A 92,831-nucleotide genomic window follows, 5' to 3' on the forward strand; every position below is an offset into this window, starting at 1 on the left:
GGTAAAACGTGCTTTTTTCATAGAGATCTCCTCAGTTCAGATTACGAGAAAATTCTACTTTCTACTTATTAATACACCGATTTTTCGGGGGATTACCAAACCGCTGTTGACGGTGAAGGTTTTTATACTACCTAGTTTAGAATGAGGTTATCTCAGCGACATTTAGCAGCGATGAAATCAAAGGGGCCTAGGCCCCTTGGGCTTACATTGACTTATCTGTTGAAATCGCTGAGAAAGTAGCAAAAGATCCAATTATAAATAAGTTGTCAAATAGAGGATTTCTGGCGTTTATAGTAACTCTCTACATTATCCTTTCTAAAACTTACCATAATACTTCAGTTGACATTAATCATTATCATTTTTAGAGTAATTTGTTTTCTATTTTATTTTTAAAGTTTATTATCAATTATAATCAATCTTTTTTTGATTAATATTGGTTTTTTATTTTTATTGCGGAAGAGGGAGAAGGTGAATTAATACGAGTAAATTCTATTATAATGTGTAAATAATACTGAGTTTTCAACCATTCATTTGTATTTCTTATGTGTTTGATTGTTTTTTGTGCTTTGAGATTGAGTTTGAAATTACAGGAGTAAATAATCACTATTCTGTTGGGTAAATAATTTTTGGCTAATTATCTTAACGGTGGGTGTTTAACTATTTTTATTTTCAATAACGTGAAAAAAGTTATTAGATTTATAGAATTTCTGTATTGGTTAGTATTTTAAATTTTCTTAGTGGATAATGTTTTGGTCACGTTTTTTGATATTCTTATTGAAATAAAATTCTTGTTTTCTTTATTTTGTTTGTTGATCGTGTTTTTTAGTTTTACTTCAGCAATTTTTTTGTTTTTTTAATATATGCCTACTTTAGCTATTTATTGTAAGTTATTGTTTCTAAATTACATGTATTACATGTAATTTATTTATCGCATTATTCACCTAAATATTTCTTTTTATTTTAAATTAAAATCTAACTTTATTTATATTGTTAATTAATAAGGGGTTTTTCTTTTGATCCCCTCTTATTTTAATCGAAAAAACCGATCGAAAACAAAAATACAATAGATTTCGACTATCAAAATTAGACAATTCGATCGAAAAAAACAATTTTTAACTCGAAAAATGATTCTATATCCTAATATGAGTTGACGAATGTTTCTCTTATAAACAATACATAGAATAAATCCGCTAATAATAGTTAGAGAGGTTTAGAATGCGAGAGCAAAAATATGATTTGTTATCTAATAATATTGGCAGAATGCTGAAGTCTTATCGTAGAAGAACCGGATTAACAGGCAGCGAATTAGCCAAAAAAATTAATGTAAGTCAGCAACAAATATCCCGTTATGAAAATGGGGTTAATAATATAACATTCGACAAATTAATTATACTTTTTAATGCGCTTGAAATGGATGGGGCAGATGTTGAAATGTTTTTCGAAAAAATAAAGCGTTTTTTTGATTCTGATAAATACAAAAACACACGCAGAGAGTAATAAGGCATAACAGATATTTAAATTTAATTGAATTACAGTTTTGTAATTTAATTAAATTCGAACATTTTAACTGTGTCTTTATTTAAATGGTATTAACCCTCCTCTATTGTCAAAGTTTTTGCAATAAATAAACATAAGGAAATTTTATGAAAGTTAAATCACTAGCACTTGTTATTGTTTCGGCTCTATCTTTAAGTTCAGTTGCTGCTGTTGCAGAAACGACAACAGTTAATGGCGGTACTGTGCACTTTAAAGGTGAGTTGGTGAACGCAGCATGTGCTGTTGATGCTAACTCTGTAGAACAAACTGTACGTCTTGGCCAATTCCGTACTGCTAAGTTAGCACAAGCAGGTGACACCAGCTCTCCAGTTGGTTTCAACATTCAATTGAATGATTGTGATACCACTGTTGCAACGTCTGCAAAAGTCGCGTTTAGAGGCGTAGCCGCAAATGCCGCTAACCCAACGGTTCTAGCTGTTGCGGGTTCAGCAGCAGGTTCTGCGACTAACGTTGGCATTCAAATTTTAGACTCCAAAAGCGTACCTCTAGATCTTGATGGTGCAACATTTAGTAGTGCTATCACTTTGAATGATGGTAATAACGTTCTGCCATTCCAAGCACGTTACTATGCACTTGGTGCAACAACAGCAGGTATTGCGAATGCTGACGCAACATTTGCGGTTCAGTACGAGTAATTATTGCGCAATGGATGAAGGGTGAAAAACCCAATAGGCCATGGACGGCTTTTTATAAACAAAACTAAAAAGGTGAAAGCTCATGAGAGGGCTGATACTTGTTCTACTACTTTTGGTTTCTCCGCTTATGGAAGCTGGAAATAAGTGGCAAGTCCAACTTCCAGGCGGAGGAATGCGCTTTCAAGGGGAACTGATTGCTGAAGCTTGTAGTGTTGAAACTTCAGATAGAAGTTTGATCGTGAATATGGGGCAGTTGCGCACCAATATGCTCAATGCATCAGGCCAAGATACAGACCCCGTGATCTTTGATATTCATCTCCGAGAATGTAGTGCTGTTGCTAGTGAATACGTCTCAATCACTTTTGCGGGTATTGCTAACGATAAAAACCCAGCGATCTTTGCTATTGATAATGGACCTAATACGGCAACAGGTGTGGGACTGGCTATTTTTGACTCAAAAGATACGTTGATCCCAATAAATAGTTCACCACGAAAAATAGAGCGAGTCAGTAACGGTGATATGACTTTACATTTTGTCGCGAAGTATCGTGCGACTAGCGACCAAATTACAGGCGGAAAAGCGGATGCTCAAGCACTGTTTTCGCTCACATATGAATGAATAAAAAGATCAAAAAAATGTCTGCGCGTATTTTTAATGTTTTTAGTAAAAGAAGGACAGATGTAACCATGAGAACAGGAACAACTCGTAAACTAATTACTGCGTTATTTATATTACTCTGCTCAAGTATATCAACTCAGGTATACGCAGGAGTTGCTTTGGGCGCTACGCGGGTTATTTACCCTGCAGGGCAAAAACAGGTTCAACTTGCTGTCACCAATAATGATGAAAAGGGCGTTTTTCTTATCCAATCATGGGTAGAAAATGCTAACGGTCAAAAAGATAACCAATTTGCTATCACACCTCCGCTGTTTTCTATGCAAGGTAAAAAAGAAAATACCTTACGAATTATTGATGCAACCAATAATCAATTGCCTAATGATAGAGAAAGCTTGTTTTGGTTAAATGTCAAAGCGATACCTGCTATGGATAAGTCAAAGCAAAATGAAAATACCCTGCAATTAGCGATTATCAGCCGTATCAAACTTTATTATCGTCCTACTGATTTGGCGATTGCGCCAGATAAAGTGGCTGAAGAATTACGTTTTAAGCGGCAAGCCGGAACACTGTTTGTCACTAATCCAACACCATATTTTGCCACGGTAGCTGAACTAAAAATCGGCTCGGTGAAGCTAGATAATGTGCTAGTACCGCCTTTCGGTGACGCGTCAGTAGCCGTACCGGCTAATGCAAATGGTGAGATTTCCTTCCAAACCATCAATGATTACGGCGCATTAACCCCCAAAATGACGGGGCGTACTCTGTAAAAGCGGGTTTCTTACTTATAAAAAATAGCTAACTATCACTTTGAATTAAATAACTTACTGAGCGATTTAGCAGATCGGGTCGGAGGGAACATGTCATATCTGGCATCTGGAAAAGAGCCATTAATTTTGGAGAAGAAAACGTTTTTTGGCAATCTACCCGAGCGCCATTTTCCCTTAATTCCATTGGCACTCTTTATTGGTGTCTGCCTATACCCTACTTGGGCTGAGGCAGAATTATACTTTAACCCACGCTTTTTGTCTGATGATCCTTCTGCTGTTGCTGACCTGTCTGCTTTTGAACAAGGTCAAGAAGTACCTGAAGGCACTTATCGTGTTGATGTGTATCTCAATGATGGATATTTATCGATTCGAGATGTTCATTTTACTATCGATAAGAGTAGCAAAGAATTGTCGCCATGTTTAACGCTTGGTGAGTTAGCTAAAATGGGTGTGAAGACATTGGCCATTCCAAATGTCGAGACAATCTCTAAGGACACTTGTCAGCCTTTAAATACATTGATTGCTGATTCAACATCAAAATTTGATGTTGGCTTACAACGTTTATATATCACTGTGCCTCAAGTGTATATGAGGGATAGAGCGCGAGACTTTATTCCTACTGAGTATTGGGACTCTGGTATTACTGCAGGTCTTTTAAATTATAGCCTCACGGGAAGTCGCGCACGTAACCAAAATGGTACTCATAGCAGCTATACCTACCTGAATTTACAGAGTGGATTAAACCTTGGGCCATGGCGCTTGCGCGATAACTCCACATGGAGTCACAGTAGCGGTAAGACTAACAGTGAAACGCGTTGGGAGCATATCAATACTTATTTAGAGCGCGGTATCAATGAATTCCGCTCACGCTTAACGGTAGGTGATAGTTACACACTTGGTGATATTTTCGACAGTTTTAACTTCCGTGGTATTCAATTAGCTTCCGACGATAATATGCTACCGGAAAGCGAAAAGGGTTTTGCGCCTGTGATCCGTGGTATTGCACGAGGCACTGCTGACGTTTCAATTAAACAAAATGGCTATGAAATTTACCGGAATACTTTTCCGCCAGGGCCTTTTGTTATTAATGATTTATATGCGGCAGGGAACAGTGGTGATCTCCAAGTTACCATTACAGAGGCGGATGGTTCAATACAAAGCTTCACGGTGCCTTATTCTTCGGTGCCTTTGCTACAGCGTGAAGGGCATACTAAATATGCGGTTACAGTAGGTGACTACCGTTCAGGAAATGGGCAACAAGAAAAGCCGACCTTTGTACAAGGTACCATAATGCGTGGTTTGTCATATGGTTGGACGCTATATGGTGGAACGCAACTTGCAAATCGCTACCAATCTTTCAACGCTGGTATTGGTAAAAATATTGGTGTGTTTGGGGCATTATCCGTCGATATTACACAAGCTAATGCCAAGCTACCTGATGATAGTAATCATCAAGGACAATCTATTCGCTTCTTATATAACAAGTCACTGAATGAAACGGGAACAATTATTCAGTTAGCTGGTTATCGTTATTCAACTAAGGGTTATTACTCATTCGCGGATACCACCTATAAACGAATGGATGGCTATAACCTTGCAACACAAGATGGTGTTATACAGGTTACGCCGAAATTCACCGACTACTACAACTTAGCCTATAACAAACGCGAAAAAATCCAATTAAGTTTGACTCAACAATTGGGTGAACAATCGACGTTATATGTGACGGGTAGTCACGAAACATATTGGAATACTAATAAATCAGATAAGCAATTACAGGTTGGTATCAATACGTTAATCGAAGGGATCAATTGGGGCTTAAGTTACAGCCTATCGAAAAACTCGTGGCAGGATGCCAACGACCAAATGTTGGCCTTGAATGTAAATATTCCATTCAGTCATTGGCTGCGTTCGGATAGCCAATCTATCTGGCGTAATGCAAGTGCCAGCTATAACGCTTCACATGATCTGAAAGGCCGAGTCACCAATACGGCTGGTATCTATGGAACATTATTGGATGACAATAATTTAAGTTATAGCGTGCAAACAGGTTATGCCGGCGGTGGGGAAGAAAACTCTTCTGCAACAGGCTATACCTCACTCAACTATCGCGGTACTTATGGTAATGCCAACGTGGGCTATAGCTATACCAATGACTTAAGCCAGATGTATTACGGTTTAAGTGGAGGGATTTTAGCGCATGCTAATGGGGTCACGTTAAGCCAACCAATGAATGATACGGTGGTTTTAATTAAAGCGCCGGGTGCTGGGAATGTCAAAGTTGAAAACCAAACCGGTGTTACAACGGATTGGCGTGGTTATGCCGTTTTGCCCTATGCCTCTGATTACCGTGAAAACCGAGTCGCTCTTAATACCAATACATTAGCTAATAATGTTGATCTTGAAGATCCCGTCGTGAGTGTTGTACCGACTCGAGGTGCAGTAGTGCGTGCGGATTTCCATCCTAAAGTAGGTGTGAAAGTACTAATGACACTCATGAGACAGGGCAAACCTGTGCCATTTGGTGCAGTGGTAACCTCAAAAGGCAGTAATGGTGGCAGTATTGTTGCCGATGATGGGCTGGTTTATCTAACAGGGTTGCCACTGGCAGGGCAATTGGTTGCTCGCTGGGGAGATAGCCCAGATGCACAATGCCAAGTCAACTACACACTGCCTGAGCAAAGCCGGCAGGAAATACTCAGTAAGCATCGTGTAGAGTGCCTCTAAGGAGCAAAAAGTGTTTGATAAATTGAAGATTTTTTCTGCAACCTTGCTGTCGTCGATCATGTTTTCTGCAAGTGCTTATGCAGCGGATAGCACGATCACTATTAAAGGCAATGTCAAAGACAACACTTGTGCAGTCGCACCGGGTTCTCAGAATCAAGTCGTTGATCTGCTAAATAATGCCGTTAGACAACTATATGCCATCGGTGAAGTGACACCACTTGTGCCATTCCAAATTGAGCTTACCCCTTGTGGGGCGTCAGTATTAGCCGTCAAGGTAGGATTTGTGGGCATCGCAGATGCAAACAATACGTCGTTATTGGCGTTAGAACCAGGAACTTCTAATGCTTCAGGAGCAGGGATACAAATTTTAGATGGCAGTAGAACGCCATTGGTACTCAATGCCAATAGTAATCAAATTGCATGGACACCATTGGTTGCTGGGCGAAGTAATACCTTGCAATTTTATGCGCGATTGATGGCTTCTAATTTACCTATTGTTGCAGGTCATGTACGAGCGACAGCAACTTTCACGCTTGAATTTCAGTAAACAGGGGATGCCATGATTGATAATTATTGGAAGAGGATCACTGCACTACTATTGGGGGTGTTATCAAGCCAGATAACCTCAAGCTATGCGGCGGATGCCACAGTCACCGTGAATGGTAGTGTGGTGGCAAAGCCTTGTACTGTAGCAACCACTACCGCCAATGTTGAATTGGGTGATCTATATACCCTCAATTTAATTTCTGCTGGCTCAGCCTCTGAATGGCATTCAATTTCATTGAATTTAGAGAATTGCCCGGTTGGTACATCAGCAGTGACGGCAACCTTTCAAGGGATCGCCGATACCACCGGCTATTATAAAAACCAAGGTACGGCAGGCAACATTCAGTTGCAATTGCAAAATAGTGCAGGAACAAATTTGAATAACGGTGCGCAGCAAAAATTACAGGTCAATGATTCTACCATGTCGACGAGTTTTCCATTAAGAGTCAGAGCATTAACAGTCAAAGGTGGTGCGACACAGGGAACTATTCAGGCAGTGATTGATGTCACTTACACTTATCAGTGAGTTAAACCATGAATGTAAAAAAAATGATTAAATTACTTTTCGCTAATCTGATTATTTATTTAGCCAGTATCTCTTCTGTGTATGCATTTACTTGTTATGACTCAACGGGGAATGTATTGGATAGTCTTTCGGGGACAGCGACTGCGAACGTTTATGTTAACCTTCAACCGAGTGTGCAAGCAGGACAAAACTTAGTGGTGGATTTGTCACGATCTATTTTTTGTCGCAACGATAGTCCTTTAACTCGTAGGGACTTGGTGAGTATGAGACGAGGCTCCGCCTATGGTGGGGTATTGTCGAACTTTAATGGTTCATTACGCTATTATACGTCAAGCTATCCGTTTCCGTTGGTGTCACCGACTCATCAACAGAATTTCCCTTCAGGGAATTATACACCTTGGAACACTCAGCTATATTTGACCCCTATTTCAGCGGCGGGGGGAGTGGTTATCAATAAAGGCACTCGTTTTGCGACATTGGTGATGTACCAAGTTGGCTCTGCTCTTGTTGGTGGCGGTAATGTGGAGACGGCGACCTTTACGTGGAATTTATATGCCAACAATAATGTAGTAGTACCTATTGGTGGTTGTGATGTTTCTTCGCGTAATGTGATCGTTAATCTGCCTGAATATCCTGCAACTGCACCAGTACCACTTTCTATTTATTGTGCACGAAATCAAAATATTTCTTATTACCTGACAGGTTCAACGGATACCAGCTCTTCCATATTTGCGAACACTTTTTCGGGAACTAATGCGGCAAAAGGCGTCGGGATCCAATTAGTGCGTAATGGAAACGCCATCCCAACTAACCAAAACGTGCAGTTGGGGGCTGTGGGAACATCTGCGGTGAGTTTAGGTTTGAGTGCACGATATGCACGTACTACAGGGCAGGTGACGGCAGGGAAAGTACAATCAGTGATTGGTGTTACTTTTATCTATGATTAAAGAGAGAGTCAAATGTTGCTAAATTCAATCGCTGCATTTGACGAATTCAGCCTGTTATGTGATTTATGTGAGACAACGCGTACAGGCTGCAACGTATCTTTTAATAAGCTTCCGTCCACTCCCTCTTAATTGAGACACACCAAATTAGAGTGTTCTAACTGTTTACGATAGGCCTTCGGTGGGAGGTGATTTAAATTTTCATGTCTGCGGTTCAAATTGTAATCTTGTTGCCAAAACCACACCATTTCTCGTACTTGGTTTAATGACTCAAATAAATCGGCATTTAAAAACTCATGGGGGGAAGGAGCCATTAAATTGTTCGATAAAACCGTTTTGTTGCGGTTTTTCAAGTTGAATATGACACAATGAGATTGGGTTATATTCACAATAGCTTAATAAATTAACTAAAATTAGCTCAGACTCATTATCTGCATCTGCGCGAATTTGTTTTGGTAATCCCTTTTTGGTTTTTAAGCGCCTTAGTACGTTGATAACTCGTTATGCGGGTAATAAAGTATCCACCTCAACTGCCAAGCATTCGCAGGTTTTTTCATCAATAATGTTGAGTGTTCTGAATTACTTACCATAATATAGATTGCCATGTATAAAATACAATGCCCATTGAATGTTTGCTGTTTTTTCAACCTATAACGGTCTTTTTTCACGCGTTGGAAACTCTTTTTAACTCGATGTTTTAGGTTTAATTCTAAGCGACAATAAACGCGATAAACTCGTTTATGATGAAAGAGGTAACCTTGAGATTGCAGTCGAAAATAGCATTTCCAGAAGCCAGATTAAGGCGTTTTGGTTAGCCAGTTTGTATAGCATCAATCACGATTTTATCCTTCTTATTCTTACGCCAATTTTGTGTCTTCCGATAAAAAGTGGCTCAAGATAACGAGATTAATTTGCACGCTTTTATGAACGATAAATCCGTTTGAATAAGCGATTGTGTGCATGATTTCTTTTCGGTCACTATTAACTTTTTTTGCGAAACGCACCTTCATAGCATGGTTTTCAAAATTGGTTTCTGCAAACATTTTTTGAGTGTTGTATTTTCTTATTTGAATTCTTTTAATTTTTTAATACTAATGTATTACGAGATTAAGCACTTTGATTTCCAATTGTAGTAGGTGGCGTTGCTGATCTCATTTTAACGACAAATGTCTTCCACTTTCATCCCAAATTGGTGAGCTTTAAGATATTCACGATTTGAGTTTTAGTAAAATGGACTTTTTTATCATGACCTCTGCAAATTTAGAGCAGAAAATCTAAGTATCGCCATCTTATTTTAAGGGGAGTGGACTGGGCGAACAGCTAATTATTTATAATACTTGATAAGTAATTCTAACTTTTTTGTGATCAAAAACTGATAAATGATGCAAATTCACTCATTATATATTTAAATAACATAAATATAGGTAGAGGTAATGAGCATTGCTATATAAAATCGTTAGTATTTTTCATCAGAGACTATGAAGTTATGAGTACAATCACATTACGTAAAGCGCTGAGGGTTCTTGCAAAATCATCTTCACTTTCTGTAACAACAGAGATTGATCGAGAAAAGGATGTTTTTGATGAGTTAAAAAAACAGCTCTTTGTTGAACAAGAAATAGAAAGAGATTTGCAAAAGTACTTAGATGTGGTGAAGCCAGGAGAAATTATTTTTTTGTGTGGTAGTAGTGGTGATGGGAAATCTGAAATTCTAACCCGTTGTAAGTCAGATCTACGTTATCAGAATAAATTCAATTTTCATCTTGATGCTACGCATAGTTTTGGTCCTCGACAGTCAGCTATCGATGCACTAAATGATTTATTTGATAACCATAATCAACAGTCACGGCCACTCCTTATAGGCATTAATACTGGTATGTTAGCTAATTTTGCTAGGGAAGGCAGTGAATGTCATAAAGAGCTAAGGTCGATAATTGATAAATTTTTATCCGTAAAGCAGGAAGGTAATCGTCCTTATCAGGTGAATAATTACTCTTTTTTTGACTTCGAGGATTACCCTAAATTCCTATTTAATGAAAATAAGCAGTACTCACCATTTATTAAATCACTATTAAAAAATTTAACTCAAAATGAAGATGATAATTTATTCCAAGTGATTTTCAGGAAAGAGGAGCAAATAAATCCACACCTGACAGAAGTCGCAAACTTTAAATTACTTTGTATGCCAGGTGTACAAGATGTGTTAATCACACAACTTTTTAAAGCACGATTAATAAAAGACCAGTTTGTGACAACCAGAACATTGCTGGATTTTTTGCATTATCTACTCATGGGGCCTGGCTATTTATTTGATAATCTTTTTACTGTTGCAGAAAATGAGCTAATTAAAAAAATTTCTGATTTTGATCCTGCTAGATTACACACATATGAGCTTGACCAATTTGTTTTGCGTTATGAGCTTGGGTTGATTGACCCTGAGTTGGATGAGTTTTTAACTGCACTTGAGTCGTTACACATTAAATTTGATCGTCAGTGTATTAAGTCTGGCGATGCATCCTCATTAATTCGGCTTTTTTGGTTACTACAATATGAGTCATTGGGAAATGATTACCACCAAAAATTTTCATCTTTCTTTAATGAAACATTATTTGAGCGTTACTCAGAAATTTGGCATTTGCATAAAAATTATACTGCAAATGCAGAACAGAAAAAATTATTAAATCGCTTCTATATTTTTGAACTTATTGCAGGCATACAGCGCTATGCTAACCGCAAAGCACCAGAATTAAGTATGCAAAAAGAAGAGTTTTTTTTAGGTGAATTCGGTGGCGTTAAAATAACGGCCCCAGTAGAGATTAAACCTAATTGGGAAGCTATCTGTAATAAACATACTGCTCATCCAACTGGCTTTGATGTCCATTTAAAAGTGGGACAAAATTCACTACCTCCTGTTCATATTGGGCTTAATCTATTTGAACTATTGTACAAGTTAAACAATGGTTATCGCCCGAATAAGTATGATAAAAATTCCATCGTATTGCTGGATGAACTTGTTGAGTTAATTACAGGGCAAGCTAAATCCAGTCGTGAAATTAATTTTTATGATGGTGGGCTACGGGTTTATCGAGCCAAGGCAGATGACGATATGATCGCTATTAGCGGTATGGAGGGTTAACAGAATGTATCCTATCGCAACAACACTAAAAGTAGGGAATAATCAATTAGATAGTTATTTACCAATACGTAATAAAAATAATGATATTAATTGGCAAATAGTCACTGGTCTGGTTCTTAGTTATGCCTTGAAACGTAAAATCGAAGCTTACGCCCCAGAACAATTTCGTGATGATTGTAAAACACATTTGCAGGGGCTACTTGACGAACCTAACTTTTGGTCGGTGCTCGAGAGAATGTACTTTTCTAGCAAGGGTATCTTTCGTGTTTCTCCTCTTTTTTTACTATTTCACGCCCAGTTTATAGGGGAAAAGATAAGTACATGTTCAAAGACGGATCAGCGTCTTGGAACTCTGTTTGCTAATCTGATGGGCGACTTTAGTCTTAGTTATCCAATACAGGACAAACTTAACTTCATTGAACAACAAATATTGAATAAACTCGATGAAAAAGTAGAGCCACTAGAAAAAAGTCCATTTGCTGAAGAGCAGCCTTATCTACCTTACATGGTAATGTGTTTTCAGGATGATCTAGCGTTTTTGGCAGAGCATCCTCAGTATCTTTTGCAGGAGTTAACCAATACCTTACGTTTGTATGCATTTAGTTGGTGTGCTCAGTTAGCGCTAAATCTGGATAATTGGCAAAATGGAGAACCGAAAAGTAAGTCATTGTTTTTCATTCTTGATAGCGAAAAAGCTAGCTCTGAACGAGAAAAAGTGAAGCGGTATGGATATAAATTGTTTGCTAGTCAAAGCGAAAAACTTTTCCCTATACTTTCTGCTCTAGAGGTTTTGCAATGGGAAAAGGGAAAGAAAAAACGTCCTCTATGGCAGATTTATCAGGAATCCTTGAATTATTCAGAGTCATCTTCTCAGGTTTTAAATAATCTTAACGTCTATCTACAAGAATTTATTAAAGAACGAGGTCTTGAGCCCCGTGAACAAGCGACAAATTTGGAATGTGCTTTCAAACAGTTACTTTCTGTTGCTCTTGAACAATTTCAAGGTAAGAAATCTGATCGAGCAACGGTGAATCGTAAATATGTTAACGAATTGGAAAACCAAATTTGTGCTGATTTTATTCAGGTGCGTGGCCGGGCAGGGAAAGTATTGGTGCTCAATCAGGACCGCTTACTGTTACTGACCAACCTTACTATCGGTAAAAATGACAAACTTCGGTTACATGAATTGTTGCGTGGTTTTGAACAGCGGGGATTCTATTTGGATAACCAGTCAGAGCAGGCTTTGGTGGCTTTTTATGAACGAATGGGAAATGTGGAACGAATGAGTGATAGTGGAGACGCCGTGTATGTCCGTAAAACAGTATGAAACCTATTTGGCGGAAACCTTTATTGAGTGGGTTAGTGATATTATTCAGGCTGGAGAACGTTATCAGTTTAAGTCTCCTGATCCTGATAATGCTATAAAACTCTGGCAAGCTTTCATTGATCTTGCGGGTGAAAATCAATTGGAAATTGGACCAGGACAATACCTGCCCTATCTCTCGTGCAATAATGTTCAGCTTATTCCTGTTTTACATGGTTCTGCAGCACCAGCATTTACTGAAAATTATATTTCTCATTTGCGCGATAAGGTGGCAGGGCGTAGCGGAGTTTTTACTAAAACAGCTCTACTGATTATTCATAACAGTATGCTCGATACCTTGATTAATAGTACGAAAGATGTCGCTGCTCCTGATTCGATTTGGTATCCGAAAACCTTTAGCCATCAGTTAGAAAAGCTCATTCGTAGCGATAGTAAGAATTCGGAACTATCCAAGTGTTTGTTGGATGATCAACTAGCAATAGTGCTGGATGAAGGCGCAACTGTATTTGGTTTTGCTTCATTGTACCGTTTATTAGATGATGGCAATTTGGATTTTTCCGAACTTCATCTATTTAAAGACGATGAGCTATTAAACTATAGCCATAAACAGTTACGTACAAGGTTGAATGAAAATAGAAAATTATATCGTCAGATAGAAGACTGTGTTGAACGTTACAGTGGACAACTAGAAAATGTACTTACTGAATTTAGTTCAAAATTCATTCAAGAACACTTCGTTGATAAAGAAGACTGGCGTGAACTCGATTTTTCTGATTATAGAAAAGAGAAAGAACAGAACAGTGAACAGAAACTTGTGCTGGATAACATCATCGTCGAAAATGGGGTAGTTTGGCAACGAGCTAAAAGTAACAGTCAGGCTGGTAAACGGGATATCAGTGTATTAATTCAGGTACAGCCAAGAGCTACAGAGGTTAAGCTGGAACTCATCTTTCAAGGTAACGACCTTCAGGATAATCAGATAAAGATTGCTCACCATCGCCAGCTGAAAAAAGAACAATTTTGGCGTACTAGCCGAGCCGGAGGTAAGAGTTCCCGTGTTACTGCATCCGTTCCTTTTGATGGGCATCCCTGTTTTTTTAGCCTTGAGTTGACCAATCGAAATAACCCAGCCGAAGAGTATAAGTTCCGCTTATTGTTGGTTGAACAGGGGCAATTCTGGCTTAATGATATTCAACACATCTACCGTATTGAACCCGGCAAAGGACAAATAACGCTACAACTAGAAGATAATGAACTGCGTATTGCTGAGTCGGGAAATTTGGCTTACATACTGGATGATGACAGTGAAGATATTGACAGTCGTCAATATTCTTTAGTGAATTTTGAGACATTGGCGAATCAAAGTGATTTAGTTCAGTTTACTCTCATTTCTGGTAATTCTCGTTTATTGTTTAACATAGAGGGCCCCGGTGCTGAAGAAGGTTTAACGCTACCACTACTTTTTGATCAAAGCCGTTTTAATAAATTATTCAAAGAAGAAGGAAATGCTATATATAACCGATTGAAGGGGCGCATTATTCTTGAAAATACTGAGCATAAAGTCGTCGGTGTACGCCAACAATTGTTGATGTTGGAAGCTGTATTAATTGATCAACATCTTCTTGGTATGGGAAGTAATGATAGTGTATTTGAGTTGGATGAGCTTCTTATTAGTTACCCTGAACTCCATAGAGCTTACAGTCAATTATTCGATTATTATCAGCACCATGGCACTTTACCGAGTCTAGTATCCTGGTCAGGTGAATATCGTACGTTGGTAGACCAAGTTGTTACTATGTTTGAGCATGCTCTGCAAAAAATTAGTATGAGCAGAGCGCTTACAGCACAGGAAAAGCGCCTTTTGTATCTGGGAATTTGTCAGGTTGATACCCATGAACGCCTTTCGCCACTACATCCTTTAGTATTAGCTTATCATTTACAGTTGGCAGAAACTATTGTTGCAGAATTGGAACAGCACGGCTCGAATTCATTTGCTGCACTACCACCGATTACTCTTGATCGTTTAACGGTTTCTGGCTTAATGCCATTTGTTTATCACAGCGAACATGAATATGCACAATTACAGGCAGTGGAAGAAAATCGTTTCTGGATTGATGTTGTTCCTCAGCGTCAGGTAAGTCATGAATATGTGAAACGTTTGGTGAAAGATAAGCTCAATGAGTTTACAGACGCCTATTCGCGACTTTTCCAGAGTACGGAACACAATTCGTTAATTATCAATGCTATTAATCAGAAAAATGCTAAAGAGCTATTTTTGGGAGTAGTAGAATATTTTAAGCAGGAAAAAGAAAATGCTATTTCGGTGCATGTAAATTGCTATGATGAACGTCTTCTACCTAACATGTTTGATCGTTTTGCCGAGAGTGGTAGTTATGAAGAACTTAAAAACGATTTAGGTTTAAACAGTGGATCATGGCGAGCCGAAGCTGATATGTTGATTGATTTGTTACGTAGTCGTCTAACATTCAGTAAATTTGTTCTTCCCTCTGAAAGCGATAAATTAGCTTATGCACATCTGGCTTTTTTCACTAATACTGCACCAGTAGATTGTCGTCAAATTAATATTAAAAATGCATCTAGTGGGGTTTTATGTCATGGCTTGATAGCTGGTGAGGGGGCTGAAATTCAGGGAGATGCATACTTCACAGCCTTTGGCTTGCGTGGTGTTGATATTGAATCTTATTGTGCTTTACGCCTAGCCCATTTAATTGGTTGCCTATGGCAACCTGCCCGTCAGAGTAATAGCCAATATCATGGGTATGGTATCGGATTAGCTGTAAGCGCCAGTTTCAAAAAATTACTCAATTACTCCTATAACAGCGCCCTTTGGACAACTATTATCGACCCTAAAGTCACACTTGATTTTTTTACTAGTCAGAAAGATGTGGTACTCATTCACTATTCTGATCAGTATACCAGTTGTGCGGGTTATGATGCTGTAACGGTCACGAAACAAGTAGATCTATTTTTGCGCCTACTTAAAACAGGAAACCAGCCAGAGCAATGCGCGGTAGATAGCCAACATCTTCTTGCGGAGTTTAATGCCTTTAATGGGGAATGGCTGCTGAAAATGTTACGCTCCAGCGAAAAGGAACGTAAGGAGAAACATGGTATTATTGGCGCATATAAGTTTGTGCAATCTATGTTGAATGAATCTGATATTTGCTGGATTCCGCTATCAGTAGCTGAAATGATTCGCGTTTCGGGTAACGTTGGACTGAAAATGAAGGAGAGTGATTTATCCCGAAATCTGCAAGGTTATCGCAAAGGAGCTATTTCAGATGATGTTCTTTTTGTTGGTTTTAAAGAAAATCGTCTCTATTTATTGCCGCTGGAGGTTAAAACTGGCACAAGGCCTGATTACAGCTATGCAGGCCAGCAAGCTCGTGAACTGAAACGCTATTTGCAACAGGATATTCTAGAACCACAAACGTTAGCCTCTCAATTATACCGAGCACTTTTTATTCGTCAGGTTTTGATGCAAGTTGAAAAATTGCGTTTGTATGAAGTATTGGATAACGACAAACTCTCACCTTTACTTGAACGACGCGAATGGTGGTTAACAGGTGATTATCAGTTGGGAGAGTTGAACAACTATGTAGATGGTTTTGTTGTTGCGCACGTTGACAGTGGGACTTGTTTTGATCTTTCTTATAAAGAAACAGATGATAATATCTTACAAATTGAAATTCCTTATTCATTGTTGCCATCACTAATCTCATCGCAGGGGGATGAACTACCACTAGCTGAACGGTATCGAGTGCCAGAAAAATATTTGCTTAAACCGATGTGTGATACAACATTACACAATTTGAGTTCGATAAGCGCCGATAAAGCACCAATCGCTGCTTTATCGACGTTAAATTCGGAGTTGCTACAGCCTGTAGAGCCACTAGTAACCTCTGATGCTAGTGTTAACGATAATACTCCATTACAGGTTTTGTTTGGTCATGATGTTATTCTGCAGAATCCTTTGTATTGGGAACCTACGAATACTGCGAAGTTTATGAATACCAATACTGGCATTATTGGCACAATGGGTACAGGAAAAACCCAGTTTACTAAGTCATTAGTCACACAGTTGATACACAATCAATCCTGCAATGTTGATAGTAAACCGATCGGTTTGCTGATTTTTGATTATAAATCTGACTATGTGGATGATGCGTTTCAGAAAGCGACCAATGCTAAAAAATACAAACTGTTTAATCTTCCTTATAATCCATTATCTTTGTTTGGTGATATACCAATGTTACCAATTCATACTGCAGGTGGGTTATCAGAAACAATGGCGAAGGCCTATGGCTTGGGCCATAAGCAACAGCTTAAATTAGAAAATTTGATTCTGGAATGCTATAAAGATGCGGGTATTTTGCCAGAAGACCCTTCTACATGGTCAAAAACAGCCCCAACAATTGAAGACGTGTGGAAAAGATTCTGCGGCCAAAAAAAAGTTGAAGAAGATTCTCTTTACGCGGCACTTTCTAAGCTGGCGCGTTACAAGATATTTGAAACTGTTCCTGAAAAAATGACAAGTTTATACGAATTGATTGATGGTGTTACGGTTATTGAATTGGCAGGGTACCCACCAGAAATTCAAAACTTGGTTGTTGCGTTGACGCTAGATTTGTTTTACGCCCAGATGCAAAAAAGAGGAAAACCAACGGTACGGGGTGATTATCGACAATTAACAAAAATGATTTTGGTGGATGAGGCTGATAATTTCATGCGCCAAGATTTTGATAGTTTACGTAAAATCCTTAAAGAAGGTAGAGAATACGGTGTTGGAGCAATCCTTTCGACACAAGAGATCACGCATTTTAAGACAGGGGAAAATAACTACGCTTCTTACATTTTGACTTGGGTTGTCCATCGTGTTTCGGAGATTAAAAATGCGGATATCAAGGCTGTGTTTAATGTCGATGATAGAGGAGAGCAGGAGTCATTGATGGGGCAGATTCGGCAGCTTGATAAACACGTTAGCCTGTATGTAAATGGGGATAAACAGGCCATGAAAATGCGCGATAAGGCATTTTGGGAATTGAAAAATACATCTTTAAATAGGAATTAAAATGGCTACAGTCAATGATTTTACTATTTTAAATAAAAAATTAGAAAAATCCTTTAAATTGCTTTGTGATATTATTGGTTATAACCAGTCAGATTCATTATCAGATGTATGTAAAAAAAGATTTGGTTTCTATTTTTATATACTAGAGAATATGTGTGATGTTGATGGTAATAATGATGAAATAATTGATTCTATTATTGACACTGAATTCAATAAACGTCTTCTTGATGAAGATATTAATGATTATGGTATGGATGCTGTTTTTATTGATGAAGAAAAAAAGTGTGTTAAATTATTTAATTTTAAGTATAGAGAGAGCTTTAATAGAGATAAAACGCAGTCTTTAAATGACAATTTTATCTCTACAAAATTCTTGAACTTATGTCTGTCTATAAACGATACAGAGTTATTAAGTTATCCTGATAAGCTTAGAGGTAAATTAAATAAATTAAATAATGTTTTTTTAAGACCTAAAGACGTATGGGATGTAACATTATACCAAGTAAGTAATGAAGCCCAAGAAGTTCGTGAAATTAATTCTGAGTTAGAGAATTTATCCTCTCTATATGAAATAAAAATAGAGTCGATAGCACTACCAAAAATATCACAATTTATGTCTATACGCCCTAAAGACATTAATGCTAGTATGATTGTAAATAAAGATGCATTAATGTGTTATAGCGAAGATAGTAAGGCAACAGCTAAATCTTACATTGTACGAGCTAGATGCGATGAGATTATACGTATAACTTCTAATGATGAAGAATTAAGACTAGAAAAAAATATAGAAGATATTTCTATTTTATCTAATGCGAATATTGAATATGGTGTATTATTTGATAATGTTAGAGGATTTGTTAAAAACTCTAAATATAATCCGAATATTAGTATAACTATAAAGAATAATCCAACTAAATTTTTTATGTATAATAATGGTATAACTATTGTTGCTAATTCGATTGTTGCAAAGAATTTAGCTGGTAATCATTCAATGAGATTAGATATAAATGGTTTACAAGTTGTTAATGGAGGACAAACTTTAAGGGCCATTCATCAATTCAACAAAGCTAATAAAGATAATATTGATAACTATTTATGTCATGCTGAGGTACTCCTAAGGATATTTATGCCCGATAGCGAATCAAATGATATACATAAAATTGCTGAATATACGAATAGCCAAAATTCAATAAAATCATCTGATCTTAAATCACTATCTACGGAACAAATAGATATAGAGAGATTTCTCGATGAGCATGATATAGAATATATAAGAAAATCTGGTGATACGGGGTCTGATGATAGCAAACAATACAAATATATCATCAAAATGGAAACTTTTGGACAAATATTAAAAGCTATTAGTGGTTATCCTGATAAATCAACTAACAGTATGAAGGATATTTTTGAGAAAGATTATGACACACTTTTCATTAATAACTTTAAAATTGAAAGATCACCAGAGATTATCTCTAATTATTATGAGGTAATTAAATCTTATAGAGAATCCTCTTATAGAGGAAATCAAATAAAATATTTCTATGTTCTTTATCTTAAAGAACGTGGAATTACTTTAGATAATACATTTATAATAGATAAATTAGAGAAATGTATTAGCGAGTATAAAGTTGATGATATGTCAGTAGTAAGAAAAATGGGGCTTTCGGGATTTAAGGAGTATGTAAATAAACAGTTTGGTATTTAAGATTTGATAATTAAATTTCACCAGTTATAAAGATACGTAGTTGCTCTATTTTTATATCAGATGAATATCAAATAATTTTAAATTAGTAGTGAAAGCCGTCATATTTCAGGCGGCTTAAACTATAATTTTATTATATATGGGATATTATAGGGATAGTACAAAATCCTTTAAGTTTCGATGATTTCTAATCGAAGCAATCCCATCTTCAACATGAGCAGCCCATGCTTTAACTAGTATTTTTTGATCCATTTGAGGATAAAGCATTTGCAATACCAGTTCAGTAACTTGTAATGTTTCTCCTAGCCATGTAATTTTATCCAACACTAAAGAGCCATCTAATTTCTTGCTGTCCCGTTCAGGTATATAACGAAATTCGCTCTCAATTGAACGGAAAAATGCCAGTCGAGCTGCAACATTCGGAGTGACTCCGGTATATCCCTTTAACTTTTTAAGTTGCTCTTCAGTTTGACGAGTAAGTTGCATTCTATTTGGAAGCATTAGATTACCTCTTTGGTTAGTTCCCAGAAATAACCAGGTTTTAGAGTCGATGACTTAGTATGCGGATTAAAAACGATTTCGTACGCATGGGAAATATCATCCCTGAGCTGATCTACAAAGTAATGCTCATCCACTTCTGTATCCGTAGATAAAATAACTACTTGATGACTTGCGTATGGGAAATAATAGTTAATTAACTTATCCCTATGTTGTGAATCTAAGCGGCCTAATGGTGTATCAATAATTACTGGCAAGTCACGACCTGAGGTTTTTGCTAATGCTTCGAGGATAGCAATTGCATAAATTTGTTTTTCACCAGCAGATAGTAATTTACGGTTAATTATTGAGTTATTTTCATCAATTAATTCAACATCAAATGTTTCAGGATTAATATGCGCGCTAAGCTGTAAGTCCTCCTTACGAGCTAATTTACGGTAGGATTGCTCAAAATTTGTCGATAGTGTTTTTACTCTTGCTTGTGTGAGAACATCGCTGTAACGATCGAGTAAGTTTATTGTTTCCTGAGCATTCTTAAGAGCACTACTAAAATTATGTTGATAGCGGGCGGTATCATGTATTTTTTGCACTCGACGAACACAATCTAGCTGTTGTTGTTTTGTCTGTTTGGCCTGCTCTAGCAGTGTGCGATAATTTTGCCGTTGAGCTTCGCGTTGACGATCTAGGTCTCGCAGTTTTTCAAAGAGAGCTATTAGCTGGTCATCTTCTGGTGCTCGAGCTATATTAGCGGCGGCTTGTTCAAGCTGTTCTTCGACATTAGCTAATTGGCTACGATAAAGATCAAATCGTTGCCATGCCCTTTTGCTTTCTTGTTCTATAGATTGTTGAAGCATACCGGCTTCACGCTCAGATATATCAAAAAGCAAATCACCTTTAGGTTTCGCTGCCATATATTCTTTAAGATTATCAGTAATAGCTTCAGTTGCGATTTTACTAGTGGTACTAGAGCGTAATGCAATATCGTTTCCAAGCCGAGTTAAAAATTGACTCAGCTCTTGCTCAAAAATTTTCGCCTGCTTTATCTGAGTTTCATCAGCAATCTGTTGTAGCAAACGAGATAAGGTACTAGGAGCTAAGGCATAAGGTAGTGCCCCATCGCATTCTTGACGTAACGCTTTTTCCAGACGTTCTTTATCTTTCAGTAAAGTTTCAACTTTCTGTTCTTCTTTTACTTTTGTTTGGGCAAATGCACCGCCTTGCGCATTCAATAGACCTTCATAGTGGATGATGTCTTTAGATAAGAGTTCAATACGTATTTTAGTAAAATCAGCTTTTTCTAGTAGCTCTTCTGTCTGGCCTGCTAGCTTCTTACTCTGTGCCTCAAGCTCAATAAGTTGTTGTTGTTGAGAACCAATTAATTGTCTGGATTGCTGACGTTTAACAAAAATCATTAAGTCATTACGTAGTTTAGATATCAAATCTAAGCCTAATAGGCGACGTACAGCAGTACGCAGAATATTGCCAGATTCATCTTCTGCTAGTTCCGCGATTTTTTCGCCATCAAAAAAGAAAAGGTCAGCGATACCGTGTGGAATTAATTCATTAAGGAACCCCTGGCACTGGTCATAATCTAGCTCATTAAGTAGCTGTCCATCTTGCTGTAGAGAAAGGCGGTCTTTTTTACCTTTCTTCCAAGTCCTCGTGACAGTAAATTCGGCTTCACAGCCATTTTTATTGTAGGTAAAAGTCAGTTCTATCGAGGCCTCTTCTGGCTGTTCAGTATTGCGTTCACCATTGTGAATCAGTGTGCTGAGTTGTTCGATATATTCCTGTTGTTGGATAGCAAGGCCAAATGCCATACGACCGTATAGTGCCAATCTGATTGCTGATAAAATTGAAGTTTTTCCTGCACCATTTAAACCACCAAATAATACGATAGGCCGTGGATTAGTATCATACTGGCGTTTTCTAGGTGCCAGGTCTATAACATGTGTACCGCTGAAGACCCGAAAATTATGTAACACTAGTTTTTTAATTAACATGTTCTCTTTCCTGACTGGTGTGCTGTAATGTTTCACCGGCATCGATAATTCTACGCTGTAAAACCTGAAGTTCAGCTTCCAGTTTGGCGACTTCTTCCTGGTGAAGATCTCGTTCGTTACGTTTCTGTAGCATTATTTGTTGTTCTTTTATTTCTTCAAGGCTTCCCCAGTCTTGCTTAAGGATTGTTCCAAGCTTATCAAAAATACCTTGACGGCGGCTGAGTCCTTCCATTGAAACTTCAAGTTCAATTAATTTCATAACCATTTCAGGTACTACATCAAATCCTTGTGCTATTTGAGCGAGTAAATCAGCATCACTGGCATCAAAGCGGGATTGATCGTCGATTACCCAATCTAAATCTTTTTGGTATACCTCTCGGTAAATACCAGGTAGGGTATCATACCAATCTGGTTCGTTAGGGTCTTTCAGCCACTCTTGACGGATAGCATGTAATTCTGGCTCGGTGATTAAAGTAATATTATGTCCTTGAGCGTTTAGATCTCGCTCAATAATTAACAGATCCTTTAACCATTGTTGTCGATATTTTAGCCAATAAGGGCCAGGGACATGTTTTCGTTCTGCAGTGATCTCTTCACCATCTTTAGCGTATTGGTAACTAACCTTGCCTGTTCGACGTTTGTAATTACGAAAAGTATCTTTATTTGCTGGATCAGTTGTAAATGCCAATAGATCTCGGTATTTCAGTAATGGTGACATCCAATCTTCACCATTTTGTATCAGGCTTTCCATTGCTTTGTCTTTGGTTACTACGGTGCAGGTCCAGCATCCAAAGCGTGAATTACCACATGACGGGGTACTATCATCAATTACTAGTGGGCATTCTCCTTGGGCGGAAGAATCCATATATAAAGTCCAAAGAGGCCGATTATTCCCTCCCCATGGTGATTCCCATTCTTCTATGTCTTCTGCTGTATAACGAAATGCACCTCTTAGAAGCTTCCATACATCTTCAACATCCCAAGTATCTATTGGAGTATAAATAAATGCATTAGATAAAGTTGTATGTCTTGCAAGCCTAGAACCATCGATTTTATGTTTGGCAATTACTTGAGCTCGAGATGCGCTTTCACTGCTACGCGAGCCTAAAACCACAATTACCTCTTCAAATTGTGATACTTTATCTTTAATAAATTCACTAACTGGATTAATTTTCATGCGTTCAGTACACCAGCGAAAACTTCTAGTAGGGGCTGGATACCCTTTACCTAAAAGGTTTACCCAAAATGTTTCTTGGGTTTTAGGTGTAACCGCATGCTGAGTAATTGGCAATCCGTCACGTTTTGCCCCAGATTCGATTTGTAGCATTGTTTTTTTTATCAAATCTACTACAACAGGGGTCTCTACTAATGTATCTGAGGAGACTACGAATACATCTTTAGTCCTCATTTCAGGAGGAAGCCCTAATAGGGCTAAGTATACAAGTGTGATAACAGCGGAAGAGTCTTTTCCTCCACTATAACCAATTACCCATGGGCGATTATCTGAGCAATATATACGTTGTACTTCTGATACGTAAAGTGATAAAGGTTGCCCTGCAAAATTTTCTTGATTAATAAAATCTTCATAGTCGGCTAAATCATAAGCCTGTATTAATTTACTCATTAGGCTACCATCTGTATTTCTAATTTTTCCTCTTCTTCTGTGAGAGGAATTGACAGTGCTATTTTTATAGCATTACAAGTTAGTTGTATTGCTGTGTTTGATTTACTTAATTTTCCATGAGACATTGCTCGTTTAATCATCTCAGGGTTACTTTTACGCCAATCAAAGCCTTTCAGACCAGATAATTTTTGCTCCCATTGGTCTGGGTAGTCGAACAAAATTGAATGCCCTAATAACCCTAAAGCTTGTAGGCCAATACCATGTGCATGCACATATTCTTGGCGTAATTGTGATGGAGATACTTCTTTTTTAGCTGCTAGTTGCCAGTCTGGCATTACATGAAATATTGCGGTCCAAAAAGAAGTTGCAATGTTCAAGTATTCTTCAAAATTTTCTTTTTTAGGTTGTTTTCCAAATAAAGCACGATTGGCTTGCTTAATGCTACTTAAGGTAAATAATTTATTTGAAAGAAGACTAATATTTGATTTTTCTAGTTCTGTTAATCCCAAAAATGGCTCTATCGACATCGCTAAATCACGAGCTAAATTAGAACTTATATCTCTGTGATCATATAAGGTAGAAAGTGATGGGCTAGGCCTAATAGCATACTTATTTAAATCAGCAAACATTTGTTGACTACGAACTAAGCCTTCATCGACAAAAAATAGCACAGGAATGTTATCTTGACCTAATTCAGGGCGTGCTTCTAATGCATCTTCAATAGCTTTTCGACGATGTTGCCCATCGTTTATGAGGATTTGAGCTTCCATTGGTACTTTAAGAATTCCTAAGTTATTTGAGCTAGGATATTCTTCAAACTGTACATTAGTAGCTATAGATGCCGTGAGCGCTGAAAAAACATAATCTTTTGGGTTTTCAAGTAGATACTGAACCATTTCTGGAATTCTAGCTTTATTTAATGTACGCTGAGCCCTTAACTCAGGTGGAACTTCACTTTCATCGAAGCTAAATATTTTGGGAATTATACGCATAGGGCACATAGCTATGTAAAAAGCTCTTCCTGCTTGAATTCCTCGTGCAGCTGGGAAGGAATAGCAATAGTCTGAATCTTGATAATGCATTATCTATTTCCTATGAAGAACACTATGACTTACGTCAATTATAACGTAATTTTTTTGTTTTTTTAAGGGTTTTTTACGTAACTAATTTGATGAATCTATAAATATTAGCTTTTATAATATATAAACTTACTAAAGTTTTATGTAATATAATTAATGATGTAATAGCTCATACTATACTGGTGTAGGTAATTTGGGCATTGAGTAGAATCGATATTATACACCTAATCATTAATAGGTGACATTGAGGCATATAAAACTCAATGAAATTTCAGTGGTGAATTTAAATTTGAAGTTGCTTCACTGCTCCTCTACCAAAATTACACGGTTAAGGACGTTGACAACACTATAGGTGAAGAAAAATTACTCATAAATCAACATTATTTTTTCAATCTATTAACTTAATTTTTTCCGCTTTAATTTTATCCTGAATTCGATTAATAACCTCCTTTCTATATTTTTGATGTCCCTTCATTGCTCTTGGGTGGGCGATACGAAAACAGGGTGTATTGTTAGCAACAAATTCCCATAATTTCCCTGAAATAACAGGTATTATGGTTTGATAACCATCAAAGTGTTCATTAAATAAGCTTTTTATTACACTATCGATACGCCATACACCTGTTGCAAATATAATATAGTCAGGTTTTATATGATTAATTTGTGCAGCTAATAGCTTGTTTGATATGTCTTTTATTTCTTGGAGTTCAAGAGTAGGTCTATTCAGAGGTGTTTTCTTATTGTAATCCCAAGCAAAGAGGTTTGTGTAAAATATCGCCTTAGGGTGGATGTTCAGTTCCTTAGATAACTGAAAATAATATTGCTTAAAACGACTTTTTGATTTAGTAATGACATTCTGCCTTTGATCTAATTGTAAATGATTTTTATATCGATTGGTCGCCTCTTTAATAATTGTATGAATGTCATTGCTTGCAACAAACTGAGAGATTCGATTGATTGTATTTTTGTTATTATCAGTATTCCAACCTGAAGTTTCACGTCCGATAAGCATAACCTTTATCTCGGACTGCCAATATTCATCAAAAGGAATCGGTAGAAAAACCCCTGAATATTTATCCTCAATTGTTTCAAATTTCGTAAAATCTATTTTCTGAAGTATTTCAGCATAATTAGCAATTAAACTGTCCAATTATTTTCACCTAAATTTATTGTTAAATATATTTTAATAATTTTAAACTATCTTATGTTGAATTTTTAATTATCTTTTACATTATAAACTATTTCTAATGAAATTAATTTAAAAATCATTTGTTTATCTATAATTGAACACATAATCTTCGTTTTTTAGAAACCTTCGGTGATATCCACTTTAAATCCCCCTATACCACGATAAGAATCCCCTTATTTAATTTAACTTTAGGTCATGCCTATAATGAGAAATTCTTTGGTGGTAGTTCTGATATATGAGGCAATAGATGGAACGCAAAGGACTGTTTTTATCTTGTATTATCAGCGGGGTACTATTGCTATCTGGCTGTCACAGCTTACTCAATAACTACTATGCTGATACCCTCCCTAAAACAGAAGGACAAGTGGTTCTTGCAGGGTTAAAAGCCCCCACTACTGTACGTTATAACCAAATGGGCGTTCCTTTAATCAAAGGGCAAAACCTTGAAGACGTTTATTTAACATGGGGTTATATTCATGCATCAGAACGCATTAGCCATATGGAGCTGATGCGCCTCACGGCAGAAGGTCGTTTAGCAGAATACCTCGGCGAACCGGCCATTGGCATTGATAGTTTTATGCGCAAAATGGGTTTTCGTGAAGCGACGACTATTTTATATCGAAATGTCAGTCCACAAAATCGTCGTTATCTTGAAGCTTATGCCAATGGTGTCAATCTTTGGTTAGATAATCATCAAGATAAACTACCTATGGATTTATCAGCGGCAGATTATGTTGTTCCGAAATGGCGCCCCGATGATGCAATTTTAATTCTATCTCTCGCTCTCGCTAATTTCGGCTTGGCGGGAAACCTGCATGAAGAGATTGATAGCTTAATCGTTGCTCAGCAGTTGGGGGCGGATATGCTACCTTGGCTATTTCCAACTTATCCTGATGAGCCTCTTCCTCACCAAGAAGCAAAGAAATTGCAAGGGCTAAATTTAGAACCGTTTAAACAAGACATCGATCAGTTAACACTTGCTAGCCAATCTCTAAAAAATATTCATTTACATGATGTTATGGCATCCAATAACTGGGCTGTAACCGCAGATCTCACACAACACAATGGTACATTACTGGCTAATGATACCCACCTTCCAATCGGCTTACCTTCTTTATGGAGTTTTATTCAGATTGAAACTCCTGAGCTATCTATGGCTGGTGCGGCGATCTCAGGGATCCCCGCGATTGTATTAGGTGCAACCCCTGATCTGGCGTGGGGATATACCATGGTGATGGCGGATAATCAGGATCTATTTTTGGAGCAGATCAGAGAAACGGACAATGGATTTGAATATCTCTATCAACAGCAATGGTATCCGGTAAAGCAAACTCAAACCGTGTTTCATGTAAAAGGTCGCCCCGATAGAGTCGAAAATGTCTATCATACGCAACATGGTGTGTTGCTAAATGAGTCGCTGAAAGAGCGCAGTTATTTGCTGCAACCCCTTGAGGTCAGAACGCAATACGGGATCGCCTTTAGTAGCCTGCTGCCCGCTACCGATGATATTAGTATCGATGCGTTAATGGATCTACCTAAACAAAAGAGTGTTTCCCAAGCCATTAAATTAGCAAAAGAAATTAGCGTGATCTCCGTTAATATGCTGTTCGCCGATAAGCAACAAATTGGCTGGCAATTAACGGGAAGTTATCCATTGCGCAAAAAAGGGCTTGGGTTATTTCCCTCTCCGGCATGGGAAGGGGAATATGATTGGAGCGGCAGGGTGTCTAATCAGCATTATCCAACCTCAATTAAAACTCGAAAAGGTTGGTTGGCGACTGCAAATCAGCGAGTTGTAGAGAAGGGCTATCCTGTTAATTTTTCTCAAACATGGGCGCACCCAGAACGTTTTGAACGAATTTCAGCGCTATTGAATGCAACGGATCGACATAATTTAGATAGCATGCAGCAGATGCAGTATGATCAATTCGACCCTATGGTGACGAAGTTACAGGTTTATCTCAGAGACCCTGCATTACAAAACGCGATCGCTCAACTCCCACAATCAGAACAACAACAAGCGAGGCTAGCTCAACAACGCTTGTTGGCATTTGATGGTTACCTGCATGCCGATAGTGCCGGTGCGGCGCTGTATAACTTATTTTTAGCTCAGTTCAGCCAGCAATTATTTGCAGATCGCTTCGTCGATTCACCGCAGGCGTGGAAGGCGTTTGTTGAAAGCTCCAAATCTTATTCAGCGCAAGCTGAGCATCTGCTTTGGCAAGATGACAAAAGTGCCAATGCGAGTCCTTTTTGGCAAAAATCGGACCCGGCTCGTAGCGGTAAAGCGAAAATCATTGCCTATTCATTAGCACTGGCTAACCAACAAGGTGAAAAGCAATTTGGCAAAAATTATTCACGTTGGCAGTGGGGAAAATTACACCGCTATCAATGGAATAGCTTGTCATCACAAATGGCGGAATATCTTCCAAAAGAACAACGTAGGACGATTGAACGACTCGATAGCTATTTGAATCGAGGCCCTTATCCAGCGGGTGGAAATCTCAATACGGTCAATATTTCCAGCTATAGTATGGGCGATAATTTTGATACTTTGTTGATCCCTGCAATGCGCTTAATTGTTGATTTCAGCCAACAAGATCCAGTATGGGTAATGAATAATGCGGGGCAGTCTGCCAATCCTGCAAGTCGTCATTATGCCGATAATATTGAGGATTGGTTGAAAGGAAAATATCAAAACCTTCCTTTTAGTCCGGAAGGGCAATCCCAGTGGTACAGCGATAACGTGTTGCAGTTTGTGCCTCGCTCACTTTCAACACAGGCGCATTAATACCGATGATCTCTAATAAATTATTCCAACGTTTTGCACCGATTGACCCAAATGTTTCTGAACAATTGGATATGTTAAGGGGATTTTGTACCGCGACAGTATTATTTGGGCATGCATATTTAGTCTTTTTATATCCAGTATGGCCTATCGTGATGCTGCCGCTATATTTATTTGGTCATAGCTGTGTCATGGCTTTTTTTGCGTTAAGTGGTTTTTTGATTTGTAAGTCGGTTAGCTACAATATTCAACGAAATACTTACTTTAAAGTAAGGCGCTATGCAACTTCACGGTTAAATCGTATTTTGCCGCCTTTTTATTTAGGCTGTTTTGTCTTACTACTTTTATATTTTATCTCTCCCTATTTTTTTGCTAGTGGTAGCCGTGACATTAATATTATTAGCGATACGATGACTCAGGCGAGAATGGCGCTGGATGTTAAGAGCTTTGTGGGAGTATTGTTGTTTATCAACGGCTTTATTACAGATACTCCACCAAGTAACTTTGCATTTTGGTCATTACCATTTGAGGTTTGGTTCTATACACTGTTTGCCTTATTTATGATGCCTAATCAGCGTTGGTGTACGATTATCGGTATTCTATTATTACTCACTCTTAGTGTATTGAATTATACTTTTTTCTTGTATGCTTTAATTTGGTGTTGTGGTGTGATTGCTGCGCTGCTTCATAATCACCAGTATCAATTAAAACGGAAAACGCTCATTACCAGTTTTAGCTTGATTGCTTTAACACTATTGGCATTAGCTGTGGTTGGCGTTTTTTATTTTCCATTCAGTTTCGACAAGCAAAAATATTTGTTGGCGTTGTATGGCACTTTGTGTGGCATTAGTTTCTGCTATTTATTTTATTTGATGAGTTTTCACCGCGTTCGGTTTTATTTACCTGGTAAACAATTAACGCCGAGCTCTTATACGATCTATATTCTGCATTTCCCTTTGCTAATCTTTGCTTATGGGATTGTGCAACCTTATGTGTATCAGAATTTGTGGGTATTATTTATCACTACGTTTTTGATCGCTTTGGGGATCATGTTTATTGGGTTGTTCGTTGGACGATATGTGGAAAAATTGAAGGTGCTACATTAAGTTGTGGCTTTGTTATCGCGTAAAAATATCCACTCTCCCTAAAATGAGTCAGTGATAATGAAGTCAGTCATGGTATTTCAATTAAGCAAGGAGGCTTTTCGCTCATCTCCGATAAGTCGGTTAACACGATATGATTTTTGACTCTGATACTGGAGGAGTTTTCCCTTTTAGTATATGTTTACTGACTAAAATGACACGATTACTTAAAGGTTGATTTAAACCATGATCCGAGTGTTAACAGCGAAAAACTACCAAAAAATGCCATGGAAAAATGGGCAAGGTTTTACTTTAGAAATTGCGCGTAGTCACGGTGTAGGATTAACCGATTTTGATTGGCGAGTTTCTATTGCTGATGTGAAAGCGGCTGGAGCCTTTTCTTATTTTCCGAGTAGGAAACGGATTATTGGCGTATTAGATGGCGGAGAAGGGCTAACCTTGCAGGTGGATAAAAATTCTCCTGTAACACTCCGTCAAAAACAATTTTTTGCATTTCATGGTGAAAGTGATGTGTATGCTGAGCTATTAGGTGAGGCTATTCGCGATTTCAATCTTATCTATAACCCTGATAAGTACATCGCTCGTCTGCAATGGTTCAATACACACAATGTGACGCAGTGGATAAGTGATGCTGACAGGGTATTAATATTTAATGCTAGTGGCGAGCTTGGCGTTACTATTGGTTTGAACTCGCATACTTTAAAAGAATTTGAAACATTATTGGTGGAAAATGATGGAAATTCTTTGCAATATAACCTTGTCACTCAACCAAAGAGTGACTTTTGCCTGATTGAATTATTTGCTAAGTAAAGTTACTGCCAACAATAAAATCGCTGTTATTTGTCGTTTACTAATAACAGCGGTAAATTAATACTATTTTTCATCCTCATCTTATAGCGTAATCTACTTTATTTTTATAAAAAACACTCTGTAAATTTTTAATCAAGGATAAACTAATCAAATTAGTTCATTATCAGAATATGACGAGTGAATATTTTTGATTGAGTATGATAATAAAAATATCAAAATAGATTAAAAAGGTCATAAAACGTAGGGTTAAGCTATATATAGTTGTGGTAGGATCAAGGTTTATCCATAATTGAGCTGTGTTGTATTTATAGAATATTAATTAATTGAATATATTATGTTTTTTATTTGTAACTCATAAGATAGGGATATTGTCATTATTGGATGAGTTTAACCGTTTTGTCATTAAATTGACACGCTACTGCCATTGTTCTAGCTTAGGTTTGCAATAGCTAAACTAGGAGACAATTAAGATGTTTAGTTTGGATGCTTTGCTACAAGATGTATTCCCAGACCGAGCGCCTCCCGCTTGGAAACGGAATTTACTAAAGTTCCTGCTATTTGAAAAAGAATTTAAACAATTTTCTGAAAATTATCCTCACCTAAAAGGTTTAGATCTGGTTGAGCAAATCGTCGAGTACTTTAATATTCGTTGTGAGTTAGTTGATGGCGATTTAGAAAATATTCCCTCTCAAGGCCCTCTTGTATTAGTTGCTAATCACCCGATAGGCTCTTTGGATGGTTTAGCAATATTACGTACGGTCGCGACAATTCGCCCAGATGTTAAAATCGTAGCAAATCAGTTTTTGAATTATATTGAGCCACTGAGTAGCTTATTTGTTCCTGTTGATAATATGGGGAATCGCACTAGCCGCAAACAAATTGAGGCAATGCAAGAGCATTTAAATAAGCAAGGGGCTTTGATTTTATTTCCTGCTGGTGAAGTTTCCCGATTAAGTGCGAAAGGGATCCGGGATGGTCATTGGCATACTGGTTTTTTACGTTTAGCGGCCAAAGCTCGTGCGCCAATTGTACCTATTCACGTTACTGGTCGTAATAGCCCTCTATTTTATTTAACCTCATTAATATACCGTCCATTATCGACATTATTGCTCGTACGAGAAATGTTTAAGCAGCGTGATGGCAGAATAAAAATTCGAATTGGTGGCCGTATCCCATTTACTCATTGGCATGATGGGCATACTCGATCGCATGATCTCGCAGAACGTTTTCGCCGCCATGTTTATCTTCTTGGGCAAGGAAAAAAAGGGCTTTTTACCAGTGAATCTGCCATTGCATTACCGGAAGATCGCTTAGAATTGAAAAAAGCATTGATGGCGTGTGAGCGGTTAGGTACAGCCCCAGATGGTAAGGCGATTTTTCTGTATCGTAGAAAAGATGAGGATAGAACGCCTATCTTACGTGAATTAGGTCGATTACGTGAAATTGCTTTTCGTGCTGTCGGTGAGGGTTCAGGAAGGCGGCGCGACTTAGATAGCTATGATGATGACTATTATCATCTCGTTTTATGGGATGAAGATGCATTAGAAATTGTTGGCGCTTATCGATTTATTCCTACTGCCGAGCAGTTGAAGAAAAAGGGCATCGAAAGTATCTACAGTTATACGTTATTTCATTACGATAAAGAGATGCTACCGATACTTGAGCAAGGGATTGAATTAGGCCGTAGTTTTATTCAACCTACTTATTGGGGTAAGCGTGGTCTTGACTATCTTTGGTTAGGTATTGGCGCTTATCTTGCAAAATACCCGCAATATCGTTACTTATTTGGGCCTGTTTCGATATCGGGTACGATGCCAATTGCCGCTCGTGATCTATTAATTACGTTTTATCGCCTCTATTTCTCAGCGGATCATTCGTTGGCACAGTCTCGCCAGCCGTATCCTGCCTCATTACCACAGGTATTAGCACAGTTTTCAGGGAATAATTATCACGAAGATTTAGTTAAGCTAAAAAGTCTGTTGAATAATATTGGCTGTTCGATTCCAACCTTATATAAGCAATACACCGAGCTATGTGAGCCGGGTGGCGTACAGTTTATTGATTTTGGAACCGACCCTGCTTTCAACAATTGTATTGATGGCTTGGTATTGGTGGATTTGACGAAGTTGAAACCTTCTCGTTATCAGCGGTATGTAGCGGTTCACCAAGATAACCAAACGTAATCTAAGTTATTATGCAAAGAAAAAACGCCGTATGGCATACGGCGTTTGTATCGATTATCTAAAGCAGATCTCAGCCCAACGGGTGAGGCCAGCGGTGACTGAGCCAAAATCATTGCCTCGGACAATAGGAATATTGGGTAATTCTTGTTTTATGGCCTGACATAGGACGGGGGATTGGGCAGAGCCTCCTGTCATAAATATCGCGTTTGGTTGCACACCACCTTGTGTCACTGCTTCTTTAACCAGCTCTATCATTTTACTTTTTGGTGATTCGATAGCCTCTACCATCTGGTCACGGTGAATATTAATTTCGAGAGTCTCATTCATTAATTCAATATGAGCCAAGTAATTTTCACTGTCTGATAAAGCAATTTTCGCTTCTTCAGCGCGGCGCACTAAGCGATAGCCAAGGGTTTCATTATAAACCTCAATAAGACGCAGCAATTTTTCAGGCTCTTGTGCCTCTTGGCGTAATCGATTGAGCGCTGTTAAATTCTGTTTTGCATAAAATTCTTTTTGTGCTTCCACATTATTAATCGCGATAGGATTCCAAAACTGGCTTATCGGCATTTTAATTCCAGATACTGTTTGGCTGCTCATACCAAATGAGTCCATTAATTGTTTTAAAGCCAAATAAATATCAAGGTCGTTACCTCCAATACGTTGACCGGTGTGAGCTAATAGACTTGCTGTTCGGTCGGTTTTACCTTGATAACTTGGCCCCATATTGATCAGTGAACAGTCGGTTGTGCCCCCACCGATATCGACAACTAATATAGTTTGGTCTTGCGTTAAAGCCGCTTCATATTCAAGCCCAGCGGCAACTGGCTCAAATTGAAAGGCAATATTTTTAAACCCAGCGCGTTTTGCGGCTTTAATAAGAATAGCTTCAGCTTGCTGATTAGCTAATTCACCACCACGGCCATGAAAGTTAATTGGGCGGCCAATGACAGTATCAGTAACTGTGTGTTGTAAATGCAGTTCGGCTTTTTGTTTAATATTCGCCATCATGGCGCACACTAAATCTTCAAAGAAACTGAGTTGCACTTCGTGAAGGCCTGAAGCACCAAGAAAGGATTTTGGTGACTTGACATAATAGACATCGCGAGGATCTTTTAAGTATAGCTCTAATGCTGCTTGGCCAAAAACAATATCCTCAGGAAGTAGTTCAATCCCTTCTTCACGGTTATATGCGATGGAACGCCTCAGTATTTGTTCGCCCACTTCATCTGACGGTAATATATTAAGATGACGGAATAAATGTTCAGAAACAGATTCTCGAGTTGGCGCGCAAAGGGTTGACGGAATATAAGCACTATCACCTTCTAATGGTAACAGTGTAGGCTTTCCCTTATCCATAATTGCGACCGCGCAGTTTGATGTTCCGTAGTCAAAACCAATAAACATTTTGCCCCCAATGCGTTAATTACTCGCCGAAAAGGCGGCAAACTTTACCGGAAGCGCTGGCGAATTACCACTACTAAAATGACATTGCAAATATGAATATAGTCGCAATCGTGTTATTTAAAGCGTGGAGTAATATTGGTGCAATTAATGAGCGAGTGCTGATCCTTACATGGCATAAAATAGCGCCCATTATAAAGATAGTAATAAGGGTATTTACAGATTGATACTGTGAGTGTATTGAAGCAAATAAAAATGAAGAAGCGATAATGGCTATCCATTTTCCAGCCGTGCCATACCACATGCCCGCATTAAGTAAAAAGCCTCTAAATATAATTTCTTCGCTAATCGGGGCTGCGATAATAATCGTTATTACATAGAGAAAAAAGGCAAAGCCAGTCATGTGACTGATACTTTCAAGCCACTCTTCTTGTGCTCCCAATAGCATATTGAGAAATATTAAGCCAAATATAGCCAAGATGGGGAGTTTTAATTCATTTAAATTGGTTTTACCGATAGGCATAAGTTTGAAGCTATTTTGGTAAAAAAACCAACAAACTAAGGCGCAAGGCAACAGTAATAGCAATGATATAGCGGGGATAGCATATTGGGATTGCAGTAACAAAAGTGCATTAGGCATCAACAGTATAATGAATGAAGAAAAAAACCAAGCGACAAATGCTCCGATGCAAATGAGTAAATGAGTGAGGCGGCTTTTAGGTGGATTCATATAAGTATATCCTTTTTTAATAACAACGTTAAATTCCTTAATTTCACTTAGTTAATATACAAAAATTTTAGATAAATTCATCTATTAAATGCATTGTATAGCAGTTAGTTAGCGCCTCCATGAGTGAGTAATAAAAAGTCATACCAAAGAAAAATAGAGGAATGAGTAAATTTAACGAAGTTATCTCAAATATTTATTTTAGCGAATGCCAATATAGGGTAGCTTAATGGAAAATCATTAAACATTCGCAAACTGGAGCTTATGGATGCTAATTGTAGAGATGTTAAGTACCGGAGATGAGGTACTGCATGGGCAAATTATTGATACTAACGCAGCTTGGTTATCTGATTGCTTTTTTCAAGAAGGCTTCCCACTGAGTGGGCGAACGACAGTTGGTGATAATCTGAATGACCTAGTACACACTTTACAAGCGCGAAGTCAACATGCAGATATTCTGATCGTTAATGGTGGACTAGGACCAACTCGTGATGATTTAAGTACTTTGGCGGCAGCAACGGCTGCTGGGGTGCCCTTAGTTGAGCATGCTGAATGGATTACGGTTATGGAACGCTATTTTGCTTCCAGAGAATGGGTAATGCCAGAAACGAATCGTAAGCAAGCGCTGTTACCGGAAGGTGCCGAATTGGTGGATAACCCGATTGGTACGGCATGTGGTTTTGCCATGGAGCTCAATGGTTGTTGGTTATTTTTTACGCCTGGCGTACCTTCAGAGTTTAAAGTGATGGTACATGATCAAATTTTGCCAAGATTACGCCAACGATATCCATTGAACGAACCCCCGTTATGCCTACGTTTAGCCAGTTTTGGACGAAGTGAGAGTAGTTTAGCTAAGCAATTTGATTCACTCGCTCTTCCGGAAGGTTGTGTACTTGGATACCGCTCCTCTATGCCTATTATTGAATTGAAACTCACAGGGCCTGCAACATTGAAAGAGGAAATGTTAGCGCAATGGCAAGTGATCAAAGAAGGTGTTGGTGAAAATGTAGTTTTTGAGGGTATTGAAGGCTTACCTAGCGTGATATGCCGTGAGTTAAATGAAAAACAGCTTAGGGTTGCTATTTGTGAAGAGTTTAGCGCAGGTTTACTCAATTGGACTTTAAATGCAGTATCGGCTCCACTCAATGGCTGTAAAGTGATAAACCAACAAGAAGACCAGAGTTTATTAGCACTGATAGGCCATGCTAGTGAGGTCGCTAAACAAGAAAAAGCACATATTGGTTTAGCGGTTGGAGGCGCTAACGATGGCTGTCTATCATTAGCATTATATACATCCGAAAAAAGCTATGCCCAGCGTGTACGTTATATGCCAAGTAATCACAGTACTAAGGTCAAACAAGATGTCAGTGTGATGTTAATGTTGGATATGTTGCAACGTTGGCTCAAGGGGCGCGACGTTTTTGGCCAATATGAGTGGTTAGCGCAATCAGAGACATTAGTTCGTTAATATTACAATCTTCGCTGTGTTTGATATGTCAAAACACAGCGTTTTTTAATCACACATAATCATCATCGATTAGTGGGGTTACCTAGGGGTTTTTATATTATATTTCAAATATTGGTATTTTTACTTAATAAACCTAAGGGTATTCATCTTATTTAAGTTTCGGGGGCGAGAAATAAGAATTTTTAAGATGAATTTAAATGGTTAGAAAAATCGATTTTGCTAAATAAACGCATAATTATTAAATTGGAGTGACTGTTTTAATGCTGACAAATTATTTTATGTTATAGGGTTATGATATGAGAAATATACACATCTTCCTTCCATTTTAAATGAGGCGTATTACGCATAAGGCATTATGAATATTTTAAAATAGCGGGTAATTAAGTAGGAAATAAACAAGGGTTACGATAATAGATATTATTTGGTATTTCCTTAGATAGTAGACTAGGATATGAAAGTATCGAGTGGGATGGACTAGAGAAAGTGGTAACTAGCTCGGTGTTTATTAAATACTGCTCCAGTATGGGTTGAAGGTTATTAGTAAGGATATAATCGAAGTGGATACTCCCATGATGGTAAAATGCTTATTTATGCGGGCTAGGAACGAGTTCAGTCTCCCCGCTGTAACGGATTAAAAAGGAATAATGAATTAGAACATGATATCTGCCAGTGTTTACCAAAATTGAGCGATCTGATCATTATTAATTTAACACTGACTCAAGCTTAGACAGTGATTTTTAACCATGGGTGACTTAAAAAATTTAAATTAACGAGGAATAATCCATTGAGTCTACTCACTGCGATTAACTGGCATTATTTTTGGTGTATTAACAATGAAACGTACAAATGGTGTTTGGTATAAATTGGTTTTAAATTCCCCTTATTTACCAGACCGGCCTTAGATTTGAAAGATAGTTCTTAATTTTATTATCAAAGTGCATTCCATTTATTTTTATATTACCTATTTGGAATTATTTCATGTTTATATCACAGCATCATTGTAGTATCGCTAAATTCGCTATTCTATCTACTGTTTTTGCAGGAGCAGTAGTGTGTCAGTCTGTTGCACAAGCACAGCGTACACCCGTTGAAATTATTCATGATATGGGCGTGCAATTAATTAACGGTGATGGCGTTCCGGTCGATTTAATTAAAGGCCGTTATTATATCCATCAATCAGCTATACGAGGATATCCCCTCGGGCAGCTTCATCTAGGGATTTTATTTTATTTTGGTGATGGTGGCGTACAAAATACCGCTTGCGCGCAATGGTGGTTAGAAAAAGCATTACAGGCGGAAGGGGAAGTGCATGACATTGCAAAGGATTTTCTTTCTGACATTCAAAAAGAAACTGCAATGTTATCGTCATCGTCTCGTGTGCTCATGACAGTGCCAGATCAAAAGCTGTGTCAGCAGTTACCTAAAATAGCAAATGACCATATTGGAGTGCATCCCTTTAAGTTAGAGCCAAAGCCAGAATCGAAAATTGATCTTGTATTACTGCAAAAGGCTATCATTTCAGTGCCCATATTTGACCCTACTATCCAATCGTTAAAAAGGAACCAATTTCAGACAAAAATTGCAGCTATTCCTAGCTTAAGCCATGTTATTCGTAGCAGTATTGAAATCTATGATGACGCACTAAATGGCTTATCAAAGAAATGGATATTACTTTCACGCCATATTTTAAATAATCAGGTGTCAGTAGAACAAATAAACCCGGTTGGTATTGTTTATCACTCCCCTGAAAAAACAGAACAAGTTACATCGGCTATCCCGTTATCACCTGAGCAACAAGGTGAGCTTGCCAAACATGCAACTGTACCAATGGCTCCATCAATAGAAGGTTCAGCAAACGTTAAAGAGAAAGTTGCTGATTCATTGAATTCTGAAGTTTCTGAAAAAAGGGTTGATACAAAGCTAACTCAGTTGGCGTCTACGCTATCTAATTTGCCTAAGGATGGAATATTCCATTTTAGAATTGAACTGAAGGAAACCGTGGTTAAAGAGGAGGCGGCATCTGGAATGGAGAAAACGGTTGAAGTAGCCAAGAAGCCTTCGTCAGACATGAAACCTATGTATAATTTAGGGGGCGATCCTCGCACTGCATCCCCTCGGCATTACACATTGCAGATTGGTAGTGCCAGTTCACCAGCTGGTCTCTATGAACATGCGCGCCGCCATAAATTGTCAAATTATTTAGTGTATGAAACCGTTCGTCATGGTCGCCAATGGTATGTATTGGTTTATGGTGAATTCTCTAATATAGCTTCTGCAAAACGAGCATTGAAAAATTTACCCTCGGCAATTCAACGTGATAAGCCGTGGGTACGTAGTTTACGGCATGTTCAATCAGAACTTCATTAATGTATCGTGGGGCCTTAGGGGAGGTAATTAATCAATGGGGAGAGCAGACCGTATCTTTGTTATGGCATGCTGTAGTGAGACTTCCCCAGCCACGATAGCAACCAAACGTGAGTCGTTAAATAATGCGATTGAAGGCACCGATTTAATACCATACATCGGTGCTAGAGTAGGTGATTGAGCGATGTCAACGATGCCAAAATTAATGGCTGAGCTATCCAAATATAGAGGGAGTTGCTCAAAGATCGGTTGCATATTTTTACAAGGCTGGCACCAAGAGGCAGAAAAATAAATAATAGCTATCTGCCCTTGTTGTTCTGGATTAAAAAGCGCTTCTGTAAAACTTTGTTGATCGAGGTGTTTTATTATTGGCATAGTGTGAGCCATTATTTAATCATCACTTGGCAAATCGAAAATATGTTCATGAAGGTTATCAACAATGGTATTTGGCAAACAAGAGATAGAAGTAAGTAATTTATCTTTTTGATATACATCCACATGAGCGATATGCTTTGAGTCTAAATAGGAAGAGGAAACGGTATAGGTATAGTCGCCATTTCGAAAATCAACCTCATAGATTTTTCCATTGAATCTATCTCCCTTAGGGGTGAGATAACGTGCAGCTAATTGTTCAGGCTTTCTTACCATAGTGATATCAGGTTTTTGATTAAGTTTGCCGAATTGATAAATGTACTGACCATTTGCTAGGCTGATATTAACCTTTTTTTGGTTTTTATTCACACACTGGAATACTGTGACTGTGTGGGTATTGGCAAGGCCGATTGGGGAAAATAGGCTAGCCGATAGGATACAAAGCAGTATATGACGATAATTGGTTATAGTGATTTCCTAATGCACTTGTTATTTAACACCATATCTTAATGGCTATTTATGAAAGAATGAACCGAATATAGTGGTTATTTGCGATATATCACATAAGAGAATCAATCAAAGGATACAGCACCTTTGGATTACACCATCGATAGAAATTCAAGCTTAGTAAAATTAACAACCTAAGAAGTGATAGCTTAATAACCGCTCATGGAGAAAAGAAAAAGGATGATGCTATCACTTTGATGAAGTATTATGTTTTTTGAGCTTTTTTCCTTTTTACAATTTGATTACGTCTTTTCCATTTACGCATCTCTGTTTCGGAGTTGAATTTTTTGTATTTTCATACGCCATTATCTTATAAAGCATTGAGTGTTTTTAAGACGTAACCATATTTTGGGATTTAAAAAAGAAATGTTAAAAACAAACCCAAAGGAATAGGAATTTTCAGGGTGACTGGGTGATTGTGCCTGAGCATGGCTCTGATGAGCTTAGGTTGGGAGCGGCGGGCTGTTTTAGTCAATTAACTCATTTTTTAATATAATGGGCATGGCGAGGGTAAACAGGCAGTACCCATATCGTATATACAATGTTTAACGGTACCTAAAATGGCATGCAGAGATTAAATCTCAGGAAAAAGGACCAATAGATATAAAAGCCAGCAATCAAAATACATAAATAGCGTATTTTCTTATTTCTAATTATAAATAATGGCACTAGCAACGGTAAAATAACCAACATTGGCTCTAGTGTATATCTTCCTCCCATGGGTAACTGACATAAGTTTGTTATTTCACTCTCCCCAATCATCCATTCATAATCGGATATAGAAAAAACCGTTATCATCATGCATAAGAAAAACATATAAATGATAATTATTGTATTATATATGTATTTCATATAAATCAGATTCCTATAATCCCTTTTATGTAAAACACTACAAGTCTCTCATGTGGCGTTTTATCGCTTCTTCACTTTCATTTAGCCATTTTTACTTGGCGAGAGCCAAGAAAAGTCTCTGGAGCAGGGCGGCTGCTCTATGAACAGCCTAATGCGGTGACCAATATTAGTTGGCCACGGTATGATTGTTATTTAATTACCACTCCCGTGTTGCAATCAGCTCCTCCGGATCTGCATCTAAAAAGCCGTATGCCCGAGCAATCAGGTAAAATGATTCGCCGATAGCATCACGGGCAACCGTTTCAATCTCACTGCCCGCCTCTTCAAAGGCATCTTGCAAATCGTTAAATTCTTCCGTTGACTGCTGTGTCAGCACATACAACTCCGCCAGTCCGTTCGGTGGATTGTTTTCCAGTGCCTCACACAATCGCAGAAGAATAGCCTCACCCTGCTTCACCAGATGATCAGGAAAATAGCTGTCATCATACATTTCACCTAATAAACGGAGCTTCAAAACGTCTGGGTTGGTTACGGGCATTTTTATTCCTTTTGAAAGCGTTATCCTAAAAACAAATTAATGCGGAGATATATTGTAGTGGCACACTGAATGAGAAGCGAGTTGACCAATTGAATAACGTGAGGGCGGTAGGCTTTTGCACGGTCTAATAATAGCGCGGTACCTATTTCCGTGTTTTGGGTTTGAAAAAATCAGCAATAGGCACTGTCAATAACACATTTTACAATGTTTGAATGTTTATTTGCGATTATTGCTATTTGGCGTTTGTTTCTGCTAGGGAAAATGCACTTTTAAACGAATGAGTAACATAATTTTTATCTTTTCTAGCTAACGACTTTGCTGGGTGCTATTTCTGTGGTGTCTGTGGTGGCATCAGTGCACTACCCAATATGCCTGTTTCTCTTAGGTTCCTCTCTTCTTTCGTATCTTATGATGGTAAAACCAAACACAATAGCATGAAAGCCTTTGCGTGCTAGGGGGCAAGATCTATTTTAGGAATTTGTGCGTTTGCTACCATTTCTTTTGAATGCAAATGTAAACTAATATCATTTGTACTAAGTACAAGGTAAGATAGCGCTATTATTTGTGCTATGGGTGGAGTCGGTGGCAGCGCTATGGGTTGTTTTTATGAAGCTGCTAGCCGCGCTGAGCATTGATGCGTTTACCAAATCGGGTAGATTTATCGGGCTTAAAGCGACAACTCACATTATTTAGAGATAGATGGAGGAAATTGGATGTTTGTAAAATCACTAACTTCAGGGCTCGTCTTAGTGTCAGCCTTAGTATTGGCTGGTTGTGATCAATCTAAAGAAAAGGCAGAAACTTCTGCACCGGCAGAGAAACAAACGATCACTATCGAGCACGCTCAAGGTAAAACAGAAGTTCCTCGCCATCCTGAAAAAGTGTTTGTTATGAGTATGGAAACACTGGATATTATGGATGCCTTAGGCGCCCCAGTCGCTGGCCTACCAAAAACAAACGTTCAATTACCTGAATTTTTATCTAAGTATAACTCTCCGGATTACATCAACGCAGGCACACTATTTGAACCTGCTTATGAAGTGCTGAGCAATGCACAACCTGACTTAATTTTAGCTGGTAGCCGCGCTCGCGACGCATACGACAAACTCAGTGCTGTTGCGCCAACTATCTCAATGGATATTGATAATAAACGCTTTATTGATAGCTTAACTGAACGCACAACTGAATTAGGTATGCTATTCGGTAAGGAAGAACAAGCTAAAAAGCTGGTTTCTGATTTCAAAGAAAAAATTGCTCAAATCAAACAAAAAACACCAACCGCAGGTAAAGCGATGGTGATCTTAGTGAGTGGCGGTAAGATCTCTGCTTATGGTCCAGGCTCACGTTTTGGCTTCATCTTTGATGAACTGGGCTTTGAGCCTGCTTATGTCTTCACTGAAGATACTGGCAGACATGGCAACATTGTTAACGCAGAATTGCTAGTCAAACTGAATCCAGATTGGTTGTTTGTCATTGACCGTGATAGCGCAATTGGCCGTACAGATGCTCAGCCAGCAGCCCAAGTTTTAGACAATGCGTTAGTAAGAAAAACATCGGCATGGAATAAACAACAAGTGACTTATCTTGATCCGTCTGCCGTTTACATCGCTGGTGGCATTCAAACTTATTCTCAGTTAATGGATGATGTTAATAACGCATTAGAAAAAAACCAAACAAACTAATCAATGAAAACGCTTTATCTTTTTTTTGGAATTATCGCCTTATTGGTATTAGCGGTGATGAGTTTGTTTATTGGAGCGGGTGACGTGTCACCCGTTTCACTTTTCACCGATCCAGAGATGCAAGACATCTTTTTTATCAGTCGTATTCCTCGAACTATTTCCTTGATCCTAGCAGGCAGCGCTATGAGTGTTGCTGGGCTTATCATGCAGCTCCTAACCCAAAACCGTTTTGTTGAGCCCTCGTTGGCGGGAACAACACAGTCAGCGAGTTTGGGCTTATTATTTGTGATGATACTGTTCCCTACCGCCGATATTATGACCAAAATGGTAGTGGCAAGCGGGTTTGCATTGCTGGGTACAATGCTGTTTATGATGCTGTTGCGCAGGGTTATCTTAAAATCAGCGCTGATTGTGCCGCTGGTTGGCATAATGTTAGGAGCCGTTATCAGCGCACTGACAATCTTTACCGCGTATTCATTTGACCTGCTACAGTCATTAAGTGCTTGGATGAGCGGAGATTTTTCTAGCATCATTCAGGGTCGTTATGAGCTTTTATGGCTAGTCGGTTTACTCACATTACTTGCTTGTTGGATTGCGGATAGTTTCACGGTTGCGGGTATGGGTCGTGAGTTTGCCATCAACGTGGGGCTAAATTACCGTAAGGTAATGACAATTGGTTTATCGATTATTGCACTGATAAGCGGGGTTGTTGTTGTCGTTGTCGGGGCATTGCCATTCTTAGGACTGATTATCCCGAATCTCATTAGTTTAATTATGGGAGACAATATTCGTAAAACGCTGCCATGGATCTGTATTGCTGGCGGAGGGTTAGTTTTACTCTGTGATATTGTCGGTCGCTTAGTCCGTTATCCATTCGAAATACCTGCAAGTGTGATTTTAGGTGTTATTGGCGCCATTATTTTCCTTTTTTTACTGTTGAAGCAGCAGCGTTATGCAAAAAGTTAATGCATCAGTGGTGTTACCCAAAAAAGGGATGACACCATTACAAAGAATATGGCTATTACTGGGGCTGTCGGTTATAGCTATTACACTTTTTATGACTATCAATCTTGGCAATAACCTTGCTTATATTTTGCCACACCGAGGTTATATGGTGCTGACGATGATTCTGGTCGCTTTTGCTTCTGGAGTCTCGACCGTTCTTTTTCAGACCATAGCCAATAATAAGATATTGACGCCCTCTATTATGGGTTTAGAGGCGTTATTTATTTTATTACAGTCAATCTTTGTGTTTTATACCGATAGCTTCCCTGCGTCTTGGTTGCTCAATATTGGGAAGTTTTTGCTAGAGTCATCGCTACTCGTTCTATTCTCCGTATTACTTTATCGCTGGTTATTTGTTTCAGCTAAGTTGAATATCAACCTCGTTTTGATGGTTGGTATTATTCTTGGTACGTTATTTAAAAGTACGGCGACGTTACTACAGCGGTTGATGGATCCGAATGAATTCTCAATTCTACAAAGTCGTATGTTTGCGACTTTTACACGAGCGACCCCTGAGCTGATCTTCTTTACTTTAGCAATTACGCTAGTCGTTGGTATTTTGCTGTGGCGTATGCGCTATTGTTTCGATGTTTTAGCTCTCGGTCAGGCAAATGCGATCAATTTAGGAATTAACTATCGCCATAAAGTGACGGTGATTTTATTACTGATATCGATATTAGTGGCGGTATCGACAGCATTAGTAGGGCCATTAACTTTCTTAGGGTTAATGGTGGCGAACCTTGCTTATTTTATTAGTGGTAGTAGTCAGCACCGTTATCTGTTGCCCGTCTCTTTCTTATTAGGAGTGATTGCGCTTATTGGAGGGCAATTGATCCTTGATTACGGCTTGAACATGGCGGGTACGCTATCTGTTGTGATTGAGTTTATCGGCGGCATATTCTTTATTTATATGGTGTTAAGAAGGTTTTAGTATGATTGAAATTAATCAGATATCGAAAAGTTATCAGGATACTAAGGTCTTAGATAACATCACAACAACGATTAAAAATAGTGGTATTACATCGATTATTGGGCCTAATGGAGCAGGTAAGTCGACGCTTTTATCAATCATTGGGCGCTTATTAATGGCCGATTCTGGGCATGTGAAGGTTAATGAGCTAGATGTTGTAAAAACGCCAAGTGATAAGCTAGCGACTTATTTGTCAGTGTTGCGACAAGAAAACCAGTTCGCAAGTCGATTAACCGTTGAAGAGTTAGTTGGTTTTGGTCGCTATCCTTATACAAAAGGGCGTTTAACCCTTGATGACAAAAAGAAAATCGATGAGTCACTCGAATTCTTAAATTTATCTAACTTGCGTCATCGTTATTTGGATGAGCTATCAGGTGGTCAACGGCAAAGAGCCTATGTGGCGATGGTTTTATGTCAAGACACTGAATATGTGCTGTTAGATGAACCACTCAACAACCTTGATATGAAGCACGCGGTCATTATGATGAAATTGCTGCGTCGCGCGGCAGACGAGTTAGGCAAAACGATTATTTTGGTGATCCACGATATCAATTTTGCCTCTGTCTACTCCGACCATATTATCGCTATGCGAGCAGGGAAGTTAGTTTATCATGGGGCGCCTAATGACATTATGAAGGTCGATATCATCGAAGATATCTTTGATACTCCTATTGAGATTAAATCTGTCGATAATAAATTGATAGCGATGTATTACTAAACGAAGTCATTTTATTTTTATAAAAAAATAGCCTCTATTGCTTGTTAGCATAGAGGCTATTTTATTGAGCTATATATCAAACGCAGTAGCAAAGCTACAAACCATTCACGCGCCATTCCAATCACTCTTCACCTAATTAGCATAAGTGAAGAGTGCATCCAAATCCCGCGTAAAAAGCGTTTTATATTACTCGCTAAAACGAGAAAGTCTGTATGGACGTGGATCGATGATAGGCTTAGTATCCATCAATAGATCAGCAGTCAACTGTCCAGATGCAGGACTTTCTGTCATACCCCAACCTGTTGCGGTGTTGATAACAAGGCCAGGGTATTGTTCGATTTTCGAAATGATTGGGATCTCATCGTCAGTTGGGCTAACAGTGCCGCCCCAACGCTCAACCACTTTAGAGTCTTTAAACACAGGGAATTCATTTCTAAGTCTTTCTAGAACGCCATCCAAGTGCTCATTGTTTGGTGTGTTAGTTGCGGTACGGAACTCTTCAAATGGCGTTTTCTCATCCAGCTTCCATGAGGTTGCCATGGTGAAGGAGTTAAAGAGATCTTTACCGATTGAGAATTCTAATGGCAGCTCTCCGCCTCCGAGTAGGTGTAAAAAGCGAGGGCCTAGCAGGAAGCTATCTTTAACGATAGAACTGGTAAAGATACGTGGTGCTACCGCATAAGTACCATCAGCTTGTTCACGGAAGTGAATACCGTTTGGTAGATGCACGTTTCCTCTCGGTGCACCAGGCACGCCAGTAATACGCTGTTGAGATAGGTAAACGTTCAGTGTAGGAACATCAACGCCTAGGTTACCCATAAATAGGCGAGACCAGATACCACCAGTCAGCACTACGTTAGAAGTTTTGATGGAACCTTTTTCGGTCACAACGTCGGAAATCTTACCGCCAGCGGTTTCTATGCCCCTTACTGCACAGTTGGTATAGATGCGGATCCCGATTGATTTGGCGTAGTTAGCCATGGTTGGTGTAACCACTTCTGGGTCGAGACTACCTGCGTCTTCTTCAAATCCACCGATTTTCCATGGAGTTTGTGCATTAGGTAAGCGTTTTGCCAGCTCTTCACCTTCGATCATGCGAGTTCTTAAAGGTGTATCAAAACCTGGGTTTTCTGCTGTCTTTTTGATCCACTCTCTGGTGAGTTCTAGATCTTTTTCGCTAGAAGGAACTTCAACACGGCCTTGAATGCGGTAACTTGTATCAGCACCGATTTTTTCATTCATGCCAGTCCATAAAATTTTTCCATAGTGGTGTAATGGAAAAATTTCTGGGGAAGTTTTGTAGCTAATAATTTGGCTATAAGCACGGCCTGATTGTTCGCCGCCTACAACGCCTTTTTCACAAATAACAACGTTCATCCCCCTTTCGGTGAGATTAATTGCAGTCATAATACCTTGAAGGCCTGCACCGATAATAACGGCATCAGCGGATTTTGGTAATGCACCTTCTGTGCCTGCTACAGCAGGAACACGAGATTTGGTGGATTCAAACCGACCTTCTCTGCGGATCATTGGAACAACCGCAGCACCACCTGCGAGAACACCCGCAGCACCGACCCCTAAAAGTAGTTTTCTTCTCGAGATTTTCATCTATAACCTCAATAATAACCTTAGTTTTTATATAGTAAATAATTACAATTTAAGATAATCATATTATCATATTTCATGATGTTGTTAACTATGGTTAATATTTGTTAACAAAAGTAAGAGAAATGTGAATATTCATAATCAGAAATAATCAAGCCTGTAAGGGGTTTGCGAGCTATTTTAATAAAATTCAATCTTTTTAAGAGGGCAGAAAATAAAGTGAAATGTCAGATAATGTGTACAGTGATTTTTTAATCAACTTAGATGCGGTGGATATTTGTTTCGTAGAGTGAGTAATTAGCAAAAATACTAGAATGAGCCAAGTGTTAAACAATGCTATATTGTGTGGTTAATAAGGGTAGGGGAATGAAATATCCGATTTTATGAGGGTTGGTGGTTATCCTTCTTTTTACTCTTGAAAGGTTAAATAGATAAAATACGTATTAGTTTAAAAACATTTAATTAAATATCTAAATGTTTGTGTTTTTTATATTGTCGTTTTTTTGAACTAAATTCTCAATTTTTTCAGTAACAGGAAAATTCGTGGCGTCTTTTTAGGTTTACACTATTTTAAAATAAAGTTGAAAAAATATATTTTGTTATTGAAACGCCTATTGGGAATATATTTTACCTCTGATTTATCATTAAAAAACATGAAGATATGTTTATCTCTTTGTCTGTTGATAAAATAGTCAAAGACGAATTCTTATCCAGTTTAACCCTTTCAATAACGACTGTTACTAATAATAATCCTAAATTTGTTTATTTTTTTAGTCACACATAGTGGTAAAAGTAAAATATACGACTAAGCTGGTTAAAGTGTTATCTAAATAAGTAATCCTTACAATAAATCAGGTTTTTTATTTAGGCAACAGTTTGAGTTATCTATTTTTTAACCAATTGGCATACATAGTTTGTGCTTATTATCATCATGCCAGAAAAATCATGGATTAAAAGTTTGGCGAACCCAGTGGGAAATGACAATTAATTCATTTAGGTAGAAGTGCTTATTTAGTATAAACCTCTATTATTGGAGTGTAATTTATTATAGGGCGATTTATTCCTTTTTAGAATTAACTCTCTTTATTTTGGCGCCATTGAGTGGCTTGAGCTGGACGGAATAGGTCTCTAAATTTTTTCTATTGTGATTGGAATAACGTATTTCATCGAGTGTTGCGCTATTTTTATCTTTAATAAAGTGTCTGATATATTGGCTGAGTGATGGTGGTGTGACGGGAGCAGGCTCTTTATTATTGCTACCGTTCGCGTATTCGTGGAAAATTTTTTGTATAAAACTTGCGCCATCAATCTCCAAGATCAATAGAAATTTATACAGTAAATCAATTGTGAGTGGCGTTATCCCGTTTTCATAGCGAGAAATTTGTTGCTGGCTGATCCCCATTAATTTGGCTAATTCTTTGCCCGTGATTTTCTTCTCCTTTCTTGCCTTGCGTAAAAAGTAACCCGATAGTGTACTGAGTTTGTTTTCTTCCATTATTTAGTTTTCTACTCATCGCCTCTATTTGGGCGCTACTATAACGAGTCTGCTGTAGGTGTAAAAATGTTTATACCTAATAAACAGTGATTTTTAATAGTTTATAACTATTGTTATATTTATTTTTATTGAAAATGCTGATTTACACTATTGGTATTCACGTAAATTTTTGGAAAATTGAGAGCTTAAACCTATGAAAATATCGTCATTTTAAGAAGGTTATTTTATTTATATTTCGAATTATGACGTAAAAAGAGTAAATGTGTTTACTAATTTGTTCTATTTGAAATAGTTAATTGTCACCTAAAATGTTTCATTTTGTTACATTCTGTCAAAGGTTTGACGGCTATTTTAGAGATAATTTCATATTATGAGTATTAATTTCCTAAGTTGAATTACGTGATTGCTGTTAAGTGAAGCTGATTATTCATTTCCAGTGGGAATTTGTGCGAAGAAATCGGCGTAGTCGCTTGAGCATATTTGATGCAGAATAACGTTTAAGTCAGATAAAGGTTGTTGTGACCAATCAGCGCGAATATCAATATCTGCATATTGGCGACGGTGCCATATTTTGAGTGCCGCTGAACGAATTCCTCGATAATCACCTCCCGCTTTTTCACCCGCTTTCATTGCCATTAATAGCCTATTTGCTAGCGCTAACTCTGAGTATTTATGGTAGGTATCGTATAGCGCGTGTAAAACATGCTCTCCTGCGAGCATATTACCTGCAATCGCTAAATTGGTTTCAGATAAGCCACCACACCAAGGTAAACATGCCTGTCCTGTCCAATGCGCACTGGTGCCTTGTTTATCAATAATGATCAATTGCCTTAATGTGGGGGCGGCATCTTTTTTAAGCAAAACATCTAAACAGGTTTTAGCTGGCATAGCCTCTCGAAGGAATTCAACTCCGGTTATACCTGCCATGGGGTTGGTCATGGCTTGTGTGGCAATCGCACCATGATAACTTGCCCCATGGAGAACTAATGCCCCTACTGCGGGACCACCTGTTGCGGTTATTGCTCCAATTTCCCCCGTTTTTGCACAACGAGCGACGATAGAAAAAGTCATTTTACACCTCATAAATTAGACACCGATCAAATTTATCATTATAAATTATTGCGAGAAAGTTAATTTATCATCATAAATAAAGAAAAAGAGAATAATTTTAACAAAATTGACACATATCACAGCATCGTCACCACACCAGGGAGAACAAATATGGGCATGTGTTTACGCAGATGGGTAGCCACAGTTTCACTTCTCTTCGCTTTTTCATTTCCGCTATGGGGCGATGAAAACAGCCATGTATTGTTATTAGGGCAAGTGGCTGAACCGCAATCATTAGATCCTCAGGTGGCGACAGCTGCCAATGATTCACGGATCTTGGTGAATATTTATGAGGGGTTGGTGCGCAATTCTGATGGTTCATTAAAGCTTGAGCCTGCACTGGCCGAATCATGGAATGTGAGTGAGGATGGACTGACTTACACATTTCATTTACGCAAAGGGGTTCGCTTTCATGATGGATCACCATTAGATGCAAAAGCGGTTAAGTTTACGTTCGAACGTATGCTTAATCGTGAGCATCCTTACTATCATACAGGGCCTTTTCCTTTATCATTTTTCTTTTCTGTTATCGACAACATTGAAACGCCCGATAACGCCACGGTGATCTTCCGGTTAAAAGAGCCGTTTGCCCCTTTTTTATCCAATCTTGCAACCCCCGCAGGTTTGATTGTCTCGCCAACCGCCGTTAAACAATACGATAAAAATTTTGGTCGCCATCCAAGTGGGACTGGGCCTTTTAAATTTACCGAGTGGACGGCGAATCAGCGTGTTGTTGTGGAAGCCAATGATCAGTACTGGGGAGGGCGACCGTCACTGCAATATGTGGTTTTTCGCCCAATAACTGACGCTAATACTCGCGTGGCTGAAATGCTGTCGGGAGGGATTGATGCGATGGTTGAAGTGCCCGCGGATAATGTACCACTGTTTGCCTCTGATAAACGTTTTCACTTGTATCAAGCAACAGGCCCGCATGTTTGGTATGGCATGTTGAATGCATCACGTCCACCATTTGACGATGTGCGTGTCAGGCAAGCCGTGAATTACGCAGTCAACAAACAGAATATCGTTAAATATATCCTTCAAGGCTCCGCAGATGTTGCACAGGGGCCAATCCCTTCAGCTTTCGATTGGGCGTTTGATCCTGAAACGGAGGCTTACCCTTACGATCCTCAAAAAGCGCGTGAATTGATTAAAGCGGCGGGAGCAGAAGGGCAAAAAATTATTTTTTATGTCACAGAGGGAGGATCTGGCATGTTGGATCCGATCCCGATGGCGACAGCGATTCAGGCCGACCTAAAGGCCGTTGGGCTGTCAGTTGAAATACAGACTTTTGAGTGGAATACCTATTTATCAAAGGTGAATTCAGGGCTTAAACAAGCACATATGGCGGAAATGGCATGGATGACGAACGATCCTGACACCTTACCCTTTTTGACGCTGCACTCTGGATCATGGCCAGAGAAAGGGGGATTTAATTCTGGCTATTACGCGAATAAACAACTCGATAGCTTATTAGATAAGGCAAGAGTAACAAACGATATGGCTGAGAGGGCACGGCTTTATCGGCAGGTACAAAAGAGAGTTCACCAAGATGCGCCATGGCTGTTTGTGGCAAATTGGAAGCAAAATGCGGTCGCCAGTGCGCGGATCAGTAATTTTAAATTACAGCCAAATTTTAATTTATTGCTTAAAGACGTTCATAAAGATTAACGGATCAATTGGCTTAATTTCACGGCATAACAAAGTAGCGAGCCTTTACTCGGCATTAAAACGGTTACGACGGGAAGATTTACTGGGGAAGAACCTATGTGGCTATATTGTGTTAAACGAATTTTAGCGACGATACCCATTTTAATTGGGCTCACGCTTATCGTATTTTTCATCATGGCGTTGATCCCTGGTGACCCCGCTCAAGCACTGCTCGGGCCATGGGCAACACCAGAGAATGTGGCGCGGGTAAAACAGGAACTTGGTTTAGATAAGCCGCTATATCAACAATACTTTATTTGGATAAGTAATTTATTGCAGGGGGATTTTGGGCGCTCATTCGTACTCAATCGTCCTGTCACTGACGAGGTATTAGAACGTTTTTCAGCCACCTTAATTCTTGGGGGCAGTGCGCTGTTGCTCAGCTCTGTTTTAGGGTTGTTGGCAGGCATTATTTCGGCGATCCGCCAGTTTAGCTGGAGTGACAAAATGATCACGCTAGCCGTGTTACTGGGCATTTCGATGCCATCGTTTTGGATCGGCCTATTGATGATCATGCTGTTTGCGGTACAACTGCAATGGTTTCCTGCGTCAGGGATGTATTCGATTTGGCAAGGCGGTGGGTTCGGTGACCTATTGCACCATCTTGTTCTGCCAGCAGTGACGCTCTCTTTAGTCGCGACAGGGGTCATTGCTCGATTAACTCGTACTGCGATGTTAGAGGTCTTGCGCTTAGATTTTATTCGTACTGCTCGAGCAAAAGGACTTAGCGAACGCAAAGTTATTTTTCGTCATGCTTTTCGTATGGCGCTCGTGTCAGTGATCCCCGTTATTGGGATTCAGGCTGGTTTTGTTCTAGGCGGTGCTGTCTATATCGAAACCGTATTCCAGTGGCCGGGGCTAGGTGCCATGTTGGTTAAAGCGGTTACGACACGTGATCTCTTTTTAGTGCAGGGCGGTGTTTTAATTGCAGCAGCAGCCTATGTATTTATTAATTTGTTTGCTGATTTGATGCAGGCACTTTTGGATCCGAGGTTAAAATCATGAGCCAAATTACTACACCGGTTATCCAGCCACGTTATCGCCAATCGGCTTGGTCTTTGTTAATGACCAATCGTTTAGCTGCATTAGGGCTAGCGATCTTATTGGTCATCATGTTGTCAGCATTACTAGCACCTTGGCTGCCACTGCCTGATCCCGATAAAACGGATCTCATTAATCGATTATTACCTGTTTTTTCTTCGGGTCATGTGTTGGGAACCGACCATCTTGGGCGTGATATTTTATCACGGTTATTATGGGGAACACGGGTATCACTGCTTGTGGGGATCTCTGCGACGTTAATTGCAGCCGTATTAGGTACGCTAATTGGCTTAATTGCCGGCTATGTTGGGCAGCGAACTGATACCCTATTGATGCGTTGCATCGATATGTTAATGGCTTTTCCTTATATTTTACTGGCATTGGCGATTGTCGCTGTACTTGGGCCGGGCTTACTTAATGCGTTATACGCGATAGCTTTGGTTAATATTCCCTTCTTTGCACGTAATATTCGAGGGCTAACAGTAGGCTTGCGCGATCGTGATTTTATTCAGGCGGCAAGGTTATCAGGTAAAAACCATATTCAAGTTCTATTAACGGAAGTTTTACCGAATGTATTGCCTATTATTGTCGTGACTATGTCAACCACGATAGGGTGGATGATTTTGGAAACGGCGGGGTTGTCGTTTTTAGGGTTAGGAACACAGCCGCCGAATGCCGACTTAGGATCAATGCTAGGGCAAGGTAGAGCACAGATGTTCGTGGCGCCCCATGTTGCATTAGTGCCCGGCATTATGATTTTTCTTATCGTCATTAGCTTTAATTTATTAGGTGATGGCATTCGCGATTTACTTGATCCAAGACTCAAATCAGGGGCTTTGCATCGCTCGCAACCAGTGACAGAAACCGCACGTATTGATATTCCAGCACGTACGGAAGGCAGCAAGGCGGTGTTAGAAGTGAAGTCACTGTGTGTTGGTTTTCGTCAAGGGCCTCTATTGCGCCCAACGGTTAAAAATATCAGTTTTTCAGTGGCGCGTGGTGAGTGTTTAGGGCTGATAGGGGAAAGTGGCTCTGGTAAAAGTGTTACAGCACTGTCCATTATGGGGCTATTAGCTTCCCCGCCAGCGGTGATCACCGGTGGTGGGATCTATGTTAATGAAGAAGAGATGTTGTCATTATCTCTATCGGCGCTACAGCAACGCCGTGGCGCTAGAGTCTCTTATATTTTTCAAGATCCGTTGACGACACTGCATCCACAGTTTTCGATAGGTGCACAATTACAAGAGGCGATCACCGCTCACCAATCCCTTTCCGATCAACAAGCGAAGAATAAGGCGATTGAGTTACTTGAGAGTGTTGGTATTCCATCAGCAAAAGAGAGTTATCACGCTTATCCCCATCAACTTTCTGGAGGGCAACGCCAACGTGTTGGGATTGCCATGGCTCTTGCGAATGATCCGGTGTTAATTATTGCCGATGAGCCGACAACGGCACTGGATGTCACTGTACAGGCACGCATTTTAGAATTACTCAATAAGTTACGTCGTGAAAGAGGGGTTGCACTACTTTTTATTACCCATGACTTTGCGGTGATTAACCAAATTTGTGATCGCGTGGCGGTGATGCAGCAAGGCCAAATTGTAGAAACGGGCGCAACACAAACGGTACTTCATCAGCCACAGCACCCTTATACGCGTCGCTTGATTGCCAGTGTGCCAAAACTGGGGGAAGGAAAAGCATTTCTTACCCATGTTGCAGATATTTATAGCGCTAAACCAGACGCGGTGCAGGAGGTGTCATGAATAAGGTCATTGAAGTCAATCAATTGGTAAAAACGTTTGGTCGCCCACCTAACCTTTTTCATCCAACAAGTAGAGAAGTTAAAGCCCTAAAAAACATTTCAATAGATCTTTATGAAGGTGAAACATTGGCGATCGTTGGGGAAAGCGGTTCGGGGAAAAGTACTCTTGCCCGTATTTTAGTTGGATTGGAGCAGGAAACATCAGGGGAGATCCGCATATTGGGAAAAAATCGTTCTCAGTGGCAAAAACAAGGAGCACGAGCCTTCGGTCAAGCTATCCAATATGTTTTCCAAGATCCTGTTGCATCATTGAACCCACGTAAAACGATCGGAGAAACCTTATCCGTACCTTTAAAGTACCTTAAGCAGATGAATAAATCTGAACAAACCCATAGATTACATGAGTTACTCGAGGCCGTAAGTATGCCATTGGATGCGCTGGCATGCTATCCACATGAGTTTTCGGGTGGGCAAGCTCAGCGTTTAGCGATTGCACGAGCATTGGCAGCCGATGCACAGATCCTCGTTCTCGATGAGCCTGTTAGCGCATTGGACGTTTCGGTACAGGCGCAAGTGTTGTTGTTGCTACAAGAGCTAAAAACACAATTTTCGTTATCTTACTTATTTATAAGTCATGATTTAGCCGTCGTTGAATCAATTGCTGACAGAGTGGCCGTGCTCTATTTAGGTGATTTGCTAGAATGTCAGGAAACTCATCGTTTATTTGCTGCCCCTGAACAGAGTTATACCCAGAATTTATTGACCAGCGCGCCAAGGCTCTCTTTTGAGTAAAAGGCGAGTGTGGAGATGAAAAATAGAACAACAGACGACGGCCGGAAGAAAAATATGAACACAGAGAAACAGCCGATGACAGAAACAGGACGAATTAAACGCACGGATGAAATTGTGAATGCGATTAAAGAATCGATCATGGCGGATAATTTAATGCCAGGTGATCGACTGCCACAAGAGAAAGATCTGATAGAGCGTTATAGCGCCAGTAAAAGCACCGTTCGAGAAGCTTTAAAATCGCTAGAAGTCCAAGGGTTGATAAAAACGAAAACGGGGCCTGGTGGCGGTGCATTTATTGATTCTATGACAGAAGCGCGAGCGATGAGTTTACTGTCTAATTATTTGTTTACACGGGATATTTCGATAAAAGATATTTATACCTTACGTAAATTATTAGAGCCTGTGGTGGCAGTTAGCGCTATCGACAATATGGATAATGAAGGTTTTCAAAAACTGTATGACACGATAGCGATTTATGATCATGAGCCAGTTGATGAAGCCGAACGTTGGCAGCAGCGGATGGCCGAATTGGATTTTCACGCTGTTGTTGCGAGCTACTCTGATAACGTACTTTTAGTGTTTATCTGTCATTTTCTTCAACGGTTGCTTAAGGATTTGGCGATTTGCAAAGACATCTACTTAAAGCCTGAACCTGTCGATCGTCGACAAGGGATTGACTATCAATATCAACTTATTGACGCCATGCGCCGTAAAGATGCTCCTAGAGTGAAAGCGATTATGGAAGCGCATATGGCGTATGCGGAACAAGCCATGCTGGCCTTGCAAGCAACCTTACAAGAACGATTTTTAAGTGAAGACAGGTAATGACATGATTGATCAAGATTATCTTAAATCTGTATTAAAGACGCTATTACAAACGCCTAGCCCTGTAGGTATGACAGAGAATGCCGTAGCGCAGACTCATCAATGGCTCGCAGAATTAGGTTTTCAACCGCAATACACCCGCCGAGGTGTGCTACATATTACGTTAGGCAATGGTGAGCCCAAAAGGGCACTAGCGGCACACTTAGATACTCTCGGTGCAATGGTGACACAATTAAAGCCGAATGGGCGATTGGCACTACGTAACACGGGAACATGGGCCGCACGTTTCGCTGAAGGAGCGAGAGTCACAGTATTTTGTGACAACAACCAATATCGGGGAACTATTCTGCCGTTAAAAGCATCGGGGCACCGTTTTAATACTGAAGTGGATACCCAGATTGCCGATTGGGATAACCTTGAAATCCGCCTTGATGCACCTTGTTATAACCATGCTGATCTATTAGCACATGGCTTTAATGTAGGGGATATGGTTGCAGTCGATGCACAGCCTGAGTTTATTGATAATGGTTTTATCGTCTCTCGCCATCTTGATGATAAAGCGGGCTGTGCAGTGTTATTAGCTGCATTGAAATCGCTGGTGGATGATAAAGTACTGCCTGAAGTGGCTTGCCAAATCATGTTTACCATTTCAGAGGAAGTCGGTATTGGGGGAACGCATGGCTTTGGTGCTGAAGTACAAGAACTGTTAGCCATTGATAACTCGGTGTCGGCTCCCGATCAAACAACGCGGGATGATGCGTTAACATTGGCATTTCGTGATAGAACAGGTCCATTTGATTTAGCTATCACACGCCACCTACTTAAGCTGTGCCAACAGTATGATATTCCTCATGTGAGAGATACCTTTAAACACTACCGCTCAGACAGTGCCGCTGCCGTCGATGCAGGGTGGGATATCCGCGTGGCATTGGCTTGTTTTGCACTGGATAGCTCACATGGTTGGGAAAGAACGCACGTTGATTCACTGGTTGCATTAGCCACCTTGGTCAGACGTTATATTGAAAGTGATTTAGTGCCATTACCAGGGCAGTAATGGATTTAGGTAAAAAACGTCAAGGATTTGAAGCGACCCCCAATGATTGGGGGTCTTTTGATTGTATAAGTTAATTAATGGCGGTCATTTAAATACTCAGGCTCTTTAGGCAGCTGGAAGCAGCAAAATAAGCAGATACACAATACAACCATGACATAGATAAAAAAGGCGTTTTCTGCGCCGCTGGCTTTAAATTGTAGTGCAACAGAGGGAGCCGAGCCGCCAAAAATAGCATTCCCTATCGCATATGAGACCCCAACACCTAACGCTCGTAAATGAGGTGGGAACATTTCAGCTTTTACTAGCCCACTAATAGAAGTGTAAAAACTTAACAGCATCATTAAGAAAATCAGTAATAAGGCGATAATGATAGGAGACTGAGCAAAATAACGCATGCCAATCACCATCACTGGGTAGATAAATAGCAGCATGGATAGCGTGAAGGTAATCATTGCTGCTCGGCGGCCAATTTTATCAGAAATAATGCCGAACACAGGTTGAGACAGCATGAACACAAAGAGTGATACGGTCATAATGTAACCAACCACTTTGCTATCAATACCGATGTTTGTGAGATAGGTCTTTGAGTAAACGGTTATAATATAAAAGCAGAGAGAGCCTGCGGCAGTATAACCAACGACTAAAAAGAAAGATTTCCAATGCTGTTTTAGAAGAGCGATTAAAGAACCTGACTCTTTTGCTTCTGATGCTTCATTACTTAAGGTTTCATCAAGGCGTTTTCGAGCAATTAATGAGACTATCGCTGCAATCCCCCCAATGACAAAAGGAATACGCCAAGCACCATCCTGTAGCTGTTGTTCAGTGAGAAACGCTAATAAAATAACACTGAGCAAGCTTGCTAATAACTGCCCTCCGGATAATGTGACATATTGGAATGAAGCAAAAAAGCCCCGTTGTCCTTTAAGGCCGAGTTCACTCATATAGGTTGCGACGGCACCATATTCGCCACCGACAGATAAGCCTTGCAACAAGCGCACGAGTAGCAATAACAATGGTGCAAACATCCCGACTTGCTCATAAGTTGGCAAGGCGGCAAACAAGAAAGAACTAAACCCCATCAAATAAATGGATGCGACCATCGAACGCTTTCTACCATGGCGATCAGCAATCCGACCAAATAGCCAACTACCAATTGGACGCATAAAGAAACTTGCAGCAAACACCCCCCAGACATAGATAGATTGCGTCAGTGGATCCATATTTTGCGGAGTAAGCGCTTTAGTAAAATAGGCAGCAAAAACAGCGTAGATATAGAAATCAAACCATTCCACTAGGTTACCAGAAGCTGCTCCAACAATTCCTCGAATGCATTTTGATCTTGCATTGGCATCTAGCGTTGCATCCGTTCTTTTTACATTATCTTGAGATATTTCCAATTTATCACCACCGCAATATTAGTTAACAATAATTCAACAAATAGCGGTATTTACTTAGTGAGTCAATATTTGACGGTAATGTAAATTAAATATTGAGATCAACATCCTGTTTTTCATGTCATTTTTAGATAACTAACAACACTAAATGTTTTAACTAACTGAGTGTTTTATATGATTTTTTTTACTTTTTAGCTTATTTGTTACATGCGCTTTATCTTTATTCGGAATACTCGTAAATAAAAATAATTTCATGCTAAGAATATGCGTAAAAATATCATATTAGACGTCATTTTAAATATAAAAAGTAACGTATTTAGATTAAAAAAATAAATGTATTATCGATGATAGGAGAGGAGTTATTGAATATTCACTGTTCTGTTTCGATATTGCCATTTAATTTTTTATTTTATTGAAACAGCTAATCTGCATACGAAAAATATCATAATATATTGAAATAAATGATTTTTTAGAATTTTGCATTCAATGTACCATCAGCCAAATAGAGTTGGTTTATCGAAAACTCAAATAAATACTAATAATTATCATTTTAGTTTATTGTTTATTGATAAAGTTTATATTATGTATTTTATCATGATAAATATGAATAATCGGCATTTTTATTAACATTATTAGTTTAATTTTTTTTGTTAATTATTCTTTAACTTAATATAGAGGTTTTGTTTTTAGGTATAATTCACTAAAAATATTATTTGGTAAATAAAGCTATCGATATTTAATTCTGATTTCATCTATCAATTTATCATAAAAATTCATCAGTATATACTGATGTACATATCGGTAATGTTATAAATTATTTATATTTTCAATAGGTTAGTTTGGTTAATAACGTGAGTTATTAGTCTGTTTATTGATGTAAAACAATCTCTTAATTTGATGGGTTGTTATCATTAAATTATCAAAATCTTATTTTTCACCCATGTGATTAATCGTGTCTATTACTGGCAGTACACACCTTAAATATATTTTATTCCGTTTTGTTGGAAGTTTACTTTTTAACATTTAATGCAAATTAATTGAGTGAGTTATGTATGGCAAATATAAAAGAGAAAGCATCCGTTTTTGCTCCTCTTACCCGTCGTGGCTTTGTTAAGGCCGGAACTATCACGGGTTTGGCAGCAGCGGCTGGAGGGTTCTCTCTGCCTTTCAGCGCCTCCGCTGCCGCAGAGCAAAAAACAGCGACGCCCACCGGAGAAGAGAAAGTAGTTTGGAGTGCATGTACTGTAAACTGTGGAAGCCGTTGCCCATTACGTATGCACGTCGTTGATGGTGAAATTAAATACGTCGAAACCGATAACACGGGTAATGATGTATATGAAGAACTGCATCAAGTACGTGCTTGCTTACGTGGACGCTCAATGCGACGTCGCGTGTATAACCCAGACCGCCTACGCTACCCCATGATGCGTGTTGGTAAACGTGGTGAAGGAAAATTCAAACGTATTAGTTGGGATGAGGCTTTTGATGTTATCGCTAACAACATGAAGCGCTTAATCAGTGACTACGGTAACGAATCTATTTACCTAAACTACGGTACAGGTACGTTAGGCGGCACGATGACAAAATCATGGCCACCGGGTGCAACATTAATTGCTCGTTTGATGAATTGCTGTGGCGGTTATTTAAATCACTATGGTGACTATAGTACCGCGCAAATTGCCGCAGGGCTGAACTATACCTATGGCGGCTGGGCTGATGGTAATAGTCCTTCTGATATTGAAAATTCCAAATTGGTCGTGATGTTTGGCAACAACCCGAGTGAGACGCGTATGAGCGGCGGCGGGGTAACCTATTATGTTGAACAAGCTCGCGAAAAATCGAATGCAAAAATGATCATTATCGATCCCCGCTATACCGATACAGGCGCTGGACGTGAGGATGAATGGATCCCGATTCGACCGGGAACAGACGCGGCGTTAGTGAGTGCGCTTGCCTATGTGATGATCAAAGAAAACTTAGTCGATCAGCCATTTCTTGATAAGTACTGTGTGGGCTACGACGAAACGACAATGCCAGCTGGGGCCCCGAAAAATGCACATTATAAAGCCTATATTTTAGGTGACGGCCCCGATGGACAAGCAAAAACGCCTGAATGGGCAGCTCCTATTACAGGTATCCCTGCTGCACGTATCGTGAAACTCGCCCGCGAGATCGGCATGGCGAAGCCTGCTTATATCGTTCAAGGTTGGGGGCCTCAACGTCGCTCTAACGGCGAATTAGCCTCTCGCGCGATCGCCATGCTCGCTATTTTAACCGGTAATATCGGGATTAATGGTGGCAATACTGGTGCTCGGGAAGGGTCGTACAGCATTCCCTTTGTTCGTATGCCGACCTTAACCAATCCAGTCAAAACCAGCATCTCAATGTTTATGTGGACCGATGCCATATTACGTGGCACTGAGATGACAGCGACCCGCGATGGCGTCCGTGGTAAAGATAAGCTTGATGTGCCGATTAAGATGGTGTGGAACTACGCAGGAAACTGCTTAGTGAATCAGCATTCAGAGATTAACCGCACTCATGAAATTTTACAGGATGAATCTAAATGCGAAATGATTGTGGTGATTGATAACCACATGACAGCCTCAGCAAAATATGCGGATATCTTGCTGCCTGATTGTACCGCATCGGAGCAGATGGATTTCTGTATGGATGCCTCGGCGGGCAACATGTCTTACGTTATTTTTGCTGATCAGGCGATTAAACCTCGTTTTGAAAGCCGCAATATCTATGAAATGACGAGCGAAATTGCTAAGCGTATGGGCGTTGGTGAGCAGTTCACCGAGAATCGAACCCAAGAGGAGTGGTTACGTCATTTATACGAACAATCTCGCGAAGCATTGCCTGAATTACCAACATTTGAAGAGTTCCGCGCACAAGGTATTTTCAAAAAACGAGATCCGAAAGGCCATCATGTTGCCTATCGTAACTTCCGTGAAGACCCCGTTGCGAACCCACTGACGACACCGTCAGGTAAAATTGAGATCTACTCTTCCCAATTAGCTGAATTGCAAAAAACGTGGGAGCTAGACGAGGGAGATGTGATCCACCCATTACCTGTTTATTCACCGGGTTTTGAGCAATATGGCGACCCACTTATGGATAAGTACCCATTACAGTTAACAGGTTTCCACTATAAATCACGTACTCACTCTACTTATGGCAACGTGGATGTTCTGAAAGCCGCCTGCCCACAAGAGTTGTGGATCAACCCACAAGATGCCGCAAAACGGGATCTTAAGCATGGTGATTTAGTCCGCGTTTTTAATGACCGAGGCGAGGTACGTGTGAAAGTGAAAGTCACACCACGTATTGTTCCGGGTGTCGTTGGTTTGGGTGAGGGGGCTTGGTATGACCCAGATGGTAACCGTGTGGATCACGCTGGAAGTATTAACGTGTTAACCACCCAACGCCCATCGCCTTTGGCGAAAGGGAACCCATCACATTCTAATCTTGTTGAAGTTGTTAAAGCTTAAGGATGTCAGTTATGTCAACGCAATATGGTTTTTATATCGACTCAAGTCGTTGCACTGGCTGCAAAACCTGTGAGCTAGCATGCAAAGACTTTAAAAACTTATCTCCGGAAGTTAACTTCCGCCGCATCTATGAATATGCAGGAGGAGATTGGACCGAGCAGGATGGTGTATTTGGGCAGAATATCTTTGCCTATTATCTGTCAATATCTTGTAACCACTGTGATGATCCTGCTTGTACTAAAGTATGCCCAAGTGGCGCGATGCATAAACGTGAAGATGGCTTTGTTGTTGTCGATGAAGAGGTGTGTATCGGTTGCCGTTACTGTAGTATGGCGTGCCCTTACGGTGCTCCACAATTCGATGAAGTGAAGGGGCATATGACAAAATGCGATGGCTGTTATGAGCGAGTGGCAGAAGGTAAAAAACCTATCTGCGTTGAGTCTTGTCCATTACGAGCACTGGATATGGCGCCTATTGAAGAGCTACGTGAAAAATATGGGACTTTAGCGGAAATCGCGCCATTGCCATCGGCAAAATATACGCATCCAAACATTGTCTTAAAATTGAATGCCAATAGCCGTCCTGTCGGAGATACCACTGGGCATCTGGCTAACCCGGAGGAGGTATAATATGGGATCGGGAATTCATGAATGGCCATTGATGTTTTTCACGGTGATAGGCCAAAGCGTGGCGGGTGCTTTTATTTTTATGGCAGCGGTGATACTCAGTGGAAAACTGTCAACAGAGCTTAACCGTAAAGTGCATTACAGCATGTTTGGTTTGTGGCTATTGATGGGGATAGGCTTCCTATTATCCACGACACATATGGGAACACCGTTACGCGCTTTCAACTCATTTAATCGCTTAGGGGCATCATCACTGAGTAATGAGGTAGCGAGTGGGGCGCTGTTTTTTGCCTTGGGTGGTTTTTACTGGCTTCTGGCGGTGCTTAATAAAATGCCAGCGGCACTCGGCAAATTATGGCTATTAGTCGTGATGGTCATGGCAGCAGTCTTTATTGTTGCAACATCTCGCGTTTACCTGATAGATACTGTTCCAACTTGGAATAACAGCTATACCACCCTAAATTTTGTCTTAACGGCATTCCTTGGTGGCCCAATATTAGCTGCACTGTTGTTACGTATCGCTGGGTTTGATTTGCAATGTATTCGCCGTATTCCTGCATTGAGTGTGGTTGCATTACTCGTCAGTGTATGTGTGGCAATCACCCAAGGCTTTGATTTGGCAAGTATAGAAACATCCGTACAAAAAGCGGTCGACCTAGTGCCAGATTATGGAATACTCATGGATATTAAAATCGTTGCCATCGCAATGGGGTTAGGTTGTTGGATAATGCCATTAGTGGCAAAACGTAACCCTTCTGTGATTAATATGGGGATCGGTTTTTTATTCGTGCTCGCAGGTGAAATCGTGGGGCGTGGTGTTTTTTACGGCCTACATATGACCGTTGGTATGGCGGTTAATTAAACTGAGAAGAAGGCTTAGTGATTTACTGCTAAGCCTTTTAAACTATTTGTGGTTAAATCAAGGCAAACAGCCGTTAAGTATCGAATAATAAGCGAATAAAATACACCATGAGTGAACAAACTTTAAATTCTATCTCTTTGACAGCACGCGTACTCGGTGCTGCCTTTTATTATGCACCGAATGATATCCAAGACATTATCGCATTGCTATCAACGCCACAATGGGCGGAAGAGTGGCCGTATGGCTCTGAGGAGCAAAAGCAGGCGATCGCCGATAAAATGGCAATAATACAGACAGATAATGAAACATTGGATGACGCATATCAGCGGCTATTTATAGGCCCATATGCGTTACCAGCACCACCTTGGGGATCTGTTTGGCTCGATAAAGAGAATGTGATTTTTGGTGAATCAACATTGCAACTACGCGAGTGGATGCAACATAACCAGATTGATATTTGTTTAACGCAAAATGAACCAGAAGATCACTTTGGCTTATTATTAATGATGGTCGCATGGGTGGCAGAAAATAACCCTGCCAAACTCAATGAACTGTTGGCTCAACACATATTGCCTTGGGGTGTGCACTATCTTAATAAAATGCAGGCAGATGCCCATTTTCCTTTCTATGTCGGACTTGCGGAGCTTGCCCATTTGACGTTAGTGAATTGGCAGCAATCGCTTGATGTGAAAGCGGCTGAAAAGGCGATTTTCTATCGTTAAATATGATTAAATTTGTGGTATAGCCCTGAATGAAAGGGCTATATCAACATAGCGAATACGACCCACCACTACCGCCCCCTCCACTAAAAATTGGTTATTCGTTATACGAATTGAGACAATGACGAGAATACACTGGGTGTGTTATCTCTCGTCATTATCTTATTTAGATAAATTATTTTTTGTAAAGTATAGGGATAATAGCTATTGAGTCGGTTTAGAATAAGCCGGTTTTTTTCTCTGGTCGTTATTATGGGTAGAGTATGCGTAATCAGTCGTGGATATTATTTGTTATTTTCATTTTTTTATTGATCCCAAAATCATTTGCTCTAACACCGCCACAAAGTACAGAAGATTGGCAATTGGCTGATACCCCGCCAACACTCATGCAGATTAAACAGAATGAGACGATTTTTGCGCCTATTGCTGGGGAAATGAAAGCTGTCGCCGAGCTTTATTCTGAACATGGTTTCTATATGTATGAGCCTGCTGGTGATTATCGACCTATGCAGTTTGGTAATGATTATGCTTATGTGAACACAGAAGAAGTATCACCTTTAAAACCACGTTTAAAACCGGAAGACGATAGGTTAAATGACTTAAATAACCCTATCTACAATTATCTGATCACGACACAAAACACATTAGTCTATCGCTCAGCAAAAGCAAACAGCCAGCCAATCGCGATGCTATTTGGTAATTTGCGTTATCCCGTGTTGGATCGGATGATCAAAACAGAAAAAAATGGTGAAAAAACAGCTTGGTTAACCATTCGCTTAGGTGACCGCTTAGGGTATATCAAATCAGATGAGGTTGAGATAGACAAAGGGATACCGGTTCTCACTTATCATCACTTACTCAAAGAAAGTGAGAATAAAAAATTTCAGCATACATCGACGACCACTTCTGTCGAGGCATTTCGCGCCCAAATGGATTACTTGAAGCAGGCGGGTTACCAAACACTGTCATTATCTGATCTTGAGGGATATTTAGATAAATCGGTTAATTTGCCTGCTAAATCGGTGGTGTTGACGTTTGATGATGGCTTGAAATCGGTTTATCGCTACGCGTATCCAATTTTAAAAAATAACCATCAACAGGCCACATTGTTCGTTATTTCTTCGCGTATTAAAAGTGTGCCGCAAAAGTGGTCGGCAGATGGTTTGCAATTTATGAGTAAGCAGGAAATTAAAAGTAGCCAAGATGTGTTTAATATTCAGTCACACACGCATTTCTTACATAAGCTAGATGCTCGTAAAAACCCTGTTATTTTTAGTCGCAAAGAGCATACTATTTTCTTAGATTTCCAACGCTCTATGCATGCTTTACAACCATTTACCCGTGAGCAACGTTATTTAGCCTATCCATTTGGTGGTTTTAACCAAACGGCAATGAACGCAGCAAAACAAGCAGGAATGCACCTTGCTGTAACGACTATACAAGGCAAAGTACGCTTAGGGGATAACCCATTGGCATTAAAAAGATTGTATGCACTAAAAACAGATCCTATCGAAAAGTTCGCTCAGATGGTGGGGAACCGCAGTGATAATATCGTCAATAAAAATATTGTGGTTGATAGGTAAGCATAGCGACGAATAATAAAGGAAAGCGAATGCGCTTTCCTTTATGGAATTACGATTAAGAAGCCTGACATGACCATAGCAATCACTAAATAGTATTATTTTAGACTCGAGCTATGATTGAAACGAAGCATAGTTTCTTTAAGTAGTGTCATAATGGTATTTTGCCAAGGCTTAGGCAGTGCTAATGACCAAACTACATCAATATTCCACATAGCCGATGGGCTGTCTTCAATGGGGATAAAAGCCACATCGTGGCGGCTAATATGCCTTGAACTATAAGGAACTAAACTGACTCCCACACCAGCGGCAACCAGTGCGATGATGGTTTGAATATCGCTAGCCTCTTGTACCGGCTCTAATGAGATCCCCTGTTGGCCCAGGAACCGTTCGATTTGATGTGATAGTCCGCTACCTCTTTCTTTACGCAGCGATAAATAAGGGTGCTTTATTAATAGCTGTTTCACGGGGTCATCACTGAGTTGTGATGTCGAAATGGCGAGAGCCAAGGTCTCTTGTTTTAACGGGTGCACTGTAAAATCTGTAGAAAATGCAATTTCAGGACGGCGTAAAAATGCAACCTGTAATTGGTGATTTTCTAATTTTTGCGACATGATATCTGACGGCATATCATCAAAGTAAATCGTTGTCTGTTTTAAATGTTCTCGCAAACGCGCAACGAAAAAAGAGGCTTCTTGGAACGTTGATATGCCAAATCCAACATGAATAGATTTCGGGAATTGGGTACTCAATTCGCTTGCTCGGTTAAAAAGTAGCTCAGCTTGAGATAATACTTGTTGCGCAAAAGGGAGCAGCTTACGACCATTTTCAGTCAGTTGTGCACCATGTCGACCTCGTTCAAATAACGTTATTGAGAGCTGTTGCTCTAACAGTTTAATCTGCTTCGTTAGTGCGGGTTGGGTGATACACAATTGGGATGCAGCCGTATGGTAGTTTGCCGTGTCAGCTAAAACAACAAAAGCACGTAATAATCGGGTATCCATTACGCCTCATCAGTAAATTTATCAGTCATGTTAACTTGTAGAGACCCTGAATGGCGTCTCTACAAGTATATTATCCATTTAAGGAAATGTGCTGCTGTTATTTTGAAATTGCGACAGGCTTATCAGCAAATCGCACACTTCGCGCATCACGCTCATAACCCATTGTTTTTGTCAAAATATTATACAACTCAGGGCGACGGCCTGACATCCAGCGGCGGCCAGTTGACATTGGAAGTAAGCTTAAGTCTAGCTCGGCGATTACCATATCATTATCAATAGCATCGCTTTCGTTGATAATACGACCATATGGGTCGATGATCATGGCATTACCTGTACGGACTTCATCGTCATCTAAACCAACGCCATTACTGAAAATATAAAAGACGCCATTATCATGGGCGCGAGCAGGTAACCAACGCATTAACCAGCCACGACCATGCTCCCCTTGAAAGGCTTCTCGTAATGCTTCAGGATCTTTTTCTCGGTTCTCCCATAAAGGAAGAGGAATTGGCTTCATGCTGTATGGGCTACGGGAATGAGTTCCCCCCGTTTGGTGTGGTGCTAAAATAATATCAGCTCCCATTAATGCGGTTGCTCGTGGGTTCTCGACTAAATTATTATCCCAACATATTAAGATCCCTGCTTTCACTCCCCACGGCGTATCAAACACAGTGTAGCTATCGCCTGAATGAATACTTGGATGCTCAAAGGCATGTAATTTCCGATGGGCGTGATACGTGCCATCAGGCATACAAGCAACCCAAGTATTATAGCATTTATCATCTAAGCCTTTTTCAATTAACCCCACGCCAATGATCATATTAAGCTCTTTTGCACGTTGGCGGATAGGTGTTAATGATGGGCTATCATGTAAAGTTTCACTGAGCTGATAGACAGCTTCGCTAGGCAGCTTAGGCACGTGCCAATAACCTGTAATGCACATTTCTGGCAGCACAAGTATTTGCACATCTTGAGATGCGGCCTGATCGATAAATGCATGGATCTGTTTTAGGTTATAAGCCTTATCAGAGGCTTTATGTTGGAATTGTACGGTGGCGACTCGAATTGGTGTCGACATAGGGTATCTCCTCTCTTACGATGAGTAGATAACACCATATAATTTGAGCTAGGTATAATGAGATATTCTCTTATTCGATAACCAATGGTTATTAAATGGCTTCCGCACAAAAGAGCGATTTATTTTCCATGATAGTGAAAAATGATCAGCCAATTTTTACTCCAATCTTATTTAGAAGCATAGTATTTCACTCTATAAGACGGCCAAAGCTATTGGATTTTTTGTTGCTTTATCTGTAAAGGCATCGATAAAAAAATATTTCAAAGAACGTTAGCATTAGTGCTAGCTTAAGAATAGATTGTTTTATATCTCTCTATTCTCTCTATCAATTTTTAGGTTTTAAGTCAAACTATCTAATAAACTCAGGATTAACGTTTTTTGAGCTTATTGATGGTTGATAACGAATAGTCTTTTTGTGCTATTTAACGTCAGCCAAATATAGATATTACAGCAAATAGAAACATTCAATATTACTTTGTTACACTTAGTAAAAACTATATGTTGTTGATTATAAGGGGTTATATATTTTTTCACAAGAGAGGGTATTAGTAAAAACTACTAATAAGTTTACTTTGTATCAAATGTAACGATTGAAAACCACCTAACCCCTACTAAAGGAAGTTAAAATGCAAATAAGAGCAATAAAGCGGATGTTTAACATATTTTATACTCCTATACCGAGTATGATTTTGCTACTAAATTTTTTACTTGTTCACATAAGATAAAATAAATAAACCACTGGCGATGGTAAAATAATTAGAATCTAAAAAGAATGATTAAATTTGAATTTTTGAATATATTTTATAAATTATTCTTATATTTCAACAATAAAAAAGCATTATTGAGTATAGTTGGTTAATACTCTTAATTCGTTATTAATATTCTATTCTTTTCTATGTTTACAACGGTGGAGGGTAAAATGAATTAATGTTAAATATCATCCGTTTAAAATAGATTTATTATTTTAGGAGGATAATAAAAACATAATAAAATATGAATAGGTTTATTGAGGCATTATTCTTTTTTTTAATAGATGTTTTTGATAGGTTTTGTCTAATTTGATTGATCGTATCGAACGTTACAAACAGTTTTACTTTCGAGCAATGCGTTCTATAATCACTCCAAATTAGACCTTTACGATTATCTCTATTTCTTAAGTAGGGATAAATTAAAATAATAATAATAAACAAATGAGCTTTTATTGCTTTATCCATGTCATTATTGACTATTTTAAATTAGGTCGGGTCTTAATAAATGAAAAATGTAAACCAGATCGTTGGTAAAGAAATTCGCAAAAGAAGAAAAGAATTAGGGCTTTCAGGTGCTGAACTTGCTGGATTAGTTGGTATCAGTCAACAGCAAGTTTCACGCTATGAAAGGGGTGAATGTAATATTACATTAGATAATCTTCTTAGTTTGGCTAAAGCACTTGAAACCGATTTGATCTGTTTTTTTAATGATGAAATCTTTTCAATAGAAGGTCGTGTTGAATTAATAAATGACAATGAAATTAAAAATAACCTTGTGAATCATATGGTAGTTAATCATTATCTATAAACTTCATATTACTACTTCATAGCCTTCCTCAGCCACAACATAATAATAAATTTCTGCCTAACGATTTTTATCGTTAGGGAGTTTATGTACGTTAGTCTTTTGTCTTAAATAGGAAAATGAAATGAAATTTGTTAAAACCATATTAGCTACAACTATTGTTGCTTCATGTGCTACTGGAGTTGCAAATGCAGCTATTGACCAAGGAAGTGGTGTCATTAACTTTACAGGTAAAGTCATTAATGCACCGTGCAGTTTACCTGGCGATGGAACAGTTAATGTCGATTTAGGTCAAGTCGCGAATAAAGTATTAGAAACGGGCAATAAATTTAGCCAAAGCGTTCAGTACACTATTGCATTAGAGAATTGTGATCTGGCTGCGGTGACGGGTGCAGACGACAAAGTGCTTTTCCCTGCGGTCAGTAAAGTGAAAGTGACATTCTCTGGTACTCCAGATACCACGAAAAAGGATTTATTGGCTAACACGGGAACATCGAAAGGTGTTGGCGTTCGCCTAATTAACGCAGACGGTGCAGTCATGAAAGTTGGGGATACCAGCGTTGAAATGCCACTGGTGAATGGTGCGAATAAATTAACATTTAGCGCACGCGTTGAAGCAAATGGTAATAAGGTAGAAACAGGTAGTATTATTTCTCAAGCAACTTACGCCTTAAATTACCTATAAATTTTCACATTATACTTAAAGTTATTTTATTATTTATTAAGAATGTAATGGCTTAATGAGTTTTATTACTCTTGATAGTGGTAAAAGCTATTCCGTTTGTTATTTAGATAAAATGTGAATTATTTTGAGTACATATCAGTAACAGGCATTTATTTGCCTGTTGCTTTTCCCCTTGTTTTGATTAGTTTATCTATTTGACTGGGATTATCATGTTTTTGTCGCTTCAACCAAATATGAATAAATTATTATTCTCTATTTTTCTTACACTGTCGGTATCAAGTGTATCTAATGCAATAGAGTTTAATATGAATATTATTGATGCAAAAGATAGAGACAACATCGATCTCAGTCAATTTTCCAATCCAGATTTTGTACCTGCAGGTGAATATCTTACAGACATTACATTAAATGGTCGTAAGTTATCTGGACAATATTTCATTAAGTTTATTGAAGTTAATAAAGATACTTCAGCACTCTGTATTACGCCTGAAATGATAGAGCTTTTTTCCTTAAAAACGAGCATTAGGAATAAAATATTACAGGATAAGCGTAATCAGTGTGTTGAATTGCCTAAATCAATGAACATAAATTATGTTTTCGATAAAGCAAACCAAAATATTCTATTTTCAATCCCTCAAGCTTGGTTGGAATATGATGACCCTTACTGGGTGCCACCATCGCAATGGGATAATGGAATTGCAGGTTTATTAATAGACTACAATCTATTTACTAACTATTCTGCGCCAAAAAATAGCAATGAAACCTTTAGCGCCAGTAGCAACGGAACAACGGGGGTGAATTTAGGTGCGTGGCGTTTCCGTGCTGACTATCAATATCAATATAATCGCTCACAAGGTAAAACAAACCAACGATTTGATTGGACGCAATTTTATGCCTTTAGAGCCTTCCCTGAATTAGGGGCAAAAATTTTATTAGGAGAGTCATATTTAAGAACGGAGCTCTTTGACAGTTTTCGTTTTGTTGGCGCGTCGATTTTTAGTGATACTCGCATGTTACCCCCTTCGATGCGTGGTTATGCGCCACAAATTTCAGGAATTGCCAAAACGAATGCAATGGTCACTATTACTCAAAATGGGCGTGTGATTAAACAAGCTCGTGTTGCACCAGGGCCTTTTAATATTCAGGACATCACCGAGGCGGTACAAGGTACGTTAGATGTCACCATTCAAGAGGAAGATGGCAGCCAAACACAGTATCAAGTCACCGCGGCATCGCTGCCTTTTTTAACGCGGCAGGGGCAATTTTTATATAAGCTTTCAGTGGGGGAATCTAGCCCATTTGGCCGTTCACAACGTACTAAACCGCGGTTTATTGCAGGTGAAGCCTCTTATGGCCTTTTTAGTCGTACATCCTTATTCGGGGGAGTGATTGCCACACTTAATAACAACGAATATCAAGCCATTAACGTTGGTATTGGTCAAAACATGAACCAGTTCGGCGCTCTTTCATTTGATATTACACGCGCTAAGGCGAAGTTAAATAATTTGGGAACTTATTCAGGAAATAGCTACCGCTTAAATTATTCTAAACGATTTGAATCCACTAACTCACAGATCACCTTTGCGGGTTATAAGTTCTCGGATAAAGCATTTTTAACCATGCCGCAATACATTGATGCTGCAAACGGCATGTTGGATTTTAGGCGAGATAAAAATGTGTATACCGCATCCTTTAACCAATATATCAGTTTATTGGATGCCACCTTATATCTTAATGCGTCTCACCACCAATTTTGGAATAGTGAATCAACCACGACATTTGGCATGAGTCTGAGCAAAATATTTAACCTTGGTAATATCAGAAATATGTCAGCAACATTGTCATTAAATAAAATAAAGTACCAAGAAACGGATGATAACCAAGCGTATTTATCACTCTCTATTCCGCTAGAAAGTGGCGCCTCTATCAGTTATGACCTGCAATATGCGAATGATGGCAAAGAGTTAAATCAATCAGTCGCGTATTACAGTGAAAACATTAACAACAACTATTGGAGTTTACGTGCTGGGGGCGATAAACGTCAACTAGGCCGAATGGAGCCTAGTATCAGTGGTAGTTATCAGTACTCATCGGCTTATGGTGTATTAAATCTCAATGCGACTGAAAATGTGAATGCTTATCGAGCCTTCGGCGGAAGTTGGTACGGCTCCATGACGGCCACGAAATATGGTGCGGCGCTTCATCGTAATGGTACTAGTAATGAACCTCGGGTAGTCATTGATAGTGGTGATGTTGCAGGAATTTCTATTGATAATGGCCAGTCGGTGACTAATCGCTTTGGTATCGGTGTCGCGACTAATTTAAATAGTTTCTCTAATTCAGATGTGTATATCGATATGAATACGTTACCTGATGATGTTGATGTCAACGACAACATTATTGGTAAGACTTTGACGGAGGGCGCGATAGGTTATCAAACCATTCGAGCCAATCAGGGAAAACGTATATTAGCCATTATTCGTATGGGAAATGGGAAATATCCGCCATTAGGCACCAGTGTTATAGAAGCCAGCTCAGGGAGAGAGGTCGGCATTATTGCTGATAATGGGATTGTGTATTTAACAGGGATTACTCCTACTGAGAAATATACCGTTAAGTGGGCGGGTGGAAATGAACAATGCCAATTAAGTTTTACCAATTTTTCTGGAAAAGAACAAAGTAAAGTTTTGATCCCCTGCCTTTAAAGGAAATTGTTATGAATAAATTATATAAAGGCACTGTTTGCCTTTCATTCGTGTTTATCAGTGTGCAAACCGCATTTGCCGCAATCAATATCGATCGCACACGGATCATTTTTCCCGGTCAGGATAAATCAGTCAGTTTAGTTATTAATAACCAAAGTAAAACATTACCTTATCTTGCTCAGTCATGGATGGAAGATGATAAGGGAAATAAGATTGCAGAGCCTTTTACGGTGCTGCCTCCGATGCAGCGAGTTGAGCCAAATACGAAAAACCAAATAAAAATTATTAAAACGGAGGCAATAGATAAATTGCCCCAAGACAGAGAATCGCTATTTTATCTGAATGTCCGAGAGATCCCACCAGTTTCAAATAAAGAAAACGTGGTGCAAATTGCAATTCAAAGTCGCTTAAAAATGTTCTATCGACCAGCTCAAATTGAAAATAATAGCGATAAAGTTTGGGCGAAAGAATTGAAATATACTCATTCCGGTAACCGTTTATTGATTGAAAACCCAACTAAATATTATGTGACTTTGGGGTATTTAAGTAGCAACACGACCAATAATTTTCCTGATTTTGAAAGCGTTATGATTGCTCCAATGTCAAAGGAAAGTGTCACAGTTCCTACAACGCCATTTAAGCAATTATATACAGGTTATATGGATGATTATGGTGGTATGAAAATGTTGACTTACCAATGTGCTGCGTCTGTTTGTCAGTTGGCTAACGAAAGTAAATAGGTGCTGGCAATGAGAAATTGTTATATATCAATAAGCCTTTGTATTTCTTTGCTGCTAAGTAGCTGGGTTTATGCCGATAGCAGCATGATGAAGGGCGATCTTAATTTTACGGGGCAAGTCATTTCATTGCCTTGTAAGATCAGTTTTTCTTCATTGGATCAAAATATTGATTTAGGACCAATTTCTCTGAATTTCTTTAATGAAATAGGGGATAGAAGCCCTAAGCAAGAGATCAAGTTAAAATTTGATGATTGCATTTTTCCCTCTTTTAATCGTGATGATAGAAAACCGGTTGTTCGGCTAATGTTTATTTCTGAGCCAACAAAAAGCTCAGACCGTGATTTATTTGGCGGCAAGACGATATTAGAAGGATATGGCATCCGATTAATGGATAAAAATGGCAATATTGTACCTAATGGAGAATATCGCAATTACTCTATTTATTTCGATGATAATCAGCAAATTACACTTTACTCAATGTTAGAAAGCTACCTTCCTCGGAAAGACTTAACCATAGGTAATATCAAAGCACAAATTATGTTGAGCATTGCCTATCTTTAATAAGGTGTATAACTCATGATACACAGATTTATTAAGCACAGTGGATTATCGCTTTTATTGTTATTGGTATTTTTTAGCACAAAAGCATTTGCATTAGATTGCGTGGAATATGGTACAGGTGATGTTATTAAACCTCCGGTTCCTGTTGGACAATTAGCCATTCCAGCAGATACACCAGCAAATACTATTATCTGGCAATCAGACCCAATGACGGTGACCGTTTATTGCAATAACGTATTAGGTAACGCGGTTGACGTTGTTCATATGTATTTTAACCCGACCTCCCAAAAGATTGGTGCAGGGCTATTGTTGGGGGCGAATTACAAGGGGGAACAGTTAGAAAGAAATCAGCAGCGTGTCAATTTAGGCACAAATCCTATTCGTAAAGGCCAAAGTGTGACGGTCACTGTGACTTTCACCCTGTATATTAAAGTGACGGGGGTCGTTCCACCATCGGGGAATTATAATGGGGATAACCAATTTACGGTTTTCCAATTTGATGGCAGTGGGGGGATTAATACTACGCCTGGAGCTAAAAACCTAAGATATTCAATTTCAGGATTACGTGGGATCCGTTTTTTGAAATGCGGAGCCGATATTAAAGTGTTTCCAGAATCACAACAAATTGATTTTGGGCAATTAATGGTAACGGATCTTAACCAAGGGAAAGAATTTAAAAAACAATTTCAAGTACAAGCGGTGAAAAGAGGTTGTTTAGATAATTTCTCAATGAATATTAATTTTGAAACGACTGAACAGCTTAATGGAGAATATGCGATTGACTTGAAAAATGGTACAAACTTAACGCTCTTTGACGATAAAAATAATCGAATGAAGTTCAACTATTTCCAGTTTTTCGGTACGTTAGCGACAGGTAGCACTTCAGTAACACGTAATTATACAGCATCAATTAAAAAAGTTGCGCCAACAGTAAATACGGGGAAATTTAATGCCTCAACAGTTGTACGAATAAATTATTATTAGCGACGATACCTGTTTATTTATCGCATCAAAAACGGCGACCATAGAGTAGGTCGCCGTTATTTTTTTGATTATTTAATACACTTTTTACATGTTTGGTCTTGTACCTGTTCGAAGAAATTATTGCCTTTATCATCAACTAAAATAAAGGCTGGCAATCCTTCAACTTCCATTTTCCAGACGGCTTCCATTCCCAATTCAGGGTATTCAAGGCAACTTAAACTTTTTACATACTCTTGCGCTAAAATTGCTGCTGAACCACCAATACTGCCTAAATAGAATCCTCCGTATTTTTTGCAAGCATCAGTAACCACTTGGGTGCGATTACCTTTTGCCAGCATGAGCATGCTACCACCGTGGGATTGGAATAAATCGACATACGGATCCATGCGATTCGCCGTTGTGGGGCCTAAAGAGCCAGAAACTTTACTTTCTGGTTTTTTAGCAGGACCCGCGTAATAAACCATATGATCTTTAAAATATTGTGGTAGTTCTTCACCCTTATCTAAGCGCTCTTTTAGTTTCATATGGGCAATGTCACGAGCAATAATGAGTGGGCCGCTGAGTGAAACACGGGTTGAAACAGGGTGCTTACTGAGCTCTGCTAAGATAGCTTTCATCGGTTGATTGAGGTCGATGTGAACCACTTTAGCTTCATTATGTTGGCGTAAAGATTCAGGGATATATTGGGCTGGGTCTGCTCCATTTTTTCAATCCATAAACCCTGTTTATTGATTTTGGCTTTGATATTACGGTCAGAAGAACATGAAATGGCCAAGCCAATTGGGCAGGAGCCTCCATGACGAGGTAAGCGTATGACTCTGACATCATGCGCAAAATATTTACCACCAAATTGTGCACCAAAACCAAAATGACGAGTTGCTTCAAGTAGGGTGTTTTCTAATTCAATGTCTCGAAATGCTTGGCCGTGTTCATTACCGGATGTAGGCAGATTGTCATAATATTTCGTTGAAGCAAGCTTGGCTGCTTTTAATGTTGCTTCTGCTGAAGTACCACCAATCACAAAGGCGATATGGTATGGAGGGCAAGCAGTGGTTCCTAATGCCTTCATTTTTTCGATAAGAAATGCTGTTAGCTTGTTTGGTTCTAAAATCGTTTTGGTTTCTTGAAATAGTGCCGATTTATTGGCTGATCCTGCGCCTTTATTAACAAACAAGAAATGGTATTCATCCCCCTCGGTAGCAAAAATATCAATTTGAGCAGGTAAGTTAGTACCTGTATTGACTTCTGTATACATATCTAAGGCGGCATTTTGTGAAAAGCGTAAGTTTTCTTGGCGGAAAACATGATAAACACCACGAGATAATAGCTCGGCATCATTACAGTCAGTCCAAACCTGTTGGCCTTTTTTAGCAACAATCGTCGTTGTGCCAGTATCTTGGCAGTTTGGCAAAATACCTTTCGCTGAGATTTCAGCGTTACGTAAGAGTTGTAAAGCCACGTATTTGTCATTTTCACTCGCTTCAGGATCAGACAAGATGGCGGCAACTTGTTTTTGGTGTGCAGTTCTTAGGAAAAATTGAGAATCATGAATAGCCTGTTGGGCAAGCACGGTTAATGCCTCTGGCTCAATTTTTAATATATCCTTACCTGCGAAGGATTCTACAGAAACATATTTATCCGTTAATTGGTAATATTCAGTCTTATCCTCAGATAAAGGATAAAGGGGTTGGTAGAAAAACTCTTTATTAGGCATGTTGTTCACTCACATATCAATTCAATGGAATATCGTTAATAGATTCAGTGAGGGCATATTTATTTTTATAGATGCACTTTAAAGCGGCCCTCAGCGTTATATAAATTGTTAAAGACCAAAATAAGCACACATTAGAAATAATAAATATCGCGTGTCTATCTTGATAAGATGATTATATTCAACGAGATGTGGTGAATAATATGATTTCGATTAATATTATCGATATTACATTTGATTTAAGTTAGAAACTTGCCGAAGGTCACAGAATAATAAACATCGGTTTATTTTGGTTATATGTGATGAATATTATCGGCTATCTATTTCTGACATTCAGTTGTAAAAATGGCATTGAGAATATGACCAAATCGATATCATTTTTATTTTTAATGTTTGGATGTTTTCGATTGTTCTAGCCTATATTTTATTGAACTATAACAAATACTTTGTTGCTTTCTATTATGAACAATGAAAAGCTAACTTAAGTGTGGCTTTATGTTGTTTTACAATGGCTTATTGCTTAGTGTAACTATGGTTAAGTGGCTTGTTTTTATGACAAAGGGAATTCTTTCATTGCGTTTTCATAATGAAATGCAAACAAAGTACTGAAAATGGCTTTCAATTTACACAAACAGTGTTTATCATGCACCACTTAATGAAATTTAAATGGCGCTACTGGTTTTGGGCTTTGCTGGGGAAGTATGAAGAGTAAATCTCCGATAAGCTTACACAGTCTTTAACGGTAGCGGTTCTATCTGCATTATTCATAGGGATAGAGTGTAGCATAAATGACTGAGACAACCTCTCTGACACCACTCGTCGAATTGAAAGCACTTAATAAAGCTTTCGATGGCAAACAAATTATATCCGAGCTTGACTTAACCATCCAAAATGGTGAGTTTTTGACCATTTTAGGCCCTTCTGGCTGTGGCAAAACAACGGTTCTACGTTTAATTGCCGGCCTAGAAGATGTTGATGAAGGCAAAATTATTCTTGATGGTCAGGATATTACAGATATCCCTGCTGAGCAGCGTTTTGTGAATACGGTATTCCAAAGCTACGCTCTGTTCCCGCATATGACCGTTTTTGAAAACGTTGCTTTTGGTTTGCGTATGCAGAAAACCCCTGCTGACGAGATCCAAAAGCGAGTTGATCAAGCATTGCGTATGGTGCAGTTGGAGGATTTTGCACAACGTCGACCAAATCAACTCTCTGGTGGGCAGCAACAGCGCGTTGCGATCGCCCGTGCCGTCGTTAATCGTCCAAAAGTCCTTTTGCTGGATGAGTCTTTATCCGCACTTGATTATAAGCTACGTAAGCAGATGCAAAATGAGCTAAAAGCGCTGCAACGTAAATTGGGGATCACCTTTATTTTCGTTACCCATGATCAAGAAGAAGCCCTTGCAATGTCAGATCGTATTATTGTTATGCGTGAAGGCAAAATTGAGCAAGATGGCTCGCCGCGTGAAATTTACGAAGAGCCTAAAAACCTCTTTGTGGCTCAATTTATTGGTGAAATCAATATTTTTGATGCAAAAGTCTTATATCGCATTGATGAACAACGTATTCGTGCCAATGTTGAAGGGCATGAATGTGACATTTTTACCACTTTACCTGTCCAAGAAGGCCAATCGGTTCATGTTTTATTACGCCCGGAAGATTTGCGCGTAGAAGAGGTGAACGATGCAGAAAACTATCCCGGTTTAATCGGTTATGTGCGTGAACGTAACTATAAGGGAATGACGTTAGATTCTGTGGTAGAGATGGAAGATGGCAAAATCATCATGGTCAGTGAATTCTTCAATGAAGATGACCCAGATGTAGACCACTCCTTAAACCAAAAAGTTGCTGTAACTTGGGTTGAAAGCTGGGAGGTGGTACTGGATGATCAGGCGTAAACACAAGATCTTACAAAATGTCATTATCACGGGCGTGGTGGCATGGCTATTACTCTTTGTATTTTTGCCTAACATCATGATCATTGGTACGAGCTTTTTAACACGCAGTGATACCAATCTTGTTGATATGATCTTTACATGGGATAACTACATCCGTTTGTCTGATCCCATGTATGCTGAGGTGATGCTCCACTCGTTGAATATGGCGCTGATCGCCACTTTCTTCTGCTTAGTTATCGGTTATCCTTTTGCCTTTATTTTGGCGAAATTACCTAAACGCCTACAGCCTTTAATGCTCTTTTTGTTGATAGTGCCTTTCTGGACTAACTCTTTAATTCGCATTTATGGGCTAAAAGTGTTTTTGAGTACGAAAGGGTACTTGAATGATTTCTTGCTGTGGATAGGGCTTATCGATAAGCCGATACGTCTGATGTATACACCTGAAGCGGTTGTGTTAGGGCTTATCTATATTTTATTACCCTTTATGGTCATGCCGCTTTATTCCAGTATTGAAAAGTTGGATAAGTCTTACTTAGAAGCCGCAAGAGATCTCGGTGCTAACAAACTCCAGACATTTGTGAAGATAATTATTCCATTGACTATGCCTGGGATTATCGCCGGCTGCTTACTTGTTTTACTGCCAGCGATGGGGCTGTTCTATGTTGCGGATCTGATGGGGGGAGCGAAAAACCTCTTGATAGGGAACGTTATTAAGAGCCAGTTCCTAAATATTCGCGATTGGCCGTTTGGTGCGGCAACCAGCATCTTCTTAACGGTGATGATGGGGCTGTTGCTGTATGTGTATTACCGAGCTGCTAAGCTATTGAATAAAAAGGCATATGAAGAATGATCGGTCGCACGTTACGAGGTGGCTTTATGGCCATCGTCTACGCTTATCTTTATATTCCAATTATCATTTTGATTGTGAACTCGTTCAATGAATCGCGTTTTGGGATCAGTTGGCAAGGTTTTTCAACCAAATGGTATGAGCTGTTAATCAACAACGATAGTTTGTTGCAAGCGGCTGGACATTCATTAACGATGGCGATTATTTCTGCCACGTTTGCGACAATTATCGGTACGTTAACGGCAGTTGCACTGTTTCGTTATCGTTTTAGAGGGAAACCCTTTGTCGGTGGTATGTTATTTGTTGTGATGATGTCACCGGATATCGTTATGGCCATTTCTCTACTGGTATTGTTTATGCTTTTAGGGGTTTCGCTTGGTTTTTGGTCGCTACTGTTTTCACACATTACTTTTTGTCTACCTTTCGTGGTGGTTACCGTCTATGCGAGGCTGAAAGATTTTGATGTGAAAATGCTAGAGGCAGCGCGTGACCTTGGTGCGGGTGAGTTTACTATTTTACGTAAAATTATCCTGCCGTTAGCGTTTCCTGCGGTCGTGGCAGGCTGGCTATTAAGCTTTACCTTATCGATGGATGATGTTGTGGTCTCCTCCTTCGTTACAGGCCCTAGCTATGAAATTTTACCGCTAAAAATCTACTCGATGGTAAAAGTGGGCGTTTCCCCAGAGGTTAACGCATTGGCGACTGTATTGTTGATCATGTCGCTAGTATTAGTCTGTTTGAGCCAGTGGGTGATGAGAGATAAGTTTTCGAAATAGCTCAAATAATTTTTTGTGCTGTAAATGTCGCGAGCTATTGGGTTCGGTAGCTCGCATACTTAATGCCATTTGGCGAAGAGGGTGAGCTCTAGATGAGCTTATACGATATATATACGCAAGATAATTCAAGCGATTAGCGGCTAAATAAAGTCATTAATGGTCACTTGAAATATGGCGAGTATAAGAAAACACTTTGTTGAGGGATGCTCAGTAATGAAAAAATGGTCCTATCTACTAGCGGCTGGCTTAATGGCTGCAAGTATTGGCACGGCAACCGCCGCAGACGAAAATAAAGACGTACTGTATTTCTATAACTGGACAGAATATGTTCCCCCCGGTTTATTAGAGCAATTTACTAAAGAAACTGGGATCAAGGTGATTTACTCCACCTACGAATCAAATGAAAGTATGTACACCAAGCTTAAGACCTATAAAGAAGGGGCTTATGATTTGGTCGTTCCTTCTACTTATTTTATTTCTAAAATGAGTAAAGAGGGGATGCTACAAAAAATCGATAAACAAAAACTAAGTAATTTTAAAAACCTAGATCCGAATTTACTGTATAAAGAGTTCGATCCACAAAATGATTTTTCCGTTCCTTATATTTGGGGAGCGACGGGGATCGGTATTAATGGTGAGGCCGTTGACCCAGGCTCAATCACCTCTTGGGCCGATTTTTGGAAACCTGAATATAAAAATAGCCTGTTAATGATGGATGATGCACGAGAAGTATTCCAAGTTGCACTCACAAAACTCGGTTATTCAGGTAACACAACCGATCCTAAAGAGATTGAAGAGGCTTATAAAGAGTTACAAAAACTACGTCCAAATATCCTTGCATTTAACTCTGATAACCCAGCAACGCCGTTTATCGAAGGTGAGGTTGATGTCGGCATGCTGTGGAATGGCTCAGCCTTTGTTGCTCGCCAAGCAGGTTTACCGATTGAAGTGATTTGGCCAAAAGAAGGGGGAATTTTCTGGATGGATAGCTTAGCTATTCCAGCCAATGCGAAAAACCCTGAAGGGGCACATAAGTTGATCAACTTCTTATTACGTCCTGATATTGCAGCACAAGTTGCCGAATCTATTGGTTACCCAACGCCAAACCTTGAAGCGAAGAAAATGCTACCACCGGAAATTGCTAATGACCCGTCTCTTTATCCAAGTGAAGAGGTATTGCAAAAAGGGGAATGGCAAAGTGATGTTGGCAATACCAACATTATTTATGAAGAGTATTTCCAGAAGTTAAAAGCAGGACGTTAATCAAACCAAAAGGCACCGTAATGAAGCCCCCAACGTTATGGGAGTACTTCATAATTACGGTGCTTTTTTGTTGTTAATACGGATTATAGCCGATAAAAGTAGATGTTGTTTATTCTTATATCACTCAATTAGTTGGCAACATTTCGGATAACAAACTGGCAATAAGTATCCACCCACGCCTGAATAAATGCTTGGCTTTTCGGCGCAAAATTATGTTGTTCATCAACCATACCTTCAAACCATTTCAAATAACATTCAGGTTGATTCATAGTTGGCATATTTAAAGATGCTAGACAGACACGCAAGTGCTGCTGCGCAATTGCAGTACTGATATTGCCTGTTGATACCCCTAAAATGCCTGCTGGTTTACCATTCCATGAATTATTCCCCGCAGGGCGCGATGCGTGGTCAATCGCATTCTTTAATACACCCGGGATTGAACGGTTGTATTCAGGCGTGATAAAAATAATCCCATCACGCTCGGCAATTTGTGATTTAAAGTTAGCGACAACGCTGGGTAGCTGTTTATCGGCATCTTGGTTATATAAAGGAAGCTCACTGATATCGAGAAAGTTAAATGTGAAATGATCAGGGAAAAGCTTCACTAAGGCTTCTGCAACTTGGCGGTTGTATGAGTTTGTGCGTAGACTGCCAACGATGACACCAATTTTATATTGATTCGACATAATTAAACCTTCTCTAGTGTGAATGGATGCTTCGCTGATATATTTTAGCGCTTTATCACTCTATAAAGCCAATTCTGGATATATAAAAATGGTGGGTAATCAAAAGCAGGCAGGTTATTATCGGTTTATAGTACTTATAACTATCTGAATAACTAAAATAAAATCGACCAATCAATCTGTATCATTTTCCATGACGGTTTGGCGACAAAAAATGCGTGTTTAGCAATAAAAGCCTATTTCAATTTTGTGTTAGCCTAAAAGTCTATTAATAACTAAGTTCAGGTAAGGTTTATGCAATTCATTGAATGGGATGATTTTACTCGCGTTGAAATGCGCGTTGGCACAATTATTAAAGCAGAAGTGAACAGTAAAGCTAAAAAACCCGCCTACGTGATGGACGTCGATCTTGGTGAATTAGGTGTGAAGCGCTCAAGTGCACAGATCACTGTAAATTACACCCTTGAGGAGCTGATCGGCAAACGAGTTTTATGTGTTTGTAATTTTGAGCCTAAACGTATTGCCGGTATTAAATCAGAGGTTTTGATCACAGGTGCACCGGATGAAAAAGGGGCGATAGTACTTGCTGAATTTAATCTACCGTTGCCTAACGGGGCATTACTTGCCTAAGTGATCAAGTGCATTTTTCCCCCTAAAAGGGCTATACTCCTCCTATTACCAGTAAAGAGGAGTGCGCTTTTGTTATTGCCTGAATTACATTATCGCCAATATTCCGAAGATGTGATTTCTCATCAACACGATGAGCAATGGCAGGTTGTCTTTGCGTTATCGGGGGGCATGGAAATTAATATGCATCGGCAGCATTTTCTATTAGCGGCGGGAAATGGTGTGGTCATTGCACCTGGTGTAAGTCATGCATTTAGCGGTCTATCAGGCAACCAAAATTATGTTTTAGAGATGCCAAGCACGTCTCCATGGGCACTTGATGACAAAGCAACGTCTTTTTCGCTAACTCCCGCTGCTATTGGGCTATTAAATTGGTTGCAGCGGTTTCCTCAACCCCTCGAACAACATACGACCATTGCAAAATTGCTGCTTGCTCAAATGAAACCTGAAGAGCAGTGGATTGATGGGGTGACCCGATGGATTGATGCACGCTTACATCTTCCACTCAGTTGCCAAGATATGGCGAATGCGTTTTGTATGTCAGTAAGTACGCTACAACGGAAAATTAAAGCGGCGACACAACTCACCGCAATGCAATTACTTGTACAAAGGCGCATGGAAGCGGCTTGCCGCTTGCTGATGACGGCGAATTCAATCGAGCAAGTTGCATTGTCTGTAGGCTATGATTCACACTCGGCTTTTAGCCAAGCATTCCGCCAATACTATGGTAAAACTCCTATGGAATATCGAACAGGAGCTATCAAGTTATCTATTCAGGTTTAAAACGCTGGCGGATATGCGCTTCATACTCACCATGTAAAAAATCAGTATTGATATTCGCTTGTTTAAGTTTGAGCTCTAATAAAGAAAGTTGCTTACTTAGAGGCTGGTAATTAGGATCATCATGAGCAAGCCCTTTTAGCATATCGACCAACGTGAGTGCATCTTTTCGGTACTGTAATTCGGGGGGCAAATACCCTGAGTTTTTTAAGATACGATAACCCGCTCGTAATTCAGGTGGAACTTGGCTATCGTCATCAAGTAAAAGCGGTTGTCCTTCGCCTTTCAGATTTTTTAGCTCACCTTTATTTAACGCTTCTTGAATATGGCGTTCTGCCCAATCATCAATAACAGACATAATGGTTTATTTAGTTGAAAAGGATAAGCTGATTATAACAGCGATGGCATAAAGATAGCTAAAATAGGGAAATAAAAATATTACATGGTTTATTATTCTTTGTGTAATTAGTAGGGAAAACCTAATCATGAATACGGATATTTGGAGGTGATTTTCTACTAAAAAGACCAAAAGTCAGGCTATTTAACGCTTAAAAAGAGAATAAATTACTCAGTAAATAGTGAAAAACTGTTATCTGAACCACATTTTCATTAATTATCGGTGTTTTTTATTTAAAGGTTAAATTAATTATTTATTTAAGTCATGATGACTTTTAATTCTATATTTTATGATTAAATTTTAATAGGGATGGGGTTTCAATCTAAAAATAAATAAATTGTTGAATCAGCGTTATATTTTTGAAAATAGCTAAATGGCAAAACATTGTGTAATGTCCATTTCTCTTGTTTATAAGGAGAAAATATGGAACAAAAAAAACAAGATGGGAGCCGTTTGTTACGCACGGTGGAATGGTTAGGCAATGCCTTACCTCACCCAGTCATTTTATTCATTATTTTAACTGCAATTTTATTGGTCTCCTCAGCAATTGGTCAATATTTTGGAGTCAGCGTTGCTGATCCACGTCCAGAGGGGGCAAAAGGGCGTGCTGCGGATGGGGTTATTCATGTTGTCAGTCTATTAGACGCTGAAGGTATCCGTAAAATCCTTTCTAATGTTGTTACTAACTTTACGGGCTTTGCTCCTCTTGGCACGGTGTTAGTTGCCTTATTAGGGGTTGGGATTGCCGAACGAGCTGGGCTTTTATCTGCGGCGATGCGTTTAGTGGTTATCAAAGCACCGCGTAAGCTAACGACAGTGGCAATTGTGTTTGCGGGGATCATGTCAAATACCGCCGCCGAATTGGGCTATGTAGTACTAATCCCACTGGCTGCGATTATCTTCCATTCACTTGGTCGCCATCCGCTAGCAGGTCTTGCCGCTGCCTTTGCAGGGGTTTCGGGGGGGTATTCTGCCAACTTATTATTAGGTACTGTCGACCCACTGCTTTCTGGTATTACCCAGCAGGCTGCGCAAATTATTGATCCAACCTATACAGTCGGGGCAGAAGCGAACTGGTATTTTATGTTTGCCAGTACATTCCTAATCACTATTTTAGGTTATTTCATCACTGAAAAAATTGTTGAACCACAATTAGGGCCTTACCAAGGTGGCGGTGTTGATGAAGATGAAGATAAATTACGTGCTGATGCTGAAGTAACCCCACTTGAGAAAAAAGCGCTGTTTTGGGCATCGGTGACCTTTTGGGGATTAGCCGCCATACTTGCCCTTATGGTCGTGCCAGAAAATGGTATTTTACGTAATCAAGAAACCGGATTAGTCAGTAATTCACCATTCTTGAAATCCATTGTGGTATTCATTTTTATCTTCTTTGCGATCCCAGGCATTGTATATGGCTATGTCGCTAAAACCATGCGCTCTGATAAAGATGTCGTAGATGCCATGGCAAACGCAATGAGTACTCTAGGATTATATTTAGTTATTATTTTCTTTGCTGCACAGTTTGTTGCCTTCTTTGGTTGGACAAATATCGGGCAAGTGGTCGCAGTGAAAGGCGCCAATTTCTTAAACAGTATCGATTTACATGGTGGTGTGCTGTTTATTGGCTTTATTATTATCTGTGCCTTTATCAACTTAATGATAGGCTCTGCTTCTGCTCAGTGGGCGGTGACTGCACCTATTTTTGTGCCAATGTTAATGTTAGCGGGTTATGCACCAGAGACAATCCAAGCGGCATACCGTATTGGTGACTCGGTAACCAATATTATTACTCCAATGATGAGTTATTTTGGTTTAATTATGGCTATCGTTGTGAAATATAAGAAAGATGCCGGGATTGGTACATTGGTCTCTATGATGTTGCCTTATTCAATCATTTTCCTTATTGGCTGGTCACTGTTCTTTGTGATTTGGGTATTTGTACTCGGACTACCCGTAGGTCCTGGTTCTCCGATTTACTTTACTCCCGCGAGCTAACTTGTTTTAAAGAAAAAGGTAGCGCAACTTCATTGGCTACCTTTTTATTATCTTTGATGGATATAACTTCAATACAAATATCAAACTTATTGAATAAACATTTTTACCGACTTGGTTGGCATATTTATGGCATTAAGGGGGATGGTGTCGGCGTACGTTCATCATTGATAACTTTACCAAACCGAGGGCTACCTTGGTTCCATTCTGCAACGGCTGCGGTGATTTCAGCTTTTGTGCGACCAATAAAATTCCACCACATCAAAACAGATTCATTCAGAGGCTCACCACCTAATAATAGAATGTGGCTATTGGCTGAAAGTTGTAGTGAGACTTGCGACAAGCCTTGGCCTAAATAGACCAACTCATTGTGATGACTGCGCTGTGAATCGATAATCGCATCCCCTTCGATAACAAAAATGCCATATTCAAATTCAGGGCGTAGCGTTAGCGATAATGAGTGACTATTGCGGGTGGTGATATCTAAGCCTAATAAAGAAGAAAACGATAATGTGGGGGCTTTATAAGAATCATATTCCCCAATGAGTAATTGATATTCGATATCTCCAACTGACCATTTGGGTAAAATAGGGTAATGATCAAAGCGAGGGGGCATATCTTTCACGGCTTCTGGCAGTGCTATCCATAGTTGTACGGCATGTAAATGGCGGTTTTCTCCATAGGTATCTTCGGAATGGCTAATTCCTTTACCTGCGGTCATTAAATTTACTTGGCCCGGGCGGATCACTTGTTCGTAGCCTAAACTGTCCCGATGTAGAATTTCGCCTTCAAGCATCCAAGTGAAGGTTTGCAGTGCAGTATGTGGGTGAGGCGCGACGCGCATACCAGCAGAGTCACCTTTAAATACAGTCGGGCCCGCATGGTCGAGAAAGCACCAAGCACCAATTAAACGCCGTTGTTTTGTTGGTAATACCCTTGCGACAGGGATCCCACCAACATCTTTAATGCGTGCATGAATGTGCTGGAAATCTAGGTTATTTTTCGGGGTCGGTATGCTCATTTTTACCTCTTATCAATAAAACAGGTTAGTGGCGAATATCTTGGTATTCAGGTGTTTTATCAAAAATAGCTTTGGCGAATGGGCAAAGAGGAATAATTTTACGCTTTTCAGAACGCATTCTTTCAACGACTTTTGCGACCAATTGTTTGGCAATACCTTGCCCTTTTAAGCTTTCATCAACGACGGTATGGTCAATAATAGCGAGTTCGTCTCCGGTATAGACAAAGGTAATTTCAGCAAGACGAGTCTGTTTATCATCCGCTAAGATAAAGAAGCTGTGGTGATCCGATTGAATATTTGGCATTTGATGCTCCATCGTATAATCGTTTATCTTTTTTAAGCCTAGCTAAGCTTTTGGCTAAAGACAATGATGGGATTTTGTTGAGTTTTCTCAAATAATTTGATGGAGCTTATTTTTAAATTGTGATGATGAATAAAATAAACAATCGGTTTTTTATATATTTATAAGGTATTTCTCGATTGAATAGTATTTTTATTTCAATGGAGAAGCCGTGTGTGTTGCATAATAAAGTCATATGAACCCCAACAATCAATTTCTCATGCCACATCCAGCGGGCAGGAGCAGTTAAGTAAGACATTTGCTTATAATATTGATTCAGTTAACAACACAATAAAAAGCCAAAAGCTTGTTAGAGAGGCAATAAAAACACCACCTCGTGGTCAAAGTTCAGAGGAGAGAAAAAATAACCTCACTAACGTAACTCAAGATAAAAAAGATCTTATTCGTTTCCAGCAGGAGCTGCTCAGTACTGCAGAAAATATATTGAAACACCTTGATTTATCCACGGAAGTGTTAGCTACAATATCGGATAAATTAAACCAGTTAATGAGTGAACCAAGCAGACTAATTCAATCAAGGGAATTGTTGCAGGCTAAAAAACTCGAAGAAAAATTAATTAAAATCATTCATCATGAAATGCTCAATAGTAATAATAGAATCTCTTTAAAAGATGTTGGGAAACTTTTTCAAAAAGAGCTAAGTAGGCATCTTAATAATAAAGATTGGCATACAATAGAAACAGCATTGAGTTATGGAAATAGCGAATATTCATTTATCTTAACTCCCGCATCTCAAATGAAATATTGTGGTGGCAATCACGAGATATTTTGTGACAACAGCTATAAAGGGAAAGGTGTTTGTTCGAAATCAGCAGAAGAGACGACTCACGCTGTTAATTTATGGCTTTCAGAGGTTAAAGATAATAATCAGTCCACTTTATTTAGTGGGATCCGCCACGGAGTATTATCGCCTTACGCCCTTCCTGAGCGCAGTGCCGAACGTCTACAAGGCGCTAAAAATAGAGCAAAAGAGGTCGTGATGGCTGCGCTGTTTGCAAAGCCTGAATTGTATAAGAGAGCATTAAATCATGAAGAGGTGACATTGCGGATCGCTTCAACCTCTTTACTAACATATTTAGGTAAAGAGAAAGGGATGCTTAATGATCAAGTTGCTGCTTGGAAGATGTTAAATAACGATGGCGTTATCAAACTGAATATCAAAAATGAGAAAGGAGAAGCCCAAGAAGTTAAAGTTAAACTGGATATTGCGATATTCAACTTTGGCGTTAATGAACTGGCATTTTCCATCCCGAAGGTGATCAGCCAAAATGATAATTTAAATAAAACCGCTTTAGCCAAAATATTAGGGTGTAACTATCTTATTAATAATGAAGTGGGGGGATGGGTAGGTCACTATTTATCTGAACATCCTCATGCTAGTAATAGGCATAAAGTAGAAGAGTTATGTCAGCAGATAAAGGAAATATGGAAGAAAAAATCATATCGTTATGATGGTAATGAGCCTTATAAAATAGCACAACGTATCGCGATGTTAGCTTACGAAATTGGTGCAGTGCCTTGCTGGAATTGCAAAAGTGGTAAAGATAGAACAGGTATGCTGGATGCAGAAATCAAGCGGGAAGCTATCAATTATCATCAAGGTTATAGTTTGAGTAAGCCAGGCGCTAAGTTGACGAATGAAGAGAAAAAATTATTCCAAGGTGTTTTGCTACATAGCGGTAACAAACAAGTACAGGAATACAATACTGGCGTTGCAGGTAATAAAGTCACCAAAGATCTACCATTCATGTTAAGACCACTTGCATTATCTTATAAAACACGTATTGGTGATGAGGTTATTCGGCGACAGGTACAAGGGTTTTCATCTTTAGTTTAATATTATTAATGCTTTTTGAGGTTGATCACAGATGAAGGGCATATTTGTGTCCTTTCATCATTAGGAATTGCTATTTACAGTAGGTTATAATAAATGTTCATCTTTACTTATGTATTTATTGGCGATGTTCTGTGGCATGAAAAAATAGATATTCATATCACTATGACAATAAATACCGCATTGTCGCCGTCGATATTTTCTAAAGCACGCTGGGTTATGAATGGGCGGAATACCGTTACGATATTCTTGTAAATACCTCATTTATAACACCGTCAATTTGTAGAGTATTTATGCTGCATTTCGATACTCACAAGCATCTAAAATAATCTTCAAGTTTATTTATTGTTATAATGCTGCATTTTACATGCAGCATTATTGTATGGAATAAAATCCTATTGGGATTGGAGGTAGGTTATAAGCGGATAACTTATTGATTTAATATAAGCTGAATCCTTCAAATGGGTTCCAGCCATCAAGGCCTTTGACTTTTTTTAGGTAATAAGCATAGTTTGCAGTAAATCCCCACATGAAAGATACCCCTAGAGATATAGCTGTCCAAACTGGTCTGGGGAATTCTCTACCTATAATAAGTTCAATGGTTGCAAAAAGCATGGTGATACATAAGCTTATAGCTAACAAGATTAGAGCTTTTTTCCATAATCCTACAATTGCAAAATAGATAGGTCCAAAGAAGTAAGCAAAAAAATTAAACATAATAAGAAAGCGAGCAAAATAAGGTTGCTGCTTTATGGCAGCTTTGTGTTCAGGGGTTTTTGGTGCTCCATATGTATCAAAAAATGCAAAACGTTTTTGCCATTTTATAGGGTATTGCTTAGTTTCCATTACTACTCCATCTGTATTAGAATTAAAAAACGATAGATATAATACGATGTTTTCCTATTTAATGCAGTGGCAATTGAACACAATTTATTAAATAAGAGAATATTCTTAACTATACATGGAGTTAATTTAATTTATTTACCTCACGAATAGCCCTGATATAGGTTGACAACTCTTCAGGTATAAAACGCTCGATGAACTTGATTGGGCGGTTTATAGTTTAATGAAAAATGTCTTTCATTGAGCATTGAATATTATTATGGATTTTCAGATAGTTCGATGAACAATACTGTAGCCCTCGATTTGAGTGATGGATTATAGGGATTGTTGAACTTTGTCTTTTTAAGATTCGAAGTAACAATTTCTTTACCATATTCATTTTCATGTTGCCATCTAAATGATAACCAGCGATTTTTTTTCGTGAATAAGCATTAGTAACTAGGTTTAAATAAGTAATATCAGCTACCCCCATTTTTTCCTGAATAACTCAGCTTTACGCTTTTTTGATAAGCGAACACTAAAATCGCTATCCATGACTTTGATAACGGTTTTAAAAATGTCAACTTTAAGTTATAGAACGTGGTTCATCTTAATTTTCTTCTTTCGGTAGGCTACTGTTCATGTCCACTTTCCCTAAAATAAGACAGCTATAATTAGATTTTCTGCCCTAAAATTTGCAGAGGTCATGATGAAAAAAGCCCGTTTTACTGAAACTCAAATCGTTAATATTTTAAAACTCACTGATTCTGGCATGGAAGCTAACGATATTAGCTAGCAGTAAGTGAAAAAAGACCACTAATAATTGAGAAAACACCGAATATTCATTGGGCATTGGATTTTATGCATGATGGTTTATATTGTGGTAGCCGATTTCGAACATTGAATATTATTGATGAAAGAACGCGAGAGTGTCTGGCAATTGAAGTGGATACGTCATTGCCTGCTGAACGAGTTATTAGAGTGCTTGAACGCTTGAGAGTCGACAGAGGGCTACCGAAACAAATTCGCATAGATAATGCTCCAGAGCTAATTGCTGTTAATTTATTGAACTACTGTGAAAATAATCAAATAGCGTTATGCTATATTCAATTCGGTAAGCTACAGTAAAATGGCTTTATCGAGCGTTTTAATGGTTCGTTCCGCCGTGAGTTTTTGAATGTTTATTTATTTGAATCGTTGAGCCAAGTTAAAGAATTAGCGTGGTATTGGCAGCAGGATTATAACTTTAGCCGAACGCATGAAAGTTTAAATCACCTCCCACCGAAGGCTTATCGTAAACAGTTAGAAAACTCTAGTTTAGGATGTCTTAATCAATGGGGAGTGGACTATAGGTAGAGTTATCTATAGAGGACAAACGAAATCTATTGATTCAAATAAAATAGTGATTGTAATAGATAAAGATCCACTAATACCGAATGGTTATCGTATTCAAACTGCGTATCCTCACTAGTGTAGGGAAATGATGAATATGGAAAGAATTAATTATTTATTAGGCTGTTATTTTCATCAAGATTGGGACTGTGAAGCATCTAGTGATATAGAGGCATTAAATAATTTTGTAAGAAGAGAAACATCTGAATCTATTTTGAAGTTAAAAAAAGAACTATCGGAAATAATAAAGTCAGGAAAAGAGTTACCTGAAAAATATTTGTATGAACACAATTGCTATTATATACCCTCAGAAGATGGATTGACTATATTGGAGTGGTTTAAAAAACTTCATGATGCACTATGAGATTAGGATAGCCCTGATAAAGTTTTCCTTAAAATCTTACTCCCATTCAGTTTGCTGGATAATCAACAGTCTGGCTTGGCGAGTGAGAGGGTAGTGACTTCCTATATAAAGGGTTATATATCATGTTGTTACTGATAATAATCAGTTGAGTTTTCCTCGGTAATGGACGTAACTCACAGTATACTATCTGATTTTGACAACTTTTTCTTTAGTTGCTTGGCTAGCAATGTTGGAAAGCACATTGAGCATGGTGTGAAGTGGTCAATAAAAACTGACCACGGTTTTAGAGCTTTTCTAAAATAATCGTTCCGATTCATTGGGTGTTAAACCGCCATTATATTGATGCGGCCTAAGTTGACTGTAAGATACTATAATGAATAACTTCCTGTCGAGCTTCAATTACATGGCGGTAGCCTTCTTTAAGATCTCATTATGCTCTTCAAGGCGAGCAATTTTCTTTTTCAGTTCACGAATTTCGACTTGTTCTGGTGTCATCGGTGAGGTTTTTGGTAAAATACTTTTGCGTTCTTGTTTTAGTTGCCGAACCCATTTGTCCAGAGTAGGGTGGATTTACCTATGCCCATGGCGTTAGCAGCTTCGAGCACGGAATAGTTCTGGCCAAGCACAAGTTGAGCCGCTTCAAGTTTAAATTCCGCACTGAAATTACGTCGAGTTTGCTTTGTCATTGTTATCAATTGTTAAGTTATGAGGTGTATAGTAACACCTCTATTAAGGTGGCCAAATTAACGATGCCACTTCAGACAAAGGATGGGAATGAAAGTAATTAATTACTTTTTAATTATATCTATGTGCTACTCATTTGGTGCTTTTGTTATGTTTTTATTACTTAAGCTCATTATCGAAGTAATTAGATATATGAAATTAAATGTTTTTGTTATTGATATTCCTGTTATTAAGGAATTAATAATTTTAGGTGTAGCTTTAGGAGTGTTCACTGGCTGCGTACATATGTTCATTGTTTACAAGAATCATAAGCGGCTTAAATGATGTTTAATGTATACTTATAAATCGATCAATAGCTCCCCTTTTTGTATTCAGGGAGCTATTTAGCCACTTTAGCTCTTCAATCCCCCCTCAGCCTGTCGGATAATCAACTGTCCGGGTTGGCGAGTAAGGGTAAAGAGGCTCCCCACCTCAACCCCCATATCTTTCAGCCAGTTACCGCTTAGCGTGAGTTGCGGGCTGAGGTTGGGTTTACCGC

General features: G+C 39.1%; 72 protein-coding genes and 4 pseudogenes. 50 read left to right on the forward strand and 26 right to left on the reverse strand.

From position 1 onward, the window contains the following. Positions 1-1,215 precede the first annotated feature (1,215 nt). The 8 genes from PR833_RS15855 (at position 1,216) to PR833_RS15890 (ending at position 8,324) form a co-directional block, all read left to right on the forward strand. Positions 1,216-1,497 carry a helix-turn-helix domain-containing protein gene (locus PR833_RS15855; RefSeq protein ID WP_272526337.1) on the forward strand — a complete coding sequence of 94 codons (282 nt, stop codon included), beginning with the start codon at positions 1,216-1,218 and terminating at the stop codon, positions 1,495-1,497. Positions 1,498-1,643: 146 nt separating this feature from the next. Further along, positions 1,644-2,192 (forward strand): type 1 fimbrial major subunit FimA, encoded by a 549-nt coding sequence (gene fimA, locus PR833_RS15860; protein ID WP_040132505.1) that lies wholly within the window; start codon positions 1,644-1,646, stop codon positions 2,190-2,192. An 82-nt stretch (positions 2,193-2,274) separates the two neighbouring features. After that, entirely contained in the window at positions 2,275-2,811 is a 537-nt protein-coding gene (locus PR833_RS15865; protein WP_004917443.1) for a fimbrial protein, read from the forward strand. A 68-nt stretch (positions 2,812-2,879) separates the two neighbouring features. After that, positions 2,880-3,578, forward strand: coding sequence for a fimbria/pilus periplasmic chaperone (locus tag PR833_RS15870; protein ID WP_163767669.1), 699 nt, complete (start codon positions 2,880-2,882; stop codon positions 3,576-3,578). A gap of 90 nt (positions 3,579-3,668) precedes the next feature. Continuing rightward, a complete protein-coding gene (locus PR833_RS15875) occupies positions 3,669-6,305 on the forward strand; it encodes a fimbrial biogenesis usher protein (protein WP_272526338.1) in 2,637 nt (878 codons plus the stop codon). 58 nt (positions 6,306-6,363) lie between these two features. Further along, the gene (locus tag PR833_RS15880; RefSeq protein ID WP_004917440.1) at positions 6,364-6,852 is read left to right on the forward strand and encodes a fimbrial protein; all 489 of its coding nucleotides are present in this window, start codon (positions 6,364-6,366) and stop codon (positions 6,850-6,852) included. A 12-nt stretch (positions 6,853-6,864) separates the two neighbouring features. Next, entirely contained in the window at positions 6,865-7,377 is a 513-nt protein-coding gene (locus PR833_RS15885; protein ID WP_004917439.1) for a fimbrial protein, read from the forward strand. Positions 7,378-7,385: 8 nt separating this feature from the next. Next, positions 7,386-8,324, forward strand: a complete 939-nt coding sequence (locus PR833_RS15890) for a fimbrial protein (RefSeq protein ID WP_040132504.1) — start codon at positions 7,386-7,388, stop codon at positions 8,322-8,324. A gap of 125 nt (positions 8,325-8,449) precedes the next feature. Here the strand turns inward: PR833_RS15890 and PR833_RS15895 are convergent. Next, positions 8,450-9,581, reverse strand: a pseudogene (locus PR833_RS15895) (integrase core domain-containing protein). Between the two features lie 226 nt (positions 9,582-9,807). Here PR833_RS15895 and dptF point away from each other — a divergent pair. From dptF to PR833_RS15915, 4 genes are read left to right on the forward strand one after another with little or no spacing between them, the layout of a single operon-like run. Then, a complete protein-coding gene (gene dptF, locus PR833_RS15900; RefSeq protein ID WP_163767672.1) occupies positions 9,808-11,457 on the forward strand; it encodes a DNA phosphorothioation-dependent restriction protein DptF in 1,650 nt (549 codons plus the stop codon). 4 nt (positions 11,458-11,461) lie between these two features. Further along, entirely contained in the window at positions 11,462-12,784 is a 1,323-nt protein-coding gene (gene dptG / locus PR833_RS15905) for a DNA phosphorothioation-dependent restriction protein DptG (RefSeq protein ID WP_163767675.1), read from the forward strand. After that, positions 12,765-17,873, forward strand: a complete 5,109-nt coding sequence (gene dptH / locus PR833_RS15910) for a DNA phosphorothioation-dependent restriction protein DptH (protein ID WP_154625849.1) — start codon at positions 12,765-12,767, stop codon at positions 17,871-17,873. Before dptG ends, dptH begins: the two co-directional genes overlap by 20 nt. A gap of 1 nt (position 17,874) precedes the next feature. Then, positions 17,875-19,578 carry an AIPR family protein gene (locus PR833_RS15915; RefSeq protein WP_163767677.1) on the forward strand — a complete coding sequence of 568 codons (1,704 nt, stop codon included), beginning with the start codon at positions 17,875-17,877 and terminating at the stop codon, positions 19,576-19,578. 144 nt (positions 19,579-19,722) lie between these two features. Here PR833_RS15915 and dndE read toward each other — a convergent pair whose 3' ends face one another. From dndE to PR833_RS15940, 5 genes are all read right to left on the reverse strand, one after another. Beyond that, a complete protein-coding gene (gene dndE, locus PR833_RS15920) occupies positions 19,723-20,076 on the reverse strand; it encodes a DNA sulfur modification protein DndE (protein WP_154625378.1) in 354 nt (117 codons plus the stop codon). Then, positions 20,076-22,076 (reverse strand): DNA sulfur modification protein DndD, encoded by a 2,001-nt coding sequence (gene dndD, locus PR833_RS15925; RefSeq protein ID WP_154625379.1) that lies wholly within the window; start codon positions 22,074-22,076, stop codon positions 20,076-20,078. Before dndD ends, dndE begins: the two co-directional genes overlap by 1 nt. Further along, positions 22,066-23,700, reverse strand: coding sequence for a DNA phosphorothioation system sulfurtransferase DndC (gene dndC, locus PR833_RS15930; RefSeq protein ID WP_272526339.1), 1,635 nt, complete (start codon positions 23,698-23,700; stop codon positions 22,066-22,068). The genes dndD and dndC overlap by 11 nt, the downstream gene beginning before the upstream one ends. Further along, positions 23,700-24,782, reverse strand: a complete 1,083-nt coding sequence (gene dndB, locus PR833_RS15935) for a DNA sulfur modification protein DndB (protein WP_154625381.1) — start codon at positions 24,780-24,782, stop codon at positions 23,700-23,702. Before dndB ends, dndC begins: the two co-directional genes overlap by 1 nt. A 385-nt stretch (positions 24,783-25,167) precedes the next feature. Beyond that, positions 25,168-25,929 carry a hypothetical protein gene (locus PR833_RS15940; protein ID WP_163767680.1) on the reverse strand — a complete coding sequence of 254 codons (762 nt, stop codon included), beginning with the start codon at positions 25,927-25,929 and terminating at the stop codon, positions 25,168-25,170. A 286-nt stretch (positions 25,930-26,215) separates the two neighbouring features. Here PR833_RS15940 and PR833_RS15945 point away from each other — a divergent pair, with 286 nt between their 5' ends. The 4 genes from PR833_RS15945 to PR833_RS15960 all read left to right on the forward strand — a co-directional run bounded on the left by PR833_RS15945 (position 26,216) and on the right by PR833_RS15960 (position 32,852). Then, on the forward strand, positions 26,216-28,759 hold the full coding sequence (locus tag PR833_RS15945; protein WP_272526340.1) for a penicillin acylase family protein: 2,544 nt from the start codon (positions 26,216-26,218) through the stop codon (positions 28,757-28,759). A 5-nt stretch (positions 28,760-28,764) separates the two neighbouring features. Beyond that, complete coding sequence (locus tag PR833_RS15950) at positions 28,765-29,862, forward strand: acyltransferase family protein (protein WP_272526341.1); 1,098 nt, start codon at positions 28,765-28,767, stop codon at positions 29,860-29,862. A 222-nt stretch (positions 29,863-30,084) separates the two neighbouring features. Beyond that, a complete protein-coding gene (locus PR833_RS15955; protein WP_014657390.1) occupies positions 30,085-30,669 on the forward strand; it encodes a HutD/Ves family protein in 585 nt (194 codons plus the stop codon). Between the two features lie 470 nt (positions 30,670-31,139). Further along, a complete protein-coding gene (locus tag PR833_RS15960; RefSeq protein WP_004917422.1) occupies positions 31,140-32,852 on the forward strand; it encodes a lysophospholipid acyltransferase family protein in 1,713 nt (570 codons plus the stop codon). 54 nt (positions 32,853-32,906) lie between these two features. On the opposite strand, the gene yegD is transcribed toward PR833_RS15960, so the two are convergent. Further along, on the reverse strand, positions 32,907-34,259 hold the full coding sequence (gene yegD, locus PR833_RS15965; RefSeq protein WP_272526342.1) for a molecular chaperone: 1,353 nt from the start codon (positions 34,257-34,259) through the stop codon (positions 32,907-32,909). A gap of 73 nt (positions 34,260-34,332) precedes the next feature. Continuing rightward, positions 34,333-34,986 carry a CPBP family intramembrane glutamic endopeptidase gene (locus PR833_RS15970; protein ID WP_004917420.1) on the reverse strand — a complete coding sequence of 218 codons (654 nt, stop codon included), beginning with the start codon at positions 34,984-34,986 and terminating at the stop codon, positions 34,333-34,335. A 265-nt stretch (positions 34,987-35,251) separates the two neighbouring features. On the opposite strand from PR833_RS15970, the gene PR833_RS15975 reads away from it, so the two are divergent. Beyond that, the gene (locus PR833_RS15975) at positions 35,252-36,451 is read left to right on the forward strand and encodes a nicotinamide mononucleotide deamidase-related protein YfaY (RefSeq protein ID WP_060561454.1); all 1,200 of its coding nucleotides are present in this window, start codon (positions 35,252-35,254) and stop codon (positions 36,449-36,451) included. 978 nt (positions 36,452-37,429) lie between these two features. Beyond that, a complete protein-coding gene (locus tag PR833_RS15980) occupies positions 37,430-38,818 on the forward strand; it encodes an SPOR domain-containing protein (RefSeq protein WP_272526343.1) in 1,389 nt (462 codons plus the stop codon). Between the two features lie 27 nt (positions 38,819-38,845). Here PR833_RS15980 and PR833_RS15985 read toward each other — a convergent pair whose 3' ends face one another. From PR833_RS15985 to PR833_RS16000, 4 genes are all read right to left on the reverse strand, one after another. Further along, positions 38,846-39,190 carry a thioredoxin family protein gene (locus PR833_RS15985; protein ID WP_223854657.1) on the reverse strand — a complete coding sequence of 115 codons (345 nt, stop codon included), beginning with the start codon at positions 39,188-39,190 and terminating at the stop codon, positions 38,846-38,848. Between the two features lie 15 nt (positions 39,191-39,205). Beyond that, on the reverse strand, positions 39,206-39,556 hold the full coding sequence (locus tag PR833_RS15990) for a hypothetical protein (protein WP_101495266.1): 351 nt from the start codon (positions 39,554-39,556) through the stop codon (positions 39,206-39,208). A 693-nt stretch (positions 39,557-40,249) separates the two neighbouring features. Beyond that, entirely contained in the window at positions 40,250-40,546 is a 297-nt protein-coding gene (locus PR833_RS15995; RefSeq protein ID WP_014657396.1) for a DUF2645 family protein, read from the reverse strand. 196 nt (positions 40,547-40,742) lie between these two features. Further along, positions 40,743-41,084 (reverse strand): DUF5713 family protein, encoded by a 342-nt coding sequence (locus PR833_RS16000; protein WP_004917407.1) that lies wholly within the window; start codon positions 41,082-41,084, stop codon positions 40,743-40,745. 713 nt (positions 41,085-41,797) lie between these two features. On the opposite strand from PR833_RS16000, the gene PR833_RS16005 reads away from it, so the two are divergent. From PR833_RS16005 to PR833_RS16020, 4 genes are read left to right on the forward strand one after another with little or no spacing between them, the layout of a single operon-like run. Beyond that, positions 41,798-42,766: a siderophore ABC transporter substrate-binding protein gene (locus tag PR833_RS16005; RefSeq protein WP_004917406.1), complete on the forward strand. Its 969-nt coding sequence runs from the start codon at positions 41,798-41,800 to the stop codon at positions 42,764-42,766. Between the two features lie 3 nt (positions 42,767-42,769). Continuing rightward, positions 42,770-43,732: an ABC transporter permease gene (locus PR833_RS16010; RefSeq protein ID WP_004917404.1), complete on the forward strand. Its 963-nt coding sequence runs from the start codon at positions 42,770-42,772 to the stop codon at positions 43,730-43,732. Further along, a complete protein-coding gene (locus PR833_RS16015; RefSeq protein WP_004917402.1) occupies positions 43,719-44,702 on the forward strand; it encodes an iron chelate uptake ABC transporter family permease subunit in 984 nt (327 codons plus the stop codon). The genes PR833_RS16010 and PR833_RS16015 overlap by 14 nt, the downstream gene beginning before the upstream one ends. Position 44,703: 1 nt before the next feature. Continuing rightward, positions 44,704-45,459, forward strand: a complete 756-nt coding sequence (locus PR833_RS16020; protein WP_004917400.1) for an iron ABC transporter ATP-binding protein — start codon at positions 44,704-44,706, stop codon at positions 45,457-45,459. Positions 45,460-45,645: 186 nt separating this feature from the next. On the opposite strand, the gene PR833_RS16025 is transcribed toward PR833_RS16020, so the two are convergent. From PR833_RS16025 to PR833_RS16035, 3 genes are all read right to left on the reverse strand, one after another. Then, positions 45,646-47,067, reverse strand: coding sequence for an NAD(P)/FAD-dependent oxidoreductase (locus PR833_RS16025; protein ID WP_004917397.1), 1,422 nt, complete (start codon positions 47,065-47,067; stop codon positions 45,646-45,648). A 1,054-nt stretch (positions 47,068-48,121) separates the two neighbouring features. Further along, positions 48,122-48,559, reverse strand: a complete 438-nt coding sequence (locus PR833_RS16030) for a helix-turn-helix domain-containing protein (RefSeq protein ID WP_061064434.1) — start codon at positions 48,557-48,559, stop codon at positions 48,122-48,124. Between the two features lie 423 nt (positions 48,560-48,982). Next, a complete protein-coding gene (locus PR833_RS16035; protein ID WP_004917392.1) occupies positions 48,983-49,630 on the reverse strand; it encodes a DUF1028 domain-containing protein in 648 nt (215 codons plus the stop codon). Positions 49,631-49,780: 150 nt separating this feature from the next. Between PR833_RS16035 and PR833_RS16040 the strand changes: the two genes are divergently transcribed. The 6 genes from PR833_RS16040 (at position 49,781) to PR833_RS16065 (ending at position 56,853) form a co-directional block, all read left to right on the forward strand. Further along, a complete protein-coding gene (locus tag PR833_RS16040) occupies positions 49,781-51,340 on the forward strand; it encodes an ABC transporter substrate-binding protein (protein WP_272526344.1) in 1,560 nt (519 codons plus the stop codon). Between the two features lie 96 nt (positions 51,341-51,436). Continuing rightward, a complete protein-coding gene (locus PR833_RS16045) occupies positions 51,437-52,384 on the forward strand; it encodes an ABC transporter permease (RefSeq protein ID WP_272526345.1) in 948 nt (315 codons plus the stop codon). Continuing rightward, positions 52,381-54,183, forward strand: coding sequence for a dipeptide/oligopeptide/nickel ABC transporter permease/ATP-binding protein (locus tag PR833_RS16050; protein WP_004917383.1), 1,803 nt, complete (start codon positions 52,381-52,383; stop codon positions 54,181-54,183). The genes PR833_RS16045 and PR833_RS16050 overlap by 4 nt, the downstream gene beginning before the upstream one ends. Continuing rightward, a complete protein-coding gene (locus PR833_RS16055; protein ID WP_004917382.1) occupies positions 54,180-54,974 on the forward strand; it encodes an ABC transporter ATP-binding protein in 795 nt (264 codons plus the stop codon). The genes PR833_RS16050 and PR833_RS16055 overlap by 4 nt, the downstream gene beginning before the upstream one ends. Before the next feature lie 54 nt (positions 54,975-55,028). After that, complete coding sequence (locus PR833_RS16060) at positions 55,029-55,799, forward strand: FadR/GntR family transcriptional regulator (protein WP_040132491.1); 771 nt, start codon at positions 55,029-55,031, stop codon at positions 55,797-55,799. Positions 55,800-55,803: 4 nt separating this feature from the next. Continuing rightward, positions 55,804-56,853, forward strand: coding sequence for an osmoprotectant NAGGN system M42 family peptidase (locus PR833_RS16065; protein ID WP_014657402.1), 1,050 nt, complete (start codon positions 55,804-55,806; stop codon positions 56,851-56,853). A gap of 74 nt (positions 56,854-56,927) precedes the next feature. On the opposite strand, the gene PR833_RS16070 is transcribed toward PR833_RS16065, so the two are convergent. Next, complete coding sequence (locus PR833_RS16070) at positions 56,928-58,250, reverse strand: MFS transporter (RefSeq protein WP_004917375.1); 1,323 nt, start codon at positions 58,248-58,250, stop codon at positions 56,928-56,930. Between the two features lie 1,049 nt (positions 58,251-59,299). Between PR833_RS16070 and dmsA the strand changes: the two genes are divergently transcribed. The 5 genes from dmsA (at position 59,300) to PR833_RS16095 (ending at position 65,534) form a co-directional block, all read left to right on the forward strand. Further along, a complete protein-coding gene (gene dmsA / locus PR833_RS16075) occupies positions 59,300-61,744 on the forward strand; it encodes a dimethylsulfoxide reductase subunit A (RefSeq protein WP_272526346.1) in 2,445 nt (814 codons plus the stop codon). Positions 61,745-61,755: 11 nt separating this feature from the next. Next, complete coding sequence (locus PR833_RS16080; RefSeq protein ID WP_014657404.1) at positions 61,756-62,373, forward strand: DMSO/selenate family reductase complex B subunit; 618 nt, start codon at positions 61,756-61,758, stop codon at positions 62,371-62,373. 1 nt (position 62,374) lies between these two features. Next, the gene (locus tag PR833_RS16085; RefSeq protein WP_272526347.1) at positions 62,375-63,232 is read left to right on the forward strand and encodes a DmsC/YnfH family molybdoenzyme membrane anchor subunit; all 858 of its coding nucleotides are present in this window, start codon (positions 62,375-62,377) and stop codon (positions 63,230-63,232) included. 107 nt (positions 63,233-63,339) lie between these two features. After that, positions 63,340-63,954, forward strand: a complete 615-nt coding sequence (gene dmsD, locus PR833_RS16090; RefSeq protein ID WP_004917365.1) for a Tat proofreading chaperone DmsD — start codon at positions 63,340-63,342, stop codon at positions 63,952-63,954. 260 nt (positions 63,955-64,214) lie between these two features. After that, complete coding sequence (locus PR833_RS16095; protein WP_004917363.1) at positions 64,215-65,534, forward strand: polysaccharide deacetylase family protein; 1,320 nt, start codon at positions 64,215-64,217, stop codon at positions 65,532-65,534. Between the two features lie 95 nt (positions 65,535-65,629). On the opposite strand, the gene PR833_RS16100 is transcribed toward PR833_RS16095, so the two are convergent. Both PR833_RS16100 and PR833_RS16105 read right to left on the reverse strand, forming a co-directional pair. Then, positions 65,630-66,535, reverse strand: a complete 906-nt coding sequence (locus tag PR833_RS16100) for a LysR family transcriptional regulator (RefSeq protein ID WP_272526348.1) — start codon at positions 66,533-66,535, stop codon at positions 65,630-65,632. A 97-nt stretch (positions 66,536-66,632) separates the two neighbouring features. Further along, positions 66,633-67,613: a nitrilase family protein gene (locus PR833_RS16105; RefSeq protein WP_004917359.1), complete on the reverse strand. Its 981-nt coding sequence runs from the start codon at positions 67,611-67,613 to the stop codon at positions 66,633-66,635. Between the two features lie 1,254 nt (positions 67,614-68,867). Here PR833_RS16105 and PR833_RS16110 point away from each other — a divergent pair. The 6 genes from PR833_RS16110 to PR833_RS16135 all read left to right on the forward strand — a co-directional run bounded on the left by PR833_RS16110 (position 68,868) and on the right by PR833_RS16135 (position 74,842). Further along, positions 68,868-69,170 (forward strand): helix-turn-helix domain-containing protein, encoded by a 303-nt coding sequence (locus PR833_RS16110; RefSeq protein ID WP_004917356.1) that lies wholly within the window; start codon positions 68,868-68,870, stop codon positions 69,168-69,170. 121 nt (positions 69,171-69,291) lie between these two features. Beyond that, the gene (locus tag PR833_RS16115; protein WP_004917353.1) at positions 69,292-69,852 is read left to right on the forward strand and encodes a fimbrial protein; all 561 of its coding nucleotides are present in this window, start codon (positions 69,292-69,294) and stop codon (positions 69,850-69,852) included. 305 nt (positions 69,853-70,157) lie between these two features. Continuing rightward, a complete protein-coding gene (locus PR833_RS16120) occupies positions 70,158-72,557 on the forward strand; it encodes a fimbria/pilus outer membrane usher protein (protein ID WP_241776265.1) in 2,400 nt (799 codons plus the stop codon). Positions 72,558-72,568: 11 nt separating this feature from the next. Continuing rightward, positions 72,569-73,297: a fimbrial biogenesis chaperone gene (locus PR833_RS16125; RefSeq protein ID WP_004917351.1), complete on the forward strand. Its 729-nt coding sequence runs from the start codon at positions 72,569-72,571 to the stop codon at positions 73,295-73,297. A 9-nt stretch (positions 73,298-73,306) separates the two neighbouring features. Then, positions 73,307-73,858 carry a fimbrial protein gene (locus PR833_RS16130; protein ID WP_014657408.1) on the forward strand — a complete coding sequence of 184 codons (552 nt, stop codon included), beginning with the start codon at positions 73,307-73,309 and terminating at the stop codon, positions 73,856-73,858. A 15-nt stretch (positions 73,859-73,873) separates the two neighbouring features. Further along, complete coding sequence (locus tag PR833_RS16135) at positions 73,874-74,842, forward strand: fimbrial protein (protein ID WP_004917347.1); 969 nt, start codon at positions 73,874-73,876, stop codon at positions 74,840-74,842. A 68-nt stretch (positions 74,843-74,910) separates the two neighbouring features. Here the strand turns inward: PR833_RS16135 and PR833_RS16140 are convergent. Next, a pseudogene (locus PR833_RS16140) lies at positions 74,911-76,556 on the reverse strand (fumarate hydratase). A gap of 785 nt (positions 76,557-77,341) precedes the next feature. Here PR833_RS16140 and potA point away from each other — a divergent pair. The 4 genes from potA (at position 77,342) to potD (ending at position 81,337) form a co-directional block, all read left to right on the forward strand. Next, positions 77,342-78,451 carry a spermidine/putrescine ABC transporter ATP-binding protein PotA gene (gene potA, locus PR833_RS16145; protein ID WP_004917339.1) on the forward strand — a complete coding sequence of 370 codons (1,110 nt, stop codon included), beginning with the start codon at positions 77,342-77,344 and terminating at the stop codon, positions 78,449-78,451. Continuing rightward, positions 78,438-79,301 (forward strand): spermidine/putrescine ABC transporter permease PotB, encoded by an 864-nt coding sequence (gene potB / locus PR833_RS16150; protein ID WP_004917336.1) that lies wholly within the window; start codon positions 78,438-78,440, stop codon positions 79,299-79,301. Before potA ends, potB begins: the two co-directional genes overlap by 14 nt. Then, a complete protein-coding gene (gene potC, locus PR833_RS16155; protein WP_004917333.1) occupies positions 79,298-80,074 on the forward strand; it encodes a spermidine/putrescine ABC transporter permease PotC in 777 nt (258 codons plus the stop codon). Before potB ends, potC begins: the two co-directional genes overlap by 4 nt. Before the next feature lie 213 nt (positions 80,075-80,287). Continuing rightward, complete coding sequence (gene potD / locus PR833_RS16160; RefSeq protein WP_014657409.1) at positions 80,288-81,337, forward strand: spermidine/putrescine ABC transporter substrate-binding protein PotD; 1,050 nt, start codon at positions 80,288-80,290, stop codon at positions 81,335-81,337. A gap of 128 nt (positions 81,338-81,465) precedes the next feature. Here the strand turns inward: potD and PR833_RS16165 are convergent, their stop codons facing one another. Beyond that, a complete protein-coding gene (locus tag PR833_RS16165; protein WP_272526349.1) occupies positions 81,466-82,023 on the reverse strand; it encodes an NADPH-dependent FMN reductase in 558 nt (185 codons plus the stop codon). A gap of 291 nt (positions 82,024-82,314) precedes the next feature. On the opposite strand from PR833_RS16165, the gene PR833_RS16170 reads away from it, so the two are divergent. Both PR833_RS16170 and PR833_RS16175 read left to right on the forward strand, forming a co-directional pair. After that, positions 82,315-82,650 (forward strand): tRNA-binding protein, encoded by a 336-nt coding sequence (locus tag PR833_RS16170; RefSeq protein ID WP_004917327.1) that lies wholly within the window; start codon positions 82,315-82,317, stop codon positions 82,648-82,650. Positions 82,651-82,719: 69 nt separating this feature from the next. Next, positions 82,720-83,430, forward strand: a complete 711-nt coding sequence (locus tag PR833_RS16175) for a helix-turn-helix transcriptional regulator (RefSeq protein ID WP_014657412.1) — start codon at positions 82,720-82,722, stop codon at positions 83,428-83,430. Here PR833_RS16175 and PR833_RS16180 read toward each other — a convergent pair. After that, positions 83,417-83,785 carry a DUF1992 domain-containing protein gene (locus PR833_RS16180; protein WP_004917323.1) on the reverse strand — a complete coding sequence of 123 codons (369 nt, stop codon included), beginning with the start codon at positions 83,783-83,785 and terminating at the stop codon, positions 83,417-83,419. The two genes, PR833_RS16175 and PR833_RS16180, sit on opposite strands and share 14 nt — an antisense overlap. 462 nt (positions 83,786-84,247) lie before the next feature. Between PR833_RS16180 and PR833_RS16185 the strand changes: the two genes are divergently transcribed. Further along, on the forward strand, positions 84,248-85,819 hold the full coding sequence (locus PR833_RS16185; RefSeq protein ID WP_004917320.1) for an AbgT family transporter: 1,572 nt from the start codon (positions 84,248-84,250) through the stop codon (positions 85,817-85,819). Between the two features lie 124 nt (positions 85,820-85,943). Here PR833_RS16185 and PR833_RS16190 read toward each other — a convergent pair whose 3' ends face one another. Together PR833_RS16190 and PR833_RS16195 are read right to left on the reverse strand one after the other, a co-directional pair. Further along, positions 85,944-86,837, reverse strand: coding sequence for a pirin family protein (locus tag PR833_RS16190; protein WP_004917318.1), 894 nt, complete (start codon positions 86,835-86,837; stop codon positions 85,944-85,946). A 25-nt stretch (positions 86,838-86,862) separates the two neighbouring features. Beyond that, positions 86,863-87,153 (reverse strand): GNAT family N-acetyltransferase, encoded by a 291-nt coding sequence (locus PR833_RS16195; protein ID WP_004917316.1) that lies wholly within the window; start codon positions 87,151-87,153, stop codon positions 86,863-86,865. Between the two features lie 198 nt (positions 87,154-87,351). On the opposite strand from PR833_RS16195, the gene PR833_RS16200 reads away from it, so the two are divergent. Then, a complete protein-coding gene (locus tag PR833_RS16200; RefSeq protein WP_272526350.1) occupies positions 87,352-89,034 on the forward strand; it encodes an inositol phosphate phosphatase SopB in 1,683 nt (560 codons plus the stop codon). Positions 89,035-89,469: 435 nt separating this feature from the next. On the opposite strand, the gene PR833_RS16205 is transcribed toward PR833_RS16200, so the two are convergent. After that, entirely contained in the window at positions 89,470-89,877 is a 408-nt protein-coding gene (locus PR833_RS16205; RefSeq protein WP_004917310.1) for a DUF2628 domain-containing protein, read from the reverse strand. A gap of 780 nt (positions 89,878-90,657) precedes the next feature. Between PR833_RS16205 and PR833_RS16210 the strand changes: the two are divergent. The 3 genes and pseudogenes from PR833_RS16210 to PR833_RS16215 form a co-directional block, all read left to right on the forward strand. Next, positions 90,658-91,209 (forward strand): annotated as a pseudogene (locus PR833_RS16210) (integrase core domain-containing protein); the annotation flags it as partial. Then, complete coding sequence (locus PR833_RS20465) at positions 91,202-91,324, forward strand: RNase A-like domain-containing protein (protein WP_223854879.1); 123 nt, start codon at positions 91,202-91,204, stop codon at positions 91,322-91,324. The pseudogene PR833_RS16210 and the gene PR833_RS20465, both read left to right, overlap by 8 nt. Before the next feature lie 18 nt (positions 91,325-91,342). Further along, complete coding sequence (locus PR833_RS16215) at positions 91,343-91,609, forward strand: contact-dependent growth inhibition system immunity protein (protein ID WP_127891332.1); 267 nt, start codon at positions 91,343-91,345, stop codon at positions 91,607-91,609. Between the two features lie 414 nt (positions 91,610-92,023). Here the strand turns inward: PR833_RS16215 and PR833_RS16220 are convergent. Both PR833_RS16220 and PR833_RS16225 read right to left on the reverse strand, forming a co-directional pair. Then, positions 92,024-92,295, reverse strand: a pseudogene (locus tag PR833_RS16220) (transposase); the annotation flags it as partial. 390 nt (positions 92,296-92,685) lie between these two features. Further along, the coding region (locus tag PR833_RS16225; RefSeq protein ID WP_272526351.1) for a SymE family type I addiction module toxin at positions 92,686-92,831 on the reverse strand (146 nt) is incomplete at its 5' end.

The sequence above is a fragment of the Providencia sp. PROV189 genome, assembly GCF_028480065.1.
GTDB classification, from domain to species: Bacteria; Pseudomonadota; Gammaproteobacteria; order Enterobacterales; family Enterobacteriaceae; genus Providencia; species Providencia stuartii.

Excerpts from the sequence above, each read along its gene's own strand:
- dndC (WP_272526339.1), bottom strand. The coding sequence starts at position 23,700 with ATGAGTAAATTAATACAGGCTTATGATTTAGCCGACTATGAAGATTTT.
- PR833_RS16010 (WP_004917404.1), top strand. The coding sequence starts at position 42,770 with ATGAAAACGCTTTATCTTTTTTTTGGAATTATCGCCTTATTGGTATTA.
- PR833_RS16135 (WP_004917347.1), top strand. The coding sequence starts at position 73,874 with ATGATACACAGATTTATTAAGCACAGTGGATTATCGCTTTTATTGTTA.
- PR833_RS16020 (WP_004917400.1), top strand. The coding sequence starts at position 44,704 with ATGATTGAAATTAATCAGATATCGAAAAGTTATCAGGATACTAAGGTC.
- dmsD (WP_004917365.1), top strand. The coding sequence starts at position 63,340 with ATGAGTGAACAAACTTTAAATTCTATCTCTTTGACAGCACGCGTACTC.
- PR833_RS15885 (WP_004917439.1), top strand. The coding sequence starts at position 6,865 with ATGATTGATAATTATTGGAAGAGGATCACTGCACTACTATTGGGGGTG.
- PR833_RS16045 (WP_272526345.1), top strand. The coding sequence starts at position 51,437 with ATGTGGCTATATTGTGTTAAACGAATTTTAGCGACGATACCCATTTTA.
- PR833_RS16125 (WP_004917351.1), top strand. The coding sequence starts at position 72,569 with ATGAATAAATTATATAAAGGCACTGTTTGCCTTTCATTCGTGTTTATC.
- PR833_RS15915 (WP_163767677.1), top strand. The coding sequence starts at position 17,875 with ATGGCTACAGTCAATGATTTTACTATTTTAAATAAAAAATTAGAAAAA.
- PR833_RS16215 (WP_127891332.1), top strand. The coding sequence starts at position 91,343 with ATGGAAAGAATTAATTATTTATTAGGCTGTTATTTTCATCAAGATTGG.
- dptG (WP_163767675.1), top strand. The coding sequence starts at position 11,462 with ATGTATCCTATCGCAACAACACTAAAAGTAGGGAATAATCAATTAGAT.
- PR833_RS16060 (WP_040132491.1), top strand. The coding sequence starts at position 55,029 with ATGAACACAGAGAAACAGCCGATGACAGAAACAGGACGAATTAAACGC.
- dndB (WP_154625381.1), bottom strand. The coding sequence starts at position 24,782 with ATGCATTATCAAGATTCAGACTATTGCTATTCCTTCCCAGCTGCACGA.
- PR833_RS15855 (WP_272526337.1), top strand. The coding sequence starts at position 1,216 with ATGCGAGAGCAAAAATATGATTTGTTATCTAATAATATTGGCAGAATG.
- PR833_RS15890 (WP_040132504.1), top strand. The coding sequence starts at position 7,386 with ATGAATGTAAAAAAAATGATTAAATTACTTTTCGCTAATCTGATTATT.
- PR833_RS15870 (WP_163767669.1), top strand. The coding sequence starts at position 2,880 with ATGAGAACAGGAACAACTCGTAAACTAATTACTGCGTTATTTATATTA.
- potA (WP_004917339.1), top strand. The coding sequence starts at position 77,342 with ATGACTGAGACAACCTCTCTGACACCACTCGTCGAATTGAAAGCACTT.
- PR833_RS16080 (WP_014657404.1), top strand. The coding sequence starts at position 61,756 with ATGTCAACGCAATATGGTTTTTATATCGACTCAAGTCGTTGCACTGGC.
- PR833_RS16005 (WP_004917406.1), top strand. The coding sequence starts at position 41,798 with ATGTTTGTAAAATCACTAACTTCAGGGCTCGTCTTAGTGTCAGCCTTA.
- PR833_RS16180 (WP_004917323.1), bottom strand. The coding sequence starts at position 83,785 with ATGTCTGTTATTGATGATTGGGCAGAACGCCATATTCAAGAAGCGTTA.
- PR833_RS15960 (WP_004917422.1), top strand. The coding sequence starts at position 31,140 with ATGTTTAGTTTGGATGCTTTGCTACAAGATGTATTCCCAGACCGAGCG.
- PR833_RS15975 (WP_060561454.1), top strand. The coding sequence starts at position 35,252 with ATGCTAATTGTAGAGATGTTAAGTACCGGAGATGAGGTACTGCATGGG.
- yegD (WP_272526342.1), bottom strand. The coding sequence starts at position 34,259 with ATGTTTATTGGTTTTGACTACGGAACATCAAACTGCGCGGTCGCAATT.
- PR833_RS16195 (WP_004917316.1), bottom strand. The coding sequence starts at position 87,153 with ATGGAGCATCAAATGCCAAATATTCAATCGGATCACCACAGCTTCTTT.
- PR833_RS16050 (WP_004917383.1), top strand. The coding sequence starts at position 52,381 with ATGAGCCAAATTACTACACCGGTTATCCAGCCACGTTATCGCCAATCG.
- PR833_RS15950 (WP_272526341.1), top strand. The coding sequence starts at position 28,765 with ATGATCTCTAATAAATTATTCCAACGTTTTGCACCGATTGACCCAAAT.
- PR833_RS15880 (WP_004917440.1), top strand. The coding sequence starts at position 6,364 with ATGTTTTCTGCAAGTGCTTATGCAGCGGATAGCACGATCACTATTAAA.
- dptH (WP_154625849.1), top strand. The coding sequence starts at position 12,765 with ATGTCCGTAAAACAGTATGAAACCTATTTGGCGGAAACCTTTATTGAG.
- dptF (WP_163767672.1), top strand. The coding sequence starts at position 9,808 with ATGAGTACAATCACATTACGTAAAGCGCTGAGGGTTCTTGCAAAATCA.
- PR833_RS16015 (WP_004917402.1), top strand. The coding sequence starts at position 43,719 with ATGCAAAAAGTTAATGCATCAGTGGTGTTACCCAAAAAAGGGATGACA.
- PR833_RS15980 (WP_272526343.1), top strand. The coding sequence starts at position 37,430 with ATGTTTATATCACAGCATCATTGTAGTATCGCTAAATTCGCTATTCTA.
- PR833_RS16190 (WP_004917318.1), bottom strand. The coding sequence starts at position 86,837 with ATGAGCATACCGACCCCGAAAAATAACCTAGATTTCCAGCACATTCAT.
- PR833_RS15995 (WP_014657396.1), bottom strand. The coding sequence starts at position 40,546 with ATGAAATACATATATAATACAATAATTATCATTTATATGTTTTTCTTA.
- PR833_RS16025 (WP_004917397.1), bottom strand. The coding sequence starts at position 47,067 with ATGAAAATCTCGAGAAGAAAACTACTTTTAGGGGTCGGTGCTGCGGGT.
- potC (WP_004917333.1), top strand. The coding sequence starts at position 79,298 with ATGATCGGTCGCACGTTACGAGGTGGCTTTATGGCCATCGTCTACGCT.
- PR833_RS16030 (WP_061064434.1), bottom strand. The coding sequence starts at position 48,559 with ATGGAAGAAAACAAACTCAGTACACTATCGGGTTACTTTTTACGCAAG.
- PR833_RS15875 (WP_272526338.1), top strand. The coding sequence starts at position 3,669 with ATGTCATATCTGGCATCTGGAAAAGAGCCATTAATTTTGGAGAAGAAA.
- PR833_RS16055 (WP_004917382.1), top strand. The coding sequence starts at position 54,180 with ATGAATAAGGTCATTGAAGTCAATCAATTGGTAAAAACGTTTGGTCGC.
- PR833_RS16130 (WP_014657408.1), top strand. The coding sequence starts at position 73,307 with ATGAGAAATTGTTATATATCAATAAGCCTTTGTATTTCTTTGCTGCTA.
- potD (WP_014657409.1), top strand. The coding sequence starts at position 80,288 with ATGAAAAAATGGTCCTATCTACTAGCGGCTGGCTTAATGGCTGCAAGT.
- PR833_RS16100 (WP_272526348.1), bottom strand. The coding sequence starts at position 66,535 with ATGGATACCCGATTATTACGTGCTTTTGTTGTTTTAGCTGACACGGCA.
- PR833_RS16165 (WP_272526349.1), bottom strand. The coding sequence starts at position 82,023 with ATGTCGAATCAATATAAAATTGGTGTCATCGTTGGCAGTCTACGCACA.
- dmsA (WP_272526346.1), top strand. The coding sequence starts at position 59,300 with ATGGCAAATATAAAAGAGAAAGCATCCGTTTTTGCTCCTCTTACCCGT.
- PR833_RS16205 (WP_004917310.1), bottom strand. The coding sequence starts at position 89,877 with ATGGAAACTAAGCAATACCCTATAAAATGGCAAAAACGTTTTGCATTT.
- potB (WP_004917336.1), top strand. The coding sequence starts at position 78,438 with ATGATCAGGCGTAAACACAAGATCTTACAAAATGTCATTATCACGGGC.
- PR833_RS16120 (WP_241776265.1), top strand. The coding sequence starts at position 70,158 with ATGAATATTATTGATGCAAAAGATAGAGACAACATCGATCTCAGTCAA.
- dndE (WP_154625378.1), bottom strand. The coding sequence starts at position 20,076 with ATGCTTCCAAATAGAATGCAACTTACTCGTCAAACTGAAGAGCAACTT.
- dndD (WP_154625379.1), bottom strand. The coding sequence starts at position 22,076 with ATGTTAATTAAAAAACTAGTGTTACATAATTTTCGGGTCTTCAGCGGT.
- PR833_RS16040 (WP_272526344.1), top strand. The coding sequence starts at position 49,781 with ATGGGCATGTGTTTACGCAGATGGGTAGCCACAGTTTCACTTCTCTTC.
- PR833_RS15970 (WP_004917420.1), bottom strand. The coding sequence starts at position 34,986 with ATGAATCCACCTAAAAGCCGCCTCACTCATTTACTCATTTGCATCGGA.
- PR833_RS16170 (WP_004917327.1), top strand. The coding sequence starts at position 82,315 with ATGCAATTCATTGAATGGGATGATTTTACTCGCGTTGAAATGCGCGTT.
- PR833_RS16185 (WP_004917320.1), top strand. The coding sequence starts at position 84,248 with ATGGAACAAAAAAAACAAGATGGGAGCCGTTTGTTACGCACGGTGGAA.
- fimA (WP_040132505.1), top strand. The coding sequence starts at position 1,644 with ATGAAAGTTAAATCACTAGCACTTGTTATTGTTTCGGCTCTATCTTTA.
- PR833_RS16110 (WP_004917356.1), top strand. The coding sequence starts at position 68,868 with ATGAAAAATGTAAACCAGATCGTTGGTAAAGAAATTCGCAAAAGAAGA.
- PR833_RS15945 (WP_272526340.1), top strand. The coding sequence starts at position 26,216 with ATGGAACGCAAAGGACTGTTTTTATCTTGTATTATCAGCGGGGTACTA.
- PR833_RS15865 (WP_004917443.1), top strand. The coding sequence starts at position 2,275 with ATGAGAGGGCTGATACTTGTTCTACTACTTTTGGTTTCTCCGCTTATG.
- PR833_RS16065 (WP_014657402.1), top strand. The coding sequence starts at position 55,804 with ATGATTGATCAAGATTATCTTAAATCTGTATTAAAGACGCTATTACAA.
- PR833_RS15985 (WP_223854657.1), bottom strand. The coding sequence starts at position 39,190 with ATGCCAATAATAAAACACCTCGATCAACAAAGTTTTACAGAAGCGCTT.
- PR833_RS16085 (WP_272526347.1), top strand. The coding sequence starts at position 62,375 with ATGGGATCGGGAATTCATGAATGGCCATTGATGTTTTTCACGGTGATA.
- PR833_RS16095 (WP_004917363.1), top strand. The coding sequence starts at position 64,215 with ATGCGTAATCAGTCGTGGATATTATTTGTTATTTTCATTTTTTTATTG.
- PR833_RS16035 (WP_004917392.1), bottom strand. The coding sequence starts at position 49,630 with ATGACTTTTTCTATCGTCGCTCGTTGTGCAAAAACGGGGGAAATTGGA.
- PR833_RS15955 (WP_014657390.1), top strand. The coding sequence starts at position 30,085 with ATGATCCGAGTGTTAACAGCGAAAAACTACCAAAAAATGCCATGGAAA.
- PR833_RS16105 (WP_004917359.1), bottom strand. The coding sequence starts at position 67,613 with ATGTCGACACCAATTCGAGTCGCCACCGTACAATTCCAACATAAAGCC.
- PR833_RS16115 (WP_004917353.1), top strand. The coding sequence starts at position 69,292 with ATGAAATTTGTTAAAACCATATTAGCTACAACTATTGTTGCTTCATGT.
- PR833_RS16000 (WP_004917407.1), bottom strand. The coding sequence starts at position 41,084 with ATGCCCGTAACCAACCCAGACGTTTTGAAGCTCCGTTTATTAGGTGAA.